General features: G+C 35.9%; 109 protein-coding genes, 2 tRNA genes, 1 other RNA gene, 1 pseudogene and 1 other annotated feature (2 of these 114 cut by a window edge). Of the genes and pseudogenes, 67 read left to right on the forward strand and 46 right to left on the reverse strand.

Translation table 11 applies throughout. The features are described 5' to 3' along the window. The 5 genes from recR to tadA all read right to left on the reverse strand — a co-directional run. Positions 1-63: the 5' end (the start) of a recombination mediator RecR gene (recR, locus tag TY11_RS14415; RefSeq protein ID WP_042147588.1), read on the reverse strand. 534 nt of this gene lie to the left of the window's left edge; the window shows 63 of its 597 coding nt (coding positions 1-63); its start codon is at positions 61-63; its stop codon lies beyond the left edge, outside the window. Between the two features lie 46 nt (positions 64-109). After that, positions 110-430, reverse strand: coding sequence for a YbaB/EbfC family nucleoid-associated protein (locus TY11_RS14420; protein ID WP_042147592.1), 321 nt, complete (start codon positions 428-430; stop codon positions 110-112). 30 nt (positions 431-460) lie between these two features. Continuing rightward, a complete protein-coding gene (dnaX, locus tag TY11_RS14425) occupies positions 461-2,146 on the reverse strand; it encodes a DNA polymerase III subunit gamma/tau (protein WP_042147595.1) in 1,686 nt (561 codons plus the stop codon). Between the two features lie 180 nt (positions 2,147-2,326). Then, an RNA gene (gene ffs, locus TY11_RS14430) (signal recognition particle sRNA large type) lies at positions 2,327-2,592 on the reverse strand. Between the two features lie 214 nt (positions 2,593-2,806). Further along, a complete protein-coding gene (gene tadA / locus TY11_RS14435; RefSeq protein WP_042147601.1) occupies positions 2,807-3,289 on the reverse strand; it encodes a tRNA adenosine(34) deaminase TadA in 483 nt (160 codons plus the stop codon). 58 nt (positions 3,290-3,347) lie between these two features. On the opposite strand from tadA, the gene TY11_RS14440 reads away from it, so the two are divergent. Together TY11_RS14440 and TY11_RS14445 are read left to right on the forward strand one after the other, a co-directional pair. Continuing rightward, positions 3,348-3,881, forward strand: a complete 534-nt coding sequence (locus TY11_RS14440) for a cysteine hydrolase family protein (protein WP_042147604.1) — start codon at positions 3,348-3,350, stop codon at positions 3,879-3,881. A 93-nt stretch (positions 3,882-3,974) separates the two neighbouring features. Then, on the forward strand, positions 3,975-5,267 hold the full coding sequence (locus TY11_RS14445) for a glycoside hydrolase family 18 protein (protein ID WP_042147606.1): 1,293 nt from the start codon (positions 3,975-3,977) through the stop codon (positions 5,265-5,267). A 48-nt stretch (positions 5,268-5,315) separates the two neighbouring features. Here the strand turns inward: TY11_RS14445 and acsA are convergent, their stop codons facing one another. After that, complete coding sequence (acsA, locus tag TY11_RS14450) at positions 5,316-7,031, reverse strand: acetate--CoA ligase (protein WP_042147608.1); 1,716 nt, start codon at positions 7,029-7,031, stop codon at positions 5,316-5,318. 521 nt (positions 7,032-7,552) lie between these two features. Between acsA and TY11_RS14455 the strand changes: the two genes are divergently transcribed. Both TY11_RS14455 and TY11_RS14460 read left to right on the forward strand, forming a co-directional pair. Further along, entirely contained in the window at positions 7,553-8,056 is a 504-nt protein-coding gene (locus TY11_RS14455) for an RNA polymerase sigma factor (protein WP_042147610.1), read from the forward strand. Continuing rightward, complete coding sequence (locus TY11_RS14460; RefSeq protein WP_042147612.1) at positions 8,046-8,957, forward strand: anti sigma factor C-terminal domain-containing protein; 912 nt, start codon at positions 8,046-8,048, stop codon at positions 8,955-8,957. Before TY11_RS14455 ends, TY11_RS14460 begins: the two co-directional genes overlap by 11 nt. Positions 8,958-9,146: 189 nt before the next feature. Here TY11_RS14460 and TY11_RS14465 read toward each other — a convergent pair. Next, positions 9,147-9,219, reverse strand: a tRNA-Arg gene (locus tag TY11_RS14465). Between the two features lie 166 nt (positions 9,220-9,385). On the opposite strand from TY11_RS14465, the gene TY11_RS14470 reads away from it, so the two are divergent. The 3 genes from TY11_RS14470 to TY11_RS14480 all read left to right on the forward strand — a co-directional run bounded on the left by TY11_RS14470 (position 9,386) and on the right by TY11_RS14480 (position 11,617). Next, the gene (locus TY11_RS14470) at positions 9,386-10,030 is read left to right on the forward strand and encodes a deoxynucleoside kinase (RefSeq protein WP_042147614.1); all 645 of its coding nucleotides are present in this window, start codon (positions 9,386-9,388) and stop codon (positions 10,028-10,030) included. Positions 10,031-10,069: 39 nt separating this feature from the next. After that, positions 10,070-10,753: a deoxynucleoside kinase gene (locus TY11_RS14475; RefSeq protein ID WP_042147617.1), complete on the forward strand. Its 684-nt coding sequence runs from the start codon at positions 10,070-10,072 to the stop codon at positions 10,751-10,753. 129 nt (positions 10,754-10,882) lie between these two features. Further along, positions 10,883-11,617, forward strand: a complete 735-nt coding sequence (locus TY11_RS14480) for a GTP pyrophosphokinase (protein ID WP_231495840.1) — start codon at positions 10,883-10,885, stop codon at positions 11,615-11,617. Between the two features lie 78 nt (positions 11,618-11,695). Here the strand turns inward: TY11_RS14480 and TY11_RS14485 are convergent. The 4 genes from TY11_RS14485 to guaB form a co-directional block, all read right to left on the reverse strand. Continuing rightward, positions 11,696-11,788, reverse strand: a tRNA-Ser gene (locus TY11_RS14485). 158 nt (positions 11,789-11,946) lie between these two features. Next, positions 11,947-13,221, reverse strand: a complete 1,275-nt coding sequence (gene serS / locus TY11_RS14490; protein WP_042147620.1) for a serine--tRNA ligase — start codon at positions 13,219-13,221, stop codon at positions 11,947-11,949. 53 nt (positions 13,222-13,274) lie between these two features. Further along, positions 13,275-13,491: a binding site (T-box leader), on the reverse strand. A 221-nt stretch (positions 13,492-13,712) separates the two neighbouring features. Further along, positions 13,713-15,047 carry a D-alanyl-D-alanine carboxypeptidase family protein gene (locus tag TY11_RS14495; RefSeq protein ID WP_042147623.1) on the reverse strand — a complete coding sequence of 445 codons (1,335 nt, stop codon included), beginning with the start codon at positions 15,045-15,047 and terminating at the stop codon, positions 13,713-13,715. 126 nt (positions 15,048-15,173) lie between these two features. Beyond that, positions 15,174-16,652 (reverse strand): IMP dehydrogenase, encoded by a 1,479-nt coding sequence (guaB, locus tag TY11_RS14500; RefSeq protein ID WP_042147626.1) that lies wholly within the window; start codon positions 16,650-16,652, stop codon positions 15,174-15,176. 188 nt (positions 16,653-16,840) lie between these two features. On the opposite strand from guaB, the gene TY11_RS14505 reads away from it, so the two are divergent. Next, positions 16,841-17,800: a YaaC family protein gene (locus TY11_RS14505; RefSeq protein WP_042147629.1), complete on the forward strand. Its 960-nt coding sequence runs from the start codon at positions 16,841-16,843 to the stop codon at positions 17,798-17,800. Positions 17,801-17,814: 14 nt separating this feature from the next. Here TY11_RS14505 and TY11_RS14510 read toward each other — a convergent pair whose 3' ends face one another. The 8 genes from TY11_RS14510 to dnaA form a co-directional block, all read right to left on the reverse strand. Next, positions 17,815-18,915: an HD-GYP domain-containing protein gene (locus TY11_RS14510; RefSeq protein WP_042147632.1), complete on the reverse strand. Its 1,101-nt coding sequence runs from the start codon at positions 18,913-18,915 to the stop codon at positions 17,815-17,817. Between the two features lie 72 nt (positions 18,916-18,987). Then, positions 18,988-21,486 (reverse strand): DNA gyrase subunit A, encoded by a 2,499-nt coding sequence (gene gyrA / locus TY11_RS14515; protein WP_042147635.1) that lies wholly within the window; start codon positions 21,484-21,486, stop codon positions 18,988-18,990. Between the two features lie 108 nt (positions 21,487-21,594). Next, a complete protein-coding gene (gene gyrB, locus TY11_RS14520) occupies positions 21,595-23,520 on the reverse strand; it encodes a DNA topoisomerase (ATP-hydrolyzing) subunit B (RefSeq protein WP_042147636.1) in 1,926 nt (641 codons plus the stop codon). Between the two features lie 24 nt (positions 23,521-23,544). After that, entirely contained in the window at positions 23,545-23,823 is a 279-nt protein-coding gene (remB, locus tag TY11_RS14525; RefSeq protein WP_042147639.1) for an extracellular matrix regulator RemB, read from the reverse strand. A 29-nt stretch (positions 23,824-23,852) separates the two neighbouring features. Beyond that, entirely contained in the window at positions 23,853-24,965 is a 1,113-nt protein-coding gene (gene recF / locus TY11_RS14530; protein ID WP_042147640.1) for a DNA replication/repair protein RecF, read from the reverse strand. A 20-nt stretch (positions 24,966-24,985) separates the two neighbouring features. Continuing rightward, a complete protein-coding gene (gene yaaA, locus TY11_RS14535) occupies positions 24,986-25,207 on the reverse strand; it encodes a S4 domain-containing protein YaaA (protein WP_042147643.1) in 222 nt (73 codons plus the stop codon). A 387-nt stretch (positions 25,208-25,594) separates the two neighbouring features. Continuing rightward, on the reverse strand, positions 25,595-26,731 hold the full coding sequence (gene dnaN / locus TY11_RS14540; RefSeq protein WP_042147646.1) for a DNA polymerase III subunit beta: 1,137 nt from the start codon (positions 26,729-26,731) through the stop codon (positions 25,595-25,597). Positions 26,732-26,919: 188 nt separating this feature from the next. Next, complete coding sequence (gene dnaA / locus TY11_RS14545) at positions 26,920-28,260, reverse strand: chromosomal replication initiator protein DnaA (RefSeq protein WP_042147649.1); 1,341 nt, start codon at positions 28,258-28,260, stop codon at positions 26,920-26,922. A 1,522-nt stretch (positions 28,261-29,782) separates the two neighbouring features. Between dnaA and rpmH the strand changes: the two genes are divergently transcribed. From rpmH to TY11_RS14610, 13 genes are all read left to right on the forward strand, one after another. Continuing rightward, positions 29,783-29,917, forward strand: a complete 135-nt coding sequence (rpmH, locus tag TY11_RS14550) for a 50S ribosomal protein L34 (protein WP_026908473.1) — start codon at positions 29,783-29,785, stop codon at positions 29,915-29,917. Between the two features lie 221 nt (positions 29,918-30,138). Continuing rightward, positions 30,139-30,483 carry a ribonuclease P protein component gene (gene rnpA / locus TY11_RS14555; RefSeq protein WP_042147653.1) on the forward strand — a complete coding sequence of 115 codons (345 nt, stop codon included), beginning with the start codon at positions 30,139-30,141 and terminating at the stop codon, positions 30,481-30,483. 115 nt (positions 30,484-30,598) lie between these two features. Beyond that, complete coding sequence (spoIIIJ, locus tag TY11_RS14560) at positions 30,599-31,363, forward strand: YidC family membrane integrase SpoIIIJ (protein ID WP_042147656.1); 765 nt, start codon at positions 30,599-30,601, stop codon at positions 31,361-31,363. Next, entirely contained in the window at positions 31,360-31,974 is a 615-nt protein-coding gene (gene jag / locus TY11_RS14565) for an RNA-binding cell elongation regulator Jag/EloR (RefSeq protein ID WP_042147658.1), read from the forward strand. The genes spoIIIJ and jag overlap by 4 nt, the downstream gene beginning before the upstream one ends. 107 nt (positions 31,975-32,081) lie before the next feature. Next, entirely contained in the window at positions 32,082-32,333 is a 252-nt protein-coding gene (locus TY11_RS14570) for a hypothetical protein (RefSeq protein ID WP_042147660.1), read from the forward strand. Between the two features lie 21 nt (positions 32,334-32,354). Further along, entirely contained in the window at positions 32,355-32,570 is a 216-nt protein-coding gene (locus tag TY11_RS14575; RefSeq protein WP_042147662.1) for a YozQ family protein, read from the forward strand. A 451-nt stretch (positions 32,571-33,021) separates the two neighbouring features. Continuing rightward, positions 33,022-34,401, forward strand: coding sequence for a tRNA uridine-5-carboxymethylaminomethyl(34) synthesis GTPase MnmE (mnmE, locus tag TY11_RS14580; RefSeq protein ID WP_042147665.1), 1,380 nt, complete (start codon positions 33,022-33,024; stop codon positions 34,399-34,401). Positions 34,402-34,649: 248 nt separating this feature from the next. Further along, positions 34,650-36,536 carry a tRNA uridine-5-carboxymethylaminomethyl(34) synthesis enzyme MnmG gene (mnmG, locus tag TY11_RS14585; RefSeq protein WP_042147668.1) on the forward strand — a complete coding sequence of 629 codons (1,887 nt, stop codon included), beginning with the start codon at positions 34,650-34,652 and terminating at the stop codon, positions 36,534-36,536. 75 nt (positions 36,537-36,611) lie between these two features. Continuing rightward, the gene (gene rsmG / locus TY11_RS14590) at positions 36,612-37,328 is read left to right on the forward strand and encodes a 16S rRNA (guanine(527)-N(7))-methyltransferase RsmG (protein ID WP_042147671.1); all 717 of its coding nucleotides are present in this window, start codon (positions 36,612-36,614) and stop codon (positions 37,326-37,328) included. Between the two features lie 306 nt (positions 37,329-37,634). Continuing rightward, complete coding sequence (gene noc / locus TY11_RS14595; protein ID WP_042147673.1) at positions 37,635-38,492, forward strand: nucleoid occlusion protein; 858 nt, start codon at positions 37,635-37,637, stop codon at positions 38,490-38,492. Positions 38,493-38,660: 168 nt separating this feature from the next. Beyond that, entirely contained in the window at positions 38,661-39,434 is a 774-nt protein-coding gene (locus TY11_RS14600; protein ID WP_042147677.1) for a ParA family protein, read from the forward strand. Next, on the forward strand, positions 39,415-40,251 hold the full coding sequence (locus tag TY11_RS14605) for a ParB/RepB/Spo0J family partition protein (protein WP_042147680.1): 837 nt from the start codon (positions 39,415-39,417) through the stop codon (positions 40,249-40,251). Before TY11_RS14600 ends, TY11_RS14605 begins: the two co-directional genes overlap by 20 nt. A 422-nt stretch (positions 40,252-40,673) precedes the next feature. Continuing rightward, on the forward strand, positions 40,674-41,378 hold the full coding sequence (locus TY11_RS14610) for a DUF554 domain-containing protein (RefSeq protein WP_042147684.1): 705 nt from the start codon (positions 40,674-40,676) through the stop codon (positions 41,376-41,378). A 32-nt stretch (positions 41,379-41,410) separates the two neighbouring features. Here TY11_RS14610 and yyaC read toward each other — a convergent pair whose 3' ends face one another. Further along, a complete protein-coding gene (gene yyaC / locus TY11_RS14615) occupies positions 41,411-42,028 on the reverse strand; it encodes a spore protease YyaC (RefSeq protein ID WP_042147687.1) in 618 nt (205 codons plus the stop codon). Between the two features lie 154 nt (positions 42,029-42,182). Here yyaC and TY11_RS14620 point away from each other — a divergent pair, with 154 nt between their 5' ends. From TY11_RS14620 to rpsR, 6 genes are all read left to right on the forward strand, one after another. Then, the gene (locus tag TY11_RS14620; protein WP_042147690.1) at positions 42,183-43,199 is read left to right on the forward strand and encodes a YkvI family membrane protein; all 1,017 of its coding nucleotides are present in this window, start codon (positions 42,183-42,185) and stop codon (positions 43,197-43,199) included. A gap of 98 nt (positions 43,200-43,297) precedes the next feature. Beyond that, positions 43,298-43,495: a DUF951 domain-containing protein gene (locus tag TY11_RS14625; RefSeq protein ID WP_042147692.1), complete on the forward strand. Its 198-nt coding sequence runs from the start codon at positions 43,298-43,300 to the stop codon at positions 43,493-43,495. A gap of 212 nt (positions 43,496-43,707) precedes the next feature. Beyond that, positions 43,708-44,808, forward strand: a complete 1,101-nt coding sequence (ychF, locus tag TY11_RS14630; RefSeq protein WP_042147695.1) for a redox-regulated ATPase YchF — start codon at positions 43,708-43,710, stop codon at positions 44,806-44,808. A gap of 164 nt (positions 44,809-44,972) precedes the next feature. After that, a complete protein-coding gene (gene rpsF, locus TY11_RS14635; RefSeq protein WP_042147698.1) occupies positions 44,973-45,263 on the forward strand; it encodes a 30S ribosomal protein S6 in 291 nt (96 codons plus the stop codon). A gap of 15 nt (positions 45,264-45,278) precedes the next feature. After that, complete coding sequence (gene ssb / locus TY11_RS14640) at positions 45,279-45,761, forward strand: single-stranded DNA-binding protein (RefSeq protein WP_042147700.1); 483 nt, start codon at positions 45,279-45,281, stop codon at positions 45,759-45,761. A gap of 50 nt (positions 45,762-45,811) precedes the next feature. After that, positions 45,812-46,045, forward strand: coding sequence for a 30S ribosomal protein S18 (gene rpsR / locus TY11_RS14645; protein WP_026908452.1), 234 nt, complete (start codon positions 45,812-45,814; stop codon positions 46,043-46,045). A 493-nt stretch (positions 46,046-46,538) separates the two neighbouring features. Here the strand turns inward: rpsR and TY11_RS14650 are convergent, their stop codons facing one another. Then, the gene (locus tag TY11_RS14650; protein WP_042147704.1) at positions 46,539-47,021 is read right to left on the reverse strand and encodes a DUF1189 family protein; all 483 of its coding nucleotides are present in this window, start codon (positions 47,019-47,021) and stop codon (positions 46,539-46,541) included. Between the two features lie 218 nt (positions 47,022-47,239). Here TY11_RS14650 and TY11_RS14655 point away from each other — a divergent pair, with 218 nt between their 5' ends. From TY11_RS14655 to TY11_RS14705, 11 genes are all read left to right on the forward strand, one after another. Continuing rightward, the gene (locus TY11_RS14655; protein ID WP_042147706.1) at positions 47,240-48,178 is read left to right on the forward strand and encodes a YybS family protein; all 939 of its coding nucleotides are present in this window, start codon (positions 47,240-47,242) and stop codon (positions 48,176-48,178) included. A 47-nt stretch (positions 48,179-48,225) separates the two neighbouring features. Further along, the gene (locus tag TY11_RS14660) at positions 48,226-50,199 is read left to right on the forward strand and encodes a DHH family phosphoesterase (protein WP_042147710.1); all 1,974 of its coding nucleotides are present in this window, start codon (positions 48,226-48,228) and stop codon (positions 50,197-50,199) included. Further along, positions 50,196-50,642 (forward strand): 50S ribosomal protein L9, encoded by a 447-nt coding sequence (rplI, locus tag TY11_RS14665; protein WP_042147713.1) that lies wholly within the window; start codon positions 50,196-50,198, stop codon positions 50,640-50,642. The genes TY11_RS14660 and rplI overlap by 4 nt, the downstream gene beginning before the upstream one ends. Positions 50,643-50,681: 39 nt before the next feature. Continuing rightward, the gene (gene dnaB, locus TY11_RS14670; RefSeq protein ID WP_042147716.1) at positions 50,682-52,052 is read left to right on the forward strand and encodes a replicative DNA helicase; all 1,371 of its coding nucleotides are present in this window, start codon (positions 50,682-50,684) and stop codon (positions 52,050-52,052) included. 312 nt (positions 52,053-52,364) lie between these two features. Further along, the gene (locus tag TY11_RS14675; RefSeq protein ID WP_042147719.1) at positions 52,365-53,654 is read left to right on the forward strand and encodes an adenylosuccinate synthase; all 1,290 of its coding nucleotides are present in this window, start codon (positions 52,365-52,367) and stop codon (positions 53,652-53,654) included. 374 nt (positions 53,655-54,028) lie between these two features. After that, complete coding sequence (locus TY11_RS14680) at positions 54,029-55,507, forward strand: peptidoglycan DD-metalloendopeptidase family protein (protein WP_042147722.1); 1,479 nt, start codon at positions 54,029-54,031, stop codon at positions 55,505-55,507. Between the two features lie 239 nt (positions 55,508-55,746). Then, positions 55,747-56,451: a response regulator YycF gene (yycF, locus tag TY11_RS14685; protein ID WP_042147725.1), complete on the forward strand. Its 705-nt coding sequence runs from the start codon at positions 55,747-55,749 to the stop codon at positions 56,449-56,451. 6 nt (positions 56,452-56,457) lie between these two features. Further along, positions 56,458-58,281, forward strand: coding sequence for a cell wall metabolism sensor histidine kinase WalK (gene walK, locus TY11_RS14690; protein WP_042147728.1), 1,824 nt, complete (start codon positions 56,458-56,460; stop codon positions 58,279-58,281). Continuing rightward, a complete protein-coding gene (locus TY11_RS14695) occupies positions 58,281-59,624 on the forward strand; it encodes a YycH family regulatory protein (RefSeq protein ID WP_042147731.1) in 1,344 nt (447 codons plus the stop codon). The genes walK and TY11_RS14695 overlap by 1 nt, the downstream gene beginning before the upstream one ends. A 2-nt stretch (positions 59,625-59,626) precedes the next feature. Then, the gene (locus TY11_RS14700) at positions 59,627-60,541 is read left to right on the forward strand and encodes a two-component system regulatory protein YycI (protein ID WP_042147734.1); all 915 of its coding nucleotides are present in this window, start codon (positions 59,627-59,629) and stop codon (positions 60,539-60,541) included. Between the two features lie 6 nt (positions 60,542-60,547). After that, positions 60,548-61,333: an MBL fold metallo-hydrolase gene (locus TY11_RS14705; protein WP_042147737.1), complete on the forward strand. Its 786-nt coding sequence runs from the start codon at positions 60,548-60,550 to the stop codon at positions 61,331-61,333. 935 nt (positions 61,334-62,268) lie between these two features. On the opposite strand, the gene TY11_RS14710 is transcribed toward TY11_RS14705, so the two are convergent. Beyond that, positions 62,269-63,171 carry a nuclease-related domain-containing protein gene (locus tag TY11_RS14710; RefSeq protein ID WP_042147740.1) on the reverse strand — a complete coding sequence of 301 codons (903 nt, stop codon included), beginning with the start codon at positions 63,169-63,171 and terminating at the stop codon, positions 62,269-62,271. Positions 63,172-63,338: 167 nt separating this feature from the next. Here TY11_RS14710 and TY11_RS14715 point away from each other — a divergent pair, with 167 nt between their 5' ends. Further along, positions 63,339-64,529 carry a S1C family serine protease gene (locus TY11_RS14715; RefSeq protein ID WP_042147743.1) on the forward strand — a complete coding sequence of 397 codons (1,191 nt, stop codon included), beginning with the start codon at positions 63,339-63,341 and terminating at the stop codon, positions 64,527-64,529. 282 nt (positions 64,530-64,811) lie between these two features. Here the strand turns inward: TY11_RS14715 and TY11_RS14720 are convergent, their stop codons facing one another. Continuing rightward, positions 64,812-65,180: a DoxX family protein gene (locus TY11_RS14720; RefSeq protein ID WP_369797415.1), complete on the reverse strand. Its 369-nt coding sequence runs from the start codon at positions 65,178-65,180 to the stop codon at positions 64,812-64,814. Between the two features lie 232 nt (positions 65,181-65,412). Here TY11_RS14720 and TY11_RS14725 point away from each other — a divergent pair, with 232 nt between their 5' ends. After that, positions 65,413-67,128: an ABC transporter ATP-binding protein gene (locus tag TY11_RS14725; RefSeq protein WP_042147749.1), complete on the forward strand. Its 1,716-nt coding sequence runs from the start codon at positions 65,413-65,415 to the stop codon at positions 67,126-67,128. Between the two features lie 51 nt (positions 67,129-67,179). Here TY11_RS14725 and TY11_RS14730 read toward each other — a convergent pair whose 3' ends face one another. The 4 genes from TY11_RS14730 to TY11_RS14745 form a co-directional block, all read right to left on the reverse strand. Next, a complete protein-coding gene (locus TY11_RS14730; RefSeq protein WP_042147752.1) occupies positions 67,180-68,013 on the reverse strand; it encodes an alpha/beta fold hydrolase in 834 nt (277 codons plus the stop codon). 10 nt (positions 68,014-68,023) lie between these two features. Beyond that, complete coding sequence (locus tag TY11_RS14735) at positions 68,024-68,482, reverse strand: DinB family protein (RefSeq protein WP_042147756.1); 459 nt, start codon at positions 68,480-68,482, stop codon at positions 68,024-68,026. A gap of 75 nt (positions 68,483-68,557) precedes the next feature. Further along, positions 68,558-69,310 (reverse strand): class I SAM-dependent methyltransferase, encoded by a 753-nt coding sequence (locus TY11_RS14740; RefSeq protein WP_042148172.1) that lies wholly within the window; start codon positions 69,308-69,310, stop codon positions 68,558-68,560. A gap of 2 nt (positions 69,311-69,312) precedes the next feature. After that, complete coding sequence (locus TY11_RS14745; protein ID WP_042147758.1) at positions 69,313-70,302, reverse strand: phosphotransferase; 990 nt, start codon at positions 70,300-70,302, stop codon at positions 69,313-69,315. Between the two features lie 261 nt (positions 70,303-70,563). On the opposite strand from TY11_RS14745, the gene TY11_RS14750 reads away from it, so the two are divergent. The 4 genes from TY11_RS14750 to TY11_RS14775 all read left to right on the forward strand — a co-directional run bounded on the left by TY11_RS14750 (position 70,564) and on the right by TY11_RS14775 (position 74,650). Next, positions 70,564-70,884: a hypothetical protein gene (locus tag TY11_RS14750; RefSeq protein WP_042147760.1), complete on the forward strand. Its 321-nt coding sequence runs from the start codon at positions 70,564-70,566 to the stop codon at positions 70,882-70,884. 9 nt (positions 70,885-70,893) lie between these two features. Then, positions 70,894-71,421: a GrpB family protein gene (locus TY11_RS14755; protein WP_042147763.1), complete on the forward strand. Its 528-nt coding sequence runs from the start codon at positions 70,894-70,896 to the stop codon at positions 71,419-71,421. Between the two features lie 860 nt (positions 71,422-72,281). Then, a complete protein-coding gene (locus TY11_RS14770) occupies positions 72,282-73,295 on the forward strand; it encodes a DUF3231 family protein (RefSeq protein WP_042147772.1) in 1,014 nt (337 codons plus the stop codon). Positions 73,296-73,600: 305 nt separating this feature from the next. After that, on the forward strand, positions 73,601-74,650 hold the full coding sequence (locus TY11_RS14775) for a S41 family peptidase (protein ID WP_052345847.1): 1,050 nt from the start codon (positions 73,601-73,603) through the stop codon (positions 74,648-74,650). A gap of 132 nt (positions 74,651-74,782) precedes the next feature. Here the strand turns inward: TY11_RS14775 and TY11_RS14780 are convergent, their stop codons facing one another. The 5 genes from TY11_RS14780 to TY11_RS14800 form a co-directional block, all read right to left on the reverse strand. Beyond that, positions 74,783-75,286, reverse strand: a complete 504-nt coding sequence (locus TY11_RS14780) for a GNAT family N-acetyltransferase (RefSeq protein ID WP_231495835.1) — start codon at positions 75,284-75,286, stop codon at positions 74,783-74,785. Positions 75,287-75,538: 252 nt separating this feature from the next. Continuing rightward, a complete protein-coding gene (locus tag TY11_RS14785) occupies positions 75,539-75,958 on the reverse strand; it encodes a GNAT family N-acetyltransferase (RefSeq protein ID WP_042147774.1) in 420 nt (139 codons plus the stop codon). Positions 75,959-76,037: 79 nt separating this feature from the next. Beyond that, complete coding sequence (locus tag TY11_RS14790; protein WP_042147777.1) at positions 76,038-76,619, reverse strand: histidine phosphatase family protein; 582 nt, start codon at positions 76,617-76,619, stop codon at positions 76,038-76,040. A gap of 20 nt (positions 76,620-76,639) precedes the next feature. Then, positions 76,640-77,023 (reverse strand): nucleoside 2-deoxyribosyltransferase, encoded by a 384-nt coding sequence (locus TY11_RS14795; protein WP_042147778.1) that lies wholly within the window; start codon positions 77,021-77,023, stop codon positions 76,640-76,642. Next, on the reverse strand, positions 77,020-77,577 hold the full coding sequence (locus TY11_RS14800; protein ID WP_042148181.1) for a GNAT family N-acetyltransferase: 558 nt from the start codon (positions 77,575-77,577) through the stop codon (positions 77,020-77,022). The genes TY11_RS14795 and TY11_RS14800 overlap by 4 nt, the downstream gene beginning before the upstream one ends. 102 nt (positions 77,578-77,679) lie before the next feature. On the opposite strand from TY11_RS14800, the gene TY11_RS20180 reads away from it, so the two are divergent. From TY11_RS20180 to TY11_RS14855, 11 genes are all read left to right on the forward strand, one after another. Then, the gene (locus tag TY11_RS20180; protein ID WP_081755932.1) at positions 77,680-77,979 is read left to right on the forward strand and encodes a TIGR04104 family putative zinc finger protein; all 300 of its coding nucleotides are present in this window, start codon (positions 77,680-77,682) and stop codon (positions 77,977-77,979) included. Positions 77,980-78,011: 32 nt separating this feature from the next. After that, on the forward strand, positions 78,012-78,506 hold the full coding sequence (locus tag TY11_RS19890) for a DinB family protein (protein WP_052345849.1): 495 nt from the start codon (positions 78,012-78,014) through the stop codon (positions 78,504-78,506). Between the two features lie 68 nt (positions 78,507-78,574). Beyond that, entirely contained in the window at positions 78,575-79,243 is a 669-nt protein-coding gene (locus TY11_RS14815) for a hypothetical protein (protein ID WP_042147785.1), read from the forward strand. A gap of 20 nt (positions 79,244-79,263) precedes the next feature. Beyond that, a complete protein-coding gene (locus TY11_RS14820) occupies positions 79,264-79,767 on the forward strand; it encodes a GNAT family N-acetyltransferase (protein WP_042147788.1) in 504 nt (167 codons plus the stop codon). A gap of 16 nt (positions 79,768-79,783) precedes the next feature. Continuing rightward, a complete protein-coding gene (locus TY11_RS14825) occupies positions 79,784-80,344 on the forward strand; it encodes a GNAT family N-acetyltransferase (protein ID WP_081755933.1) in 561 nt (186 codons plus the stop codon). A 14-nt stretch (positions 80,345-80,358) separates the two neighbouring features. Further along, positions 80,359-80,889: a GNAT family N-acetyltransferase gene (locus TY11_RS14830; RefSeq protein WP_042147794.1), complete on the forward strand. Its 531-nt coding sequence runs from the start codon at positions 80,359-80,361 to the stop codon at positions 80,887-80,889. 30 nt (positions 80,890-80,919) lie between these two features. Continuing rightward, positions 80,920-81,516, forward strand: a complete 597-nt coding sequence (locus TY11_RS14835) for a hypothetical protein (RefSeq protein ID WP_042147797.1) — start codon at positions 80,920-80,922, stop codon at positions 81,514-81,516. Between the two features lie 139 nt (positions 81,517-81,655). Continuing rightward, complete coding sequence (locus TY11_RS14840) at positions 81,656-82,198, forward strand: DJ-1/PfpI family protein (protein WP_042147800.1); 543 nt, start codon at positions 81,656-81,658, stop codon at positions 82,196-82,198. Between the two features lie 27 nt (positions 82,199-82,225). Continuing rightward, positions 82,226-82,636 (forward strand): Cif family virulence factor, encoded by a 411-nt coding sequence (locus TY11_RS14845; RefSeq protein WP_042147803.1) that lies wholly within the window; start codon positions 82,226-82,228, stop codon positions 82,634-82,636. A 24-nt stretch (positions 82,637-82,660) separates the two neighbouring features. Further along, positions 82,661-83,362, forward strand: a complete 702-nt coding sequence (locus TY11_RS14850; protein ID WP_042147806.1) for a DJ-1/PfpI family protein — start codon at positions 82,661-82,663, stop codon at positions 83,360-83,362. A gap of 37 nt (positions 83,363-83,399) precedes the next feature. Beyond that, positions 83,400-83,783, forward strand: a complete 384-nt coding sequence (locus TY11_RS14855; RefSeq protein WP_042147808.1) for a VOC family protein — start codon at positions 83,400-83,402, stop codon at positions 83,781-83,783. Between the two features lie 239 nt (positions 83,784-84,022). Here the strand turns inward: TY11_RS14855 and TY11_RS14860 are convergent, their stop codons facing one another. From TY11_RS14860 to TY11_RS14880, 6 genes and pseudogenes are all read right to left on the reverse strand, one after another. Continuing rightward, on the reverse strand, positions 84,023-84,469 hold the full coding sequence (locus TY11_RS14860; protein ID WP_042147812.1) for an NUDIX hydrolase: 447 nt from the start codon (positions 84,467-84,469) through the stop codon (positions 84,023-84,025). 31 nt (positions 84,470-84,500) lie between these two features. Next, positions 84,501-85,148: a hypothetical protein gene (locus TY11_RS14865; RefSeq protein WP_042147815.1), complete on the reverse strand. Its 648-nt coding sequence runs from the start codon at positions 85,146-85,148 to the stop codon at positions 84,501-84,503. A gap of 408 nt (positions 85,149-85,556) precedes the next feature. After that, on the reverse strand, positions 85,557-86,126 hold the full coding sequence (locus tag TY11_RS14870) for a sugar O-acetyltransferase (protein WP_042147819.1): 570 nt from the start codon (positions 86,124-86,126) through the stop codon (positions 85,557-85,559). Between the two features lie 84 nt (positions 86,127-86,210). Further along, on the reverse strand, positions 86,211-86,351 hold the full coding sequence (locus TY11_RS20440; RefSeq protein ID WP_155982708.1) for a hypothetical protein: 141 nt from the start codon (positions 86,349-86,351) through the stop codon (positions 86,211-86,213). A gap of 40 nt (positions 86,352-86,391) precedes the next feature. Continuing rightward, positions 86,392-87,483: pseudogene (locus tag TY11_RS14875) on the reverse strand (PQQ-dependent sugar dehydrogenase). A 92-nt stretch (positions 87,484-87,575) separates the two neighbouring features. Then, positions 87,576-88,616 carry an NAD(P)-dependent alcohol dehydrogenase gene (locus tag TY11_RS14880; RefSeq protein ID WP_042147821.1) on the reverse strand — a complete coding sequence of 347 codons (1,041 nt, stop codon included), beginning with the start codon at positions 88,614-88,616 and terminating at the stop codon, positions 87,576-87,578. A gap of 274 nt (positions 88,617-88,890) precedes the next feature. Between TY11_RS14880 and TY11_RS14885 the strand changes: the two genes are divergently transcribed. Further along, the gene (locus TY11_RS14885; RefSeq protein WP_042147823.1) at positions 88,891-89,298 is read left to right on the forward strand and encodes a MerR family transcriptional regulator; all 408 of its coding nucleotides are present in this window, start codon (positions 88,891-88,893) and stop codon (positions 89,296-89,298) included. A gap of 88 nt (positions 89,299-89,386) precedes the next feature. On the opposite strand, the gene TY11_RS14890 is transcribed toward TY11_RS14885, so the two are convergent. The 8 genes from TY11_RS14890 to TY11_RS14925 all read right to left on the reverse strand — a co-directional run bounded on the left by TY11_RS14890 (position 89,387) and on the right by TY11_RS14925 (position 96,171). Then, positions 89,387-90,202: an alpha/beta fold hydrolase gene (locus TY11_RS14890; RefSeq protein ID WP_081755934.1), complete on the reverse strand. Its 816-nt coding sequence runs from the start codon at positions 90,200-90,202 to the stop codon at positions 89,387-89,389. A 122-nt stretch (positions 90,203-90,324) separates the two neighbouring features. Continuing rightward, entirely contained in the window at positions 90,325-90,753 is a 429-nt protein-coding gene (locus tag TY11_RS14895) for a YhfM domain-containing protein (protein ID WP_042147829.1), read from the reverse strand. A gap of 147 nt (positions 90,754-90,900) precedes the next feature. Beyond that, a complete protein-coding gene (locus tag TY11_RS14900) occupies positions 90,901-91,833 on the reverse strand; it encodes an alpha/beta hydrolase (RefSeq protein WP_042147832.1) in 933 nt (310 codons plus the stop codon). A 13-nt stretch (positions 91,834-91,846) separates the two neighbouring features. Continuing rightward, positions 91,847-92,230 carry a bactofilin family protein gene (locus tag TY11_RS14905; protein WP_042147835.1) on the reverse strand — a complete coding sequence of 128 codons (384 nt, stop codon included), beginning with the start codon at positions 92,228-92,230 and terminating at the stop codon, positions 91,847-91,849. Between the two features lie 26 nt (positions 92,231-92,256). Beyond that, positions 92,257-93,171 (reverse strand): M23 family metallopeptidase, encoded by a 915-nt coding sequence (locus tag TY11_RS21045; protein ID WP_052345850.1) that lies wholly within the window; start codon positions 93,169-93,171, stop codon positions 92,257-92,259. Between the two features lie 36 nt (positions 93,172-93,207). Next, complete coding sequence (locus TY11_RS19895) at positions 93,208-94,443, reverse strand: polysaccharide deacetylase family protein (RefSeq protein WP_052345851.1); 1,236 nt, start codon at positions 94,441-94,443, stop codon at positions 93,208-93,210. A 41-nt stretch (positions 94,444-94,484) separates the two neighbouring features. After that, positions 94,485-95,240: a hypothetical protein gene (locus TY11_RS14920; RefSeq protein WP_042147838.1), complete on the reverse strand. Its 756-nt coding sequence runs from the start codon at positions 95,238-95,240 to the stop codon at positions 94,485-94,487. Between the two features lie 145 nt (positions 95,241-95,385). Beyond that, positions 95,386-96,171: a DUF2935 domain-containing protein gene (locus TY11_RS14925; RefSeq protein ID WP_042147839.1), complete on the reverse strand. Its 786-nt coding sequence runs from the start codon at positions 96,169-96,171 to the stop codon at positions 95,386-95,388. Positions 96,172-96,363: 192 nt separating this feature from the next. On the opposite strand from TY11_RS14925, the gene TY11_RS14930 reads away from it, so the two are divergent. From TY11_RS14930 to pglZ, 11 genes are all read left to right on the forward strand, one after another. Next, the gene (locus tag TY11_RS14930; RefSeq protein ID WP_042147842.1) at positions 96,364-96,966 is read left to right on the forward strand and encodes a Na/Pi symporter; all 603 of its coding nucleotides are present in this window, start codon (positions 96,364-96,366) and stop codon (positions 96,964-96,966) included. 246 nt (positions 96,967-97,212) lie between these two features. Next, entirely contained in the window at positions 97,213-97,692 is a 480-nt protein-coding gene (gene rlmH, locus TY11_RS14935) for a 23S rRNA (pseudouridine(1915)-N(3))-methyltransferase RlmH (protein WP_042147844.1), read from the forward strand. A 76-nt stretch (positions 97,693-97,768) separates the two neighbouring features. After that, positions 97,769-98,914: a Shedu anti-phage system protein SduA domain-containing protein gene (locus TY11_RS14940; protein ID WP_042147846.1), complete on the forward strand. Its 1,146-nt coding sequence runs from the start codon at positions 97,769-97,771 to the stop codon at positions 98,912-98,914. Positions 98,915-99,194: 280 nt separating this feature from the next. Further along, the gene (locus tag TY11_RS14945) at positions 99,195-99,521 is read left to right on the forward strand and encodes a hypothetical protein (RefSeq protein ID WP_042147848.1); all 327 of its coding nucleotides are present in this window, start codon (positions 99,195-99,197) and stop codon (positions 99,519-99,521) included. 495 nt (positions 99,522-100,016) lie between these two features. Beyond that, the gene (locus TY11_RS14950) at positions 100,017-103,898 is read left to right on the forward strand and encodes an RNA-directed DNA polymerase (protein ID WP_042147850.1); all 3,882 of its coding nucleotides are present in this window, start codon (positions 100,017-100,019) and stop codon (positions 103,896-103,898) included. 313 nt (positions 103,899-104,211) lie between these two features. Continuing rightward, positions 104,212-104,448, forward strand: a complete 237-nt coding sequence (locus TY11_RS14955; protein WP_042147853.1) for a TIGR04540 family protein — start codon at positions 104,212-104,214, stop codon at positions 104,446-104,448. Between the two features lie 31 nt (positions 104,449-104,479). Continuing rightward, positions 104,480-105,076: a DUF1819 family protein gene (locus TY11_RS14960; RefSeq protein ID WP_042147857.1), complete on the forward strand. Its 597-nt coding sequence runs from the start codon at positions 104,480-104,482 to the stop codon at positions 105,074-105,076. A gap of 11 nt (positions 105,077-105,087) precedes the next feature. Then, entirely contained in the window at positions 105,088-105,654 is a 567-nt protein-coding gene (locus tag TY11_RS14965) for a DUF1788 domain-containing protein (protein ID WP_042147859.1), read from the forward strand. Between the two features lie 20 nt (positions 105,655-105,674). Continuing rightward, positions 105,675-109,259, forward strand: a complete 3,585-nt coding sequence (gene brxC, locus TY11_RS14970; RefSeq protein WP_042147861.1) for a BREX system P-loop protein BrxC — start codon at positions 105,675-105,677, stop codon at positions 109,257-109,259. A gap of 13 nt (positions 109,260-109,272) precedes the next feature. Continuing rightward, positions 109,273-112,743, forward strand: a complete 3,471-nt coding sequence (gene pglX, locus TY11_RS14975; protein WP_042147863.1) for a BREX-1 system adenine-specific DNA-methyltransferase PglX — start codon at positions 109,273-109,275, stop codon at positions 112,741-112,743. A gap of 78 nt (positions 112,744-112,821) precedes the next feature. Then, on the forward strand, positions 112,822-115,343 hold the 5' portion of the coding sequence (pglZ, locus tag TY11_RS14980; protein WP_042147865.1) for a BREX-1 system phosphatase PglZ type A. It continues 37 nt past the right edge of the window; the window shows 2,522 of its 2,559 coding nt (coding positions 1-2,522); its start codon is at positions 112,822-112,824; its stop codon lies off the right edge, out of view.

A 115,343-nucleotide genomic window follows, 5' to 3' on the forward strand; every position in this document is an offset into this window, starting at 1 on the left:
CCCAATACCTGGCAATTTTGTAAAGCTATCAATCAGCTTTGAAATCGGTTCTGGATAATACATGGTGTTTCCCCCTTAGAAAAGCGTAAGGCGCCTGGAGCTAGACAGATTAGAACATTCCTGGCATGTTTAATCCTTTTGTAAATTGACCCATTGTTTCATTCGTTTTATCATCAACTTGCTTTAATACATCATTTGTTGCTGCAAGAATTAAATCCTGAAGCATATCGATGTCATCTGGATCGACAACTTCCTCTTTAATATCCACATCAAGAATTTCCTTTTTACCATTTGCTTTAACAGTTACCATTCCACCGCCAGCAGATGCTTCAAATACCATTTCATATAATTCATCTTGTGCTTGCATCATTTTCTTTTGCATTTTTTGCATTTGCTTCATCATATTGCCCATATTTCCCATACCTTTCATGGAAAACGCCTCCTTTAAAGTTAAGTAATATTAGTCATGTATTTCAATCAAGTCATCTCCAAAAAGCTTCCTTGCTTCTTCCACTACAGGATCTCCACTAGCTTCTTCCCCTGCATTAGATGGCTCTTGACTTTTCACATATTCATTTCGAAGTTCTTGCCAATCCTGGCTTGGAATTGGAATAATGGTTAATGGTTTATTTAGAATACTTGTTAAGATAGATTCTACTAATTCGCGATTATCCATAAAAAGTGAACAATGAATCTCATATTTAAATGCTACTACAAGTGATGAATCAGATGCTGCAGCTGGTTTTGCATCTTGAATGGTTGCATGTGCTGGAGCACTTGTTGATTTAAGCTTGCTAAGAAAATTAGCCCACTGTGATTGTACTTCCTTCAGGGCTTGCTTCTCTGCCTCTTTTAGCACATTACGGATTCGCTCAAAAGGAATTTTATAACTATTTTTAGATTTCGTAGCTGTTTGTCTTTTCTTTTCAGGCTGTGGTGCTTGCACGCCCCCAGAAGGTGTCTGTTTTAAAGTAGCAATCTCTTTTTCAAGGTGTGCTAATTTTTGCGTTAATTGCATGACTGCTTCTGAAGATACGGAATCCGATGTTTGAGGCGTATCTTCATAACGATTTGAAATTGTAATAATGGCAATTTCAATAAATACCTTTGGATTATTAGACCATTTCATTTCTTGCTGACATTGATTCAATTGCATAATTGCATGTTGTATCCATGTTTCCGGGACATTTGATGCAAGTTGCTGAAAAGCATCATCAATAATTGCCCTCTCTAAAATCCCTTCTAAGGATGGTGCGCTTTTATACAGCAATAAATCTCGTAAGAAATAAATGATATCATAGACAAATCGTGCTGGATCTTTTCCGTTTTGAATCAGTTGATCGAGCATTTTTAATGCTGATTGAACATCCTTCTGGTGCATGGATGCCACGATATCAGTTAGAATCTTTTGAGAAACTCCACCGGTTACAGCAAGAACATCCTCTAATTCAACACTTGTTTCACTATAGGAAATGGCTTGATCCAGAATACTAAGAGCATCACGCATTCCACCTTCTGCAGCTAATGCTACCGCATCAAATGCTTCCTTCTCTACCGAAACACTTTCTGCTTCAACAATTGTTTGCATACGTTCCACTATTGCTTGATTTGGGATGGGTTTAAAGTCGAAACGTTGACAACGAGAAATAATCGTTAATGGTATTTTATGCGGTTCTGTCGTTGCTAGGATAAATACTACATGCTTTGGCGGCTCTTCTAATGTTTTCAATAATGCGTTAAATGCATTTACTGAAATCATATGGACCTCATCAATAATGTAGACCTTATATGGAACGGCACTAGAAGCATATTTAACATTTTCGCGAATTTCACGAATATCATCAACACTAGTATTGGATGCAGCATCGATTTCGATGACATCTGAAATGGAGCCGTCGCGAATGCCTTGACATGCAGCACACTCATTACATGGTTCTTTGACTGGAGCATGTTCACAGTTGATTGTTTGAGCAAAAATTTTGGCAGCACTTGTTTTACCAGTTCCACGGGGACCAGTAAACAAATAAGCATGCGAAAATTTTTCCTGAACAATTGCATTTTGTAGTGTTCGTGTTATATGACCTTGACCTACAACATCCTCAAAAGTTCTCGGACGCCATGTACGATACAATGCTTGATAGCTCATAATCGATTCCCCTCATTGATTTCTATCTAATTATACCGATTTTACGTTCGAATGTGAATGATAATGAAAAAGAAATCCGGAATATGCTTTATTAATTAGTGGGATATTGTTAGAGGATCATAAAGATACGACAAAGCCTCTTGTATAAAACAAGAGGCTTTTTACATTTGAGTATGTATGCCGTGCACCCACCGTCGATGAAATGACCCCATGCGTTACTCAAGTTCATGGCTCGGTTTAGGTGACCCTGCGGCACACAGAGATAACCACTTACTGCTGCTTCCTTCCGGACCTGACAGGGTTCGTGGGTCTCTGTTGCGCAGGACCTAAACGTCAACACCAATCCCTTGAGGCAGACCATACGGCCATCCACCTCGTGATGGGAATTCAGCCTCGCTACAGCGGATTGCGAGTACAGGGCACCGCTACCTCCCCGCCTAGCACGGTAATATCCATTATAACATCTTATGTAGGAGAGCGCAAGGTGCCGTTCAGCGACCTACGGACTGGACTGAGCCATAGGAGATAAAGGAAACACGACGACTGAAAGGAGTCGATGTTGACTTATCGTACGGAGGTGAGGGAAGTCTCGCTAGTCGCTGGCACCTGGAGCTTGACAGAGAAAAAATCAATGGAGAGTCAGTAGATAATATCTGGAAACTAGTGTTTTTTCTTTTCCCGCAAGGCTTTAAAAAAGTTGGTCAGAAGCTGACTACATTCTTTCTCCATTACGCCTGAAGCAACCTCTACCTGGTGATTAAACCGCTTATCATTAAGTAGGTTCATCAGTGTTCCTGCACAACCTGCTTTCGGGTCCCCGGCCCCGTAGACAACTCGCTTTATTCTGGATTGTACAATGGCACCAGCACACATTGGACATGGTTCTAGTGTTACAAATAAGGTACAATCCTCTAAACGCCAACTACCAATTTTTTTATTGGCTTGTTGAATAGCAATTAGTTCAGCATGGGATAATGTTTCTTGTGATAGCTCCCGCACATTAAAACCACTAGCGATGACTTCATCTTGATAAACTATAATCGCACCAATGGGTACTTCATTCTTTTCCAAAGCTAATTCTGCCTGCTCAATTGCTAATCTCATATATTGCTCATCCGTCACTACATCACAACTCTCTTGCATAATCTATTTTTATTTTATCAATACTACTAACCCATAGTGTCTAGGAGGTGTACATCATTTGGAAAATCATTATGCTGATACTGCCATTATATTTATAGATGTAATCAATGATTTTCAATTTGATGGAGGTGATAAACTACTTTCTCACACAGAGGAAATCCTACCAAATCTAATTAAACTACGCCATCTTGCCGAAAAACTTAAACTTCCGATTATTTATGTTAATGATCATTATGGCTTATGGACATCAGATGCCAAATCCATTGTAGAGCACTGTATGAATGAAGCAAATGGACATATTATTCAACAAATAAAGCCAAAAGCAAATGATTACTTTTTCATTAAACCACAGCATTCTGCTTTTTTTCAAACCCCACTCAAATCACTCTTAGATGAATTAGAGAAAACACAACTTATATTAGCTGGTATTGCTGGGGATATATGTGTGCTATTTACTGCGAAAGATGCATATATGCACAAATTTACGATGCACATTCCAAAAAATTGTATGGCATCAGAAGAAAAGAATGGGAATGATTACGCACTTTATTTAATGGAATCCGTAATGAAAGCGAAAATCACTCCTATTTAAAAGAGACATAAGGTACATGCTCCCTTCATAAATTTGTATATAGAGACATTCGTTCAAGTTTCGACTTGAATCTGATTTTTAAGGAGGGAGAAAATGCAAATTCATGTAGTCGCACAAGGTGATTCTATATTTTCTATTGCTGGAACATATGGTACAACCGTGGATGCCGTAATAAATGCAAATGAATTAGATGCCCCAAATCAGCTTGTTGTCGGGCAAGCATTAGTAATTCCAATCGTTGGGCGCTTTTACTTTGTTCAACCGGGCGATAGCTTATTTTCTATTGCAGCCCAATTTGGCCTATCTTTTCAAGAGCTTGCAAGGATTAATAATATTCCTGTCAATAGTCCCCTCAATGTAGGGTTACGGTTATATATTCCACCAGGTCAAAAACGGGATATCGTTTCTAATGCTTACATTGAACCTATCGGAGGTACCGTTTCTCAAGCTTTAGAAAATGCCGCACGTAAAAATGCTCCATATTTAACTTACCTTGCACCTTTTAGTTACCAAGTAAATCGTGATGGAAGCTTGGCTGCCCCACCACTAAATAATTTCAAGGAAATAGCAGATGCCAACAATGCTAATTTAATGATGGTTGTGACCACACTGGAAGAAGGAGCCTTTAGTGCAGAGTTAGGGCATATTGTTGTTACCGTACAAGAAGTACAGAATAGGCTACTGGATAACATTGTTAATACCGCTCAACAAGTTGGGTTCACCGATGTCCATTTTGATTTTGAATTTTTACCACCAGAGGATCGAGATGCTTATAGTTCTTTTTTACGTAAAGCTAAGGATAGGTTATCTGCACAAGGGCTGTTAATGTCTAGTGCACTTGCACCTAAGGTTAGCGCAACCCAAGAAGGGGAATGGTATGAAGCACATGATTATGGTGCACATGGTGCAGTGGATGACATGGTTGTACTGATGACGTATGAGTGGGGATATAGTGGTGGTCCGGCGATGGCTGTCTCACCAATTGATCAGGTCCGTCGGGTTGTTGAATATGCGCTTACTGAAATGCCTGCTAATAAAATTTTATTAGGTCAAAATTTATATGGGTATGACTGGACATTACCGTATGTTCCAGGTGGAGAGTATGCTCGTGCCGTAAGCCCGCAACAAGCCATTGCAATCGCTCGTGAACATAATGTTCCGATTCAGTATGATACAACAGCACAGGCACCATTTTTCCGTTACACGGATGCAGAAGGTAAACAACATGAAGTTTGGTTTGAAGATGCACGCTCCATACAAGCAAAATTTGATTTAATAAAGGAACTTGGGCTACTTGGAATTAGTTATTGGAAGTTAGGATTAGCATTTCCGCAGAATTGGTTATTGTTGCAGGATAATTTTAATATTGTGAAGAGGTCAGGTTAAGGGACAAAAATTTAATAATCCTCCAGCAAAAAACGCTGGAGGATTTTATTATGCTTCTAAAGTTGAAGTATCACCGGTTGGAAGGCCCAACTCCCAAGATTTTAATAAGCGACGCATAATTTTTCCGCTTCGTGTTTTTGGGATGGAATCACGCACCTCAATTTCACGTGGTGCTGCATGTGCAGCTAATTCTGTTTTTACAAATATACGGATATCCTCGAGTAATTCTGCTGATTCCGTGTATCCTGGATTTAGTGTGATAAATGCTTTAATAATTTCGCCACGCTCTGGATGTGGCTTTCCGATAACACCTGCTTCTGCTACAGCTGGGTGTTCAATTAATTTACTTTCCACTTCAAATGGTCCTACTCGTTCACCCGATGTATTAATTACATCATCTAGACGACCTTGGAACCAGAAATATCCATCTTCATCGCGGTATGCACTATCACCAGATACATACCAGCCGTTAATAAAATAACTTTCATATTTACTAGGGTTATTCCAAATGGCACGCATCATAGATGGCCATCCTGCTTTTATCGCGAGATTCCCCATTTGATTTGGTGGAATTTCATTTCCTTCATTATCAACAATAGATGCTTCGATACCAGGAATTGGTTTACCCATGGATCCCGGACGGATTTCCTCTGTTGGTAGGTTCACGATTAATTGTGATCCTGTTTCCGTCATCCACCAAGTGTCATGAATACGAAGCTTAAATGCTTTTAGTCCCCATGTCACAACCTCTGGGTTAAGCGGCTCACCGACACTCATTAAATGGCGTAATGATGAAAGGTCATATGTTTTAACCAATTTTTCTCCTGCACTAACTAACATACGTAATGCAGTTGGAGCTGTATACCAAACTGTTACTTTATTCTTTGCTAGCGTTCCATACCAATCTTCCGGTGTAAAACGTCCCCCACGGATTACGTTTGTAACACCATGCAGCCAAGGTGCAAAGACACCATAGCTTGTTCCCGTTACCCAACCAGGATCCGCAGTACACCAATAAACATCATTCTCTTTAAGGTCTAGTACCCACTCACCTGTCGCATAATGTTGAATCATGGCATTATGGACATGTAATACGCCTTTTGGTTTCCCAGTGGAACCAGATGTATAGTGGAGTACCATCCCATCCTCTAAATCTACCCATTCTATATCGAAGTTTTCACTAGCAGATTCCATTTCATTATAATAGTCAATATACTTATCTGACTCTTCACTTCGATTGCCAACTAATATTATTTTTTCTAAAGAAGGTAATTCCTCCTGTGGTACACGTTCTAATAGATCAGGAGTCGTCACAAGCACACTTGCTTCACTATCCTGAATTCGATCACGAACAGCTTGTTCCATAAATGCCTCAAATAAAGGTCCAGCAATAGCGCCAGTCTTTAGGATACCGAATAAACTCACATAAAATTCTGGACTCCTCGGCATAAACAAGAATATTCGATCTTGCTTTTTCACACCGTATTTCTTTAACACATTAGCAAACCTGTTACTTTCTTTACTAATTTGCTCAAAGGTTAAGGATTCTTCTCTTCCTGGTGCTGAGTAAAGAAGAGCAACTTTATCTTTTTTCGCCGGGTTTTCTGCATGCTTATCAATTGCCTCATAAGCAATATTTACTTTACCTGTTTCATTCCAGGAAAAATTTTCATGAACATCTTCCCATTTAAAAGTTGCCCGTATCTCATCATAGTTCTTTAAATTGTAGTTTCCTTCTCTAGCCGGTATACGTCGCATGTCCATCCTATCACCTCTTTTTGAAATTTGAAACCGATTACATTTAATAAATTATGAAATATTTGAAATGTTACTTAGTATTTTAGAACATTTTGTGACTTTTTAAAAGTAGTTATCACTAATTTAATAGAATTTTTTATAAATTAGTGTGAAATAGAGTTATTTTCATACTAGAAAAAGCCTCTCTAGCAGATTGCTACAGAGGCTTATGTCATGTCAGATAATGAGGCATATTACAATTTCTGTATTATTCATGCATCCATTTCAATTCACTATATATAATAGTGACTCTTATGAGTTTACTAAAAAATAGCTAGCTACAAGAAAATTTTCCTGAAATTAAAATAGAGTAGTACTTCTCTCCGAATTTGAGGTCGTTTTGAGGAAAGATTGAATTCTCTATTCTTCTACAGAAATGCAATGCATACTCGGTTTATAAACACTAAAATTGAAAATAGAAAGAGTAAAATTATACTTTTTAAACTTTTTACCATTTCAAACGTCTTAATATATACAGGAGGAGGACAATGCCTAAGAATATATTATTTGAGGAACTTAATAAAGAATTGAATATGGTCTACCGATATTTGTTGAGTAAAGGAGTTCCACACACCGATGCAGAAGATGCCGTTCAAGAGGCAGCATATAGATACCTCCGATACGTTGACTCTATTAAATCGTCTAATGTCCGAAACTGGCTAATTCGTGTTTCGATTAATTATTATTATGATCAGTGTCGAAAGAACAAAAAGTACATATTTAACGTTGAGGAAAAGATTAATGAAGAAGAAATCCCGAATATGCCAGAGATGATTCTCTTAGCAAAAGAACGCATTGATGAATTCAACAAATTATTACTCAGAATGAAGCCTTTGCATGCTGAACTTTTACTATTAAAATATCAGTCTAATTTATCCTATGCTGAAATCTCAGAAGTACTTGGCATTAGTAACACTATGATAAAAAACCATTTATTTCGTGCAAGAAAAAAATTTATGGAATTATATGAGGGGGGATATTATGGAAAATAAGAAACATCCATCAAAACCAAATGAAATGAAGAATTTTGTTAGTGGCCCTGCATTTCAAAAGGCGGTTAGAAAATCTAAATTAAACCAAATCTTACTACTTATTCTTATTTCTATTCTAACTATTTTTGTGTTTTTATTTATTATACAGTATGGCAGCAATATGCTTATTAATAAAAAAATAAATCAAGAGGTTGCAAGTTTAACCGAACAAATCCATGCTAGCCCAAATAAAGGTGCTGGAATTGTGGATTTTGATACTAGTTTTTCTTATGGTTTTCTAAGTGCAGAAGGAAAAATAACCTATTATAAAAAATTAGGAGACCGTATGATTCCTTGGGAGATTGTTACAAAGGAGTATCCTGCAATAGGTAAAACAAAAAAAACCAATGCGCATACAGTCGAGGTTGTTTATACAAGTAATCAAGAAAGAACTGTAAGATATAATGACTTAAACAATGAAAGAAAGATTGACTTCTATTACCCTCAAATCGGGTATCATGTTTTACCTCAGGAACTAGAAATAGCTACAACCTTAGATGAAAATACATTGGTAGAGGTTGCATTATCGTTTAAAAATTCAATCACGGTGGAAGAAGTAGGAAAAGCAATTGGAGCTAAGAATGTTGATTGGTTATGGCTAGATAAATCAAATGCCGATTATTTCAATGAATTACATGATAGTGAAGCGGATTATTTCCATGTACTGTATGGAGAAGACGCTTATGGTTTTTCAGTTTCTGAGGATAATCCGTATTGGGAACAGGAGTACTTCAAGAATTCTAAGAATGAATATCCCATAAGTGGAGCAATAATAAGCGGGACACCAAGTGAATTGGAGAGATTCTTAGAAATAGATTTAATTAGAGCTTCTGTAATTGGTCTAACAATAGACAAATATTAAAATTAATGTACTGGGCTTTTACTAAACTGAACTAGGCAATGTGATGCATGAATGTGTAAGTAAGTTAAATTTCGACTCTTCTTCACAGTTAATTTAACAAACTTTCACTTTAGACAATCACTGAAACCAATCTAAAACATTTTTCTTATAATCAAAACAAAAAACCTTGCTACGACAAGGTTTTTATTATGCCCACGGCAGGATTCGAACCTGCGACACACGGTTTAGGAAACCGATGCTCTATCCCCTGAGCTACGAGGGCTTTTTATAGGAACATACATTATTATACAAAAACTACCCAATAAATACAAAATACTTTCCCTTAGGATACCATATATTACTTTCCAATCTAGTATAGAAGGCTTTTCAATAGTATGTTAAAATTAGAAGATATGTCAGTTATTCATTTTTTGATTGGGGGAACTAGGATGGCAGGGGTCCCATTTATCGCAATAGAAGGACCAATTGGTATTGGTAAAACATCACTAGCGAAAAAGTTATCTGATCACTTTGATTTTCATTTATTAAAAGAAATTGTTGAAGAAAATCCATTTTTAGGTAAATTTTATGATGATATAGATGAGTGGAGTTTTCAAACAGAAATGTTTTTCCTATGTAATCGATTTAAGCAACTGGAGGATATTGGAAATAAATATTTAGCACTGAATAAGCCGGTTGTTTCTGATTATCATATTTCTAAAAACATGATTTTTGCAAAACGAACACTCCAAGCGGATAAGTTCGAAAAATATGAGCAAATATATCACATCCTAACGGAGGATATGCCTGTTCCAAATATGTTGATCTATTTACATGCTAGTCTGGATACGATTTTAAATCGTATTAAATTACGTGGTAGAGAAATTGAACAGAATATAAAAGCTTCTTATTTAGCACAGCTTGCAGAGGATTATGAAGCATATATGAATGAATTTGAAATCATGCATCCAAATATCCCGGTAATTCGAATCAATGGGGATGAAATGGATTTTGTCAAAAACCAAGATGATTTGGAAGCTATTATGAAACAAGTACAACAACAGTTACGTTCTTTTGAAACTGTTACGAAATAATAATTTACTATTCTAACCCCTTATAAAGGAGATTAAGGAATGAACTTACGAGAAAAGTACCAAATTCCAAATGATAGTATTATTACCATTGCTGGAACCGTTGGTGTTGGAAAGTCTACGATGACCAAAGCATTAGCAAATGCATTAAATTTTAAAACATCATTTGAAAAGGTAGATACCAATCCATATTTAGAAAAATTTTATGATGACTTCGAACGTTGGAGTTTTCATTTACAGATTTACTTCTTAGCTGAACGCTTTAAGGAACAGAAGAAAATCTTCGAATACGGTGGTGGATTTATTCAGGACCGTTCTATCTATGAGGATACTGGAATTTTTGCAAAGATGCACTTCGAAAATGGTACAATGAATAAAACAGATTATGAAACTTATACAAGTCTGTTTGAATCCATGGTTATGACACCTTACTTCCCACATCCAGACTTACTTATCTATTTGGAAGGCTCATTTGATGAGGTTCTAAATCGCATTCAGGAACGTGGACGTGAAATGGAAAAGAGTACTCCAATAGCGTATTGGGAAGAAATGTACAACCGCTACGAGAATTGGATCAATAACTTTAATGCATGCCCTATTTTACGTATCAATATTTCGGATTATGACCTAATGGATGAGGAAACATCGATTGAACCGATTTTAGAGAAGATTGGACACTTCATTCAACAATCAAGACGTTGGGAAACAAGGGAACTAATAAAATAATAATGCAAAAGATGGTACAAACTAATTTGGCGTACCATCTTTTTTATTTATCTACATTATTTCAGTAGTTAATAGAATCCTGTTATATAATGGAATCATCCTATTGAAGGGAAGATACTATCCTTGGAAATTGAAACAAAAAAACTACAACAATTAAAACAACTACGAAATGAAATGACCCGTTTTATGATGACGTACAAATTTGGATTAGATGAAATGAATACCAAATTACAAATTTTAAAAGAGGAATTTCAACATATTCATGACTATAACCCGATAGAACATATGAAATCACGTCTTAAATCACCTGAAAGTATTCTAAATAAAATCTATCAGAAAAATATCGAATTAAGTCTTGATTCTATTAAAGAGAATATTCGTGATATAGCTGGGATACGAATTGTCTGTTCTTTTATCTCTGATATCTACAAAGTAAGCGAAATGATTGAGCAGCAAGAAGACGTAACTGTTATTAATATCAAGGATTATATTAATAAGCCAAAACCCAATGGATATCAGAGCCTACATTTACTCTTGTCTATCCCCGTATTCCTATCAGACCGAGTCGAACAGGTATTTGTAGAAATACAGATTAGGACAGTCGCAATGGACTTTTGGGCTAGTTTAGAACATAAAATTTATTATAAATATAATAAGGAAGTCCCTGATGATCTTACTAAAGAATTGAAATATGCCGCTAATGTTGCCTCTGAATTAGATTACCGAATGGAAAAATTGCATAGCGAAATAAAATCCATAAAAGATGATAACGACGAGGAAAACTTAAGTGTATTACAGTTAAATAACGAGAAGTTCCATCTTCCAAGTATGTTTTTGGAATCACTATTAAAGGATCAAAAATAGTAGTTTTTGAAATAAAAAAAAACCACTGCAATTCGCAGTGGTTTTCCATATCTCCAATATTTATGCGCTTATTAAGAATGGAGGAGGTAGAGGGATTCGAACCCCCGCGCGGTTTGACCCGCCTGTCGGTTTTCAAGACCGATCCCTTCAGCCAGACTTGGGTATACCTCCGTAGCAACAAATATTAATATACAGGATTTAAAATTTAAAGTCAATTAAATTTGTCCATTTTTTAAGGTGATATTAAATAAAACACTTTTCCAAATTTTATCAATAATTTTTTAAAACAAATCCCTCACTTTGGCTGATAAAATGAGGGATTTGCTTCTTTACTTGATTACTTCTACGCCACCCATATATGGTACAAGAACGTCAGGAACTTTAACAGATCCATCTTCTTGTTGGTAATTTTCTAGGATAGCTGCTACTGTACGTCCAATAGCTAATCCAGAACCATTTAGTGTATGCACAAATTCAGGTTTTCCATTAGCTTCTCTTCTAAAGCGAATACCGGCACGTCTTGCTTGAAAGTCCTCAAAGTTAGAGCAAGAAGAAATCTCACGGTACATGTCTTGACTAGGAATCCATACTTCAATATCGTATTTTTTTGCTGCTGTGAATCCTAAATCCCCAGTGCACATGCTCATGACACGATATGGTAACCCAAGCAATTGTAAAACTTTTTCTGCATGACCTGTTAATTCCTCTAGTGTTGCATAAGAATCCTCTGGTTTTACAAAATGTACGAGTTCTACTTTGTTAAATTGATGCTGGCGAATTAACCCACGTGTATCACGGCCAGCAGAGCCAGCTTCTGAACGGAAGTTTGCACTAAATGCAGCATATTTCTTTGGCAAGTCTTCTACCTGTAAAATTTCATCACGATGATAATTGGTTACCGGAACCTCTGCAGTTGGAATTAAAAAGTAATCCGTATCAGATAATTTGAATACATCCTCTGCAAACTTAGGTAACTGTCCAGTTCCAGTCAAGCTTGCTCGATTCACTATTTGAGGTGGTAACATTTCCGTATAGCCATGCTCATCAGAATGTAAGTCCATCATAAAGCTCCATAAAGCACGCTCAAGTCTTGCTCCAAGTCCTTTATAGAAAACAAAACGGCTACCAGTTACCTTACCAGCTCTTTCAAAATCAATAATATCTAAGTTTGTGGCAACATCCCAATGTGCTTGTGCTTCAAAACCAAATGAAGGGACTTCTCCCCAGATTCGTGCTTCTATATTATCATCTTCATCCTCACCTACAGGTACACTTTCATGTGGGATATTCGGAATAGATAACATAATGTTTTCGAGTTTAGCTTCAATTTCACGTAACTCATCATCAAATTCTTTTATTTGGTCACCTACTTCGCGCATTTCCTTGATTGCAGCATCTGCATCAAGATTCTCCTTTTTGGCTTGAGAGATTTGCTTGGAAACTTCATTACGTTTCGCCTTTAGAACTTCTGCCTTATTAATTAATTCGCGACGACGAGTATCAAGCTCGCCAAAGTGATCTAACTCTGATAAGTCTTCTCCACGGTGCTGTAATTTTGCTTTTACTTCTTCAAAATTATTGCGTAGATACTTCATGTCCAACATTAGAAAATTCCTCCTACTTATTTTTTTGAATGCAAAAAACTCCCGTCCCTAAAAATAGGGACGAGAGTTTATATTCCCGCGTTGCCACCCTTGTTGAAGAGTAATCTCTTCCGGCTTTAGACGTGTTAACGGTTCGTAACCGGGTTTACTTACTTTGGTTTCGGTAAACCAGTTCAAGGATGGATTCACAATAGGTTTTCATCGATTTTCACCGGCCATCGACTCTCTTTGGAAAACGGTATTGTTACTATTTCCTGTCATTACTGTTGGAAATTGATTTTTTATTATACATTATCATAGCTAATTTTTGTTTAAAGTGCAAGTTTTATTCTCTATTCACTTTTAAAAGATTTGGCCTTCTTGCCATATCCGCGGCGGGAATATACTTCGCTTTCCACGGGCGGCTGGTGAGCCTCCCGTAGGAGTCTCCGTATATTCCCGTCGCTCAGAGCAATGATTACCATTTATTTTTTAAAAAACTTAATTAAATCTTAAGAAAACCAACCCTTAACAGTATCTACTATAGATGTGAAGATTCCGCTAAAGAAGTCGCCGATTGCACCTAGTGTTAGCATGAACCAGTTGGCTTTTTCAACGGTTTGGTCTGCTACTAGGTCAACGGTTTGGTTTTTGCTGTTGAAGATGTAGCCGTTGTCGTTTTCACCGGTATATACTAATGTTGCAGTTCCGATTTTATCGCCTTTTTTAACAGGGGCTACTAGTTCTCCATCTTTATTTAGCTTATCTTTATTGACAGTGTATTCAACTTTGTAAAGCTCCTCTTCACCACTTTTAATTGGAACAGTGAAGGCTTCATTTATAGAAATTTCTACAGTATCTTCTTTACCTTTTGCTACTGGAAGGGTTTCTTGCTTTTCAAGCTGGAATCCTTTTGCAAAAAGTTCTTTATCTTCAAATTGACCGAATCCATAATCCAATAATCTTGCTGTTTGTTCAAAACGAGCAGCCTTGCTGTCTGTACGCATAACAACAGAAATTAAACGGTTACCATCACGTTCAGCTGTTCCGGTAAAAGTATAGCCAGCTAATCCCGTATAACCTGTTTTTAGACCGTCCATTCCTTCATAATAAAACTGTTTTAAGTAGCTTGCCTCATGTGGTAACATCCAGTTTAAGTTTTCTACTGTATACCCTTCAAAATCGTCTTCAATTCGGCTTGAAATATCAAGCGCATGAGGAAAATCCTTAATCAGATTGTATGCTAAAAGAGCAAGAGATCTAGCAGACAAAAGATTTGTACCATTAGGATCTGTACCTTCTGGATGGTTATCACCCAATGTTTCGTTATCCAACCCTGTTGAGTTTACAAATTCGAAATCAGGAAGACCCAGTTCTTCTCCCTTTTGGTTCATTAGCTTCACAAATTCCCCTTCGGAACCTGCAATTAACTCCGCAAGTGTAATGGTTGTACCATTATCAGAGAAAATTGCCATTGCTTCATAAAGTTCTTTCACAGAGTAGCTTTTATCTTGTGTTAAACCTATTCCTGAAAAGTTAGGATTTGCTGAAATGCTATATGCATAATCACTTATTTGAGTAGTTGTTTCCCACGTAATTTCACCGTTTTCAATTGCTTCCAAGACAAGATATTCCGTCATCATTTTCGTCATACTTGCTGGTGGAAGTGCCATATCAGGATTTTTAGCAAATAAAACCTTTCCTGTTTCTGCATCTACTAATATAGCTGACTCAGCATCTAATTCTAATTCAGCTGCATGTATATTCTTTGGTTGTGTTATAAATGATGTTGATGCCAATAATACAACAAGGACCATCATCAATATTTTTGAATAGATCTGTTTCAATTTTATACCTCCACCCTGAGTAGTTTTATATTTTTTTTGCGAACACCTTTAGTATTTTAACACATATTAAACTAAAAAAATAGACGGGCCGTTAGTGCCCATCTATTTTTTAATGTTTTGTAATATTTACCCCTTTAGAGAGTAATTTGGTGCTTCTTTTGTAATTTGAACGTCATGTGGATGACTTTCTTTTAATCCTGCATTGGTAATTCGAATAAACTGTGCCTCTGTTCTTAACTTCTCAATTGTAGAAGTTCCACAGTAACCCATTCCAGAACGTAAACCACCAAGTAATTGGTGTACCGTATCAGCAAGTGGCCCTTTATAAGCTACTCTACCTTCAATTCCCTCAGGAACAAGCTTTTTCGCTTCCGCTTCCCCATCTTGGAAGTAGCGGTCTTTCGATCCTGCTTTCATCGCACCAACAGACCCCATACCACGATATACTTTATATCTTCTGCCTTGATAAATTTCTGTTTCTCCAGGGCTTTCTGTTACACCTGCAAACATACTTCCTAGCATGACAGCATGTGCTCCTGCCGCAAGAGCTTTTACAATATCACCAGAATACTTAATTCCACCGTCAGCAATGACCGGCACACCGTACTCTGCTGCAGCGACCGCACAATCGTAAACAGCGGTAATTTGTGGAACACCAACACCAGCTACAACTCTTGTTGTACAAATTGAACCTGGACCGATTCCTACTTTTACAACCGTAGCACCAGCTTCGATTAATGCTTTTGTTGCTTCAGCTGTTGCAACATTACCAGCAATGATATCTAGGTTAGGATAAGCTTCACGAATTTTCTTTAGCTGCTCTAACACGCCTTGGGAATGTCCATGAGCAGTATCAATTACGATAGCATCAACACCAGCATTCACTAATGCTTCTATACGAGATAAGGAGTCACCAGTAACTCCAACAGCTGCCCCTACTAGTAATCTCCCCTGTGCATCTTTTGCAGCATTAGGGAACTCAATAACCTTTTCAATATCCTTAATGGTAATTAACCCTTTTAGTACTCGATTTTCATCTACTAAAGGTAATTTTTCTATTTTATATTGTTGTAGAATATGTTCTGCTTCTTCTAGCGTTGTACCTACTGGTGCGGTAACAAGATTTTCACTAGTCATCACATCTGAGATTAACATAGAATAATCTTGAATAAAACGTAAATCACGATTCGTAATAATACCTACAAGCTTTTGCTCTTTTTCATTATTTACAATTGGTACTCCTGAGATCCGATATTTACTCATTAAATGTTCTGCAGCAAATACTTGATGCTCTGGTGTTAAGAAAAATGGATTTGTAATAACACCACTCTCAGAACGTTTTACCCGGTCAACCTGTTCAGACTGTTCTTCAATAGACATATTTTTATGAATGATTCCAAGGCCACCTTGTCGTGCCATAGCAATAGCCATGCCAGCTTCTGTAACAGTATCCATTCCAGCGCTAATTAATGGAGCATTTAGTTTTAGGTTAGGGCTTAAGGTAGTACTTAGATCGACCTCACGTGGCAAAACCTCTGATTTTGCAGGTATCAATAATACATCATCAAAAGTTAATCCTTCTTTCGCAAACTTATCCTTTCTCACAATAAATCCTCCCTTTTAGTTATGTCAGAACTTCGGTAAAAGAATAATAAAATAATTCTTGGAAAAGCTAGTACCTATATCTATTGTTATTTACAATACGCCAACTGAGGGAGATTTTCAATAACTGATTACTGGTAAATTAAAGTTCATAAATTCTAACTTTTCTATTAAATAAAAAGGACGTTAATATGTATTTCCAAGAAGAAATCCATTCATTTTACACGTATTTACAATCGCAACAAACTGCTCAAAAATATTTGCTCCAATGCTATAAACAAATTGATAAGATAGACGCTGAAAGAAAAAGCTATGAAAATTGCAATATATTTATGTATTGTCTTCATCATGGCAGAGAATACTACCGTGCTGGGGACAAACTAGATACCGTTTTAAAACCAGTTATGTTTTTCTATGGGATGGCGCACTTGTTGAAAGCATGCTTACTTACGAAACGACCAGATTATCCAGAATCTACTTCAGTTCTTGCCCACGGTGTCTCTACTAGAAAACGAAAAAAGAAAGATTATAGTTTTTTAGAAGATGAGGTAAAGCTACAGCATAAAGGACTTTTCCCGTATTTTTCAGAACATCTATTTGGAATTAATAAGCTACCGTTTGAAAAAGTTACGATGAAATCATTATTTCGATTAATACCAGAACTTATTGCTTATTTTAATTATGAACAAAATCAAGGTTTAGTAAAAATTGGTAACCTTGATGATAAAACGATAACAGTTCCTAAAACCATTTGTGATGACTACCACATGACTGAAAATGCTCTGATTAAACGTTTGGAAAGCTATTTACCGAGAATTTTAGAAACTGAAGATAACTCAAGTAATATTATATTAAGGCTGAGTGAATCACTTTCCAGTGATGTGGGTCCCTTTCAGATAACGATGAATAGCGAAGTTTATCTACCAACCGATAGAGACTTTTTTATTCCTCTATCTGAAGTTATGGTACACTATTTACTTTTATACAATCTTAGCATGTTATCTCGTTACGAGGCTGAGTGGTGGGGAGAACTTCTCTCAACAAAGCCAGATGTAGATTATCCATTTATATCAAGATTTCTGGATATTACTCAAGTAAAGATTCCAATTATAATGGGGAAATATCTATTAAAAAAAATGGAGGAGCAGTAATAGATTACTGCCCCTCATAATATTTCACTTATGTGTAGATCCTGGTGATTGCTTAGTGTAATAATTTCACCATTTTTGAGTCGTAAAATTGGTCTAGTAGGGACTTTAGGATCAATAAAGACAATTTCACCATCTTGGTTATTGGATAGCAATACTTTTGTTCCAATCGAAAAGTTTGCTATGGAGTCTACAAAAACTTGTACGATTCTAATATCAAGTTTACTGTATTGTTCCTTTTGTAGCTCTTCTATCACACTAAAAGGGGATTGCTTCTTACGATATATCCGCTCACTGGTCATCGCATGATAGATATCGCAAACAGCAATAATCCTAGCATAGCTATGAATTTTCTCCTGGGATAATCCAAGTGGATAGCCGCTTCCATCCATTCGCTCATGATGCTGTAATACCGCTAATTTAACCGTAGATGGAATGGATGAAATATGTTCAACCATTCGATACGTATAGGTTGGATGTTTTATTATCTCTAACCTTTCCTCATCCGTTAGTAATCCTTCTTTATGAAAGACAAAATCCCCAAGTCTCGCCATACCTGCATCACTCAATAATCCAGCCATACCAATCTGGAGCCATTCACCTTTTTGGTATCCAAGTTTTTTACCCAAATACGCGCTTAAGATAGAAACTGAAACACCATGATGATAAAAGTAATCCTTTTTATTAGCAAATCGATGTAGCGTATATACTGCCGATCCGATATCATCCATACGATCAATTAATGGCAAGATTAGATTACGAACAGCTAAATTATTAATAGGTAAATTATTTCTCCATGAATCAAACAGCTTTTTGTATTGTTCAACGACTTGGTCATAATGGTCCCTAAAGGATAATTCTGTTACATCCACTATCTTTTCTTTACTGTGGTTTGGATGGTCAGCCTTTTCTTTCTCACTAGCAGGCTGAGGTTGAAAGGGAGTACCATTCTTGAGCCTTTCTGACACCTCAACATGTTCTATTAAAAATTTATGTAATACTTTAATATGTTCAGCCGTTAAAACAGTTTTTTGTGGAATAATTGGTCGGTTAGTCTTTCCCTTTACGTCTCGTAAAAGTACACATCCTGGAACTACTTGAGATGATGATACACGCATTTTGTCCCCTCCATATAATGAAGAAGGTGACGGTGAAAAAGTATTCTTTTCAACCGTCACCTAGTATACTTCTTATTCCTCTTCTGATTCTACTTCGTTTGATTCAGTTGATTCTTCTATATTGGAAGTCTCTTCTTCCTCTTCATGTTCAATAATTGCTACTGTTGCCACTTCTTCATTTTCTTGAAGACGGATTAAACGAACACCTTGTGTATTTCTTCCTGTTTGCGATATTCCCTCAACCGGAATACGAATTAACACACCAGCTGCTGTGATTAGCATCAGATCTTCATCACCCTTAACTGGCTTAACAGAAACAACATGTCCTGTCTCCTCTGTTAATTTGGCAGTGAATATACCTTTACCACCACGGTTCGTAATACGATACTGATCTTCAAATGTACGTTTACCAAGACCTTTATTGGTAACGTGAAGAATCTGTAATCCATTCTCTAGGATTTCCATTGAAACAACTTCATCATCATCTCGTAATGAGATACCACGGACACCTGCTGCAGTTCTTCCCATTAATCTTACTTGATCCTCTGGGAAGCGAATCAGATAGCCATGTTTCGTTGCAATCATAATATCTTTTGTACCATCTGTTAGCCGAACGGACATTAGCTCATCATCTTCACGTAGGCCAAGGGCGATTAAGCCACCTTTACGGATATTGGCAAATTGGGAAAGGCTTGTACGTTTTGAAATACCTCTTTTTGTCGTAAAGAAGAAGTTCCAATCCTCACTAAATTCACTAACAGATATGACAGCATTAATCCACTCTTCCTTTTCAATCTGAAGTAGATTAATGATTGGTAGTCCTTTTGCTGTCCGGCTAAATTCTGGTATTTCATAACCTTTAACCTTGTAAACCTTCCCTTTATTCGTAAAGAATAGGATTGTATCATGAGTAGTTGTGGAAATTAGATGTTCGACAAAATCATCTTCATGAGTTCCCATTCCTTGTATACCACGACCTCCGCGTTTTTGAACGCGATATGTGGAAGAAGGTAATCGTTTTATATAGCCTTTATGTGTAAGGGTAATAACGATATTCTCTACTGGAATTAGGTCTTCATCTTCAAAGAAGTCCGCGCCACCAGCACCAATCTCTGTACGTCTCTTATCCCCATATTTCTCTTTTATTTCTCCTAATTCTTCACGGATAATTTCAAGAACTTTTTCCTCATCAGCAAGAATTGCTTTTAATTCTTCAATAAGTTTTTGAAGTTCATTATATTCGTTTTCAATCTTTTCACGCTCTAAACCTGTTAAGCGTTGTAATCTCATATCAAGGATTGCTTGTGCTTGCTTTTCCGTTAGCTTAAAGCGAGTCATTAGTCCGTCACGAGCAATATCTGCCGTTTTCGAACTACGGATTAAGGAGATAACTTCATCCAAATGATCCAGTGCAATTCGTAAACCTTCTAAAATATGTGCTCTAGCTTCAGCCTTTTTCAATTCAAATGCCGTACGACGTCTAATAATTACTTTCTGATGATCCAGATAGTGTACGAGACATTCCTTAATATTTAAGACTTTAGGAATGCCATTTACAAGTGCTAAAGTATTCACACCGAATGTTGTTTGTAATGACGTGTATTTATATAAATTATTTAGAACCACATTGGCATTCGCATCACGGCGTAATTCCATGACTACACGCATACCATTACGGTCTGATTCATCACGTAAATCCGTTATACCTTCAACACGTTTATCACGTACTAATTCAGCTATTTTTTCAATTAGTCTAGCCTTGTTAACCTGATACGGTAATTCCGTTACGAGAATAGTGGATTTTCCATTTGATTGTTCCTCAATCTCTACCCTAGCACGAACTGTAATCGAGCCTCTACCAGTTTCATAGGCTCTACGGATACCACTACGTCCCAGAATTATCCCTGCAGTAGGGAAATCTGGTCCTGGTAGATGGTTTTCCATAATTTCATCGATTGTAATCTCAGGATCCTTACTTACTGCTAATACAGCATCAATTGTTTCCCCAAGATTATGAGGAGGGATATTAGTAGCCATCCCTACAGCGATTCCGGAAGCTCCGTTTACTAGCAGGTTAGGGAATCGAGCTGGAAATACAACTGGTTCTCTTTCTGAACCGTCATAGTTATCTTGATAATCGATCGTGTCCTTGTTAATATCACGGAGTAATTCCATTGAGATTTTGGACATTCTGGCTTCGGTGTAACGCATTGCCGCTGCCGAGTCACCATCGACAGAACCAAAGTTACCATGTCCATCAACTAGTGGATTACGGTAGCTGAAGTCCTGTGCCATACGAACCATTGCTTCATATACTGCTGAGTCACCATGTGGGTGATACTTACCGATTACTTCACCAACGATACGAGCTGACTTTTTATATGCTTTATCAGAATGCATACCCAAATCGTTCATTGCATATAATATTCTTCGATGTACAGGTTTCATACCATCCCTGACATCTGGTAATGCACGGGAGACAATAACACTCATCGCATAATCTAGAAAGGACGTACGTACTTCTTGACTTATATTTATTTCTTGTACACTTCGACGTTCTTGTTCCGCCATAGATTTAAACCTCCTGATTGTGTCAAAGACTAACTTAAGATCAAGTTAGCCAGACACATTTCAAAAAACGAGAAAAGTTTTTCGTTATTAACTATTATTACGTTAACGTTAAATATCTAAGTTCTTAACATACTGGGCATTTTCTTCAATAAATTGACGACGAGGCTCAACCTTGTCACCCATTAACATGTCAAATACATGATCAGCTTCAATTGCATCAGATAAATCAACCTGTAACAATGTACGATTTTCTGGGTCCATTGTTGTTTCCCAAAGCTGTTCAGCGTTCATTTCCCCTAGACCTTTATAACGCTGTAGGCCAGGTTTAGGTGCCTGTGGCAACTTGGCTAAAATTTGCTCTAGCTCTTTATCATCATACGCATAGTGGACAGCTTTACCCTGTTGGACCTTATAAAGTGGCGGCTGAGCAATATAGACATAACCATGTTCGATTAACGGGCGCATAAAACGGAAAAAGAATGTTAAAAGTAAAGTCCGAATATGTGCACCATCCACATCAGCATCTGTCATAATAACAATTTTGTGGTACCTTGCTTTTGAAATATCAAAGTCATCACTAATACCAGTTCCAAGAGCTGTAATCATAGAACGTACTTCATTATTGGACAGGATACGATCCAAGCGAGCTTTCTCAACATTTAGTATTTTACCTCTTAGTGGTAGAATTGCTTGGAAATGCCTGTCACGACCCTGTTTTGCTGATCCACCCGCAGAGTCACCCTCAACAATGTACAGTTCACTAATCGATGCGTCTTTTGATGAACAGTCAGCAAGTTTACCTGGAAGATTGGAGATTTCCAGTACGCCTTTTCTTCTCGTTAAATCACGAGCTTTCTTTGCGGCAGCACGTGCACGGGAAGCCATTAGGCCTTTTTCTACAATAATTTTCCCTACTGAAGGGTTCTCAAATAAAAACTTCCCAAACATTTCACTAAAGACAGAGTCTGTAATAGTACGAACTTCACTATTTCCTAGTTTTGTTTTTGTTTGTCCTTCAAATTGTGGGTCTGGATGTTTAATAGACACAATCGCGGTAATACCTTCGCGAACATCGTCACCCGTTAAATTAGCTTCACTATCTTTTATTAGATTACTTTTACGTGCATAGTCATTTATAACTCGTGTTAAGCCAGTCTTAAAGCCAGATTCATGTGTTCCACCTTCATACGTATGGATATTATTCGCATAGGAGAAGATATTGCTGTTAAAACCATCGTTATATTGAATTGCTACTTCAACTGCAATACCTTGGTCATCTCCTTCAGCATAGAAGGGCTCATGAAGAACTTCTTTATTACGATTTATAAACTTAACATATTCGCTAATTCCACCTTCATAGAAGAATGACTGGGGTTCCTCTCCCGTTCGTTTATCTTCAATGGTGATTCGAATACCTTTATTTAGAAATGCTAGCTCACGTATACGTTGAACAAGAATGTTTAAATCATACGTTGTTGTTTCGGTAAAAATTTCTGGATCAGGAGTAAAATGTACAGTTGTTCCAGTACGATCTGTTTCTCCAACAACTTCTAGCTCCTTGACCTTATTACCTCGTGAAAAGCCAATATGATGTACTTTTCCATCGAGATGTACATAAACATCTAAATTAGTTGACAGTGCGTTTACAACAGAGGCACCTACACCATGAAGTCCACCTGAAACTTTATATCCACCACCGCCAAATTTTCCACCAGCATGTAGTACTGTCATGATAACTTCAACTGCGGGTTTACCAGTCTGTTTCTGAATGTCTACTGGAATACCACGGCCATTATCCTTTACTGTTATACTATTATCTTCTTCTACAATGACATGAATGTGATCACAGTAACCAGCTAGGGCTTCATCAATACTGTTATCGACGATTTCCCATACCAGGTGATGTAATCCCTTTTCACTTGTGGAACCAATATACATACCAGGTCTTTTACGGACCGCTTCTAAACCTTCTAATACTTGGATCTGATCGGCATTATATGACTGTTCTGTTTTTACGTTTTCTTCCATTGCCATTTTCCCACCTACATTCCACTTGAACTATTCAAGCTCTAGATTGTCTGAATAATCATCAAGTTTACTTATTGTTGACATCATACTTGCCCTTTTTTTTAATGTTGCAACGGACAAAGTACTCAAATATAAATGGTCATTCGTAATCACTACTGATTTTGCATCTACGATTGGCCCAATAATAATATCTTGATTAGCTGTCATCATCTCATCCATTATGGTGGATGATGAAATAATATTATAATCAATAATGGAAACAATATCTTTTGACCGGATTACATTTTCATTTCCAATGTGAATAAACAAGTCTTACTCCCCCACCTAATGGAATTCCTCTAAGAGGTAACCGTTCCATTTTGCACTCTGAAAATTTCCGCCTTTTCCAAGGTACTATGATGAATCCCATCAACACTCGTAGTCGAAACAAAAGTTTGAACTTTCCCTTGAATTGTATTTAACAGATGTGATTGCCTATAGTCATCTAATTCACTTAACACATCATCTAAAAGGAGGATTGGATATTCTCCTACTTCACTGTAAATGAGATCAATTTCAGCTAGCTTTATCGATAAGGCTGTTGTCCTTTGCTGACCTTGAGATCCATATGTTTGGACATTTTTCCCATTTACATAAAAAAGAATGTCATCCCGATGAGGTCCATAAAGCGTAGTTCCACGTTCAATCTCTTTTTCTATAGATTGACGAAACTTCTCTTGAAAACTACTTTCTATTTTCTCCTTAGATGCACCTTCTAATACTTCAACCGTTGGTGAATACACAATTTCAAGTTCTTCTACTTGATGGCTAATCCCATGATGGATTGGCTTTGCCCATTTTCTTAGCAACTCTAAGAAGGCAAAGCGTCGTTCTATAATAGTGCTTGCATGTTCAATTAGTTGATCGGTTAAGACATTGAGCATCATACGATTTATACTTCGGTCTCTTTGCATTTGCTTCAACAAATGGTTCCGTTGCTTTAATACTTTTTGAAACTGCCCGAGGTGGTAAATATACCGAGGTTGAATTTGACCTAGTTCCATATCAATAAATCGTCTACGTATATTCGGAGTTCCTTTCACTAGGGTCAAGTCTTCAGGAGCAAACATGACAACATTTAGGTTCCCTATATAGTCACTTAACCTTCTTTGCTCTAAATGATTTAGCTTAGCTTTTTTTCCCTTACCGGAGATAACAATTTCTAGCGGAATAGATTGTATTCGCTTTTCGACTCTACCTTCTATTTTAGCATATTCCTCGTCCCAACGGATTAATTCTTTTTCTTTAGAAGTTCGATGCGACTTGGTAAATGCGAGAAGATAGATAGCCTCCATAAGATTTGTTTTTCCTTGGGCATTTTCTCCAATGATGACATTTACTTTATCGTCAAATTCAATGAGTAAGTTTTTATAATTTCGGTAATTTGTTAAATTTAATTCTTTTATATGCATGTGCATGCCTCATTTAGGAACTAATCCTTTTTTACAACTACAAAAGATCCGGCACCTTCGATTTCAACTACATCATTTGAATAGAGTTTTCTTCCGCGACGATGTTCTAATTCACCATTAACAACAGCACCTATATCTTGTAAAAATGCTTTTACCATACCGCCTGATTCTAATACATTGGTTAATTTTACAAATTGACCTAGTGTGATATAGTCCGTGCTAATTTCAATAGTTGTATGCAATTTAATCACCATTTCCTGATTGTTTTTTTAGAAAACTCGGGCGTTTACTTTCGCTTAGGCGAATGCCTTAGTTGTACTTATAACTTGGTACTTAATTTTTTTTCTGCCTCGAATTTTCTTCTTTGCAAAAAATTTATACTCCTAACGTGAAATAATCGCTTATAACTATTTTACTAAAGTTTTTGCTTGAAGGAAAGGTAAGACCCTTGAAAAGAGGTTAAAACGTTTGTATGGGGTTAAAAATGCTTTTTATTGGTATGAAAAATGACTTTTATCATTCGGCTTAATGATAAAAGTCATTTTTGGGTATATTTTCTGGCCATGTCTACAGTGTATACGGGCTACGGATCCGGCTTGACAGTAATTTTACCTAAAACAACCCAATCCCTAATAAGTTCTTACTGGTAGGATTAGTTGAAGCATGGATGGGTCGTTTATTGGGCGGATGATGAATGGTCTCATCGCGCCTGTGAAGTCAATTTTTACTTCGTCTATTTCCATTACTTTTAGAGCATCAAGCATGTATTTTGAGCTAAAGGAAATTTTAAGTTCTTCACCGTCAATGGATTGTACCGCTAATTCTTCTGATACGTGTCCAACTTCTGGTGAGTTACTTGTAATTTCTAGAATGTTATCGTTTAGAGTTGTTAACTTAACCACATTATTTCTTTCTTCTCTTGCTAGTAGTGATGCACGGTCAATACTACTAATTAAATCCTTTGTTTTTACATGAAGCACTGTTTTACTCTGTTCTGGAATTAGTCTAGATGTTTCTGGGTAATTTCCATCTAGAATACGAGATAAGAAGTTTAAGTGCTTTGTACGGAAAAGGATCTGATTATTTGTCACACTAATTTCTACTGTTTCTTCCGTATCATCGAGAATTTTATTTAATTCATTCAAACTCTTACCAGGTACTACAATACTTTGGAATTGCACATTCGACGATGGGATAGGTACTTCTCTAGCTGCTAAACGATGACTATCCGTTGCTGTAAACGTTAATTTGTTATCCACAAGTGAAAGATTGACACCTGTTAGAATTGGGCGAGTTTCCATAGATGATACAGCAAACACCGTTTGTTTAATTAAGCTTTTTAATAAATCAGTTGGAAGTTCAAAGCTATCATCTGTTTGTAATTTTGGTAATTGCGGATACTCATCTGCATCCTGTCCATTTAAACTAAATTCAGCTTTTCCTGAACGAATGGTAACCTTTAAATTTTCATCAGCTACAATTTCCACGTGTTGTTCCGGTAATTTACGAACAATATCAGGGAAATATTTAGCTTGTAAAACAATACTACCTTCTTCAATATCCTCTACATTTACCATGCCATTTTCTTCTGCTGGAATATAGGATTCAATCGAAATATCGGAATCACTACCAGTTAATGTAATCCCATGAAGACTCGCTTCTATTTTCATACCCGTTAAGATTGGAATAGCTGTTCTTGAAGATATTGCTTTCATAACATCTTGTACACTATCAATTAATTGATCACGTTGAATCGTAAATTTCATGAAAAAATCCTCCAATGGAAGTTCTATATATTTATTATTTTTTATAAGAATTTATAGTAATAATAGTAATAGGGCCTGTGATTATGTGGATAACCCTATCAAACACAGATGGCATATAGTTATCCACATGTGAATAAAATGTTTGTAAGTTTGTACCCTCTATCCACGTTATTAACAGGTGGATAAGCTTACAAAGATTTTAGTTCTTGTTTAATTTCTTCAATTTCTCTTGCTAGTAGAGAGTCATTTTCTATTAGTTTAGCGATTTTTTCGTGTGCATGAATGACGGTTGTATGATCACGTCCACCAAACTCCTCACCAATTTTTGGTAGAGATAAATCTGTTAATTCTCTCGATAGGTACATAGCAATTTGGCGTGGAAATGCGATAGACTTTGTTCGTTTTTTGGCTAGAAAATCATCTTTTTTGATATTATATTTTTCCCCTACAACTTCCATAATTGCAGGAATTGTAATAATTCGAGGCTTATTATTTGGAATAATGTCCTTTAAAGCATCTGCTGCGAGCGCTGCATCAATATCTCGATTAACAAGAGATGAGTAAGCAACGACGCGAATTAATGCACCCTCTAGTTCGCGGATATTCGTATCAATTTGGTTTGCAATATAGAGCATAACTTCACTAGGAATATCAAGCCCTTCTGCTTTTGCTTTTTTGGTTAGAATGGCAATCCTAGTTTCTAGATCCGGTGGTGTAATGTCAGTTATGAGACCCCATTCGAATCTAGAACGCAACCGGTCTTCTAGGGTCGGAATTTCCTTTGGTGGTCGGTCACTTGAGATAATAATTTGCTTATTTTCTTCATGCAGAGCGTTGAATGTATGGAAAAATTCTTCCTGTGTTGATTCTTTCCCAGCAATGAACTGGATATCATCGATTAGAAGGACATCTACATTGCGGTACTTATTACGGAAGTTTGCTGTTTTATTCTCCATAATTGCATCAATAAATTCATTCGTAAATTTTTCAGAAGAAATATATACAACTTTGGCATTTTTATTATGTTCTAATACATAGTGTCCAATGGCATGCATTAAGTGTGTTTTTCCTAATCCTACTCCCCCATAAATAAATAGAGGATTATATGCCTTGGCTGGGGCTTCAGCTACTGCTAGTGAAGCGGCATGGGCAAATCTATTACCTGATCCAATAACAAATGTATCGAACGTGTACTTTGGATTAAGCATGGTTTTTCCATCATGTATGTCATTAAGTGGTGGTTTCGGTTTTGGTCTAGGCTTGTTATCCTCTTCAATAACCGTATCCAAAACAATTAATTTTAGTTGTAATTTTGAACCAGTTACTTCAAGTAACACCTTTTGAATGAGCTGGGAGTATTGTTCCTCTAACCAATCCCTTGCAAATTCATTAGGTGCTGTAATCGTTAACGTGCTTCCTTCTAAAGATTCAGCTTTTGTATCTTTAAGCCAAGTATCAAAGCTAGGTTTACTTATTTTTTCCTCTATCTTTTCAAGAGTAGCTTTCCATAGATCATGGATATTTTCCAATTCATTCCCCCCCTTCAATTCCGATAATAGATTTTCCTAAATTAAGAATAAAAAACCTCTCTCTATCTTTTTGGTTAGAAAGTATGGAACTTTCAGGGAACCAATTTTTAGCATAAATTTGCTAGAAAAATCATAAAGATGGAAAGGTAAGTATTCTATTATTTAATTTTTTTGCTAGCAGATTAAAAAGTATAAAAATACTTTCTGCCAACGGAAGAAAAACTAACACATTCGTTAAAGCGAAGGTGAGTTTTTCTAATAACTATAGAAAATAGTTAAGAGCAGTTGTGGATAATTAAGGCTAAATCTACTAAGTATTTAAATGAGTTATGCGCAGATTAGATGAAATTGTGGATAAACTATAAAAACAGGGTGTGAATTAATGTCCACAGGATATCCACAGAATGTGTATAACTTTTTATGGTTAGTTACTTGTTAACATGTTAAAACACAACTATGATATCAAAAAAAGGGCAGGTTTGCAATGTTTTTTCGACAGTTATCCACAATATCCATGTGTTGTAGACAATTTTTATTCACACCACCATATTTTGTGATTAACCTGTCGACAAATGCTGTGGATATTTATTTGCGGTGGAAAAAGTAGTAAACAGGATATGTGGATAAATGAAAAAGTGTGCTAAAAGCTGGGAAAAGTGAAGAGGTAATAAATTGTATGACTTACATTAATTTGTGTTTGTGAATAAATGGGACTTGATTTTGGAGGAGTATTAAGCGTAAGGCAGATTACAAAAATGTTTGTTACTTATGTCTTCACGGTTAATAGAAACTGTGCGGTAACCATTTAAATATTAGTGAAGCTAGGACTACCGCTCCGGCAGAATTCTCCGCTTTCCGCGGGCGGCTGGTGAGCCTCCTCGTGCTATCACACTGCGGGGTCTCACCTATGCCTGTTCTCCCGCAGGAGTCTCCGTATTCTGCCTATGCTAGTAGGCTCTTCTAGATTATGGTTGATAAAGTATTATTTAGTGTAATAAATTGTTTACACAATGCTAGCGTAGGAAATACACGGAGACTCCCGCGGGAATAGCACGTGTCCGAAGACCCCACAGCGGTGGTCTTTCCGCGAGGAGTGCCCGCGGAAAGCGGAGTGTATTTCCGGAGTGGGTATGTTGCTCAACCATAAATCTCCAGTTACCGCACAGTTTCTATCAGTTATGTAATTAACAACAATATTTGGAAATTCAATCTTTTTGTAAAAAGTGTTGATAAATAGATCCCATTAATGCCAATGGAGTATTATAAGCATCCATTATTAATCTGATGTAAGAGTTGTGATTTCTTTACCTGTATCCAGAGTAGAATTTTTTCTAAATCAAGTTGACGATAAAAAAATTTTTCTGTATAATGACAAAGACTGTCTAAGGATTAGTTTGTTTTTATTGTTGAGTTCTAGAATCTTTTCCGCTTGCATATAGTGTAGGCTTTGACATTCGCTTAAAAAGCTTGGGCAAATGCTCTAGTTTTCTAAAAATAGATCCCTCGGGGAGGTGCAGCATAAATGAAAAGAACGTTTCAACCTAATAACCGTAAACGTAGTAAAGTACATGGCTTTCGCGCACGTATGAGCACTAAAAACGGCCGTAAAGTTTTAGCTCGTCGTCGTCGTAAAGGAAGAAAAGTATTATCTGCATAGGCCACTGAAACCATCAGTGGTCTTTTTTCACGCTAGGAAGCTAAAATTTGAATTTCTGATCGTAAAGAGACAAAAATTATATAGTTAGAATAAACTTGAAAGCAGTGGTTCAAAATGGTTAAAGGCCCATTGCTTTTTGTTTTACATAAAGGAATGAAATACTATTTCTTCTAAATGCTGAAGAATAGTAAAACATGGTTAATCGCGATAGGTGATCAATAATGAAGAAAGAATTTCGAGTGAAAGATAATAAGGAATTCCAGGTTATCTTTAAAAAGGGGAAGTCCTTTGCAAATAGACAGCTAGTTATTTACTATAGGAAGAAAGAAGATCAAATCCACTTTAGGGTTGGTCTGTCAGTTGGCAAAAAAATTGGTAATGCTGTTGTTAGAAATAGAATCAAACGATATCTTCGTCAAGCATTCCACGAATTAGAAAAAGAAATTAAGCCTTCCTATGATTTCGTTATTATTGCTAGACAACCTACTAAAGATATGGAGTTTTTTGAAGTAAAAAAGAGCTTAACGCATTTACTGTCGAAAGAAAGACTACTAAAGAATAAGTAAAGTTTTAGATATGAATAGAATCTAGCGTTTGTTTATTGTAAAATATGTGGTATATACGTTGTCTTTAAGTGAAAGCGATTTTTTTTTCGTTTGGACTAGTTAGGAGGAAAAAGATTTGCGTAAGAAGTTATTTTTAATAGCATTATTGATAGGATTGGTTGTTTTCTTATCAGGTTGTACAGAAATAAATGAACCAATTACTCCAGATAGTGAAGGAATTTGGAATACTTATTTCGTCTATCCGTTATCATGGTTGATTATTTATTTCGCAGATTTATTTAATGAAAACTTTGGTCTATCTATTATCTTAGTGACAGTAATCATTCGTACTGCATTACTTCCACTAAATATTAAGCAATTAAGAAGTTCAAAGGCAATGCAAGATATACAACCAGAATTAAAAGAATTACAAAAGAAATATAGCTCAAAAGACGCTAATACACAACAAAAGCTCCAACAGGAAACCATGGCATTATTCCAGAAACATGGTGTTAATCCACTTGCAGGATGTTTACCAATTTTTGTACAGATGCCAATCTTGCTTGCAATTTATCACGCGATAATGCGTACAGATGCAATTGATAATCATTCATTCTTATGGTTCCCATTAGATGAAAAAGACTTTATTCTTCCATTTATCGCAGGGTTAACAACATTCTTACAACAAAAATTAATGATGGGTGGAAGTCCAGCAGCAAATAACCCACAAATGACTGTCATGCTATATATGATGCCAATCATGATTACTGTATTTGCATTTATGTTCCCTGCAGCATTAGCATTATATTGGGTTATTGGTAACTTATTCATGATTGCTCAAACTATTTTCATTCGTAAACCAATGATGAAAGATTCCAATACTGGAGGAGACAAAAAGTGAGAGAAATAACTGCTACCGGACAAACAGTTGATGAAGCGGTCCAATCAGCATTAGAGCAGTTAAACACATCCAAGGACCAAGTACAAGTTACAATTATTGATGAAGGAAAAAAAGGAATTCTAGGTGTATTCGGAGCTAAGCGAGCTATTGTAAAGGTAACTTTAGCAAAGAATCCTATCCAAGAAGCGGAAAAATTTATTTTAAATGTCGTTAAAAACATGAATGTTGATGTTGACGTAACAACTACTGTAGAAGATAATCATATAACCTTTGATCTGGCCGGGGAAAAGATTGCGCTACTAATTGGAAAACGTGGTCAAACATTAAATGCTTTACAGTATCTAACACATTTAGTTGTCAATAAAGAAGGTAATCAATATTATACCGTTACATTGGATGCGGAAGGCTACCGTGGACGTCGTAAGGATACTCTAGAAGGTTTAGCATTGCGTATGGCAGAAAAAGCTAAGCGAATGAATAAGAAAGTAGCACTTGAACCAATGCCGGCTTACGAGCGAAAAATTATTCATAGTGTATTACAGGATATAGATGATGTATCCACCTATTCGGATGGTGTAGAACCACATCGTCATGTAGTAATTAAACCATAAATAAAATTTAAGAAACCTCTGGTTATGTCAACCAGAGGTTTTTTTGTATGTTTTTAAAAAGGAGTTACATACTAACTAATAATGTGCATGTAAAAGGAGAATGTGTAGTGGAAACGTTTAATGGGGCAGTATTTCAAGGTGAAATGGAAAAAGAAGGTTTTTACTTAACCCAAGTTAAACAAATTTCTACCGCATCTTCCTTATCGATTGATCAACTAATGAAAATGGCTGCGTACTTAGGTACACAGGAGGATTCATGTACAATAACGGTTAACGATCAGATACCATTATTGTTAAATCAAGAAGATATTAAAAAGCTTCTGCAAGATTTAGAAGCTATATTAGGGAAAATACATTAACAAGATAGAAAGGATAATTAGATGAGTAAGGATAAGAACAACATAACCAATACTAATGAGGTAGCAGAAAAGAATTACGATGTTTCTGGATATACTAGTAGTAATCAAGTTGAAAAAGGTTTAGCAACCACCCATGAACAAGCGACAGATGCCTATACAGAAGGTACAGTAGATGCAAAAATTGATCAGTTAGATGAGCAAGGTGAGTTAAAGAGTCATAATGGTGAGGATATTTAAAATAACTAATGAAAAAGTACAAGCCATGCTGGGTGCATGGCTTGTACTTTTTTAATGTGATGAAATGAGATAAGTATACATGGGGGTAATTCCTCCAGATTTAGGCTGTTTTCTAGAAGATTGTTGTTAATTTTATAAATGATAGATACTATGCGGTAACTACTACTAATCCCCTTATAATTAGTAAAGAGGATAGCGGTGTGAAACCGCTCCGGCAGAATACCATTAATCGATATTGTGCATAACCAAAATATTTTACTAAAGTAAACTTATCCACATGTGAATAAGTATGTAAGAGGAAAAGAAAATTTATTGCTGTGGATAAGTTTATTTTTGAATTAAAATGTGTTATTCTATTAAGTTAGTGACGGTAAAAGTTCCGTTGCTAATAGAAATGTGGATAAAATTCGATGTTATATATAGATGATAAATGATAGTGGAGGTGAAAAGAATGTTTGAGACGGATACAATTACGGCAATATCTACCCCAATAGGTGAGGGAGCAATTTCAATTGTTCGTTTAAGTGGACGTGATGCTATTGAAATAACTTCAAAGATCTATAAAGGTAAAGATTTGCATGAGGTAGATTCGCATACGATTCATTATGGGAAGATTATTGATCCAGAAACGAATGAAGTAGCTGAAGAGGTAATGGTTACGATTATGCGTGGTCCAAAGACATTTACTCGTGAAGATGTGGTAGAAATAAATTGCCATGGGGGACTTGTATCAGTTAACCGAGTACTCGAGATTGTATTAAACCAAGGTGCAAGATTAGCGGAGCCAGGTGAATTTACGAAACGTGCCTTTTTAAATGGACGTATTGATTTATCACAAGCAGAAGCGGTAATGGATTTAATTCGTGCAAAGACAGATAAAGCAATGAACGTTGCATTAAAGCAAATGGACGGAAGGTTATCTGCTTTAATTAAAAAGTACCGCCAATCACTTCTAGAAACAGTTGCACATGTAGAGGTTAATATAGATTATCCAGAATATGATGATGTAGAAGAAATGTCACATGAAATGATGCGTGTAAAAACGAAAGAAGTTCATTCGGAAATAGAGGAATTACTAAGTGTTGCAAAGCAAGGTAAAATACTGCGTGAGGGAATTGCAACGGCAATTATCGGTCGTCCAAACGTTGGAAAATCCTCCTTATTAAATGCATTAGTTCAAGAGAATAAAGCAATTGTTACGGATATTCCTGGTACCACAAGAGATATCATTGAGGAATATGTTAATGTACGAGGTATTCCATTACGGCTAATTGATACAGCAGGAATTCGTGAAACGGAAGATATAGTAGAGCGAATAGGAGTAGAGCGATCTCGACAGGCATTAAAAGAGGCAGATCTAATTTTACTTGTTTTAAACAATAATGAAGAGCTTTCTGAAGAGGATTTTAGATTATTTGAAGTTGTGAAAGGCCTTGAATATATTGTCATTATCAATAAAACAGATTTAAACCAAAAATTAGACATTGAAAAAGTAAAAGATTTGGTGGAAGATAAAAGAATCGTTTCTACTTCTCTATTAAAGGAAGAAGGAATTGATGCGTTAGAATCGGCAATAGCTGATTCTTTCTTTGCAGGTGAAATTGATTCTGGTGATTTAACCTATGTTTCCAATGCTAGACATATTCAACTATTAAAGCAAGCAAAGCAAGCATTAGAAGAGGCGATGTCTTCTCTTGATTTGGGAATGCCGCTTGATATTGTACAAATAGATGTAACGAGAACGTGGGAATTTTTAGGTGAGATTATAGGTGATACTGCTAGTGATAGTTTAATCGACCAGTTGTTTTCGCAATTCTGTTTAGGGAAATAAGAGTATAACTTTAAAATACTCTTTAGTCAGGTCCGCGGTCCGAATACACTTCGCTTTTACTTCCAGTACAGGGTGACATCTGTTCGAAAATACCTCACAGTGTCTACCTTGCGGCTTGGCGACTGGTGAGCCTCCTCCCTCAGGAGTCTTCGTGGATACGGACCGCTCAGAGTAGGTATTAAAAATATCTTATTAAAATAATTACAACCTTATAATTAATAATCAAAAATTACGAAAGGATGAATGTTATGGTATATGATGCAGGGCATTATGATACGATTGTTATCGGCGCAGGTCATGCTGGTGTAGAAGCTGGTCTTGCTGCTGCGAGAATGGGCGTTAAGACATTAATGCTTAGTTTAAACCTGGATATGATTGCTTTTATGCCATGTAATCCATCAATTGGTGGTCCAGCTAAAGGTATTGTTGTTCGTGAAATTGATGCCTTAGGTGGGGAAATGGCTAAGGCAATTGATAAGTCTTATATTCAAATGCGTATGTTAAACACAGGAAAAGGCCCTGCTGTTCAAGCATTACGTGCACAAGCAGATAAACCTGTTTATATAAAAGAAATGAAACAAACACTAGAAAATCAAGAAAATCTTACACTTCGTCAAGGTATGGTAGATGAGCTAATTGTCGAAGACGGTGTTTGTAAAGGTGTTATTACGGAAACTGGGGCAGCATATCGTGCTGAAACGGTTATTATTACAACGGGAACATTTATGCGTGGTAAAGTTCTAATGGGGGATTTGGAGTATGAAAGTGGACCAAATAATCAACGTCCTTCACTAAAGCTTTCCGATAATCTTGAAGAACTTGGTATAGAATTAGTTCGATTCAAAACTGGTACACCACCACGAGTGAATAGTCATACGATTGATTATTCTAAAACAGAAATTCAACCAGGAGACGATAAACCACAAGGCTTTTCTTATGAAACTACTGAGTTTATTCTAGATCAAATTCCTTGTTGGTTAACGTATACTAATGAATTTACACATCAGGTTATTAATGATAATTTAGGACTTTCTGCAATGTATTCTGGTGCAAAACGTGGTACTGGACCTCGTTATTGTCCATCTATCGAGGATAAAATTGTCCGTTTCCATGATAAGCCACGTCATCAGGTATTCCTTGAACCAGAGGGAAGAGACACGGAAGAAGTTTATGTACAAGGATTATCCACTTCATTACCTGAATCTGTACAGCATGAAATTGTCCGTTCTGTCCCAGGCTTAGAAAATGCTGAAATCATGCGTCCCGGTTATGCCATTGAATATGATTCAATCGTCCCTACGCAACTTTGGCCAACGCTTGAATTAAAAAATATTCCAGGACTTTTTAGTGCTGGTCAAATTAATGGTACGTCTGGATATGAAGAAGCGGCTGCACAAGGTATCATGGCAGGTATAAATGCTGCAGCAAAAGTTCTTGGTAAGGATCCGGTTATTTTAGACCGCTCCCAAGCCTATATTGGTGTATTAATAGATGATTTAGTAACAAAAGGGACAAAAGAGCCATATCGTCTATTAACATCACGAGCAGAGTATCGTCTATTATTACGCCACGATAATGCAGATTTGCGATTAACAGATGTGGGTTATCAATTGGGATTAATTTCGAATGAACGTTATCAAAAGTTCGAAATTAAGAAACAACAAGTAGAAGAAGAGAAAAAACGTTTACGTAAGATTTCAATTAAACCAACTCCTGAAGTGCAAAGTATGCTAGAGGGAGCTAACGCAACGCCTTTAAAAGAACCTATGAAAGCTTATGATTTATTAAAACGTCCAGAATTACACTATGATTTAATTGAATCTGTAATAGAATCAAATGAAAACCTTTCTTCCGATGTAAAAGAACAAGTAGAAATACAAATTAAGTATGAAGGGTATATTAAAAAAGCAAATGAACAAGTGGAACGCATGAAGAAGATGGAAGATAAGAAGATCCCAGAAGACATTGATTATGATGCAATAAGTGGTCTAGCGACAGAAGCAAGACAAAAATTGAAATTAGTTCAACCGTTGTCTGTAGGTCAAGCTTCCCGAATTTCAGGTGTAAACCCAGCTGATATTTCAATCTTGTTAGTGTATATTGAACATGGAAGAATTGCTAAACTAGCGAATTAAATAAAAAAATATAAGGGTCAGTCTCCTTAAAAGGAGTCTGGCCTTCTCTACATAAATGTATAAAGGAGTTTTTTTATGAATCCAACCCAATTTGCGAAAGCGTTAGAAAAACAGGGGATAACCTTAACCGAAAAGCAAATGCAACAATTTGATACATATTTTAAGACGTTAGTAGAATGGAATGAAAAAATTAACTTAACAGCATTAACCGAGGAAGAAGATGTGTATTTAAAGCATTTCTATGATTCCATATCTGCTGCCTTTTACCATGATTTTACGGCGAATCAGCATATTTGTGATGTTGGAGCTGGTGCTGGGTTTCCAAGTATACCTTTAAAAATATGCTTTCCTAATATTAAGGTAACCATTGTCGATTCATTGCAAAAAAGAATTGGTTTTCTAAATCACCTTGCTGCTCAACTCGAATTAACAGATGTGGCTTTCTACCATGATCGGGCAGAGACATTTGGAAAGAACGGTAAGTTCCGAGAGTCATTTGATACGGTGATGGCAAGGGCAGTAGCTAGAATGTCTGTGTTAAGTGAACTATGCATACCTTTAGTAAAGAAAAATGGTGTATTTATTGCGATGAAAGGTGCACAGGCTACTGAAGAACTTGAGTCTGGAAAAACAGCGATAGAGGTATTGGGAGGAGAAATTGAATCTACTAATACATTTACATTACCAGAGGAGAATAGTGAACGTTCCATTGTTATAGTAAGAAAGAAAAGGCAATCACCAAAGAAATATCCGAGAAAACCAGGTACTCCAAATAAAGAGCCAATTGAATAAAGAGAAAAGTAACACGTCAATTGTCTTCAAACTAATATCCTAATAACAATTTTGGACAGGGAATTTATCATATTTCCTGTTTTTTTGTCGAATTAGTAATTAGCACATGTCCAAGTTCAATAGATTATGATAAAATAGGCTTAGTGCCAATTCTGTGGTAAACTATAATGGATTACGTGGAGATAAATACATAGCATTTTCTAAATGTTTCACGTGAAACATTGTATTTCAAATAGAGATAATCATAGATTCATAGTGAAAAACAACTATAAATCTATCTTATTATGATAAAGGTGGTGTCTGCTGATGGTAAGTCCATTTAACCGGATATTTGGAATCGGGGAAAAGGATAACGAAGTAGTTGAAGAGGAGACCTATCATCCAGATGAAGTAATGCAACTTCCGGTAGAACAAATACAGCCAAATAGGTATCAGCCCAGATCTGTTTTCAATGAAGAAAAAATTGAAGAACTTGCAAAGACCATTAATACTCATGGTATTATTCAACCAATTGTTGTACGAAAAGTAGAAGATGGTAAATTTGAAATAATTGCAGGGGAACGTAGATGGCGTGCTGTTCAACTTCTTGGTTGGGAAAATGTTTCTGCAATCATCCGTGAGATGAATGATACCCAGACCGCCTCAGTTGCTCTTATAGAAAACTTACAACGTGAAGAATTAACTGTTATTGAAGAAGCAGTAGCATATGCAAAATTATTAGAGTTACAAGGGCTAACCCAAGAAGCCTTAGCACAGCGATTAGGGAAAAATCAATCTACCATCGCGAATAAACTGCGGTTATTAAAGCTACCAGAACAAGTGCAAGAGGCACTGTTACGGAAGCATATTACAGAAAGACATGCTCGGGCATTAATCAAACTAAAAGATGAGGAAGTTCAAATAAAACTTCTTCAAGAGATTGTTGAACATGATTTGAATGTAAAACAGACAGAAGAACGAATTAATAAACTAATGAACGATCAAGAAAAGCCTAAAAAAAGGAAACCTAAATTAAAGGGTGTTAATAAAGATATCCGGATTGCGATGAACACGATTAGACAATCCTTAAGCATGGTTTCTGACACTGGTATTGATATAGAATCGGATGAGCAGGATTTAGATGATTATTATCAAATCACCATTAAAATACCAAAAAAGAAATAATAGTTGCCCCATCTCGTGTTAGGTGGGGATTTTTATGTGCTATTCATGCATATTTTATTGGAATACTGGCATGAAATATTTCATTTTAATAAAAAAGATAAATTTAATAGTTTTTATAAGAGAAAAAGTGATAAAATAAATAGTATATTGTTTTAGGTAGGTGAAATCATGGGGAAGATTATGTCTATCGCCAATCAAAAGGGTGGCGTAGGAAAAACGACTTCATCAGTTAATCTAAGTGCCTGCTTAGCATACTTAGGAAACAAAGTGTTGTTAGTAGACATAGACCCACAAGGTAACGCAACTAGTGGGGTTGGTATAAATAAGGCAGATATGAATCAATGTGTATATAATGTTTTAGTAGAAGATTTATCAGCTCGTGAGGTATGTGTACCAACTATTGTTGACAATCTTGATATTATTCCTGCAACTATTCAACTTGCAGGGGCAGAGATTGAATTGGTACCAACTATCTCTCGTGAAATTAGATTGAAAAAGGCTTTAGATGAATTACGAGATTACTATGACTATATTATTATAGATTGTCCGCCTTCACTTGGTCTTTTAACTCTTAACGCATTAACCGCTTCAGATACAGTTCTAATCCCAGTACAATGTGAATACTACGCACTTGAAGGACTTAGTCAGTTACTAAATACGATCCGTTTAGTGCAAAAACATTTGAATAAAGAATTAATGATAGAAGGAGTACTCCTTACAATGCTTGATGCTAGAACGAATCTAGGCTTACAAGTAATTGAGGAGGTTAAAAAATACTTCCAAGATAAAGTCTATAATTCTATTATTCCTAGAAATATTCGATTAGGTGAAGCACCAAGTCACGGGCAACCAATAATCACATATGATCCAAAGTCTAAAGGTGCAGAAGTATATCTTGAATTGGCGAAGGAAGTGATGGCTAATGGCACGAGGGTTGGGTAGAGGATTAGATGCATTTTTTCCTGAAATAGAGGAAAAAGATGATGATGTTGTTCAACAATTGCCGATTAAGGAGTGTAGACCAAATCCTTATCAGCCTAGAAAGACTTTTAACACTGATTCTATTGAAGAACTTAAAGAATCTATTTTGGAATTCGGTATAATTCAACCCTTAATTGTTCGTAAAAGCATTAAAGGGTTTGAAATTGTTGTAGGAGAGAGACGTTTTCGTGCAGCAAAGGAAGCTGGGTTAACGGAAGTTCCCGCAATTGTAAAAGAACTTACCGATGAAAAAATGATGGAACTAGCATTACTGGAAAACCTTCAACGTGAGGATTTATCACCAATTGAAGAGGGACAAGCATATGCTAATTTGATGAAGGAATTAAATATTACGCAAGAAGAATTATCTAAACGTCTTGGAAAGAGTCGCTCACATATCGCAAATATGGTACGTCTTCTCGGTTTGCCTGACCCAATTATTTCCTATATCAATAATGGGGAACTCTCCATGGGGCATGGGCGAGCATTACTTGGTTTAAAGGATAAGGATAAAGTAGTACCATTAGTAAATAAGATTCGCAATGAAAAGTTGAATGTGAGACAAGTTGAAAAACTGATCATTATCCTAAATGAGAAGCCAGTTAAGAAAAAGCTCAAGCCCAAGAAAGACATCTTTTTACAAGAAAGAGAGTCAGTCTTGCGAGAAAAACTAGGCACTGCAGTTTCTATTCAAAGAGGGAAACGAAAAGGTAAGATTGAAATCGAATTTTATACGGATGACGATCTAGACCGTATTATTGATACATTAGAGGGATAAATCAACATCATTTTATTGAACTGCGAGATACCAATTCTCCAGTTCTTTTTTGTTTTGATAGTAAACATAAGAGAAAAACATACTGTTTATCTTGTAATGATTGTATGCTAAATTGTAAAGATGACTATGATATCCAGATTTGCAAGATAGAGGTTGTACTTTCTAAGCAGATATCAAATTAGGGTAGGGGAGGAATTGATTAGTCAATTGCTCTCTTCTATATTAAGGGAACCAAACTGAATTTGAAATACTGTTATGCCTAATGAAGTCCATAATTTATGAAGTCTCCATTCAATTTATAACGTATAGACAAATGTCTGAGATACATAGTATTATTAGTTAATATTAAGAATGTTTCACGTGAAACATTTTAGAAATAGAATAGTTTAGTAGAGTTTCAGCTAGAGAGAGAGGGGAATGTAATGGCTTTATTCGGGACGTTAGTAAATGGTGCATTAATACTTGTAGGGAGTTTGTTAGGGTTGTTGTTTACCAAGATTCCAGAACGCTACAAAGAAACGGTCATGCATGGAATAGGTTTAGCAGTAGTGTTGATTGGGTTACAGATGGCATTCTCTACACAAGTGATAGTAGTGGTTTTGTTAAGCTTATTATCCGGTGCGATTATAGGTGAACTATTAGATGTAGAAGGAAAGCTCAATCAGTTTGGTAACTGGATAGGAAGCAGAATCAAAACAAATGCCAGTAAGGAATCTTTCTCACAGGGGTTTGTGACGGCTTCACTAATTTTTGTCGTAGGGGCAATGGCCATTATTGGAGCTTTAGACAGTGGGATACGTGGCGATCATGAAGTATTAATTACAAAAGGTATATTAGATGGCTTTACTGCATTAGTATTAACTACTACTTTAGGGGCCGGAGTAGCGTTGTCAGTCATTCCGGTATTGCTTTATCAAGGAACAATTGCATTACTTGCTACACAAATTGAACGATGGGTTCCTGAAGTTTTCCTGAATGGGCTTATAATTGAATTGACAGCTGTTGGTGGATTACTAATTGTCGCAATAGGGCTAAATATGTTGAAGGTTGTCCAAATAAGAATTGGTAATCTATTACCTTCTATTATTACGGTAGGAATAGTTTATTATATTTATCAATTGATTTGAACGGTAAAGGACTGATTTGATTTCAGTCCTTTTTATATTGGTTTCTTTCTTGGTCTTGGCATTAGAACTGCAGGGGAAACATAACTTGCTGTGAGCTGTTGATCAATAGTATCGAACATGTTGGCGATGTTTTTAGCCATTTCTACCACAATAGAAAGTCTTGTATTTTGTAGGACTGAGTATTCCATAAAACCACTTATATTAACAACTCCAGTAACATGAATATCTCCAATTGGTGGTAGGGGCTTGTTTAAGGCCGCTCCTGGCTTTAGAGCTCCGACACATGCAATTACTTGACCTACAGAACTTGTTTTCCCTAAACAAGCGTCAACGGCGATTACAAAAGCATTCTTATGCTGCATATTAATTAACTGAATGTATTCTTCAAGATTTGTTGCATGTACAGGATCATGTAATGTCCCATATACTGTCATATGTCTTAGTTTTTTATCTAGCAAGTAACTTCCAATTAAAGGTCCTAGGGAATCACCAGTGGAACGATCTGTTCCTACGCATACAACGACATATTCTTTTGGTGTCTTTGGAAACCAAGAAATAATTTGTTCACTCATTGTGCTGCATAGGTTTGGGTCCGTATGTAACATCCTTATGGATTCGTTATTTTGCGTTAAACGACTCTTTAGATTCATAGGTTCTCCTCCGCAAACATATTGTTATTAGTATACGGACTAGATAGCTATTTTATACTTCTAGTGCAACTAAAAACTTTTTGCAAAAGATTAATTGACCGTCAAAAAAAAGTGGGTTCATATACGGATACATACATAAAATGGGGGAGAAAATATGTGGAAATCAGGATTAAAATGGATGTTTCTGATAATTGGGACAACCATTGGAGCAGGATATGCATCAGGGAGAGAATTATGGGAGTTCTTTGGCCATGGAAGTGGACTGGCTATCACCTTATTCGTGATATTTTTTATTGTCTCGCTGTATGTCATTATGTCCCTTAGTTATCATAAAGCAACAACAGAGTACAGACCAGTATTAAAAGATATAGTAGGTAAGAAACTATCAAGAGTTTATGATGTCATGATCTTTATCTACCTATATACAACTACAGTAGTTATGATGTCTGGTAGTGGTGCAACAGGACAAGCATTTAACCTTCCATACTGGTGGGGGGTAGCTTTTATTGCTATTATGCTTTTTATATTATTTTTAAAAGACATTAGTGGCTTGCTTACTATCAACCAGTTTATATTACCAATCCTAATTATTGGATTGCTGTATGTGCTACTATCTTATACATTTGATCAAAATCTACACTTGTTTTCTCATTGGCGTGAACAACATAATTGGACAGCTGCATTTCCATTTACAGCACTTAATATTCTCCCATTAATTGCGGTATTAGGAGCAATTGGAGATAAAATAAACACTAAGGGTGAAATTTGGGTGGCTAGTGTAGGGAGTGGACTAATATTAGGTATTGTTACATACATTTATAATAATAGTTTAATTCAGATTGCTGAAGAAGTACTTGTATTTGAGATTCCGCTTTTTGCAATATTAAGTAACTATCCTTTTCATATGGTGCTCTTTATGACTATACTATTATGGTTTGCAATTTTTACAACAGCTGCATCTGGAGTCCTAGGGCTTACAACTAGAGTTGCAAGTTACTTTAACATACCATTTTGGTTGCTTGTCATCATTATTTTAGCTACAATGATACCATTAACAACACTCGGATTTTCAACCTTAGTTAGTGTGTTATATCCACTTTATGGTTTGTTAAACTTATACGTTCTCACAAGACTGTTATTGTTTCCCTTGTGGTATAAAACAGACAAATAATCGATTATTCTTTTAATTCTTCAATAGTTACTGAGTTCAAGCTGACAAGAAGCTATTTTAAATACGCTGAAAATAGAAATATAAAAGGGGAAGTACAAATGGTGGAAAAGGAATTTGAATTACATGATATTGTACAAATGAAAAAACCCCATCCATGTGGAGAAAACCGATGGAAAATAATCCGTATGGGTATGGATATTCGGATAAAGTGTATGGGGTGTGACCATAGCGTCATGATTCCAAGAAAAGAATTTGCCAAGAAAATGAAAAAGGTGTTAGAAAAGGCTTCAAATTAACTTGTACAAATGGACTTTTTTACTGCAAAATGGTAAAATATGTTCATAGATATATAGAAAAATATAAAAATAATAGGGTAAAAACGCAAAAATAGGCTTCATCTCGAGGCCTATTTTTGCGTTTTGCTAGCTTGTCTTTTTCCTAACCAAAATCTATAATTAAACTAATGAACGCGTTCTAGATGAATGGAATCCTTAAGGAGTGGAAACAAATGGCATTAACAGCAGGAATCGTCGGACTTCCCAACGTAGGAAAATCTACATTATTTAATGCAATAACGCAAGCAGGGGCTGAAGCAGCAAACTATCCATTTGCTACAATTGACCCGAATGTAGGTATGGTTGAAGTGCCTGATGAGCGCTTAAATAAACTAACTGAATTAGTTAAACCGAAGAAAACAGTCCCAACAACTTTTGAATTTACGGATATTGCAGGGATTGTAAAGGGTGCGAGTAAAGGTGAAGGGTTAGGAAATCAATTCCTATCTCATATCCGTCAAGTTGACGCAATTTGCCAAGTGGTACGTTGTTTTATTGATGAGAATATTACCCATGTATCTGGAAAAGTTGATCCTATCGATGATATAGAAATCATCAATTTGGAGCTGATTCTTGCAGACTTGGAATCCGTCAATAAACGATATCAACGTGTAGAAAAACTAGCAAGACAAAAGGACAAGGATGCATTAGTAGAATTTGAAGTGCTTTCTAAGATTAAGACTGGTTTAGAAGAAGAGAAGCCAGTTCGTGCTTTAGAGTTTACGGATGAACAACAAAAAATGGTAAAAGGACTTCATCTACTAACTAGTAAGCCAATGCTTTATGTGGCAAATGTTGGTGAAGATGAAGTAGCAGATCCTGATTCTAATCCTAATGTAATAAAGGTAAAAGAATATGCTGCCAATGAGGGTGCAGAGGTTATTGTAATTTGTGCCAGAATTGAAGAAGAAATAGCAGAATTGGATCAAGATGAAAAGGAAATGTATTTAGACGAGTTAGGTATCACAGAATCTGGTCTTGATAAATTAATTAAAGCTTCTTACAGCTTATTAGGATTAGCAACATACTTTACAGCTGGAGAACAAGAAGTCCGTGCTTGGACGTTCCGAAAAGGAATGAAAGCACCACAAGCAGCAGGAATTATTCATACTGATTTTGAAAGAGGATTTATTCGCGCCGAGACAGTTTCATATGGTGACCTTATGGAAGCTGGATCAATGGGACACGCACGCGAAAAAGGGAAAGTACGCTTAGAAGGAAAAGAATACATTGTTCAAGATGGCGATGTAATTCACTTCCGATTTAATGTGTAATGTAATATGTGTAATCTAGCGCTAACGTAAAAAAGGATCTCTCGAAGACTTGTTAATTCATATAATTTTTGGTATAATACACTATTGTGAGTAATGAAAGTAAATTACTCCTTGCTCTTATTGACATAAATAAGGGCCGCTAAGACCAAAAGGAGGTGTAACGGATGAGAAAGTATGAAATCATGTACATCATCCGCCCAGACATGGAAGAAGAAGCTCAAGCAGCTGTTATTGAGCGTTTCAACGGTATCTTAACTGATAACGGGGCGGAGATTGAAAAAGTTAAAGAAGTAGGCAAAAAACGCCTAGCATATGAAATTAACGATTACCGTGATGGATATTATGTTCTAATTAACTTCTCTGGCGATGAAAAATCAGTTAATGAATTTGATCGTCTAGCTAAGTTCTCTGAAGACATTATTCGTCATATCGCAATTCGAGAAGATGATAAATAATAAGGAGTGGTTCTGATGTTAAATCGTGTCGTACTTGTCGGCAGGTTAACGAAGGATCCTGATTTACGTTATACACAGAGTGGAACGGCAGTTGCTAACTTTACCGTTGCAGTAAATCGCCCTTTTTCCAACCAACAGGGAAATAGAGAAGCAGATTTCATCAACTGTGTCATTTGGAGAAGACCAGCAGAAAACCTTGCAAACTTTATGAAAAAAGGTAGTATGATTGGCGTAGATGGACGAATTCAAACTCGTTCATTTGAAGGTCAAGATGGAAAAATGGTTTATATAACAGAAGTTGTCGCGGATAGTGTACAATTTTTAGAATCTAAAGGCTCTTCTTCCCAAGGTGGAGGAGGACAAGGTTCATATTCTTCACCAGGATTCCAGCCAAATCAGAACCAAAATCCAAATAGAAATCAGAATCAATACGAGGATGACCCATTTAAAGATAATGGTGAGCCAATTGATATTTCTGATGATGATTTACCATTCTAAATAATAATGTGAATGATATATAACCATTTTTTTAAAAGGGAGGGTTATCAATGGCAGCTCGTCGTGGACGCGGTGGTAAACGCCGTAAAGTGTGTTTCTTCACAGCTAACGGTATTACAAACATCGATTACAAAGACGTTGATCTTCTAAAGCGTTTCATTTCTGAACGTGGAAAAATTCTTCCTCGTCGTGTAACTGGAACTTCTGCAAAATATCAACGTAAACTTACAATTGCAATTAAACGTGCTCGTCAAATGGCTTTATTGCCATATGTCGGTGAGTAATAAAAAAAGACCTTTATAGGATTTCCTATAGAGGCTTTTTTATTAAGGCTATATTCGTAAAGTATGTTGCTATTTAATAGAAACTGTTCGGTATCTAGTGTTATTACCACATGGTTAATGAGTATTGTGGAACGATACCGCTCCGGCAGAATACTCCGCTTTCCGCGGGCCCGGCCTCAGCCTCCTCGAGGAATGTTCGCCTCTGCGGGGTCTTCGGACACGTGCTATTCCAGCAGGAGTCTCCGTATTCTGCCTGCGCTGGTTTAGTTTTCTAATTATAGTTGGTTATTGAATATGACTTGTAACATTTCTTTACTAGCGAAGGAAATACACGGAGACTCCTGCGGGAGGATAGGCATCGGTGAGACCCCGCAAGAGCTTTAGCTCTGAGGAGGCTCACCAGCCGCTCAGCGAGTGCGGAGTGTATTTCCGAAGCGGGTACGGTGCTCTATCCAAAATGTCTAGTTAACGAGTAGTTTGATTAAAAGTTCCCTTATTTTTTACGCTTCGGATAAACATTAATAATCTTAAACAAAAGTACAAAGGTAAATACCATTGAAAGTAGCAAATACGAGTCACTAATAGGAGTAATAATGGCGATTACCGTATATAGAATAAATGGTATGGTAGTGGAATAAGCTATCATTTTCCAAAAGATCTGTAGTTTTAGCTTACGTTGCATGCTTTTAGCGATCCAAGTAAACAGGTAAGCAAGCAAAGTAATCAATAAGAACACCATAATAGTTAATGGTAGATAATAAAACATAAAGAAATAAATTAACTTAAACACAATATTCATATCCGAGCCGATACTAGATGTTTCTGTTAATCGATCAATCAATGAGGGAATAGAAACGATAAAAAGCATAATAAACATATAAAAAACGGTAATATCCATTGGTATTCGATTTAATTTAAATACCGACTGTTTTCTTGGTAACTGTAAACTAGATAAGAATGTCTTCCACAAAACCATTTGTTATTCAATCCTTTAATTATGTCTTCCTTTATATTATAATGGAAGTTGTCAATTAAAGCTTGAACAATACGTAACTTTTCTTCTTGAACTTCTATTTATTTGCCCCTCATATTGCATCAATCTCTATTAAAGTACTCATTCTAATACCATATAGGTTTTTATTCATGTTATCATATTACAATAAACTTTCTAATAAAATATGAGGTGCATACTGGATGAATAAATCGAAACAACTAACAGATGGAGCACTACTCTCAAGCATTTTTATCGTACTGTTACTCATTACCGTGTTTGTTCCAGTACTATCATTCTTCACTATGTTTTTACTAGCAGTTCCATTTGTCATTTTTGCGGCAAAGTATGATTGGAAGCCTTCTTTAATCATGCTTTTTGTTGTTATAGTATTATCAATACTTTTTGCAACCATACTATCGCTGCCTTTACCTATTTTATCGGGATTAGGTGGAATTATGATTGGTTCTGGAATCCATCGCAAAAAGTCACCCTACGAGACATGGGCTAGAGGGACAATAGGATTTGCTACTGGAATTTTAATCATCTTTGTATTTGCTTACGTAGTACTTCAGATCAATATAATAGAAGAATTTAACTTAATCGTAAATGAATCGTTGGTTATGAGTAAAGAAATGATGATGACTTTCGGAATGGGAGAAGTTTCCGAGGAACAATTTAACCTGATAGAGCAACAAATGAATATATACAAACAATTAATACCAGTATTTATTGTATTTTCTTCGATTTTACTAGCCCTTATCAATCAGTGGGTCAGTTATAAAATTCTAAATCGAATAGAACGCAAACAATTGCGGTTTCCAAAGTTTCGAAATTTACGTTTTCCAACGAGTATAATTTGGATTCACTTATTTGCTATTATAGGTACGCTGTTCCAAACCGAAACGAGTGGTACATTTTTTATTGCTCTACAAAATATTATTATGTTAACGGGTTTATTAATGATACTACAAGGGTTTTCGTTCATATTCTTTTACTCACACCATAAAAAACTTTCGAAGGCAATACCAATTATTGCTATAGTATTGGCAGTTCTTTTTGCACCAATACTACTACCTCTGGTTCGAATCTTAGGTATAATAGATTTAGGGTTTGGCCTAAGAGAACGTATGGTAAAATAGTAGTACATGAACGATAAAGAGTTGCTCATTAATAGGAGCTGAAAATAATGTCAGATTTGAAGAAGCGACCGAAGTTAAGTAATCATTTATGGCTAATATATGCTGTATCGATTATTTTACTTGGGTTTATATGGTACTACGAATGGATACTTGGTAGTATAATGACCGTTTTTTTAGTATTGTCATTTTACTATTCCATTCGTGTGGAAAGAAAATTATCCGATGAAACAAATAAATATATATCTACCTTATCTTACCGAGTTAAAAAGGTAGGAGAAGAAGCATTACTAGAAATGCCTATTGGAATTATTTTATTTAGTGATGAGTATACAGTGGAATGGACAAACCATTATATGCATCAATTTACTGAAGAAGACACCATAGTTGGAGAGTCATTAAATTTAATTTCGGAGGATCTTATCCCTATTATCAAAGAGAACCATGAGGATGCTCGTATTCAGCTTGGAGACTTTGAATTTCAAACGATTGTAAAGAGAGACGAACGATTAATCTATTTATTCGATCGCACAGAACAGGCCGAAGTTGAGTCATTATATCAAAATGAACAGACGGTATTATTCTTCATATTCCTAGATAATTATGATGAAATCTCACAGAATATGGAAGATACAATTAAGAGTCAATTGAACTCAGAAGTTACCTCCTTTTTAAATCAGTGGTCCCATTCATTTGGATTATATTTAAAGCGGACATCACAAGACCGATTCTTAGCTGTCGGTACAAAGGAAATCTTAGGGCGATTAGAACAAACTAAGTTTGATATTTTAGATGATATGCATGAGTTAAACTCTGAACTAGATATACCAATAACGTTGAGTATAGGGGTAGGAGTAGGAAATGCAACATTACCTGAATTAGGTCAGCTGGCACAATCAAGCCTTGACTTAGCACTTGGGCGTGGTGGTGACCAGGTTGCCATTAAAGATGATAGTGGTAAGGTTAGGTTTTATGGTGGAAAAACCAATCCAATGGAAAAGCGTACGCGAGTTAGGGCTAGAGTTATTTCACATGCATTAAGGGATTTAGTCAGAGCCAGTGATCGTGTTATTATTATGGGACATCAAGCACCAGATATGGATTCGATCGGTTCGGCGATTGGAATATTAAACATTGCCCGGACGAATGGGGTGGATGGGTATATTGTCTTTGATCCAGATGATGTGAGTACAGGAGTGTACCGATTAGTGGAGGCAATTAAGGCAGAACCTAATATTTGGCAACACTTTATCGACCCTGATGCAGCAGAAGACCTAATTACTAGTCGTAGTTTAATTGTTGTTGTTGATACACACAAACCTTCTATGGTTGTTAGCAAGCGTTTATTGAGTAAATCGGAATATAAAGTTGTTATTGACCATCATAGGCGTGCGGAGGAATTTATTGAAAATACTACGTTGGTTTATATGGAACCATATGCTTCATCGACTGCAGAGTTAGTAACGGAACTTCTAGAGTACCAACCAAAAGGTGAAAAGTTGAAAATGCTGGAAGCAACAGCATTACTATCCGGTATTATAGTAGATACAAAGAGTTTTACCTTAAGAACAGGTTCAAGAACATTCGATGCTGCATCTTACTTACGTGCAAAAGGTGCCGATACGGTACTTGTTCAGCAATTCTTAAAAGAAGACTTGGAATTATATATAAAGCGCAGTAAACTTATTGAGCGGGCAAAAATTTATCGTGGCTCCATTGCCATTATTAGAGCTAATCATGGTGATACTTATGGGCCAGTATTAATTGCCCAAACAGCTGATACATTATTATCAATGACAGGGATATCAGCATCATTTGTCATTGCTGAACGTAAGGACGGAAAAATTGGTATTAGTGCTCGTTCATTAGGGGAAATAAATGTTCAAATTATTATGGAACAAATGAATGGTGGCGGACATTTAACCAATGCTGCTACACAATTAGAGGATACAACAGTAGAAGAAGTAGAAGCTCAATTAAGAGATATATTAGATGAATATTATGAGGGGAGCGAATCGGTATGAAAGTAATATTTCTACAAGATGTTAAAGGAAAAGGTAAAAAAGGTGAAGTTAAAAATGTATCAGATGGATATGCAAGAAACTACTTATTAAAAAATAATCTTGCGGAAGAAGCAACATCAGGTAATATAAAAGCTTTGGAAGCTCAAAAACGTAAATCAAAGCAGCTAGAACAACAAGAAAAAGAGAATGCAGAACAACTGAAGAAAAAGATTGAAAGTCTAGAAGTAACCATCAAAGCCAAATCTGGTGATGGTGGAAGATTATTTGGCTCTATAACAAGTAAACAAATTGCAGACGCCTTAAATAAAGATCATGGTATTAAAACAGATAAACGTAAATTAGAATTAGATCAACCAATTCGTGCTTTAGGCTACACCAATGTCCCGATTAAACTTCACCCAGAAGTGACAGGGACGGTTAAAGTACATGTTGTTGAACAATAAGATATCATGCGTCTCAACGGTTAAAGGAGGAAACAAATCATGAGTGAATGGAATGACAGAACTCCACCACATAATATTGAAGCGGAACAAGCCGTTATCGGTGCAATCTTTCTTGAACCAGAGGCATTTTCAACAGCATCTGAACTACTCATGCCGGGTGACTTTTATCGTGCAAGTCACCAACGAATTTTTGAAACAATGTTGAGGCTTGGGGATAAGGGAGAACCGATTGACCTAGTTACCGTAACAACAGCTCTTTCCAATACTCAGCAATTAGAAGAAGCAGGCGGTGTTTCCTACCTAACTCAGTTAGCAGAAAGCGTACCGACTGCTGCGAATATTGAATATTATGCTAAAATCGTCGAGGAAAAAGCAATACTTCGCCGTTTAATTCGAACTGCAACCGATATTGTTACGACTACCTTTCAGCGAGAAGATGAGGTAGAAGATGTTCTAAATGAAGCGGAAAAGAGCATTTTAGATGTATCTGGAAGAAAGAACACCGGAAGCTTCAAGGTAATTAAGGATGTCCTGATCGAGGTTTATGATAAGATTGAAACCCTTCATCGAAGTAATGGAGATGTAACTGGTGTACCGACTGGATATCGTGAATTAGATAAGATGACTTCTGGATTCCAACGAAATGATTTAATCATTATTGCCGCACGTCCATCTGTTGGTAAAACCGCATTTGCCTTAAATATTGCGCAAAACGTAGCAACGAAGACCGATGAGAATGTAGCCATCTTTAGTTTGGAGATGGGAGCAGACCAATTAGTCCAACGTATTCTTTGTGCAGAAGGTAATATTGATGCATCTCGTCTTCGTAATGGTAAGCTAGAGGCAGATGATTGGAGTAAACTAACAATGGCAATGGGTAGCTTGTCCAATGCCGGAATTTATATTGATGATACACCTGGTATTCGTGTGAGTGAAATCCGTTCCAAGTGTCGTCGTTTAAAGCAAGAACACGGTCTTGGCATGATCTTAATCGATTACCTACAGCTAATTGCTGGTAGTGGTAAACCAGGTGAAAACCGTCAACAAGAAGTTTCTGAGATTTCCCGTTCCTTAAAAGGACTAGCCCGTGAGCTAAATGTTCCACTTATTGCGTTATCACAGCTTTCCCGTGGTGTAGAACAACGTCAGGACAAACGTCCGATGATGTCTGACCTTCGTGAATCAGGAAGTATCGAGCAGGATGCTGACATCGTTGGCTTCCTATATCGTGATGATTACTATGATAAGGAATCAGAGAAACAAAATATAATTGAAATCATTCTTGCGAAACAACGTAATGGTCCTGTTGGTACAGTTGAACTAGCCTTTGTAAAAGAATATAATAAGTTCGTAGATTTGGATCATCGCTATCAAGCAAGTGATATCCCACCAGAACCAATTCATGCATAACAGCCTTTTTTGTGAAGGCTGTTTTTTTTATTGTTTAGGAAGGTGCTATATTCTCATAAACATTTTGGAGCGGGAAAGCAAATGACTTATTACAGCTGATGAAATAGCCGTATACCAATATTAATGGCAAAAAACTGCGGTAAAACCTTTTCAAGAGCAAAATATCAATAAAAATATCATATTTACGAACGATAACAATAAAGTTCATATTATAATTCGTGTTTTACATTGATTGAGTTATGCATAACTGGTAAAATAATGAGAGAAACTAAACAAAACCATACAATGAAATGTATTTAGTGGAGGTGCGTCATGTCGTCAGTAGTAGTTGTTGGAACACAATGGGGAGATGAAGGTAAAGGAAAGATTACAGATTATTTATCACAACAGGCGGAAGTGGTTGCCCGATATCAAGGTGGTAATAATGCAGGTCACACGATTAAATTTAATGGGATAACGTATAAGCTCCATTTAATACCATCGGGGATTTTCTATAAAGATAAAATATGTGTATTAGGAAATGGGATGGTTATTGATCCAAAGGCATTCATAGATGAAATCAACTATTTACACGAGCGTCACGTTTCTACTGACAATTTAAGGATTAGTAATAGAGCACATGTTATTTTACCCTACCATCTAAGGTTAGATAATTTACAAGAGGAAGAAAAAGGCGAACATAAAATTGGCACAACGAGAAAAGGTATCGGACCGGCCTATATGGATAAAGCGGCTAGAACTGGTATACGCATAGCAGATCTTCTTGATAAGGATGTTTTCCGTACAAAATTAGAACAAAACTTAAATGAAAAAAATCGTATTTTTGAAAAGATATATGAAGTTGAACCTCTCCATGTGGAAGAGATTTTAGAGGAGTACTATGAATATGGGCAAAGAATGGCAAAATATGTTTGTGATACATCTGTCGTATTAAATGATGCTCTTGATGAAGGTAGACGTGTATTATTCGAGGGTGCCCAAGGTGTCATGTTAGACATTGACCAAGGGACATATCCATTTGTTACGTCTTCTAATCCAATTGCAGGTGGTGTAACAATAGGATCTGGTGTCGGCCCAACTAAAATTAATCATGTAGTTGGTGTATCAAAGGCATATACAACACGTGTTGGTGATGGACCATTTCCGACAGAACTCCATAATGATATCGGGCATCAAATTCGTGAAGTAGGTCGAGAATACGGAACAACAACAGGTAGACCCCGTCGTGTTGGGTGGTTTGATAGTGTTGTGGTAAGACATGCAAGAAGAGTGAGTGGTATTACAGATTTATCGTTAAATTCAATCGATGTTTTAACTGGAATTGAAAGCTTAAAAATTTGTGTTGCTTATAAATACAAAGGGAATGTTATCGAGGAGTTCCCCGCAAGTTTAAAGGTACTAGCAGAATGTGAACCAGTTTATGAAGAAATGCCTGGTTGGAAAGAGGATATTACGGGTGTCAAGAGCTTACATGAACTACCAGATAATGCTAGACACTATCTTGAAAGAATTTCACAGTTAACACAGGTGCCATTATCTATCTTTTCCGTTGGACCTGACCGAACACAGACAAATTTAATACGTGGTGTTTACGGAAATTAAACCAGAGATAAGAATGGAATTATAGGTTAAGCGAGTACTGCAGGTTAAGATAATACTCATATTTTATGTTAGATAGGGGGGCATATTGCTCCCCCTTTTTATTACGAAATATTACGGTTTGTTACATATTTGTAAAATAAATGTATAAAAATGGCGGAAACACCAAGAAATTAACAATATTTTATAAAAAATTACAGCTTTTTTGAAAAACTTTGTTACATATTATACATTTTCATTACAAAAGCGCGGATGTTGTTCCTTCCCCTAATAAACTGTGGTAGATTAATAGAGTAAATAAATAGGTCTTTTAATCTATATAAATACATCATTAGATTTAGATATATATATATAAAATTATAGTAATAGGGGGAAATATGGTGTTCTTTGGAAAAGGTGATGAGCGAAGGCAAAAGAGAAGCCTGCTAAAAAAATCCATCGTTGCAACTGGGCTCATAACGGTACTAACAACCGGAATAGTCTTTGCAGAAGACTCAAATAAGGTAGAAACAGTACATCATGTGTATGTTGACGGAAAGCATATAGGACAAATTAGTGATCAGGAGATTGTTAACCAAATCACGCAAAACAAACTTCAACAAGCAAAAGAAACTTATGAGGAAATCGACCTAGCAATTGGTGAAAATGTCAAACTCATTTCCGAGTTAGTATTTAATCCAACATATAATAATTCTTCAATTGCAGAGTACTTAGAAGAGAATCTTACGGTAAAGGCTCAAGCAGTGGAATTAAAAATAGGTGACGATGTTGTAGGGTATTTTGAAGATGAGCATGATGCGTTGAAGGTTATTGAAGATTACAAACTAAAATATGTAGACGATGAAACATTAAAATTAATGGAGTCTGCGAAGGCTGCTGATATGGAGTCAGATGGTCCCCAAATCACTGATACTCCTTTAGAACCAGCAGACCTTGCAGTAGGTGAATCTATTATATTAGACGTTATTCTATCAAAGGAAGTTTCATATTCTACGAAAAAAGTTGCACCAGATGAAGTTTTGACCGTAGCTGATGGACTTAAGCTATTAGAAAAGGGTACTCTTAAAGAGGAAAAACATACCATTCAAGAAGGGGAAGTGCTAGGAGAAATTGCCTCCCAATATGATTTATCCCTTGAATCATTACTTGAGTTAAACCCGTCTATTAAGGAAGATTCTTTAATTCAAATTGGACAAGAACTGAACGTTACGGAATTGAAGCCATTTGTTGATGTTATTGTTCTAAAAGAAGAAAAGAAGGAAGAAACTATTGCTCACGAAACTGAAGTAGTTGAATCAGATGAATTATTTAAAGGTGATGAAGAGGTAAGACAACAAGGTTCTGACGGTAAAAGGGTTGTTCAATATTCAATTGAAATTCGTAACGGAAAAGTTGCTAAACGTGATGTGTTAGAAGAGGAAGTTACGAAAGAACCTGTTAACAAGGTAATTGTAAAGGGTACAAAGGTAATCCCTTCACGTGGAACTGGTAACCTTTCATGGCCAACAGTTGGTGGCTATATCTCAAGTCACGTAGGATACCGCTGGGGCTCATACCATAAAGGAATAGACATTGCTAGACCATCTAATCGCTCTATCTTAGCAGCGGATAATGGAACAGTAGTATCTGCAGGTTACTCAGGCGGATTTGGTAATAAGATTGAAATTGATCATAATAATGGTATGAAAACAATCTATGCACACCTTTCTTCAATCGATGTTAGTGTTGGACAAACCGTTCAAACTGGCCAACAAATTGGTGTAATGGGATCCACTGGTAATTCTACTGGAGTCCATCTTCACTTTGAAGTATATGAGAATGGTGAATTACAAAATCCATTAAATTATTTAGACTAATAAAGCATAAAGAGCTGACTCATGATACATATTATGAGCCAGCTTTTTTGATAAGGCTGTTTCTATGGAACGTTGTTGAAAGTAATCTTTATATAATGAATATCAGTGACTAAATCAGCTCTTAATATATAGACCTTAAGGAACAAGACATTTCAATAAAAGTAAGTTAAAATAGAGAAAATACAATCTAATCAATACGCATAAGTTAATATATAAATAACCAAAAAGGAAGTGTTATTGTGGCACAGAAAATTTTAGTTGTAGACGATGAACAACCAATTGCAGATATATTGAAATTTAATTTAGAAAAAGAAGGTTATGAAGTAGTTGTGGCAAATGATGGAGATGAAGCAATTAAATTAGCAGATTCAGAAAACCCTGATCTTATCTTGCTAGACATCATGTTACCTAATAAAGATGGTAATGAAGTATGCCGAGAAATCCGTAAAACAAAGACAACTCCAATTATAATGCTAACCGCAAAGGATTCGGAAATTGATAAGGTACTGGGATTAGAGCTAGGTGCAGATGACTATGTCACGAAGCCATTTAGTAATCGTGAATTAATTGCCCGTGTAAAAGCAAATCTGAGAAGACAACAACATGTACCAGAAGAACCAGGAAAAGAAAACAAAGATATTTCCATCGGATCCTTAACTATACATCCGGATGCCTACACCGTATCAAGGGATGGAAAGCAAATTGAACTAACTCATCGTGAATTTGAGTTACTACATTACCTTGCTCGCCACATTGGCCAAGTAATGACGAGAGAGCATTTATTAGAAACAGTATGGGGATATGATTATTTCGGTGATGTTAGAACAGTCGATGTTACAGTAAGAAGACTTCGCGAAAAAATAGAGGAGAATCCAAGTAATCCAACATGGATTGTAACACGTCGCGGCGTTGGATACTATTTACGTAATCCTGATCAGGAGTAGGTTTTCATGCATAAAGTCGGTTTTTTCCGTTCAGTTCAATTAAAATTTATTCTTATTTATATTTTATTATTGTTGGTAGCTATTCAGATTATTGGATCGTATTTTACTTCCTCTCTTGAAACGGAACTTACAAATAACTTTAAGAAATCAATAGATGGAAGAATTGATGGGTTAAGTCACTACGTGGAAATTGCTTTTAATCAGGAACGAACAGAGGATTCGGAAACGACACTTCAGCACGATCTACAGGCGATTGTACGGGATATAGATACCGATAGTACATGGAGGCTCTTGGTAGTTAATAATCAGAGCCGCGTAGAAGCGGTGAATAATTATGATGAGCAATATAGAGTAGGGAAGAAGACAACATTAGATAATGTCCAAAAAGTGTTGATATCTGGTAATGAACAATTTGATCAAGTGATTGACCAAGATAATAATCATGTTTGGATTCAAGCAACTCCAGTAGTTGATGATGAAGAAAATGTTGTTGGTGTAATCTATGTGGAAGCACTATACCAGCATATTTATGACCAATTAAAGGAAATTAACCAACTTTTCTTAAACGGTTCTCTTATAGCAATAATAGTCTCAGCCATTCTAGGGATATTAGTAGCACGTGCTATTACTAAGCCAATTATGGAAATGCGAAGACAAGCTCAGATTATGGGAAAGGGAGACTTTACGCAAAAGGTTAATGTCTATGGTACAGACGAAATCGGTCAATTAGCCATTGCATTTAATGATTTGAATGATCAGTTAAAGTATTCCCATGCCAAAACAGAAGAAGAAACGAGAAAATTAAACTCTGTTCTGGCAAATATGTCTGATGGGGTTATTGCTACGGATAATACTGGTGCAGTGACACTAATGAATGAAGCAGCAGGTATTCTTCTCGGAATGGACCCAGAGGAAGGTATCGGGGAACTTATTATTGATGTGTTAAAGCTTGACGAAAAAGTAGTGGATCTATCTGAACTACAAGAGAGTGGCTCTATGATTATTGATTTTAGTGATGACGATGAAATCTTCTTAATTCGTGCAAACTTTTCTACGGTTACGGATGAAGATGATGATATCACCGGGTTTATTACGGTTATCAGTGATGTTACTGAACAAGAAAAAATAGAACAAGAACGCCGAGAGTTTGTTTCTAATGTATCACACGAACTAAGAACACCATTAACTACCATGAAAAGTTATATTGAGGCACTAATAGATGGTGAATGGAAAAACGAAGCCATTGCTCCAAGATTTCTTGAAGTTACCCAAAATGAAACAGAGCGTATGATTCGGATGGTAAATGACTTACTACAGCTTTCTAAAATAGACAATAAAGAACATCAGCTACAAAAAGAACGTTCGGAGTTTGTGGGTCTATTTCATCATATAATTGATCGATTTGAAATGAATATTCCAGAGCATATTGAGTTTGTACGTGAATTACCAAATGAAAAGCTTTTTGTTTATATTGATAAGGATAGGCTTATACAGGTCATCGATAATATTATTTCCAACGCCATTAAGTACTCTCCTGAGGGTGGAAAAATTATTTGTCGCGTAGTAAAACAAAGACATCAAATGCTTGTTTCAATTACAGACCAAGGTATGGGTATTGCGTATGATAAATTGGAAAAAATCTTTGAGCGTTTCTACCGAGTTGATAAGGCACGTAATAGAAAGCTAGGGGGAACGGGACTTGGGCTAGCAATATCGAAAGAATTAGTAGAAGCACACCACGGGAAAATTTGGGCGAAAAGCTCAGAAGGTAAAGGTACCACGATATTATTCACTCTCCCGCTGATGGGTAAGAAGCGGAGGATTAACTAATGAAACTTGAAGTTATCAAATCGTATACGTTAGCCATTTTAGTGGGCATTAGTTTAATATTGTCATTTAGCCTATGGAGTTACCAATCTGAAGATGCGCCGTTAGAAGAAGATGATGCTCTTAATGAAGAGGAAATTAATCTTGGAGGAGAAGTTGAATCGAGAAGAACATTGGTACAGCCCAGTAAAATTATTTTTGATGATGGTGGTAATTATTATGGCTTTATGAATCCCATTAATATGGAGGACTTATATGAGGATATGAAGTCTTGGGTTCTCTATAATTTCCGAGTAAGTGATGCAAATGGGCGTCCAAATGAAGGATCACAGGTAGAAATCATTTACCCCATAGAATTACCAATGGCCATTATACCGAGTTTATTTACGGTAAATGATATTGAAAATGTTACTAGAAGTTTACCCGATAATTTATCATTTCAACGAACATATATCACATTTAATAATGACCATACGTTAACATTTATTTTCTTATCAACAGATGGAGAAGTACAGATAAAAGCAGACGTCAATAATGCACAAAAGTACGAGCTACTATTTAATTATATGGAAATTAAAGAGGGTTTAGAAGAATATGGTGTAATAGTGGAAGAAGAGTTTCCAACATATCTTCCTATAAATCCAATAACACCAAGTTATACATTTAATGTTGCTACTAGTTCCAAGCTGGATCCTAATATTTTAAAGAATGCCCTGTTTATAGACCCTTCGAGAGTGTTTACAAATGTATCGGAAGACATGGATATATGGTATCAAGATAGTCAACGATTGATGAAGGTTTTTGAAAATAAGCTCAATATGGAATATATTAATCCGCATGAATCATTTAGTTATAATCCAATGACATTCCTAGATTTATTAGATCAAAGTATCGACAATATCAACGGATATAAAGGGTGGGTACAGGATTATCATTTGGAAAGTATAAATACAATGGACAATTTTATCCGTTATCAGATGTTTTACCGTGGTTATCCGGTATTTAATCATGATGGTTTATCAACTATTGAGCAGATATGGATAAATAGTGATTCAGGGATGAATAATGAGCTTCAGCAACATCGGCAACCATTATTTACGATTAATAATACCTATTCAGATAGTTATACTTTACCATCTGGCAAGGAAATTATTAATTATTTAAAGGAAAATTCCATATATAAATTAAACGAAATTAAAGATATCCAAGTTGGTTACCGTTTAGGTTATGAGGAAACGACAGATCAATATATAAGGTTATCACTAACCCCTTCATGGTATATCAAGACCAATGGAAAGTGGGAACAAATTAATGTTGAAATAAAACCAAGTAAAGGAGTGAGCTGAGGATGCAATGGGGTCAAATAAAAACATTATTTATCCTCTGCTTCTTACTTCTTGACATTTACTTGTTATCTTTAGTCTTATCACAAAAAGAGAATGAGGATTTGGGATTTACCGTAGAGAGACAGGAGCAAGACGGGCAGACCTTAGAATCGGAAAATATTTCGATTAAGGTTGAATTACCGAAGCCTTTATCAAATGAGGAATTTGTAACCATTCAACAAAAAACCTTTAAAGAAGAAGAAATGAAGCTCATTAAATCAATGGAAAACCAGGATGTTGAAGTAGTCAAAAATAGCCTTATCATTTCACTATTGAAAGAGGCAGTAGCAATTCCAGAAAATGCTACCGATGAGTCTATAGAACAATTAGTGTTCTCTAGTGTATACTTAGGTAATGAGTACACTTTTGAGTATTGGGATAAAGATCGAAATACTCTAGTTTTTTTCCAGACAAAAGAAGGCAGACCCATTTACTATAACCAGAACGGATTAATTCTTGTCTACCTAAATGAAAACAATGAAATGGTAGCTTATACACAATCATATCTTGGGGCTCCAGAAAGAGCAAAAGAGGAAAGAAGTTTAATGAAACCACTTGATGCAATCATGAAACTTCATAGTAATAACCTACTCTATCCAAATGATGAGATAACAGATATAGAAATTGGGTATTATTCTACGTTTCCGTTAGATAGTGGACGTCAGGTTCTAGCTCCAACTTGGAAAATAAGTATTAAGGATAGACGTGACCGATATGTTAACGCCGTCGATCAATATGTAGTTTCAATAAACGATAACTTTATTGAGGATGTATTAGAATTAAGCATTGAGAACACAAAATCAATCAAAGACAAAGAAGAATTTAAAAAAAGCATGCTAGATATTCTTACTAGCAAGCTAACGATTAAATCGGAGTGAATCAGCATGACGTTACGTTTTAGTGTCCTAGCATCCGGGAGTACGGGAAATGCTTTTTATATTGAATCGAATAAAGAGAAACTACTGGTAGATGCTGGACTTAGTGGAAAACAAATGGACAAGCTCTTTGATGAAGTCCAAGTTTCCCCCGCAGATTTATCCGGGATATTAGTAACCCACGAGCATAGTGACCATATCAAAGGACTTGGCATCATCGCTCGTAAATATAATCTACCAATCTATGCAAATCAAAAAACATGGAAGGCAATGGAAGGATCCATCGGTAAATTATCACTGGATCAGAAGTTTGTCTTTAACATGGAAGAAGTTAGAGCTTTTGGTGATATTGACGTGGAGTCCTTCGGAGTATCGCATGACGCTGCTGAGCCAATGTTTTACGTATTCCGTAGTGGCGGCAAGAAAGTTGCCTTAGTAACTGATTTGGGTTATGTATCCGAGCGAATCAAGAAAACAATTGAAGGTGCAGATGCCTACATCTTTGAATCGAACCACGACGTCGGCATGCTCCGCATGGGCCGATACCCCTGGAGCGTTAAACGCCGCATCTTAGGCGACTCCGGCCACGTCTCCAACGAGGATTGTGGTTTGGCTTTAACAGATGTAATTGATAACAATACAAAGCGAATTTACTTAGCACATCTAAGTAAAGATAATAATATGAAAGACCTAGCACGCATGTCCGTAGACAACATCCTTCGCGAAAGAGGGATTGAAATGGAGCTGCATGATACAGATCCATTAATGCCGACTGGGATGTATGAAGTTGGGTAGGGATTGTGTGTTGAAATGTGGGTTTGAGATTGGAGCGACTGAGTGCGCTCTTTTTTTGTGGTTTTGTGGTTTTGGGGTTGTTTGGCTGGCGTTTCATAAAACAATTGTGGAGGAATATAGGGTAAAAAGTATATGAGCGTTGTTCACATGAACATTATGGTAAAAGATTTAGGGTAAAAAGTGCATGAGCGCTATTCACATGAACATTTGATAAGAGAATGAGGATAAAAAGTGCATGAGCGCTGTTCACATGAACATTATGGTAAAAGATTTAGGGTAAAAAGTGCATGGGCGCTGTTCACATAAACATTATGGTAAAAGATTTAGGGCAAAAAGTACATGAGCATTGTTCACATGAACATTTGATAATAGATTTAGGGTAAAAAGTGCATGAGCGCTGTTCACATGAACATTTGATAATAGAGTTAGGGTAAAAAGTACATGAGCGTTGTTCACATGAACATTTGATAAGAGAATGAGGGTAAAAAGTGCATGAGCGCTGTTCTCATGAACATTATAGTAAAAGATTTAGGGTAAAAAGTGCATGAGCGCTGTTCACATGAACATTTGATAAGAGAATGAGGGTAAAAAGTACATGAGCGCTGTTCACATGAACATTTGATAAGAGAATGAGGGTAAAAAGTGCAAGAGCGCTGTTCACATGAACATTTGATAAGAGAATGAGGATAAAAAGTGCAAGAGCGCTGTTCACATGAACATTTGATAAGAGAATGAGGATAAAAAGTGCATGAGCGTTGTTCACATGAACATTTGATAAGAGAATGAGGATAAAAAGTGCATGAGCGTTGTTCACATGAACATTTGATAAGAGAATGAGGATAAAAAGCACATGAGCTCAACCCTCATGTGCTTTTAGCAAAAGATTTAAGTTAAAAAGTGCCTGATATCCTCACTCATGGACAGTTCAGCAGTATTTATTTAAAGTAAGACCACCTATTATTACTGACATGTGTTAATTTTCTCTCTAAAATTCTTCTAACCCTCACTTTGGAAGGTACTATTTTGCACCAGTCATATATTAAATTGGTAGTTATCTTTTCATTTGGGAAGAGTAATAGAATTTCTTTTACTGCTTGCATTATGGTATCTTCAACAGATTCTTTGTAGCCACATTTAATGCATAGACATTTGTGCCCCTCAACCTTCACTCTAAACGCCCCACACCCCCGACAAATCACACCCTTTCTCAACTCCCCATAACTATACTCCGGCAACCTCTTAAAAGGCGACTCGGTCAAATGCATAGAGATTAACCTATCAGCAAATGCTTTATGCTTTTTCGTAATTCGAAAGTTGAGAGTATCGAGTTGTTTAAAGTAGCGGTTGACTTGTGTTGGGAGGATGAATGGTTTATCAAGTGGGGCTTGGTATAGGGTGAATGCTGGGTTAATGAATACTACTGAGGAGTTAATTTGTGTGGTAACACTGAGGGTTTGGAGTAATTGCCTTAGAAGGGATTCGGATCGGCTTATTTGGTTGACGGGGTTTGTGATTTCGTAATTTGCTTTGGTATATATTCGGTCGTTGTTGTAAAAGAAGTCTCCCTCGTGATTTTTAACTTCGAAAAGGTATAGCATGTCGGCGATTAGGAGGGTGTCGATTTGGAAAGTGGTGCTGCCGACCTGGAGTAATAAGTCGTTTAACACTAAACAATCACAACTTAAGTTCCTAGTTAACTCATCAAATGCAAGTTCACCTTCATACCCTTTCTTCAAATTATAATGATGTTGCTGGTCCTTTTCTGACAACTGCATTCTTGCATCCAATATCTCTATCACTTCTAATTCTAAAGGCTTCTTTCTTTCCTTGTATTCCATAATTCTTGTTTCCATCCTTTCTTATAAATTTTGTAATTCTATTAACACTCTATTATATATGATAAACAATTGCAAAAATATTTTAAAAACACTATCCCAGCTCAAATGTTTAATCAAATCGAAAAAGAACATAATAATCCTACATAGTAAAAAGGAGATTCTTACATATGGGCTATTATAATCAAAATTACCCCCCTAATCCTCATCGAAAGAAAGGAAACAGTTGGATTCCGTTAGTATTGGGTATTGTGATTGGTGCTTTAATCGTATCTATTGCGGTTCCGAGATTCTTAGAAATGAATGAACAAGTGAAAACGGGGTCTGCCGGGAATAACTCTAATGATGTAATTACACAACAGGTAGTTTCGCTCAATCTATCAACCCGTATAACAGAAATTGTGGAGGTTGTATCGCCCACTGTAGTTGGGATTACGAACATTGTGCATCATGCAGACTTTTTAGAGCAACAGCAGGATAGTGAAGCCGGGACAGGGTCTGGCGTTATTTATAAAAAGGATAATCGTTATGCTTATATTGTCACGAACCATCATGTTATTGAAGGGGCAGACGAAATTGAGGTGTTGTTAAGTGATGATACTGTACTTGAGGCAAGGTTACTCGGAACAGATTTATTTTCTGACTTAGCAGTGCTAAGAGTTGACGGGGATAAAATAAATCAAACCATAGAGATGGGTAGTTCTGATAATATCAAGGTGGGCGAGCCAGTTATCGCAATTGGTAATCCATTAGGCCACATGTTTTCCGGTTCTGTAACACAAGGTATAATTAGTGGTACCCAGCGTACCATACCACAGGACTTCAATATGGATGGAAGGGCTGATTGGCAGGCGGAAGTTATCCAGACGGATGCTGCGATTAATCCAGGGAATAGTGGTGGTGCATTAATCAATATGGATGCACAGCTTATTGGTATTAACTCCATGAAAATAAATCAGGAAGCGGTTGAGGGTATTGGATTCTCAATCCCGGTTGATTCAGCTTGGCCAATCATTGATGAATTAGAAAAAACGGGACAGGTCAAACGCCCTTATATAGGAGTGGAAATTTATTCGCTAGAAGAAGTACCTCGTTTAGAGTGGGATGAAACCTTGAACTTACCCAAGGATATAGAGGGTGGCGTATATGTTTGGAGTGTAGAGCCGTTATCTCCGGCAGATAAGGCTGGACTCGACCGACTGGATGTCATTACTCATCTAGATGATGAGCAGATTATGAATATGATCGATTTAAGGAAAATCTTGTATCAGGAAAAAGATATTGGTGATGAAGTAGAAATTACGTATTATCGTGATGGTGAAAAAAGAACGACAACCATCGTGTTGGGTGTTCAACGATAAAGAGAAAAACTGCACGGATGGGTGGTTGATAATGACCCCCATAGGGTGCAGTTTTTTTTATTCACAGCTAAGAAAATAGTAGGAATGCAGAAAGACCCACAACTTATCCCCATTCGCGAAAAGTTACTCACAATTTGTGTATATAAATTCATCTGCCATCTACATTTTGTGTCGAATTAAATCGAAAACACAAAATAGCTACGAACATTTGTGCATATGTGGATAAAAATGTGGATAACTATTAATAAACAAGTTGATAATCTGTTAATATCTGAAAATGATTTAAAACTTTTTCCCCGGCACATGTTTGAATAATAAAAGAAGAAGTATGATGACTACGATATCTAGGCGGGCTTGGAAGGCAAAAACTAGAAATCCTTCCGTTATAAGAATTGGAAGCTTTGAAAAATAAAGGGCACCAGCCATAATTACCAATAAGGGGATTGTGGCCTTTTTAACATACATTCCAGAGGCAATTAGTGCACCGCAACCTATTTCAATAATTGCTACAAGAAAAAGAGTGGACTCTGCAAACGGCACCTCAAGTTCATGAAAGTGTGACCTAAAACCCATTGAATCCGTTAAGAGTAATTTCAATACACCAGATGTTATAAAAACATATCCAACAGCATAGCAAAGCCAAGTTGCCATATTCATGTTCAGTTTAATGATAATCTCCTCCTGCCATCTAAGTATGTTCCCTAATATGTATGCGGGAAATAGGACAATCTTGACAAGCAATCGGAAATTGATTAATAAATTATTTGGAATATTAGACGTAATATTTTCATTCTTTCAAACAAAAATGTATAGTATAAAAAGGGACAAATTTGAGAAACGCTGTTTTTGTGGCGTTTATTGATGACAGAAGGAAGTGCAATTCATGTTAAGGCGTTTTTTCTCTTACTACAAGCCTCATAAAAGGCTTTTTATTATTGATTTTACCTGTGCAGTATTTGTAGCTATTTTAGAGTTGGCTTTTCCAATTGCGGTACAGGAGTTTATTGACCAGTTACTCCCAAGTGAAAATTGGAGCTTAATTGTTCTTGTCAGTGTTTTACTTTTAGCTGTGTATTTGCTTAGTACCTTTATGCAATATGTCGTTACATACTGGGGGCATAAATTAGGAGTAAATATTGAGACAGACATGCGTCAAGATCTCTTTCAACATACACAAAGACAGTCCTTTCGATTTTTTGATAATACAAAAACTGGGCACATCATGAGTAGAATAACAAATGACTTATTTGATATTGGGGAATTTGCCCACCATGGACCAGAGGATATGTTTATAGCTTTCATGACATTTGTTGGTGCTTTTGCATTAATGTTCAATATCAATTTCCACCTATCCGTGATTATTTTAATTATCGTACCGATCCTAATTTTTCTTATTACGTATAGTAATATCAAAATGAATAAAGCATGGAAATCCATGTATGAAGAAATTGCGGAAGTTAATGGCCGGGTAGAAGATTCTGTATCGGGTGTTCGTGTAGTACAGTCCTTTACAAATGAAGATTATGAAATGGAACGTTTTACAAAGGATAACTATAACTTTAGAAAAGCAAAAATTGGAGCTTATAAAGTAATGGCGTTTGTTCATTCCAATATTTATATGATGATGCGCCTTATTGTCTTAATTGTTTTAGTCTATGGTGCATGGTTAACCTTTAATGATCGGATGACCTATGGAGAGCTAGTAAGTTTTATCCTATTTACGAACGTGCTTTTTAATCCAATCAATAAAATCAGTGCATTATTAGAACTGTATCCAAAAGGAATGGCTGGGTTCAAACGTTTTACAGAAATTCTAGATACAGTGCCAGATGTACAAGACAGAAAAAATGCACAGGCCGTAAAAGATTTACAAGGATTTGTTTCCTTCCATAAAGTAACGTTTGGTTATGAAAAAACGCAAGGACCAGTCGTTAAAGCAATGAGTTTTAATATTAATGCTGGTGAAACAGTTGCCTTTGTTGGCCCATCTGGGGCAGGAAAAACAACGATATCATCCTTGATACCACGTTTTTATGATGTAGATAGTGGACAAATTACCATTGATGGCATTGATATTCGAGACATGACGAAACGATCCTTACGGGAGCATATTGGAATTGTACAGCAGGATGTTTTCCTATTCACTGGTACCCTTCGTGAAAATATCGCCTATGGAAAATTAGATGCCACAGAAGAGGAAATTCGTGAAGCTGCAAGAAGAGCTCATATGGAAGATTTTATTAATGAATTACCAGATGGCTATGAAACACAAGTTGGAGAACGAGGACTTAAGCTTTCCGGTGGTCAGAAGCAGCGTATTGCGATTGCCAGGATGTTCTTGAAAAATCCACCAATCTTAATTCTAGATGAAGCAACATCAGCGCTTGATACAGAAACGGAAATGATTATTCAACAAGCCTTAAATGAGCTAGCGAAAGACCGGACAACAATCATCATTGCTCACCGACTTGCAACTATTCGTAATGCGGATCGAATTATGGTGGTGACGAAAAAGGGAATTGAAGAAGAAGGAAACCATGAAGAATTACTAAGAAGAAATGGTATCTTTGCAAATCTCCATAAAGTTCAGATGCAATAGTTTATAAAAAGAAGATTTGACTCTTATGTGGAGCAAATCTTCTTTTTTTGATTAGGAATCCATAAATTCAACTATCGTATTTTTAAACGCAATAGGATTCTCCACATAGGGATGATGTCCACTTTCCAATACCTTATAAACAGCATTGGGAAAATGGAAGCTTTCGTGATGTATAGGTCCTATCGCATAATCGTATTTCCCGGACAATACTAATGCCGGAGCTGCAACGGCAACAGTAAATTCTCTAAAGTCTTGAAAATATTCTTCAGATGAAAAAACATACTGTTGAAAATCAGGTTTAGTCTGAATATCTGTATCAATCCTATCCATAGTCTCCTTATCTGGTATTGATTGAAATTGCAGCTTGTGAAATAAGTCCTTTTCCAAAAGCAACTGTACTGTTTCATAAAAAGTACTCAAAAGGTTTGGGATGTCATCACGGGGAATGTCAAAAGAATCTAATCCTAATAACTCTTTGCCTTTCCTAATTTGATACCCAAATGATTCTCTCATATCTAATGTCACATTAAATAAAATTATTCCTTTAACCCGTTCTGGAAAATGCTCGGCATAATGAATTGCAAGTATTCCACCGAATGAATGTCCCATTACATACCATTGCTCAAAACCATAATGATGTCGAACCTCTTCCAAATCTAGCAACAACCTATCAAGGGAATAATCACCATTAGGAGAAACTTCGGAACGTCCACACCCTCTTTGATCCAAATAAATCATTTCTAGTTTCTCTGCGAGTAGATTACCTGCAGTATCTTGAAATGATTTGCTCCAGTATCCTGGTCCACCGTGAAGGTAAATACACGGTATTCCATTCCCCTCTTTTTCTAGGAACAAAGAAACACCATCACTTGTTTGCATGTGCATTCTAATCCCCCTAAAACAATCCTCTAAATATTACATTAGCCGAGACAGGTTTTAGATCCAATTCCCTCGCCCAGATAGATAACTGACCAATATGATGAATTTCATGAGCGATGATATGCTGGAGTATTTCTTGTTTCATGAATTCACCATCAATCCAGGATGCTGAAACTAATTTATCAGAGCTAACTTTATCATTTAGAAGAAAATTATTAATTTCCTTACGATAATGATTTGATAATTCCCGGACCGTTTCTATGTCAGTAAATGTATTAAAGTCAATCTCGATATCCTGTTTCCCTTGAATAGCAGAAATCCAGCTATATTCCACATCAATAATATGTACTAGTGTGTGAAGTATATTTCCTACGCCCCCTGTGCGGACTTTTAAAAGCTCTTCTGGTGGTATTTGTTCACACCAGTCTAACCATTCATCTCGAACTTGCCAATTATACTGAAAAAAATGATACATGATTCACTCTCCTCACCAGGATGAATCGACATGAACCAACAGGCCATGTCGATATTTCCCGGGAAATGTAAAATCCTAGCCTTTCTTTTGTAAAACACAAATCATTTCCAAACTATCACTAGAAATTGGCGACTCATGCCAATCACTAAACATATGTAATAAGCTAAAACCATTTGCCTCTGCTAGCCGCTGCATTTCTTGCGGGTAAACATATCTTAAACTGATTCCGGTTCTGCTTTCCGATCCATCCTGAGCTTTTCGAATGGTGGTGTAATGTTGAATTTGCTTTAGAGCATCGTACTCGCTAATCGTATAAACATCCACTTTTTCCCCAGATGAAGGATCTCTGTAACTTCTCCAGAACTCCTCTATAGCTGGCTGAAGAAGTTCTTCTTTATTCGGAAATCTGGTTCCAAAAATAAAAATCCCATTGTCCTCTAAATGATGATGTACGGCACTTAATAGTTGATCTTGTTCCATATTGGTTAGAAAATGTTGAAAGGAGTTGCCCACCATATAGATCATTTTACTCGTTACATCGAGTCTTAACGCTGTACAATCCTGTTCTACCCATTTTACTGGTAGGTTACTAGATTTCTTCTTTGCTTGCTCTAACATCCCTGTGTGGATATCGACGCCAATCATGAGATGACCTTTTTCGGCTAGCGGTAATGTAGCCCTACCAGTTCCACAGGCAAGATCAACAATCACTCCATCTACTTGCTCTGCCCACTTTAATAGAAAAGAAACATCAGCGGAATATCCGTTATTTTCGAAATCATAGAGCTCTGGATTGTCGTATTCTTCTAAGTTTGTTCTCATAGTCATCATTAAATTCCCCCCAACATGTCATCAAGCTCTAATAAATGATTCGATAGCCAAATCATTTCCTGTACAAATCGTTTTGGTGGTCCCTTTCGTTTATCCATTATCGCGTCAAGCCACCATTCACTTTCTAAAAACCATAATAAGGTTAAAGCATTCGTTAAGAAGCGACTTCCTGTCTCTTGATATGACTGATACCCTTTTAGAAAAGCTTTAGCGGGAGGAATCTGTAATCCATCGTCATCCAATGCGCCAGAAATAACAGCTCTACCGACGTCTAATGACAAATAATCAAACTTCATCCTGTCAAAATCAAGAATCGCAGAAATCCGGTCACCATCAAATAGTATGTTGTCTACCCATAAATCCCGATGTGCCCAACCTATGCGGTTAACATTTAATCTATTAACATCAACAATCTCCATCAGTTCAAGCTGTTTCTCTATCACTGGAAGGAGGTCATATTTATTAGCTTGATAGATTTCTTTATGTACGATTTTCCAATAGGCAATTCGTTCTTTTCGGTTTGGTAGAATAAATTCTGGTTTATCCTTCATTGGTAAACTACCATCATTTAGTAGAGCATGCATTCTTCCCGTATGAACCCCAAGTTGATACATTTGCTCCTCTGATAACCTTCCAGGTTTGAGGGTTTCCCCAGGCATATATTCCATGACAATAAACTGTTCACCACCAGGTGATTGGAAGAAACATTCTCTAAGGTCCATTAGAATGTTAGGACATGGAAAACCAAGGTGATGTAGCCGGTTTTGCTGATCAAATACAAGTTTCAGTTCTTCAATAGAATACTTTTTTAATCGCTCTTTATTGTATTGTTTGACAAGGTATATTCCTAAATCTGTTTCTATCTTCCACTTTAAATTAAGCCACCCACGTTTGATTGGTTCAATATGGTAGATTTCGAAGCAAAACCGAGAAGATATTTCCTGAAGAATATCCTCAAGAATAGGTTCTTTGTTTATAGCAGTTCTCATGGTAACACCACTTTCAGAATTATCCTATATTAAGAATAACCTAGATGAATCAGAAGTACAAGAATGTATGTTCTAGGCAGTTAGGATTTCTAAACTATATATAAAGTTAATCGCTATATTGTGATACATTAATTATAGATGATTTAAAAAATTCATCCCTTCTAAAAGGGAAACTTTTATTAAATCCTACCAGCTTAATCAACATACTATTATAGACAGGTTACTAAATTTAAAATATAAAAGAACAGGGAGGAATTGAACATGATAGGTTGGCTTAATCTTGGTAGTCTCGTGCTTGGACTAGTTGCTTGGATACTTCCAGTTGTTAATCTCATACGAAATACAAAACAGATTAATAATAACTGGTTGGCATTTTCTTTTATTATAAGCTTAAGTGCTTGTTCAATTTCATTGTTTTTCCAGGTTTATACCAGCAATCTACGAGTAAAGGATGAGGATTGGTCGGCACTTATGGATGTTATGGGAACGAAGGTATCTGTAGCGGCGGTTCTTCTTATCGTTACTATTGTTCTAAATGGAATAACTCTTCTTGTTTATCGTAATAAAACATTAAAAAGGTGAGGTGTCTATATGAGGTTAGGATTAAAACGAGATGAGGTAAGGTTAGAAACATTTACCGATGAGTGGCAGAAGAACTTTCTCAGTATTAAACAGGATATACTTACATCAATTCCTCTTCAAGAAAATCGGATCGAACATATTGGTAGCAATGCGATTAAAGGGATTGTTGCCAAACCAATCTTGGATTTAGTTGTCGGAGTTGATGATCTAGAAGAAGTTGATCAGGCCATCTTTCAGGGGTTAAAGGAAGCTGGCTTTTTAAGGCTTCAGGTGGAACGTCCTGATGAAATAGTCCTTGCTAAATTTACCGATGAAACGTACGAGGAGAAAACACATTATATCCATTTAGTAGAATATAATGGTGACCTCTGGAAAGATTTAATCTTTTTTAGAGATTACTTAAATTCAAACGATATAGCAAGGGAACAATACGAAGATCTCAAAATGAAATTTTTAGAGGATAATAGTGGTGGGATCAAAGAATACACAGACTATAAGGAGCAATTTGTACAAAGAATCTATGAGAAGAGAATATAGACTTATTCAGCTATGGGTGTAAAAGTTAGACAAGTTGATGAAAAAAATAAACGGTTCCGTAGTAAGTGCAAAATTGGAAATGATATTATATATAGCAAGTGAATTAGCATTAGTGATAGTCATTGTTGAAAATGCTATACCAATAAGCCTGTTATATATAATGTTAAACCGATTATTAGGGCCAGAGCAAGTACGGATTCCAATAGATCTTTTAAATTTCAGAAGTCGCTAGGGAAAATTCCCTTAAGCGTTTATGCTCATATGAATTTTATTGTTGTTTTTAACTAGTGCACCCTTTGGTTGAAAAATATATTATTGTTTTTCCTTATTTCTTTTAACAATTCGATTATTAATTCATTTTGTTTGTTTCCCTTTTTTAGGTTTGCTCCTATCGCTAAAAGAGTATATATTATCACAATATAACCAATAAAAAATATAAATAAAACCCCCCTTCTCTTATTGAACAAAACTGCTTCGATAGCTTAATAACTTCTAACATATATTCCAAAATTAATATTAGTGTAATGTTTAAATGAATAAGACAATCCTACTTTTGAGTACCCATTTTAAATAAAGCCCCATTAATAAATATTTTGTTCGCTAAACGGACAATATAAAATAAAGGTGGAGATGTAATGCAACGAAAATATTTAGCAAGTATTATAATTCTTGTTATATTATTTATTTTTCTAAATAGAAAATCAACCAGATATATATATTGGTCAAATCTTATTACTAAAAATACACTCTTATTCATTAGAAATAGTATCACCCGATTACTGAAACATACATAACACTAAACTAAAAAATTAATCCGTTTATGAAGTAATTCAAAATAGCATGGAGGGATAGGTTCTAATATGAATGTGAAAACAAAAAATTCAAATCTAACACCACCTGAAATGGGAAAACTTTGGGCAACATATGTTGGAAATACCATGGGTAGATGTACACTTAGTTACTATTTGAAAAATGTAGAGGATGAAGATATTAAAAACATCTTGGAACAATCCTTGAGTTTATGTGAAGAAATTATCCATGATATCAAACAGATTTTTATACAAGATAACTTTCCTATCCCTATTGGATTTACAGACGACGATGTGAACTTGGAAGCACCTCGGCTTTTCCAAGATGAGTTTTATCTTCATTATCTGCAATATTTAGGGAAAGCAGGAATGAGTATTTATAGTGTTGCCATACCTTTGGTGACAAGGAAAGATATAAGGAACTTTTTTATGAAAACTCTTAATCAAACTTCCAAAATGATATCAGATGTAAATGATGTGCTAATTTCAAAAGGGAAGTTGATGAATACACCTCAGATGCCAATTCCTAAAGAAGTTGACTTTGTTCATAATCAAAACTATTTAAATAACTTTTTTGGAAAAGGTAGACCTCTCCATGGGTTGGAAGTAGCTCATCTAAATGGATGTATTAGCAACGATGTTACAAGTAAAGCACTAATTCTTGGTTTTATTCAGGGGGTAAAACACGAAAAGGTTAAAAAGTATTTAGAACGAGGAATCAATATTAATCAAAAGCATATTGAATTCCTTTCCAAAAAATTAAATATTAGCAATGTACCTTCGCCAACACTTCTAGACCATTTAGTTACAACTTCTAATACGCCGCCATTCTCAGATAAACTAATGGTTTATCACAAAATCGATATGTTCTCGATGAAAGTAAGAGAATATGCGAATGGTGCATCACTTAATGGTAGAAAAGATGTTGGGCTGCTATTTGCAAAATGTCAAATGGAGGTATCGTTGTTCGCGGAAGATGGTATAAATATTCTAATTGACCATGGCTGGATGGAAGAAATACCGTTAGTCATTGACCGAGTTAATTTATCTTTAAATGATAACTAATAGATATCAACTCACCAAAATATAACCACAAACGCAGAAAAAGACCTCTCAATGGTCTTTTTCCTTTTAGGCTTCTTTTATTTCCTGCTCCTAAACTTCAAAAATTAACTCCTCAATACTAACATAATATAAATTTACTATTAAACAGAAAAAGATGATCTAGTTGGATGCCCCCTTATGTAACAATTTACCGTCTGGATTACCCTCTACCCTTATTATAACATGTATAATTATAAATCTTCAGTCTTTTGTTATAGGTTATTTTCAATTATGCTATAAAGAACTAAAAGATGAGGAGGAATACAATGCAAAGACATCTTGTTAATTCCCTATCTAAGTTTAATCATGACCTACAACAAGAAGTCATCATTCGGATGCTTGAATTAATAAACGAATCCTATGTGTTTCCTGACGTTGCAAAGAAAGTAGAACAAAGGGTTCTAAAAAAGCTACACAATCAAGAATATGCAGATTTACTTGATCCAACCCAGTTCAGTCAGCAAATTACTAAAGACTTACAAGAAGTAAGTAAGGATAAACACCTTGGATTAAAGTATTTTGAAATGCCAAAAGGACAAAGTGAAGTAGAGAAGAAGAAAGAAACAGAAAACAGAAAGAGACTATTAAGCTTACATAATTACGGATTTGAAAAGGTTGAACGTTTACCTGGAAATATCGGCTATCACAAAACATTAAAATTCTTTGAAACAAATATTGCAGGTAATGTGGCTATCGCATCACTTAATTATTTGGCAAATACTAGTGCAGTTATCTTTGACCTACGTGATAATACTGGTGGTTCGGCAGATATGGTTGCACTAATTGCTAGTTATCTATTCAAAGGTAGAGTACATCTGAATAATTTTCATTGGCGAAAAGACAACCGTTTGGAGCAAGTATGGACAAATTCATATATTCAAGGAACCTCGCTTCAAGATAAGGAGGTATTTATTCTAACAAGTAAACGAACATTCTCAGGTGCCGAAGATTTTGCGTACTCTCTTAAAGTGCTTAAGCGAGCAACAATAGTTGGTGAAAGAACAAGTGGAGGTGCCCATCCTGGTGGATTTCAGAGAATTAATGATCACTTTTCCATAAATATACCCATTGGAAGAGCAGTGAATCCTATTACGAACGACAACTGGGAAGGTACTGGTGTAACGCCCCATGTGGAAGTTCCAGAAGAACACTCATTACATGTAGCGCAATATATGATATTAACTAACTTAATAAAGCGGAGCCCGGATAGAGATATAATGGGAGATAGATGGATACAACTCAAAGATGATCTTGAGAGAATACTTATCTCAGCAGATATAAATATTGAATGTATTATAAAACAGAAAAACATGTAGCCACCTGAAATAAGTTCGAATGCACCTACGAGATTTCTCTTTATTAAAGGTAGAGATTAGTGAAATGCCCGAAGACCGACTAGATGAAGTCGGTCTTTTTCTTGATTATATTCTATCTTCATATAAAAAGTTCTAACTAGACAGGATTAATTGATATTGTATTAGTTGGGTTTCCACCCCTTTGTACTTTTCAAATCCGATTCTTGAAATTTCCTGAAATCCTAGTTTTTCTAGCATCCCCTTAGACCTTAAATTAGTCACATGTGTTTCAGCATTAACAATAGATATTTTATACTTCATGGCAACATAATCTAAAAATTGGTTAGCTGCATGAAAGCCAAGTCCCCTCCCCCATAACGTACTTTCACCTATTGCAACCCCAAATTCAGCTGTATTACCCTTTATATTGGCTAAGTCAGCATAACCAATTAATCTATTACGCCACTCAATGCCTAAACGTATGAAGTCTGATGTATTATGGTTAACACAACGTTGCCACCAATCGTATAATTCATCAGAATTTCTATTTAACTCCCAGTCATTTGCTATGCAAAATGCATCATTTTTACTCCAATTCAACACTTCTTCAAAATCATCAATCGATAAAGGTCTAATAATAACTGCATTAGAATCCAAAAATATCATTCCCCTCATAAAAGGCTAGGACAAAAGTATTAAAGTCTAAAGAAAAACCGAACTATAGGGATTGGCGCATCAGACCCACTCCGGAAATATACCCCGCTTTCCGTGGGCGGCTGGTGAGCCTCCTCAGAGCTAAAGCTCTTCCGGGGTCTCACCGATGCCTAACCTCCCACAGGAGTCTCCGTATATTTCCGGAGCTAATCTATTAAATCATTCGGAACTTCCCTTTTAACTTTTAGTTATAACTCAGCCTCTATGGATATTAATGCCAGCTTGTCTATCATAATTCCTGAGAATCATCCCGGTCCCTTTTTTCATGCCAAACTTCTCATAATAAGGAACCAAATCGTCATCACAGCAAAGGTCAATCATGTAAAGATGTCTTAATTGTTCCAACATCTTCTTAACTAGTTCCTTTCCGATTCCTTGATTCTTATAATTTGGTAAAACTTCCAGAAGCGGAATATAGGCAGAAAGGACACCGTCACTAATCGCGGTAATAAATCCAACCACTCGATTAACATCCTCATCAATTGCAATTACCATATAACTACTATTTTTTAGTAGTTTAAGATGAGTTCCTGTACTAGGTGGATTTGGCCAGTCTACAAAGAATCCTTCCAACATAGATTCTGTAACCCCATCAAGGGAATTTTTATATAACATTACAATCAACTCCTAATCTTTTTATCTTATTTTAGGTAGTTGAATGTATCAAAAATAAAGTAACAATCTAGCAACCTCCTTAGGCCTGGACTTTCTCCAAATGATCAATCCGATTATAATCCTGAATAATCCATTCTTGTTTATTGCGAGTAATCGTAGAAATACTCGTATTCTCGATTTTCATATCTTCAAGGTCAAGCTTACCTTCAGTAATAATAGAAAGGATACGGAAAATTACTGCACCATGTGCTACTAGCAGGATCCGTTTTCCTAAATAGTTCTGGTGAACCTGTTCGAGACCGGTCATAATTCTCTCCGAAAAGTCTTCCAATACTTCCTGATTGGGATAATTTCGATCGGGATAAAGCTGATTACGTTCATCATATGTTAATCCCTCTGCGTCCCCAAAAGATCGTTCAGCAAAGTCCTTCATTACGACAAACGGAAGTTCTAAGAAGCTATTTATTATTTCAGCCGTTTTCTTAGCTCGCAGTAATTGACTGGATATAACAATATCATAATCTTTCGGATTGAGAGCACTACCACAAGCCTCAGCCTGCCTAACCCCTTTAGCATTTAAAGGTATATCTGTTTGCCCTTGCATTCTTCTTTCAGCATTCCAATCGGTTTCCCCGTGGCGTACCAGGTAAATGGTCGTCATCTATGTCTCTCCTATCTTTCCTATGAATATAGTTCTATCATTTCCTGTACAAATGATTCTAGTTCCCCATCATAACGTTGAATCCCATCGACATAATAGAAAGTAGTGGCAGAAGTTGGATCTATTCTCTCCCTTGAATACAGATGGATCCTTTTCTCAAAACCAATAGCCATACCTAGCTCTGTATGTGTTCCTTTGCCACCAGGAAGTAGTACCAAGATTATGTCACAGTCCAATACAGCATTTCGTTCCTGTATTCCAATTTCTCGTAATTCTTCCTCTGTAGAGGCACGATTATTTTTTGTCCAATCGTATGTAATGGTGTGCCCTGCTTTGATTAGCTTGTCACGAACCAATTGTACCTTTTCTTTATTATCCAACCCTGAAGCAATATAGAACTTCATAATAAGCTCCTCTCCAAATCCCACTCTGATGCAAGCATTCCATAGAGGACAAGGTCAACATAATGGTCATACAACCACTCACCTTGTCGAATCTGACCTTCTTGCAGGAAACCTAGCCTTTCAGGAATAGCCCTACTTTTTATATTTTCAAAAGCAGCTCGTATTTCAATGCGGTTTAGTCCTAATTGGTGAAAACCATAATCGATTAAACCAGTTACAGCCCTTGTCATAATCCCTTCGCCTTGAAAGGTACTACCAAGCCAGTAGCCAATTACCCCGATTTGGTTCGTCCAATCGATGGTGTTGAATCCGATTACCCCAGCAAGCTTATCATGAAAATAAATTCCTAATGTCAGCCCTTGTCTCTTTTCATGTATATCCACACAAGCATGGATAAACTGCTTAGAATCATGAATAGTTTTTGTCCCATCTATCCACGCTAGCCATTCACGTAAGTGTTCTCGGGAGTGGTCGATAAGCTGAAATAATTCATCGGCATCGGTTTCATTCAATAATCTTAATGTTATCTCATCATCTATTTCAAATGTAAACAACCTAGGATCATCTCCCATCTTTTTGTATTCCATCATACCACAGTGTTTAAATTTTGTTATAATTAAAATAACTAACCTATTTCATAGCCAGAAGGTGATTATATGCCAACTTGCCAAAATTGCGGTAAAGAGTGGAGTTGGAAACAGACATGTAAAAAATCATTTACGTTAGATACTGGAATGAAATGCCCGCATTGCCATGAAAAACAGTATTTAACAACGAAGTCGAGAAAAAGAAGTAGTTTTAGTACTTTTTTAATTCCGTTCATCTTTCTTTTATCACTTGTATTAAACCTTTCTACATTAGCTACTTTGTTCACGATAATAGGAGCTGGTCTATTATTATTGGGATTCCATCCATTTTTCATAGAACTCTCTAATAAAGAGGAACCACTATGGTAAGTTTTCTGTATACCAATAAAGGAGTGTAGTAAATGAATGAGGAAATGCTATTGAAACAAATGAAATTCATTCGTTACCGTACCATTGCAGCCTTGGATGCGACATCAGAAGCAATAGCCGATGATATTCCAAATGGATTTAACAATAACCTGCGCTGGAACTTCGGGCATATCATCGTGTCACAGGAAAATATCATTACTTATTTCTTAGGTAAGAAAGGTAGTTTACCAGATTCCTATAGAGAGCTATTTAATAGAGGGACTTCTCCCAAAGATTGGAATCAAGAAATACCTACTTTAGAACAATTAAGGGTTGCTCTTGAGAAGCAATATGAACGAATGGTAGCATTGTGCTCTGGAAAGATAGCTGATGAAGGTGAGAATCCTCTTGTTTTGAGTTCGGAATATGAATTTAAAACGCTTGGAGAAGCCATCGGATTTACTAATTTCCATGAATCAGTTCACCAAGGAAATATTAATAGCTTGAAATTAGCTTTAGGTGTGAAAGATCTGTGGGCAGTGCAATAAAACATTTGTGTTTTAGAGGATGAACTATTAACAAGTAGTCCATCCTCTTTTCTTCATAGGAGGAAATCATGAAAAAAGATACGCTATTATTTTGGATGTTTTTTGTGGTGATGTTCTCTATTTGCATTTCCATACACGGATTGATTTTCAATTCCTTGATCCCGTTCAATTCTTTTACGAGTCTTTTAGCTATTTTATTGATTATAGTTGCTGTTATCCCATCATCGGCTATTTTAGCGGAAAAAATTAATAATTATGCTCTTAGAAAGGGTTTAAGGCAAGGTAAAAACTTCAAGATTTTTATTATAGGAACTCTTGCCATAGGTGTGCTAATTATATCTATAAATACGTTTAATCATTTTAGAGAACACAACCTAGATGACTTGATTGGTTACACTTCCTTAGACTTTGATTATTTAGGGTTCACAACAGATTGGAATAGTGTCCCGGAGGATCAAAGATTTGAATGGGTTGGGTATCAAAAAGAGACTGTAGATGAATTAATGAACTTTCTTAGTCAGTACCGTGTCAAATTTCAAAATACAGATAATATGAGTGGTAGAACTAGTTTTGAATTTGTAATAAATCATAAGATTACGAACCCTTCAATGGTACATGTGTTGAATGAGAAGGATATCCGAATTAATCATGACATATATGAAGTGGTTAATGGGTCAATTGATATGGAATGGATAAGGGCTTTTAATCAGGCTAATAAAGAGAAATATGGATTTTAAAAATAGAGAAGGTGAAAACCATGAAGATCCTTGAAACAGATAGACTTTATCTAAGGGAACTGGTATTGGGTGACAGTCAAGAATTATCAAGAGTCCTTTCTGACCCCGATTCGATGCAATACTATCCGGAACCGTTTAACCAGAAAAAGGTAGAAAGTTGGATTAGATGGAATATGGATAACTATAAAACATACAATCATGGGTTATGGGCAGTTATCTTGAAGGACGGAGAAAGATTTATTGGCGATTGCGGTATCACCATGCAAACAATTGATCAGGAAAAGGTTCCAGAGATTGGCTTTCATATTATTAAGGACTATTGGAATAAAGGCTATGCGACAGAAGCAGCACTTGCCTGTAAGCAATTTGCGTTTGATGTATTGGGCTATTCCAAGGTATTCTCTTACACTTCAATGAGAAATATTCCATCGCAAAAAGTAGCAGAGAATATAGGAATGCGGTTATATAAGACTTTTGAGAAAAATGGAGAAAAGCAAATTGTTCATGTAGCAGTTGAGCAATAGATCTCTAGGAGGTGCTATGGTGAGAAAAGTTAAATTAATTCCACATGATAAAAAATATGCTAAGGCGATGTCAGCATTAAGTTCTTCTCGCCATGTGAAAGACGCTCTAGGTCTAAGTGATGAACAGACATCCATAGAAGGAACTAAACAATTCATAGAATTCATTCGCAAACAGGAAAAATTGGGGAAGCAATATTCTAGGTGTATCATAAATGATCACGACAAATTAATTGGCGTGATAACCTTAAAAGATATTGATATGGATAACAAAACATGTCATATCGGAACCTGGATCGGCCAACCGTATTGGGGACAGGGCTATAACGAATCAGCAAAAGCTGAAATACTATACGTTGCGTTTCATGAGTTCAATCTAGAGTATGTCTTTGCTGGTGCTAAAGTATCTAATATACGTTCACAAAAGGCACAAGAGAAATTGCCTTATATTCGATTACAGGTTGAAAATGAATTCCCTGCTGAACATAAAAAGCTTGAAAATCAAGTAAAATCAAGATGCATGTTAAATGTTATCGAGAGAGAAGACTTTTTAAATTGGTACAATCAGAACTTGGACTGAAGGGTGGGCATTAGATGAGTGTAAGAAGAGCAGTAATGGCGGATGCACAAGGTATTGCAAAAGTACATGTAGATAGCTGGAGGTCTACGTACAAAAATATAATTCCAGATAGCTTCTTGAAGAATTTATCCTATGATAAACGTACGGAATTATGGAAACGTAATATTTCTAGAGAAGGAAATTATGTTTATGTTGCTGAAAATAAAGAAGGTGAAATTGTAGGATTTGCGGATTGTGGTAAAAGGGAGAATAATTCTGTTGATAATTCTGGAGACCTTACATCCATTTATCTCTTAGAGGAGTATCAAGGGAAAGGTCTTGGAAAGCAGTTATTGAAGCAACTTTTTTTTAAATTTGAGGAGCTCGGCTATACCAGGGTTTTTGTTGAAGTATTAGAAGATAACAAAACCCGTTATTTCTATGAGCATTGCGGTGCAAGTCTATTGAGAACAGAGAAAATAATCATAGCTGGTGTAGAACTGAATCTACTAATCTATGAGTGGGATGATGTAAACCAAGTATTATTTAAACATAGCTTTAGTTGAGGGAAATAGATGGCCAATTGGGGGAATAAAATGCTTCGAGATTTAATTAATAGATGGAGAACCTATTGCATTGAAGAAAACTTTATTGGAATCGGATCTACGAGAAAAGTTTATCGCGTATCGGATTATGTAATTAAAGTTAATCTACATTCACTAGGCCACAAGCAATCAGAAATGGAACAGGAAATATATTATGAGATGGTAAAGAGAGGACATGGTGAGCTATTTGCACAAGTTTTTTATGTGGATGAAAATATAGCTGTTCAGAGATTCTACGAGCCATTGGAGCTAATCAATGACCAATCATATGAGATTGATACAACAAAACAGGTGCATCTTATTCCAGAAAACTATACGGATGTATTCAACATGCTAGATACTGAGTTTGATAGTTTTGATTTGAGAGATAGTAGCAATTATGGTTTAAATCAAGAAAATAAACTAGTCTATATCGACTACGGAATGACCAAAAAACTTTATGAAAACGAATGGGTTCCACTTGCAGAAGCGGGAGTTCTTCCTCAAATCGATTTTGATAATTGTCGTGTTTGTGGAGAAGAAAAGGAACTTCGTATGTATGGGGATAACGATACAGATAAACGTTGCTATGCTTGTGGTAAGGAATAATACATATTAAATCTGACATCTAAGAGGAAACCAACAAGTATATTTGGGGTTTCAGATTTGTAATAGGGTCAATACAGTGAATGGCTGGAATTTGATTCCTAGTGTCATCATAAGAATACGGACAAGGCAGGGAATTTATATGAAAAAAACAGCAGTGCTACTTTATCCAGAGTTCAGTGAATATGAACTGACAACGGCATTATCGATCCTAATGCAAGGGGGAAAGCCAATCACCATTATAAGCCAATCAAAAGAGCCAGTTAAGGGAGAAGCGGGAATGACTTGTCTACCGGAATTAGCTTTAGATGAGGTAAATGTTGGCGATTATGACAGTCTATTATTGACAGGATGTATGGATATTCAAGAAGTGGCAAAATCAGATGAATACATTCAATTTATCAAAGAAATCTCTTCACAAGAAGGTTTCGTAGTAGCCAGTATATCAAGCTCCCCATATCTTTTAGCAAAAGCAGGAGTATTAAAGGGGAAAAGATACACGGTAGGATTGTATGAGGAAGCAAGAAAAGCGACCCCATACTTTGAAGAGGAAAACTATGTGGAAGAGTTAGTGGTAGAAGATAGAAACTTAATCACATCAAGAGGTTCCGCGTTTATAGAATGGGGAGTACGGTTTGGTAAGGCATTGAATTTGGATTTTGAAGCCGGTTGGTATGGAAAATAGGATAAAGGGAGTGGAGGAGGAAGGAAAATGATGATAGAGCAGGAAGTATCAAAAGAAGTTTTTACAATGATGAAATTACATCAAAGTTTTTCCGACGGATTATATGAAGAAATGAATAGCTTATATTCTGATGAGTTTCAAGGTTGGTTGTACATGCCATGGAGCGATGAGTTAGAGCACTATAATGATAAGGATATACGAGAAGGAAATAGATTGGCTGCTGAGTATTATAAAGGTAAAGATATTCAGTTCATTTTTACAGGCCTTAAGATTGTACCTCAATCCGATGATCAAGTTGCCGTTTCTTATGAGGTTATACACCTAAATAAAGAATCTGTAGCATTAGTTAGAGGATTAACGCTTGAGGTTTGGCGAAAAGAAGAAGATGGTAAATGGAGAATTATTCGGTGGTATGAAGAAAAAGGAATGCAGACATAAAACATAGGCAGGTAGGTGGACAGTATGAAAATAGTTATCTATCTATATAATGGAGTCACCATGCTAGATGCAATAGGTCCATATGAAGCATTAAGGCATATGACGGGTGCTGAGGTTTTATTTGTAGCAGAACAAAAAGGAGAAATAAAAGCAGATTCTGGATTCATTGATATCGATGTAAAACACAGTATTAATGAAGTAAAAGAAGCGGATATTTTAATTATCCCAGGATCAACCATTACGTTTATCAATGAAATGAAAAATGAGAAGGTGTTGCGTTGGATAAAAGAAATAGATAAAACAACGAAGTGGACAACTTCTGTATGCACTGGTTCATTAATTCTAGCATCAACCGGTTTACTCAAAGGATTGAAAGCTACATCCCATTGGAAACTTATTAATCTACTACGTGAATATGGAGTAGAGCCGACGAGAGAAAGAGTTGTAGAGCAAGGGAAATATATTACAGCTGCAGGAGTATCGGCTGGAATAGATAAGGCTTTATTTCTATCCAATAAGATAGTTGGGGAGGAAGAAACTAAGGCGATACAACTTGCTATTGAGTATGATCCTAAACCAGTATTTCAATCAGGTAATTATTCCAATGCCGATGAAAAGGTTATAGAGATTGCTGATAAGAAATTATCTAATGGTGCGAAGAAGGGTCTTGGCTTGCTAGGACTACTAAAGCACTCAAAAAGTATTCTAAAAATGATGAAACAGTGAGTATGGCTTACTATAAAAAGGAAGAGGATGCGTAAAAATGAAACTCACACATACAAGAATTCTAGTGAACAACTATAAAGAATGCTATCAATTTTACAAGGATATACTCTCCTTTCCATGCACATGGGGGGATGAAACCTCGAACTATGCCCAATTTGATACGGGGAATACCTACCTATCTATTTTTGATAAAAAGCAAATGCTAGAGGATATCCAGGAACCCCATCAGACAAAGGAGACTTCATCTTTAAACGAGGTAGCCATTATTTTCGGTGTGGATGATGTAGATGCAACCTATGACTCTTTAAAGTCGAAAGTAGATTTTATTTCCTTGCCACATGATCGGGAAGATTGGGGAATTCGAGTAGCACATTTTCGGGATCCGAATGGTACTTTGATAGAAATAAATCAAAGGATTTAGCGCAAGTTCCTTTGTTCTTACCAACCTATAAAAGAGAACATCTAACATGTCTACCCTGTTAACTATTATTGCATTTGTTTTCATGCTTGTAGCTGTGTCACGTTTTTATCGATTATGGAAAAGAACAAAACCGCTTAAAATAAGATTGAGGTCTGTATGGGTTTGGCTTACAGACCTACTCTTTTGAAGTCTTATTAATCTATTCGATATTACTCACAAACTTAGACACACTTCCACTTCTACAAATTATTATGAATTACTTTCCCACGAAGAATATATGGAATAACGGAATTATTATCTATTAAACCATCTATTTCTGATGTTGGGATATAGGCATATTTTTTTGCCATCGTAGCATCCATCCACGTAATCTCTTCAATTTCTTCAGGATAGGTTATGGTTAGTTCACCATCAATAATTCTCCCTTTAAACGTAAAAAAGATTGCGTGATGACCACGATCTTCAAAAAATGCTTCACTTACCGCAAAGATTCCATCTAGTTCAACGTTTAAACCTGTTTCTTCCTTCACTTCACGGATAGCTGCTTCTTCTAATGTTTCTCCATTCTCTACTGCCCCACCAGGAAGTGTATAGTATGAGGAATGTTTTCCTTTATTTTTTACCATCAATATATTTTCTTCATGGCTATCATATAGCAGCACATAGGCAACATCTACTCGCTTCACAATCATTCCCCCTATTTATATATATTATGAACTACACTTTTTTCGAATTCCTTTTATAGGATACTGTTTTTACTATTAAATACCCGATTGGTGAAAATATCAACGCCAAAACGATGGAGTATAAAACATTGGCTATAATAACCCCACCCCAGTTATAGTTGATTCCAATTCTATTAGCTTCTAAAAATGAGTTTATGGTAAAAAGCACTAAGCTTATGATTAATAGAACGATGAAACTATATAGCCAATGTTTAAATTTAATAGAACTTGGCTCATCGTAGTTCATTACGGTATTATTTTTCAACACTAGCCTCGCTATTTCATCGATTGCCCAGAAGAAAAAGGCAAATGTGGTTGCTCCGATAAACATAATTTCGGCTTCTGAAGTGCTTATTCTTGCAAGAAGACAAAACAAAATTGGAAAAATCATACCAAAAAATAAATGAAATATAAAAGCGGATAAAATTCTCCTAACCCCCGCAAAGCGCCTGGTCACGTAATCAGACAAGAAAGTGATAGGAACTCCATAAAGTAATATAACAGGAGAAAACATTGCAATCGTAAACACTAGAGTATTAACAAAATCAATACCAATAGCCTCTTTAAAAATAACAATTAGTAAAAAGAACATTGAAATGACAGAAGCTAGTATAGTGGTTATGGTTTTCCTTATGATCATAGAACCCCTCCAAGCTTAATTTATTTATCTGCCGCTAAAAGTATAGAAGAGGTCTCATATTAATTGTTTTTCAAAGATGTATTGGTTTACTTCAAAGACTGTATTTTTTCCGCTAAACTGCGCTGTTACTTCAAAATTGCCACCTTAATACTAACATAATATTCCGAAGTTAATAAGAAATGTAGATCGGTAAAAAGACAAAAAATGCGACCCTCCATCTTGAAGAATCGCAATAACATGTAGTTATTGAAGAGAATAATTCTTTACTTCCTGCCAGCCATTGATCCTAACACAGCGTGTTTCATGAGGGATGGATATAGAAGTCCTGTAATAAGAAATATTCCAAGTTTTATTTCAATATTATTAAAAAGGTAATTCTAACCAGGGATACCAAAATTACTTGAAATTTTAATCAACCTTTTTTATTACCTTTGCAGGCACCCCTGCAACAACAGTATTTTCTGGGACATCCTTGGTCACTACTGCTCCTGCCGCGACAACAGAGTTGTCCCCAATCGTCACACCGGGCAGTATTGTAGCGTTTGACCCAATCCACACATTTTCGCCTATTACGACTGGAGAGGGGGAAGTTGTGTTTCTTGTTTCTAAGGGCAACCCATGATTAAGTGTAGCAATCGTAACATTCATACCTATCATCGAACCGTTTCCAACAGTAATTCCACCCCTATCTTGAAAGGAACATCCTGTGTTAAAAAACACGTTTTTTCCAATCGTGATATTTTTACCGAAGTCTGTATAAAATGGCGGAAAGCACGTAAATGAGGAATCGACTTTACTACCTGTCAGTTCGCTAAAAATCTCTACTATTTCTTCTCTTGAATGATAGGAATTATTCAATTCCATTGTTATCTTCTGAGCTTGATAACTACATTCAGTTAATAACCCGTGCAATTCTTTATCCTCACCCGAAATTGGATTACCTTCCTTACAAAATTCTATAAAATCCTTCATTTCCATTTTTAAAATCACCTATCTCTTTGGCTATAAATTTAATTATACTTCCTGTTTTGTTGGGCAAATTATCATATCATTAACAGTAATTCATTCAGGCGAATGAATTACATAAGCAACTGCTTGAGCAATATCTTCCGCAGATAGTCCCCTCTCTTTTTGTGCTTTATGAATTGCTTCTGAAACTATTTTGGTACTGTTTGACTTATAATCTTTTCTAATTTGATTCAAATATCAAGCACCTATACCAAATATATTCTTATGTATTTAATCAATTTAAATCTACAAGTGAGATGCGGTATAATTTATCATCATTTTCCTGGGGATTTCCGCGACCATCTGAATTATTGCTAATAAAATAAAGGTAATTATCTTCAATTAGTACATCTCGAATTCTGCCAAGGTCGGTTATAACTTCACGGTATTCACCGGTTTTAAAATCAAATTCAAGAACGGCAGATCCTCTTAATGCCGCAACGTACAATTTTCCATTATAATGGTCCATTCCAGACGGTGCCCAAGTGGATTCAGCTCCAGAAGTGAAAAGAGGCGAAATCATCCCATCTTGTTCCTCATATCCTTGGATAATTGGCCATCCGAAGTTTTGACCTGATACTATTCTATTTATTTCATCATTTGCATCGTTTCCATGTTCACTAGCAAATAACGTTCCATCAGATAACCAGGTCAATCCCTGAGGATTTCGATGGCCATAACTATAGACGTATGAATCTGAGAACGGATTATCATTAGGAATTGAACCATCAAGGTTCAATCTTAAAATCTTCCCACCTAATGATTGGAGATCTTGAGCAATATTCGCTTCCGATGCATCACCTGCTGTTGCGTATAGTTTCCCATCAGGCCCTATTTCAAGTCTTCCCCCGTGATGGTAGGAACCACTTGGAATTTTATCGAGAAGCAAACCCTCTTATCTCCAAACATTATTCTTCAACTGAATTGTAATAATTCGATTAAACTGCCCAGAATTATCTTCATACGTATAGTAAGCATAAGCTAAATTTGATTCTGGAAAGTTGGGAGCGAGAGCAAATCCTAATAGCCCTGCTTCTGAAGCTGTTGCAAGGTCTTTCTCAAATTCCACACCTTGTCTCTCCATTTCTCCATTTTCTATTTTCACGATGGATCCGGTTCTTTCTGTCAGATAGAATGTATTATTAATTTTATCAATTGACCAAGGAACTTCGAGATAATCCGCAATTACTTCTAAGTCACCATTTTCTTGCTCAACTGGTGGAGTGTTTTGCTCGGTTTTGTTATGTACGGCATCTTGTTGATTATTGGAAGAACATCCAACTAAATAGAGAAAAATTACCATAAATACACCTGCAATTTTTTTCAACGCTAATCACCTTTTCTATATATTAGTAAAAAAAGTGTCCCAAAAGCTGGGCTTTTAAGACACCTAAATGGACAATTAAAAACATGTGCAAATTACATGGTACTAATGTCAATCACGAATCGGTATTTTACATTAGAAGCTAGTACTCGTTCATAAGCCTCATCAATTTGATTGGCCGAGATTACTTCAATTTCAGGAACAATGTTGTGTTTTGCACAGAAATCTAACATTTCCTGGGTCTCACGGATGCCTCCAATCATGGATGCAGCGAATGAACGTCTGAGACTGCTAAGAGCGAATACTTGTACAGGTAAAGGCTCTGCGGGTGCACCAACGTTTACTAGGGTGCCATCAAGGGTTAGTAGTGAGAAATAAGCATTAATATCAATTTTTGCACTTACTGTATTTATGATTAAGTCAAAGTAACCTGCAAGTTTGTTAAATGTTTCTGGATCATTTGTCGCATAATAGTGGTCTGCACCGAATCGGAAGCCATCTTCCTTTTTATTTAATGATTGTGACAAGACGGTAACCTCTGCACCCATGGCATGTGCGATTTTTACCGCCATATGTCCAAGACCGCCCATACCAACAACAGCTATTTTCTTACCAGGACCAGCTCCCCAATGATTAAGTGGAGAATATGTCGTAATACCTGCACAAAGTAATGGTGCTGCAACGTCAAGGTCGATATTATCTGGAATTCTCAGTACGAAATCTTCCGGTACGACAATATGGGTAGAATAGCCGCCTTGAGTTGGTTCCCCGTATTTGTCAACACCTGCGTAAGTATCAACTTTCCCTTTCAAGCAATATTGCTCTTCTCCATTTTGGCAGTTCTCACACTCACCACAGGAATCAACCATACATCCGACCCCAACTCGGTCACCAGCACGGTATTTTGTAACACTAGGTCCTACAGCCGTAACTATTCCCGCAATCTCGTGTCCAGGTACCAGTGGATAGTTCACTGGACCCCATTCCCCGTGAGCAGTATGAATATCAGAATGACATATACCTGCATATTTAATTTCAATCAGAACATCATGTGAATCAAGTTCACGTCTTTTAATTTCAGCAGCTCGAAACGATTTATTTGGACCGTCTACTGCTCGTGCTTTGGCAGTTATCATGAAAATACCTCCTAAAAATCAGTATTTATTATTTTCAAGAGAAATGATTAGGTAAATGAATCTACTAATCTACATTGACCTTCTATTTTCTCTTGCAAAAACTATGTTAATCCTTAGAGTTAACTCGAGGTCAAGCGATTAATATTTATTTTTATGAAATCAATCCGTATTTTACTTTAAGATGACTTTGACACACATTAAATACCGTGATAAAATCCCGTCATAATGATGGAGTTAACTCGAGGTCTATAGGGTTAGGAAAGGAAGATAAATGTTGAAAACTTATTCTATTAGCGAAGTTGCAAAAGAATTGAATCTGACAGTATATACCTTGCGTTACTACGATAAGGAGGGACTTATGCCTTTTGTAGAACGTAAACCTAGTGGAACACGATTATTTAAAGAATCCGATATAGAAGCATTAAAAGTGATTGAATGTCTAAAATCTACAGGAATGCCTATTAAGGAAATTAAAGTTTTTATTGATTGGTGTTCTGATGGGGATTTCACTTTGCAACAAAGATATGACATGTTTGTGGAACGCAAAGCTGTTGTAGAAGCACAATTGGAAGAACTAAATAAGACAATGGAACTCATAAATCATAAATGCCAATATTATAAGACTGCACTAGATGCGGGAACGGAAGATATTCATAAAAACAATAAAATAGGGAGTTTTTAAATCAATAAAACGCCACTTGTCCTTCATAACTTTTAATCTAAAGGACAGGACGCTCTATTTATAATTATTTACATCAAAAGTGGATAGTTCAACCAACAAATTGTGTTAATAGCTGGTTAAACTTATCCCGTTCTTCCCAAAAAGCTCCATGACCACTATAGTGGAACGGTACTAGCTGTGAATTTTTTATTTTTTGGTTTAACTCTTGGGCTTGTGCAAATGGGATAACTTTATCATGTGTACCATGAATAATTAACGTAGGAACGTTAATTTTGGGAAGATCCTCATGTAACGTTTCATCTCTTAATGTAATGATAATTGCAGCTGTCGACCAACTTGCTGCTTCTAATCCCATTTGCAGAAACCAGTCCGAGAATGGTTTCGTTATATACTGAAAGAAAAAGCCGTCTGTTACGTCCTGCATCATTTTAGGGCGGTCATTTAATGTTTCTTTGAGAAACTTATTAGCCGTTTCTGTAGTAAACCCAGTTGGAGCGGCCGCATCCACAAGAACATGCTTGGATACCCCAGCCCCGTTATGACGAGACATATAACGAATTGCAATAGCCCCACCAGTTGAGTGACCTACAAGCGTAACATTATTTAACTGAAGTGAACCAATTATTACACGGATATCATCCGCAAGTCTGTTGAACGTGTAGCCATCTATCGGTTTATCTGACTTTCCGAACCCTCTCCAGTCAACTCCGATGCAGCGGTATCCCATCGTGGCAAGAACATTAAACTGATATTCAAATTGTCTATGACTTAACGGCCAACCATGTAAAAACAAAATAGTCTTATTTCCCCCAGGGTTTATGTCTTCTACATATAAATTCACACCAGAATCTACCGTAACAAAATATCCCACGCAAATTTCTCCTTTTATAAGAGTTTTATCCATAGGATATTCAGTTTTGAAAATTTAGGTGAACACCTATTATGAAAAGGAAAAGTCTTACTGCAACAATAGTACAAGAAGCACCAACCAGAATGCTTGCATCCCGGTAGGAAGAAGATACTATTTTAAAACTTTTCACCTGTTAAGATTCCAAATACAAGTTCAGAAGGAGATTTCGATAATGTTCCATAATTTGATTGACCATTAATGATAAGCTCTAATCTCTCATATTCTTCATTCACCCAAACACTATGTTCATAAGAATTCCAAGTAAAGCTATAATCTGGTGGTCCTATATCCACCTTAACATTCTCTTCCCAGGCTGCATTTCCCAAAGCATCAATAAGTTTATTTACTGCATCAGTATCCGTAATTTCATTAATAATTTTGTAATCCCCATCAGTGCTTCTCTGTTCAACGATTATAGGATTACCATCCCAAGACTCGCTATAAACTCTATCTCTTGTTGAATTGGATTTTTCCTCCGTTGGGCCTTGACCACATGCCACTAGGACAAAACAAATTGCAACAATGAAAACAAATAATCGTTTCATAAACTTTTCGCCCCCTATGTATAGAAGTTATTCGTGAAAAAAATTATAATTCCTTCAACAAAATGTAAGACGCAAAATAGATTGATAAAAAATGACTACAAAAAAATTTGTAGTCATCTCATGTTAAATCCCATTATGATATTTCACTTATTCCGAACCTAATACAAAATCCACTGCTTCAGTTAACAAAGCTCGGAAGTTATCCGGAATAAAATGCCCTAGCCCCTTAACAATCGTTAATTTACAAGGGATGTTATACCGCTCTAATAATTCTACCAGCTGAATGGTTTTCTCATAAAATGGATCTTGGTCACCAGTAATGATAGAACCTTTCATAGGGATAAAGTTATTTGTTTTTAGTAAACTTTCAAATTCAGACAGGTCTCTAATGGATGGTATAACAGCAATAAATCCTTTTACATCCACTTTTTGTGCTAGGCACCATTCAATAGCTAACTTGCCACCTTGAGAGGCACCTGCGAGAATATCGTGCTTTGTAGAGCCTTGTTGTTTAAATTCTTGAAATGCTGACTGAATCTCTACATCTGCCGTTTCCGGGTCATCCCAGCAATAAGCATTATATCCGAAAACTTGAGAGGATTGAGAGAAGCCAAAAAAATAATTCAAGGAAGTATAATCATCCAACCAATGCGGGACAAAATCCTTAGCATTGGAGCCTCTCATATGCAACGAAAAGATTCCGACATCTGCTTGGTGATTTCCAAAGGTCAGAAGCTGTGGTGTTGCTTTATGTTTGTGATTTTCCAAAATGTTTTCACATTGCCTTACAACTTCTTGAAATTCCTCGAAATCTTGCAGTCCACTTAAATCTGGATCCCTCGTTAACATGAATGGATTCCACCAAACACCATTTTTTAACCCATCTTGAAGTACTCCAATTGCTTGTTCGAATTTCTCCTGTATAGAAAATGCACACGCCTTCCAAAATAATGTCTTATCTATTCGTTTTGGAAAGGCTTGTTGTACCTTCTCGATGAGAGTTTGAACCTCATCCATTTTGCCCTCATGAAACAACTGAAAAACCTCTTTTTGTAATGCTACAAATTTAGCTTCTGACAAAAGAAATCTCCCCCTAATTCGTAACCTTCTCCAATTTCTTTTTCTTGCCTTTTTCCTCTACTTCCAAAATCGAACTATTACCGTTAAACACGCCACCATCTTCTATGATCATTCCACGCGAAGTAGCACTTCCATGTAACTTTCCTTTAGAATCAATTTGAATCTTTTCCGTTGTTTCAACATCACCTTTTACTTCACCAGCAATAATGACATTTTTTGCCTTGATGCTGGGCTCTACATAGGCATCCTTTCCAATGTAAACATCCCCACTACAGTCAATCTCACCAATGATTTTCCCATCTACTCGCAAACTAGTTGGTAATGTAATCTTTCCTTCGATAACAGCTTCAGAACCAATAATGGTCTGAATAATTTTTTCCTCTTTTTTCTTACTCATACTAGGGTAGCTTCCTTTCTAGTGTACTATTCAAAATCAAATTCACCATAGATATTAAAATATGTTTTCGGATCAACTGGTTCTCCATTTTTGATTACTTCATAGTGGAGGTGTGGTCCAGTGCTTCTTCCTGTGCTTCCAACTGTACCAATGATATCTCCCTTTTTCACAACATCACCGCTTTCCACATCTATTTCCATTAAATGGCCATATAGGGTTTGGTAGATATTAGAGTGTTTTATGATAATGGCATTCCCATAACTGCCATAATATTTTGCCATGGAAACAGTCCCATCTGCTGTTGCATAGACAGGGGTACCATAATAGCCACGAATATCCACCCCACTATGGAAGGATGAGGAGCGCTTGAATGGATCATTCCGCACACCAAAATCTGATGTAATCGAATCCGGGTTTGTTGGCCATGCGGTTGGAGTGTATTGGAGTTCACTACTCATTTCATCCACTATGGCTAATGTTTCCTTATAGCGTTCTACCAGTTCGTTTGACGACAAAAGTGACAATCCATCTGCTGAATCTTCTAAGCTTGTCCCAACTGCTGAAATATGTAATCCTCCACTTGGCTCAACCATTGTCGGTAATTCGTTTATGTAATTTCTCATTTCTATTTCTAGTTCTGTTAATTCTTCAAGCCTTGCCTTCGTTTCACCAGTTTCTTCTTCTAATACTGCCATGGTATCTTGCAATTGCTCACTTTTCGCTGTTTCTATCTTCAAATAGCTAGAAAGCTCCTCAATCTTAGCCTGTTGATCAAGATTAATATAAATATAGTACATTAGTGCAAGTACTGGAATTACAACAAGCGTGGCAATACCGTATACTAACTTCTTATTCATATGAAACTGTTTAACTACTTGGCTAGCATCATTAGAAAGTATGGTGAATGTCAGCAAGTTACTTCTCTTTTTCTTTCGTTTCAACCATCTGAGCTCCTTTCTCTTCACATACCAACGATTTTATCGTAATGTAACAAGCTCTAAATCTTGCTCCTTAAGATACGCGATAATCTCAGGTAATGCATCCAGCGTTGCTTTGGTTTCATGAAGAAGAATGATCGAGCCAGATACTTCTGTTGATTTAATATGATTAATAATCTTTCTTGTATCACGTGATTGCCAATCCTTTGGATCATTATTCCATAGGACAATTCGTTGCCCTAAATCTTTTGTGACCTGCTCGGTTGAGCCATTCATTTTGCCAAAGGGAGGTCGGAATAATGTTATGTCCTCTCCAATGATCTCCTCAATTAAGGCGCTAGATTGAAGTAATTCCTCTTGTTGTGCGGCCACCCCACTACTTGCAAAATTGATATGGTTCATGGAATGATTACCAATGGAGTAACCATTTTCATGTATGTACGCGGCATTCTCAGGGAACTTGTTTACATTTGAACCAATTAAAAAGAACGTTCCACCAGCATCACTAGCTTTTAAAATATCAATTATGTCATCTGTGAACTGAGATGGACCATCATCAAACGTAAGGGCTACCTTTCCCTCTGGAATACCATGGGAAGTCCCATTTTCAAGCTCAAATAAAGGAATCGCCGGTTTTTCTTCGATGGTAATATTATCTTCCAATATAATCGTTTCCGGTTTTGGCTCTACTTTCTCTTTCACAGGAGTAGTTTCTTCTACCACTAAGTCATGTTCAGAGGCAACTTTCTCTGGTTGTGCTAATGCTTTGGTCAAAATAGAGTGACCTGTATAGGTAAAAATAATGGCAAAAATAACGGTAAAAGCAGTAGCTACGAACCAAGAAGGTTTGCGGTTTTGCCTTTTAGATTCTTCCTGATTGATTGGTGGCAAATCCATTTTTTGTGTATTCTCTCGTTCTGGCTCAGAATCTAGTATACTAGAAAGAAATTCGAGCTGCTTTATTTCTTCTAATGACTCTACTTGTTTCAAGATTGCTAATTGCTTTATGTATTCACTAGAACAAGTGAATTCTAGATTTAAACTCTCCTCTAACTGAGTTCTTGTGACAATGCTTTTATCCAGGTATGTTTTAAAGGAAAGTCGATAATAGTATTCCTTTGTAAAATCAGTTGCTGCTAATAGATTATTAGCGGTTTGTTCATCAATTTTCCAATAGAATGTTTCTTTTTGGTCGAGCTGTACATTGATTTGTAGGAAATGGTTCTGTTTATATTCCCTGATCCCTACTAGTTGTAATATCTTCAGATGATACATCAGACAAATCCTCCTTCCCCCAAAGGATGATAATTAATCTATTAATCTTGTTCTGATGAAGTAGTAGAATTCGACTTAGGTGTGAAAGAGAAGGACATACGCTCTGTAAACTCATTAATGGTTTTCATGAGCTGATTCTTCTCCTCCACAATTTGTTGATAGCTGGTCGTATATTTTTTATTTTCAGCTTCCATGCTTCGAATTCTCTCTTCTAATTCATTCATCTTTTGCATGTGCTCGAATTTACTAGTCGTAAATTCTTCGTTTAGTTGATTGTATTTATTTTGTTCTGTTTCTAGTTGACTGGTAACCTTTTCATATTCGGTGTTAGAATTAAGTTGGTACTCTTTATAATCCTCAAGTAATTGGTCATAGCTCATTTGTTTATTGGTTAAACTGTTTTCTAAGGTTTGGATCTCTTTAGTCTTTTCATTCAGGAGCTGATCCCGATTCTCTATGTCTTGCTTATATCGACTAATGGTCTCATTTGCCTCAATGAGACGTTTCGCAAGGTCGCTAAGCTTAATCCGTACTAATTGACGGTCCTTTAATAAGTTTTCCACTGCCACAATGGCATCCAACGATAATTTATCCTGGTTCTCCTTGGATAGCACATTTTTAGTGGAAGATTCTACTAGTTCCGTAGGGCTTTCCTCCTGAATTGACTTTTCATCTACGACCTTTGTGGCAGCAGTTTCTTTCTCAACAATAATATTTTCCCAAACTTCATTCGAATCCGTGCTTGTTCGGTTCCCTTTAAACCAACCTAGCCCTTTTTTCTCTACTTCTTTAGACATGAAAATTCTCCCTCTCCCATAGCTGTTATGTATATGATTTTATTTCAAAATAATTTAAAGAATTCTCTTACTATTATTGTAAATCTATGTCGAGGAATGTCAATCAAATAGTAGTTCAGAAGTAGGAGTTTTATCCCTCCAAATGTTAAGTGGGGTCACAGTTTGGAGGTGTTGATTTAGTTGATTCTGCTAGTTTCGTTAAGTAATAACACTCTTCCCGGTACATATGGTCAGCCATCAAGGCAGAAAAGGTGCTTAAAACCGTATCGGACAATTCCATTTCCTCAATTTCATGCAGGAAGGTACGGAATAAATTCATCTCTACCTCTACATCATTATTAAATCGCTTGAGCGCGGGGAAGCTTGAAATGTTTGCCCGTAAGTAACCCGTTAATTCAATTGCTTTTAAGTAAAATTGATCAAAATGCTTCACGAATTTCTGACTTCTTTCTTTTAGTCGCTTTTCAACCCCATCTAGCTCATCGTGAATAGCGCCGGCATGACCAGAAGCATCGGCAAGCCAGATTAAATGATGGTGTAACTCATGGAATATAGGTGCTGGTTTCCCCTCTTTTAAATACCCTATGATAAGGACGTATTCCTCTAATTCGTTAACCATATGATTCAGGAATGTTGGAGAAAGATGAATGCCAATCTGCCCATTAAGCTGTCTCCTTATGATGGAAAGCTTAAATTCTCTCAAATTCTCTGTTGCTGTTTCTGCCTTTTTGGTAAAAGCAATGACGTTATTATTGGACAGGTAATCTGTTTCCTCCAAAAGCTCTTCAAATGTTTCCATAAAATCTCTTGCTTTAGAAATGTCCCTCTCCTCGGAAGGATACAATGAGTCATGAATGAATTGAGCGTGATCACGCAACACCCTCAGCCAAAATCGATGTTCAAATGAAACACTGCTTAGATAATCTTTCAAATTGACCTCAACCCCTTTTCTTGTCGTCATATTAATGTATTCGTTTTGACGAACTATTATTATTGGAAATTAATCCTTATGTACTATTAAACATCTAGTTTCTAACACATTTTCCGTAAATTAACTGCATTTCCCCAAGCATGTCCCTTTATGCCGCATATTGTAATGGTATAAGGGAAAGGGGGTGAGGACTTGTTAGAAGCAGCGATAATCTCACTTTTTATATGTCTATGTATCTATCACATGGAAACATTAAGAGGGTTGCTAGAAAAAGTCGTAACTAGAATATCGCATAGCAAATCTGCTGTTTCTATCATAATCATCGGACTAGTTGCTGGGAAAGCCCCGACGATTAGCGAATCCATTGGGGACCTATTAGATATTACGGTTACAACAAACATTAATATCTCACTCATCACATTAGATGTAGAAGTATTAAGCATTCAAATGGCATCCATTGGAGCTATCCTTTTCGGAACCAAAGAGAAAACCTTCCGCCAGACGGGGATGGCTGTTTTTGGATTAGCTGTAGGTATAGGTGCTATTTTTGGACACGTCACTTTAGCATCAGTCTTAGGGGAAATGGAATGGATTAATATCGTAAAGACTTATTTAAATGATTATTTAGTTTATGCTGCATTACTTGGGGCAATTATAAGTTCTATAAAAATTGCTTTAGGAGTTGCGGTAATATTAGTCGCAGTTGGGTATATCAAGTTGGATGTCGCTTTCGTGATTTTCTTGGGTGCTTATATTCGAATGCTTATCGAGTCTTGGTATGTTAGGCGGAAATGAAATCTCTTTAGAATGGCATAAGGGCTATCATGATAGAACCATCTTCTTAAGTGTGGGGATGGTTCTCAGGGGTATGCAGATTCTTAATACTTTATTAACAGAGGGATCAGTATGTGTGTGCTAAACCACTAAAGAATTAAAATTTATATCTGTTTACTATTATAGTTAAAAGTGGCTTTGAAATAATGTTAAAATCCACCTGGTTTGATAAACTAATACCAGACGATGAAAAAGGACGGTATATAAATGAAAATTACCATTGTATCTGTAGGGAAATTGAAGGAGAAATATTTGAAGCAGGGAATTGCAGAGTATCTCAAACGGCTGTCAGCTTATGCAAAAGTAGATATTGTGGAAGTAGCGGACGAGAAGGCACCGGAAAATATGAGTGAGGCAGAAATGTTGGAAGTGAAGCGGAAGGAAGGCGAACGAATTCTTTCGCACATCGGCCAGGATACATATGTGATTACATTGGAGATTGGCGGGAAAATGATAAGCTCAGAACAGCTTGCGGAAAAGATGGACCAGCTTGCGACGTACGGGAAGAGTAAGGTTGCGTTTGTGATTGGGGGATCGCTTGGGATTAGTGAAGAGGTGCAGAAGCGGAGTGATTATGCATTGTCTTTTTCTAAGATGACGTTTCCTCATCAGTTGATGCGGTTGGTTTTGTTGGAGCAGGTTTATCGGGGGTTTCGGATTATTAGGGGGGAACCTTATCATAAGTGAGTGAGGATCTATATTACTATTAAAACATTTTCATACCACAGATAGATGAGAATAATTTTTTAAAGGGGAAATATTTATGAGTAGGATAGACATATATAAAAAGCCCATCTTATTGCGCACTTTGGTTACTTTTGAAGATGAAAATATTGATGAAGATTATGCAACATATTCAGATATTAAAAATAACATACAAATAAATACAGAAAAATATAAGGAAGATCCTGAGTTTTATGAGATTGTCAGAGAAATGATTTTTGATATTGATAAAAAAGGCAGGCCGTTTCTCCATATAATCTGTTATACGTTGAATAGTTCTTATAATAGTCTTGAAGTCACGGCTTTAATGACAACCCAAGTTGAAGATTCAAAAGGCGAAATAGATAAAGCTATATTATATAATTTAGCTATGTCAATCATATACAATATACCTGTTTTTCCTAATAGCAATAGCATTGAACAAGAACTTATCGAATATTACAATCAGTTATTTGAATATGGTTTTGAATTATTAGATGAAAATGGTGAACTAAAAACTTATAAACTTACAAATTCTCTTATTCCAAATTTCAAAAAGGAAGAATTTGATTTTGAGAACAATCCATTACCAAGGATTTATTCATTTAGTGAAGTTAATATTTATAAAAATAAATTAATGGAGAAATTGAAGCAACTTGATAATGCCCAATATGTTATAAATAATTTGAAAGAAGCTATTAATAAACTATCATTGCTACTTAATGGTTCTGTGAGAAACGAGAACAGTCTTCAGGGAATTTTGACAAATTATCCGATTTTATTCGGTACTGAATATATTGAAGTATTAGATAAACATAGTTTTGGTTCAGAATACGAAGCAGATTATGTTTTAAAAAGATATAATGGTCTTTATGATGTTGTTGAAATTGAAGCAAGCACATTAAATATTTATACTAAACAAGGTAATCCATCTAGCCAACTGGTGCATGCAGAGCAACAAATAATGAATTGGTTAGAGTGGATTGAACATAATAGTTCATACGCACGAGAAAAAATTAAGAAATTATACTCACCAAAGGGCTATGTTGTAATTGGTAGGTCGAGTACTTTAACAGCAAATAATAAAGAAAAACTAAGAAGAAGAAATTTAGTTTTTAGAGATAAAATCGAAATAATTACATATGACGACTTATTAGATAACGCTAGATTATTATTAGATTTTTTAAGTGGTAAAAAATATAGATAATGATTAAATATACTGGACCTATTGTCATAATATATTTCAGGGTATCGTAGCAAAAGACAAAGGAGTTAGAACTTCCACTGTAAAGGATGGACGTGAGTTCTTCGAGCGAAAAATTGATAATACTCCATATGTAGGAAAGAGAACAGATAAACAAAAGAGAACAATACAGGGTGACCAAGATGTTATTGGATTTCTTCAAGCTGTTGAGGAATCCATAACTACGCAAACCAACTACTCGGGAAGATATGGTGGCCATAGAAATTACTTTAAAGGCCATAAATTGTTAGGTATTCCTTGGCACTTTGTTTTCAGCTACAAGAAAGACGGAACTGCAGCAATTTCTTTAGAGTCATCTATAAGTGAAGGCACCAAAATAATTAAGTATATAGGAGAACAACACTTTGAACAGCTAAAAGAGGCCCTAGGGATCCCAATTGAATTAAGTGAAGGTGTTAAGAATAAAGATTGGTTAAGACTAATTGCTAAATTACAATTAGAAGTAAGACTACCTTTGGAGGAACGAGTACAGGAGTATATTAATGTATTCGTTAAGTATTATAAGTTTATTCAAAAACTAAAAGTAAGTAATATATTATATCTACTATAAAAAACAAGGGGACGGATCTAATGTTTCAAAATGAAACATTAGATCCGTCCCCTTACTTAGTCTATTAATGTATGCCTATTTGGTAAACTATTGTTGAACAAAAGTGAATAACGGCTTAATCGCATGCGTTGTCTTTTCGGAGGTGACGTTTCCACATCAGTTAATGTTGTTTGTGTTTATTGAACAGGATTATTTAGGGTTGAGTTTTATCATAAGTGAATAAGTTGGGGAAATGTGACAAGGGTAACTCTAGATACTATAGAATATTACTCATAGTTTTAAGAGATGAAAGTTTAGTAGGTAGGTGAGTATATTATTGTTATTATTTTTATAATAAGAAATTTCTTAGCCCAGGTTTTTAATTAACCTTGGGTTTTTTGTTATAGTTTTAAATGGGGAATGTTCCCATTTAAAGGAATTTACCGAACTTTGTCGAATAGGTAAAGATACAAATAATTAACAACTGATGTAAAGATTGATAGGAAGGTGGGAAATATGAGTACTGTAAATGCTAGATATGAAGTAATAGCCCCTAAGATAGAATATTTGAAAGATGAAATAATTCTTGGTCAAGCTTGGAAAAAATCACATAATTATATACGTAGGCATAATTGGTATGCAGACATATTAGAACTAGATTGTTCTATTATTGATTTGGAAAAAAAACTAAAGGAATACTCAACAGATTTATTAGAAAGGGAAAATTATAAACCGGACCCGTTAAGAGTTGTCCTAGCTCCAAAAAACCAAAAATGGGTATTTCCAGAAGGTGCAGATAAACTGTGGTATCCAAAGGGGAAGAATGATTTAAAAGGAGAACAGGCTTTAAGACCATTAGCACATATGTCAATTAGAGATCAAACCGTTAATACAGCAATAATGCTTTGTTTAGCAGATGCAATAGAATCTAACCAAGGGCCAACAGATGAAATGGATTTTCTCAAAGCACAGCGGGAGCAAATATATAGTTATGGTAATAGATTACAGTGTGAATGGATTTCTCATTCAAATAAGAGAAAGCAAGCAAAGTTTAGTTGGGGAAGCTCAAAAATCTACCGGCAATATTTTGATGATTATAAGTCCTTTTTAAAGAGGCCACAAGACGTATGCAATTACTTTGCACCGATTCTACCTACGAATAAAGAATTATATGTACTCTCTCTAGATTTGAGTAAGTTTTATAATCATATAGACTTAAATTCGTTAATAGAGGAAATAAAGTATTTGTATAAGGAGGAGTATTATAAATATTATAACCTTTCGGAAGAATTTAAGGATGAACCAGCATTTTGGCATAAAGTTAAAGAGGTTTTTGATTGGGAATGGAATAAAACTGACATAGAGCAAAACAAAGAGATAATTAAAAGTCAGAGGTCTTCTTTAGGTTTACCACAGGGTCTTGTTGCGAGTGGCTTTTTTTCCAATGCTTATTTAATTAGATTTGATCGAATGGTTGGGGAGTATCTGGAAGATAATCAACAAGAGGGATCCGAAAGTTTTTTAAGTGATAATGGTATTAAGTTACTAGACTACTGTCGTTATGTAGATGATATTCGTTTAGTTGTAGAAGCATCTAGTGGAATTGACCCATTTGAAATAATGGATAGGGTATCAAATTTAATTAAATACCTACTGAAAAAGCATTTGACAGAAATTAAGAGCGATAAAGAAAAGATCATTGATATAAACGAATCCAAATCAAGCATTGTATCATATCACCAATTATCAAATAAGAGTAATATTTCTGCAGTAATGAACACCATCCAGCATGGGATAAGTGGTACACCTGATGTTGATTCCCTTCAACAAATTGTTGGAGAATTAGTTGGTTTACTTAGCATCTCAGAACTTAAAGAAGAGAAAGATACGAAAAAAGGAAACGCACTAGGACTATCAAGGGTTTTTCTTCCCTATATGGATATTCGTGATGATACTGTAAAACGATTTAGCGCAACAAGACTAGTGAAAACTCTACAGCTAAAGAAAAGTATGACTGTATATAGTGAAAAAGTGGCAGTTAGTGAAGTTGGTTCAAAATCCATTACAGCAGGTCAAATGCTAGATCACGAATTTGAAACAGTTGCACGAAAGTTAATTTCATTCTGGGCTGATAATCCATCTTTATCCCTGCTGTTAAAATGTGGATTTGATTTATATCCGGATGGTAAATTACTACACCCAGTACTTGAGGCACTACAGTTAAAAATTTATGATCAGTCTAGTACATTTGATGAAATAAAGACAGCCGAGTATGTAATATCAGATTTATTAAGAGCCGCCTCAATAAGTATAGGATATAAGACTGGATACGATTTCCCTGAATCGGTAAACCTATCTAGTTTTAGGGTAGAGCTTGCTTCTTTTGCAAAACGATTGATAGATAAAGGAACTCAATTTCCATGGTATGTAAGGCAACAGGCAGCTTTATACTTAATTACGAATGGAGATTATGGGTTTTCTATTGAAGAAGATGAAAAAGAATTAAGATTATATAACCTATTATATAATGCTGCTCTTTACCGTAAAAACAAAGATGTTAATATTGGGAATAGTCTTGCAACATCTCTGATTGCTCAGCAATTAAATCCCAATAAAGAAAAATATGCAACATGGCTCATTGATTGGATGAATGATTTAGATGATGATAAAAGTAAAAAATATATAATTCAATCATTGTTACTAAATCGACCTGATTTGCTTAAGAAAGTCCTTAAGGTAAATAAAGTCAAAGGCTCTGATTGGCTAGACTATTTACCAAAAAGCATTAAGTCTTATTTAATGATTAATGAAGATATGGACTTTAATTTTAATATAAAAGATCCTGTTCCATTAATAAAGGTTATTCTAAGTAAAAATAATCCATTTAAACAAGAAAACGCACTACTATTACTTACTCAAGCAATTTTAGAAAATCCCCTTACTTCTGAGAAATTAGATAAGGGAAGTGGAATAGCGGATATTATGGTTGAATGTAAAAACTGGAGTGAAATACAAAATCCCTCTTTTCGTGGATTAGAGGTACGGTGGAGTGAGAATAAAGAGCAGGATATCTATAATCTATACAAGTCCCCTACGTGGATTGAGGGGAAATATAAGTGGATGTATAACCTAGGTGCAATTTTAAGGGCCTGTATCACAGGCGACTATGACTTTACAACTAGTACTTTTATACAAAAAGAAGACATAGGGGTTTATAAAGGGTTAATTTCAACTTCGTATACTCGTAAATTTTCATTAATTAATCACGGTAGAGGTTTAGTGGAGGAACCAATCCCTATTACTCCTTGGCTTACTGAACTTTTATATAAGTTTCTAAGATGGCCAGGAATAAAATATAGGGATGTTAATATTGTAGATTGGAAAGATGTTAGTAAAGTTGGAGATCTGCGGATTATTATAGGTCAAAGACTACATCACCAAAAGGATTTATACGGTAAATTAACAAATACACCAGTCTATACAATTCCAGTTTCAAGAAACTCAAAAGGAGATAATTCAAAAATTCGATTTGCTGTAGTACAAACACTTCTTCCTCAGGTTAATGATTTTAATGAAAAGGATCCAACGAATTGGGATAAATTATATAGAGGAAGGCATAGGGATCACTTGGCTTCCATCTGTCATTTAATTAGTAAACAAGTAAAAGCAACTGCTTATGCAAGGAAACCTTTTGATGACATTGGTGATGAGGATTCATTTACCGGTGTAGATGTAATTGTATTTCCTGAATTATCTATAAATCCTGATGATATTGGAATATTACGTGGACTTTCTGATGAAACAAATGCACACATATTTGCTGGATTGACATTCTCAAAACCTACTTATTCATCAAAACCAATAAATCAGGGATTATGGCTTCTTAGATCAGAGACTTCCTCAGGTAGGGAGTTTAAATATGTATACCAAGGAAAACAGAATATGACAATACCGGAAAAGAAAATGGGGATCGAGCCCTACAGGCCATATCAGGTAATAATTGAATTAGAGAACAATGGAAAAGAACCTATTCGTTTAGCTGGGGCTATTTGCTATGATGCTACTGACTTAGCAGTTGCTGCTGATTTAAGAGATGTTTCAGATGTCTTTATTATTTCGGCATTGAACAAGGACATCCAAACGTTTGATAATATGGTTAGCTATTTACATTATCATATGTACCAACCTGTTATACTAGCTAATACTGGAGAATTTGGAGGTTCGACAGTTCAGGCACCATTTTCTAAGCATCAACGTACTATTGCTCATGTGCATGGAAACCAACAAATTGCCATTAGTATATTCGAGATAGATCCATCATTATTTAAACGCAGAACTTTACCTAAGCCACCTATTGAAATTAAGACCCCTCCTGCAGGATATAAAGGAAGGTATTAATTTAATTTTAATTATACTGATATAGAGTAGTATAGATAAAAATAAAATCCTCTCAAAAAAATTTTGAGGGGATTTTATATTTTCTAGTTAAGTGTCTGAGTTCAATATCACTAAATAGAAAGCCTACATTATCAAATAATTCATAGTTCATAGGTTAATAATTTTATCTAATATGATACACCTTACTATGTTAAAACCATGCCTTTTTATAGTTAACTTTAAGAAATATTAATTTATCTCCTTTATACATTGAGTTACAGATTGAATAAGACTAAAATAAAAAGTAAGTAAGAATTTTACAGAGGTGAATCCTGTGGAACTAAAAATGTTTTATCGTACACAGAGAGATTTGGCTGTTGATTTGAACAAGCTAGTCGATTCTTATTGGCAGGAAGAGATAAAAGAGAATGAGCTAATAGTTGGAATTAAAAACTTATATGAACATAATCAAGAAAAACTAATAAAAGACAATGAGTTCACAAAGGTCGTTCAGCAGCAATGCGGAAAGAGGCGTTTAGCAGTAGTGGGAAAGATACTGGAAATAAAATAGGAAAATAGTCTTGTCTGAAAGGTTTGATTGAATGACAATGGAATTAGAATATTCTTCAAGTTTGAATGGGGCATCCTTTTTACTTTTTGAGTTGAAACAGGTTATAAAGTTGAAACAACAGGGCTTAGCTAAAGATGAAATAAGAAAAAAAATAAAAGAAGAAAATCTGTTTCAATTTAATAATCAAGGGAGAATCAACAGAGCTTTACCTTCCGTTATGAAAAGGGCAGAAGCTATTGATGAAACACTTGCTGCTTTAATGTTAGAAGGTTCCATTGAAACGGGAAAAACCCTTAACCTATATGCCATTATGAAGACTGATTTGCTATTCTTTGAATTCATGGATGAGGTAATAGGGGAAAAGCTACATAATAATGACTATCTAATAGAAAAGAAGGACATTAATCTCTTCTTCACCTCTAAGGCGGAACAAAGTGAAAAGGTAGCCAGTTGGAGCGATATTAATATTGAAAAGTTAAAAAGGGCTTACATGCAAGTATTGTATGAAAGCGGAATGTTAAGAACCAGAAAAGGTAAAGAGTTAGACAGGCTAATCATTGATGAACAGATAAAGAATCATCTCACTCAAATTGGTGATGCTCGTTATATACGTGCAATGGGTGAGTAGGGGGTAAATATGTGGCAAATTTGAATGCAAGATTGGATCAGATAATACCGAAAATTAAAGAGGATAAGTTCATAGAGGGACGTGGCCTTGGCAATGAAATTAGCTTTTACGTATTTGACTACGAGCCGCAAGATGAACTTGTGGTAAGGGATTATATTAAGCATATTAAGAAAGAATTTTGTTATGAAGGATCGAACCGTAGAATTATTGAGTTTGATTTGTATAAGATGCTGTTAGAAATTACAAAGGATAAAAGGATCTTTGACCGAATCTTTGAAATGGAAGAACGTCAAGGAAAAGATCAATTGTTTAAAGCGATGACGACATTTGCTAAGCCAGAAGTGTTTCTAGGAAAAATTAAGGAACAAATGGGAGACTATAATGTGGTGTTCCTCACTGGAATAGGTAAGGTTTATCCATTTGTTCGTTCCCATAATATTTTAAATAACTTACAAGAAGTGTTGGACAATGTTCCTGTTATCATGTTTTTTCCTGGAAAATATGATGGGCAATCATTACAATTGTTTGGAAAATTTAAGGATGATAATTATTACCGAGCTTTTCGATTAGTCGATTAAAAGTGATAGGGGGAAATTAGATGATTATTAAAGATATGTTTCAAAAAGACATTGAACGTGATATTCGTGGAGTCATTAAAGTAGCTCAACAAGATGAAGATAATATTTATCAGGAATTGGACGAGTATGTTGTTACCCGTGAGCTGCAAAAACACCTTTCTAAGTTTTATGAGAATTATCAAAAAGGGATTAATGGTGTAACAGATAAGATGGGTGTTTGGATTTCTGGATTCTTTGGTTCTGGTAAATCACACTTTCTAAAGATCCTTGCTTACTTACTTGAAAATAAGAAGGTGAAAGGTAAACAAGCAATAGATTTCTTTCAAGAAAAAGTACAAGACCCTCTTGTATATGCGAATATGCAAAGAACGGCTGATGTGGAAACAGAAGTCATTCTGTTCAACATAGATTCAAAAGGTTCACTCGATAACAAATCAAAAGAAGACGCAATTCTCCGTGTCTTCATGAAGGTTTTTTATGAGCATCGTGGCTACTACGGAGATATACCTGGAGTAGCTGAGATGGAGAAGTACCTAGATAAACAGGGAGTCTATGAGGCGTTTAAAGCGGAATTTAGGTCTTTGGCTGGTGAAGCATGGGAAGAACGTCGTAATAGTTTTTACTTTGATGCAGATTTTGTCATTGGTGCCTTAACGAAAGTAACTGATATGACGGAAGAGTCTGCTCGAAATTGGTTTGAGAATGGTGTAAATAATTTCGAAATTAGTATCGAAAAGTTTGCGAAAGACGTAAATGAGTACATCAATAGTAAGGGGAAAAACTTTCACCTTATTTTCCTAGTGGATGAGATCGGCCAATACATCGGTGATAACCGTAGTTTGATGTTGAATTTGCAGACAGTGGCTGAAGACCTTGGAACCCACTGTAAGGGTAAGGTTTGGATTATGGTTACTTCTCAAGAGAGTATTGATAGCATAATTAAAGTTAAAGGTGATGACTTCTCCCGTATCCAAGGGCGATTCGATACAAGACTCTCTCTATCATCCATCTCGGTTGATGAAGTTATCAAAAAGCGTATCCTTTTGAAAAAGGATTTTGCTAATGACAAATTGAAGGTTCTTTATCCTGAAAAAAGTGCTATTTTAAAGAATCTAATTAGTTTCAGAGAAAGCACAGCGGATTTACGTGGGTTTGATAATGAACAGGAATTCGCAGATGTGTATCCTTTCATGCCTTATCAATTTAAGTTGTTACAAAACGTTTTTGAGCAAGTAAGGAAACATGGCTCTTCTGGTAAGCATTTATCTGAAGGGGAACGCTCCATGTTATCAGCATTTAAAGAAGCTGGTCTTCAATATAAGAATTCTGAAGAAGGTACACTTATACCTTTCTATGCCTTTTATGACACGATAAAGGAATTTTTGAATCCATCCATTTCAAGAGTTATCGAAGGTGCCTATGAAAATCCAGCCCTAAAAGATGATGATTTTAACATTGATCTATTAAAGGTTCTATTCATGATTAAATATGTAAAAGAACTGCCAGCAAATCTCGATAATATTGCTACTCTAATGGTTACTCATATTGATGAGGATAAGTTACAGCTTAAAGAGAAAATTAAAGTTTCTTTACGTAAGCTAATTTCCCAAACGTTGGTACAGAAAAATGGGGATAATTTTATCTTTTTAACAGATGACGAGCAAGACATTAACAGAGAAATCAAATCCCTAAATATAGATGAGGACATTGTTAAGCGGGAATTAGCAAACTATATTTTCCAAGACCTATATGATGAAAAGCGTTTCCGTTACAACAGTGAATACTCATTTGCCTACAATCAGAAAATGGATGAGAAAAACTATGGAAACCAAACATCCAATATAGGAATGCAAATTCTTTCTCCACTATCAGATCATTACCAAAAGTCCGAGCAAGAATTAATGATGATGACTTCGGGTAATGGGGAAATGATCATTAAACTTGGTGGTAATGAGGCCTATATCGAGGAAATTGGGGAAGCGTTGCGTATTGAGGAATTCCGTAAGAAAACGAATATTACGCAACTTCCTGAGAACATTCAAAATATCTTGAATAATAAACAAGCGGAAGTTCGTGAACGTAGAAGAAGGGTTCGTGAGCTTTTAGAGGATGCAATTAAAGATAGTGCCTTCTTTATTAATGGGGATAAGGTAGAAATTAAAGGAGCGACTGTTCGTGAGAAAATAAATGTTGCCTTTACGATGTTAGTCGATAATGTCTATACAAAACTCAGTTATGTAAAGAAACACTTAGATAATGAGAGGGCCTTAATTTCAATCCTTGCTTCAGATGATGAACAATTGTCTTTTGAAGAAACTTTGAAGGTAAATCCAAATGAGCTGGCAAAGCGTGAAGTGTCTGATTTTATCAGCTTACAAGACGACTTGAAAAAGCAGGTACGAATTAAAATTTTATTCGACCGTTTCGGAGATAAGCCATATGGTTGGAAGACGCTTGATATAGCAGGAATGATTGCACATTTATTAAAAGAACAACGTATTCGAATTCGGTATAATGCAGAATACTTGGAACCTGAAGATAATGTTAATACGCTTGTAACGATTTTTACAAAGACACAGGAAGCCGACAAAGCTATTGTGTTGAAGAGGGTAAAAGTTGACGAAAAATTAATTAAAACAGCTAAAAGTATTTGTAAGGATGTTTTTAATAAAACAGATTTAGCTGATGATGAAGATGGACTATTGAAGGACATTCGACTACTTGTTGAAAAACAGATAGACGAAATCAAGGGGTACAAAGCCCGTTATGAGGGTAGAAAGTATCCTGGTATGAGCTTACTTGACAAAGGATTAGAATACTTTGAGCAGTTCCACAGTGGCTTAGACAATGTATCTTATTTCAATAAGTTGAAGGAGTTAGAAGATGACTTACTTGATTGGGAAGAGGACATCGTCTATGTCAAAAGTTTCTTCGGTACTGATCAGAAAAAGATCTTTGATGATGGATTGGCAGCCTTACGAAAATATGATGAAAGTAAATCCTATTTGATGGGTGCAGAGGTAGAAGGATTTATTAATAAGCTCCAGTCTATTCTTCAGGATCCTATACCTTACAAAAAGATAAAGGACATTCCAGAGCTTATTCATGCAATGGATGAACAAATTAATAATGTCCTTAATGAGAAGAGAGAAAATGCTCATAAAAAACTAAAAGATGATAGTGATTACTTATCATTATTGACATCACAATATGGTGTATCCAATGAAACGAAAGAACGAGTAACTCGTTACTATCAAGAACTTAATGCTAATGTAAATACATTTACAGATATTTATAAAGTTGACGCAACAGTTTCTCAAAGCACCAGCTTCAAGGAAAAAATGGAGGGGCATATCGAGCGGGAAATTGCCGAATGGAAACGTAAAAAGGAAGAAGAACAAAGAAAACGTCCTGATGGTGAAGTAGTTGATCCTCCTATATCGCCTGTAGAGCCGACCATTCAAAAGCAACCAGTAAAAGTAACAAAGCTGGTTAATGTTAAAACATTAACTACAGAAGATGATGTCGATAAGTACATCAATGCTTTATCCAGTAAGCTAAAACAGATTATTAAAGAAAATAAACAAATTGAGTTTGTTGAGTAATGGGGTGAAATGGATGAATAAAACTGCACTCAAGACCTTTGCTACGAATGCACGAAGAGAGCTATTGAAAAAGGTCGAAGCAAGAGCAATGAAGATAGGAATTACAGAAGATAACATAAAAAAAGCAGACATTGAAAGCTCAGATGCCATCTTTATAGATGGCAGACAGCTTTCAAAGGAAGAAAAGATTCAAAGAGATAGGTTGATTGATCGCATTGGTCAAATTGGATTCAAGCGAGTTATGGAGGAGGTTGCCTATACTTGGTTTAACCGTTTCACTGCCTTACGCTTTATGGAGGTAAATGACTATTTACCAACTAAAGTAAGGGTGCTTTCTTCTGCTAATGCTGGTAGTACAGAGCCAGACATGATGAAAGAAGCATTATCATTAGATTTAGATTTAGATAAGGAATATGTCTATGAGCTAAAAATGAATAATAACTCAGAAGAACTATTCAAATATCTTATCATTAAGCATTGTAATGATCTGAATCGTTATATGCCATTTATGTTTGAAAGAATTGATGATTTTACTGAATTTTTGTTTCCAGAAGGACTTCTTGCAACGGATTCATTTGTTCGACAAATGACTGATACCGATGTAATACCTGAAGGTAATTGGAAGGAAATTGAAGTTATTGGATGGCTTTATCAATATTATATTGCAGAAGAAAAGGATCGAGTTTTTAAAGAAAAGAAGAAATATAAAGCGGAAGAGATTCCATTTGCGACACAATTATTTACACCAGACTGGATTGTCCGCTATATGGTGCAAAATTCACTTGGACGATACTGGGTAGAATCCCATCCTGAACACCGGGATCTACTAAATGATTGGGAATTATATTTAGAAAACGACCAGGAAGACTTTGAGGATAAAATTGCTCCTTATGTGAATAAGCATTTGAATGTGGAAGATATTAAGTGCTTTGACCCCGCAATGGGAAGTGGCCACATCCTTGTATACGCATTCGATGTCTTTTATGAGATATACAGTAAATGTGGCTATATGGAAAGGGAAATTCCTAGATTTATCATCGAAAACAACTTGTACGGGTTAGACATTGATGACCGGGCATATCAATTGGCTTGCTTCTCTATAGTAATGAAAGCAATGAAGTACAATCGGAGATTTTTGAGAAGCATAGAACGTGAAGGTTTAACACTTAATTTAGCATCAATACAAGAGACAAAAGGTTGGTCAGACGAAGATATAGAGTATATTGTAGGTGAGTCTAGTGGAAAGAATTTTAATTATGTAAAAGATTTTATAGAGCAATATGCGAACGGAAAAACATTTGGTTCTCTTATTAAAGTGAAGAATACAGATATTACTTTTTTGGAAGAAAGGTTAAATATAATAAAATCAAAGCCTGTTGAGAATTTATTTCAAACAGAAAAGAGAGAAAGGATATTATCAACACTTCCAAAATTAATTAAACAAACAGAAATAATGGGAAACAAATATGAAGTGGTAATATTAAATCCACCATATATGGGATCAGCCAGTATGAATAAGGATTTATCTGAGTTTTTAAAGTCATATTACCCTGATTCCAAATCTGATCTATTTGCTGCGTTTATGGAAATAGATAATTACATAAATGACAATGGTTTTTATGCTGCGATTAATCAGCATTCATGGATGTTTTTATCTAGTCTTGAAAAGTTAAGAGGAAAAATTATTAAAACTAAATTTATAGATACAATGTTGCATTTGGGGCCAAGAGCTTTTGAAGAAATTGGTGGAGAAGTTGTGCAATCAACTACGTTTGTCTTGAGAAATACCGAGCATTTGAAAGGAAATGGAATCTATTTAAGCCTTATTGATGAAGCAACAGCAATTAAAAAGAGAGAAAAGGCGATTGAGTCTATTAGATTAGAATCTGTTCCATATCTCTACAAATCAAATCAAAAGGATTTCACTAAAATACCAGGTAGTCCAATTGCATATTGGGTCTCAGAAAATGTATATCAAATATTTAATAATTACGAGTCCCTATATTCTTATACAACCTCTGCAAGTCAAAATGTAACAGGCAATAATAATAAATTTTTAAGGTTTCATTGGGAAGTTGACAAGGATAATATCGGAAGGGGAAATAGATGGATCTTTTACGCAAAAGGGGGAGGCTACAGAAAATGGTACGGTAATTTATTGGATGTAGTTGACTGGAGCTTAGAAGCTAGAGAAACTTATAGAACTGGTCATGCATCACAAATAATTCCAGAGGAATATTGGTATAAAAAAGGTATAACATGGGGGTTAATTACAACGGTATTGCCTAGTTTTAGGGTGCTACCCGAAGATAGTACCTTCGATAAGGGAGGGTCATCTATCTTCGTGAATAACCCTAAACTATATAATTATATTTTAGGCTTTTTAAACTCTAAGGTGTCAATTGAACTTATGAAATGTTTAAATGTAACCTTAAACTTTCAAGTTAGAGATGTTAGAAATTTGCCCTTAATAATAGAAAAACAAGAAACTGTAAATGAATTAATTGAACAAGTGATAAATTTAAGTAAAGAAAATTGGGATTCCTCTGAAACCTCTTGGGATTTTAAAAAGCACCCTTTAGTAAAATGCTCGTCTCCTGATTTAGAATCGGCATTTAAACATTGGGAAAAGTTAACTGAGTCTCAATTCAATCAGTTCAAATTAATAGAAGAAGATATTAATCGTATTTTTATTGGGCTTTATGGTTTGCAAGAAGAGATAACTCCTAATATTGAAGATAAAGAAGTATCTATTCATAAATCTGAATTAGAACGGGATATAAAAAGTTTCATTTCGTATGCAATTGGATGTTCCTTTGGTCGTTATTCGCTAGATGAAGAAGGCTTAATTTATGCTGGGGGAACATTTGAAAAGTTACGATATAAAACATTCCCAGTCGATCAAGACAATATATTATCAATACTACCTGGCTCCTATTTTGAGGATGATATTGTTTCGAGGTTCGTTGATTTTGTTCGAACAACTTTCGGTTTAGAAAACCTGAATAAGAATTTGGATTTTATAGCGTATGCTTTAGGCAGAAAAAAAGGTGAAACAGCAAAAGAAACGCTACGTCGGTATTTCTTAAATGACTTCTTTAAGGACCATGTTCAAATGTATAAAAAAAGGCCAATTTATTGGCTGTTTACATCAGGAAAAGAGAAGGCATTCAACTGTCTCATTTATATGCACCGCTATCATAAAACGACGTTATCTCGTATTCGGACAGATTATTTACATGATTATCAGATTCGTTTAGATGCTGAAAAGAAAGACTTACTTAATATCATTGAAGGGGATTCAACAGCAAAAGAGATAAGTAATGCCAAGAAAGAATTGAAATCCCTTGATAAGAAAATTGAAGAGCTGAAAGCATATGATGAGTTATTACACCATATGGCAGATATGCAAATTGAAATAGATTTAGATGATGGGGTTAAATTAAATTATGAAAAATTTAAAGGACTTGTTGCCAAAATTTAATTAACCCTAACGGAGATACATCAGTGTTTTGCTGATGTATCTTTACACTATAATGTAAATAGAAAGTAGGTGAAGGGAATGAACATAAATCAAATTGAGGCTGCGTTATCAGATATATTCAACGAGCCATTAAAAAGTGGGGAACAACGAAAGATTGTGTTCTGGGTGGATAAAGATAATGAGTTCATTGAGGACATTGAACATCTTACAGTTGATAAAGTAAAAGTTCACACGCTTACGGATTCTAACCAGTTTCAGACGAAATATTTGCTTGAAGAAGAGGATCCTATGTCCTCTTACTTGATTTATACAAATATGGAATTGGGTGTCGAAGACAACTGGTTAGCAGATACTGTTTTTTATTCAAAAACGTTCTATGCAGATCGAATTTCACTAATTTTAAGTGAGTTGAATATAGACCCATCACTTCGGGCAGTAATCAAAAAGTATGAACGTTTCTTTAATAATAAGGAGCGTTTTAGAAAGTTTTCGGCATTAAATATAGAAACTTATTCAGAGCAAATCATTGAACTTTCAATTATGAGTGTTTTATGTAACGTTAGAACACCCGATTTTGAAGAAGTTTTAAAGGCTGTGTTAATGGATACTCTGGATGACATTGAGAATAAATATCTTTCCCTTCTGAAGAAGTTTTTTGATATTGAAGTGTTCTGGAATTATGTTTCTAATCACTATGGTTATGAACGGGAGAAGAAGAGTCTAAAAACCTTGTTCATCCATCTAGCAGTAACGGCATTCAGTCAATCGGTTGGAGAAGAAAATCTAAATGAACTTAGTGATTTTATATCCAATCGAAATAAAACAAATGCAGTTGTGTTTATTGACCATTGGATGCACCATAAGACAGACTATGTGGTATTTGATGAATATGCTGAAATGGCTGAGCAAGAAATCCAACTTTCGAACATAATCAATAATTTGCAAATTGAAGTATTTAAACAGGCGGACATTTTTCCATATATCGACCGAGCGATTATCATTTACATAGCGAATGGATTAGTTACACAGCTTGAGGATTATGAAGAATACACGAAACTCATTAAATTGAGAAGAGCTAAGCATTACTATGATAAATTTGCTTCAATATATGAGGCACTTTACTATACTGTTAAAATTCATGAGTTTTATAAAGAACATCGTCAAGGGATCCCACAGGGACGGGCTATTGATTTGTACCAGGCATATGTAAATGACTATCATTTAATGGATACATATTACCGTAAGTTTTATGTGGCTTATGATGAAGAAAGTAATCATGATCTATTGAAAAAGTTAAAAATGCTGGTAGAAAATTTATACACGAATTGGTATATGGGTGAGTTGAGTTCCCATTGGTCAAAAGCAGTTGAATCCGAAATGACCCAAGATTGGTCTTTACCGGGTGTCAAAAATCAGCAAGACTTTTATTCTTCATTCATTGATTCTAAAGTTAGAAATGGGGAACGAGTTTTTGTTATTGTTTCGGATGCGATGCGTTATGAAATAGGTGTTGAGCTGGCCGAACGTCTTAACACCGAGACAATGGGTGTTTGTGATCTGGAAACATTACTCGGTGTTGTGCCTTCTATTACAAAACTTGGAATGCCTTCACTCCTACCACACAAAGAAATTGACATAGATACAAATGCTAGGGTCTTTGTTGATGGAAAAGGTTTTTCTGGTTTGGAAAATCGGAAAAAAATTATTGAATCAAAGGTGGCTGAAAGCATTGCTGTTCATTTTCAAGATGTACTAGCAATGAATAAAGCAGGAAGAAGAGAAACCTTTAAGGGTAAAAAGCTCATATACATCTATCACGATACGATTGATGCAATGGGAGATAAGGCTTCAACAGAAGTATATACATTTAATGCGGTGGAAACTTCATTAAACCAATTGTATGACTTGGTGAAAATCATCCGGGATGATCTAAGTGGAACGAATGTATATATTACGGCGGATCATGGTTTCCTTTACCAAAGGGATGAATTAGAGGAAAGTGATAAGATTGGTCAGGATTCAATAGATGCTATTGAGGTGAAACGTCGTTATATTCTTTCAAGAGAGGATCGTAATGTTTCAGGTCAATTGGCTATCAATCTGTCATCTATAATAAAAAACGAGCAGCAATTAACGGCATATTTGCCTAAAGCGACTCTTAGGAACAAAATGCAAGGTTCAGGTATTAATTTTGTTCATGGTGGTGCAAGTCTGCAGGAAGTTGTTGTTCCACTGTTAACATTTAAAAACAAACGAACAGGACAAAAAGGTGCAAAGGTAATTAAAAAGGTTGATATTAAACTTACGAATACAACTCGTAAGATAACGAATAGCATTTTCAACTTGGAGTTTTTCCAAACAGAAAAAGTGGAAGACAAGGTTATTCCTCGAACTGTTGTCATCTATATGGCTGATGAGGAGGGCAACGTATTATCTAATGAGGAAACGATTATTGGAGATCGTCCATTTGATAATCCTGCTGATCGTACTTTCAAAATAAGGTTTGTATTGAAGAACATTCCTTATGATCGAAATAAAACGTATTACCTGACTATTAGGGATACAGAGACAAGTGTTGTAGTGGAGAAAATACCGTTTAG

The organism is Paucisalibacillus algeriensis, from assembly GCF_000577245.1.
Lineage (GTDB): Bacteria > Bacillota > Bacilli > Bacillales > Amphibacillaceae > Ornithinibacillus.

What these genes read in the sequence shown, in the direction of transcription:
- TY11_RS14815 (WP_042147785.1), top strand. Translation starts at nt 78,575, where the DNA reads ATGAAAAAAGATACGCTATTATTTTGGATGTTTTTTGTGGTGATGTTC.
- TY11_RS14705 (WP_042147737.1), top strand. Translation starts at nt 60,548, where the DNA reads ATGACGTTACGTTTTAGTGTCCTAGCATCCGGGAGTACGGGAAATGCT.
- walK (WP_042147728.1), top strand. Translation starts at nt 56,458, where the DNA reads ATGCATAAAGTCGGTTTTTTCCGTTCAGTTCAATTAAAATTTATTCTT.
- TY11_RS14730 (WP_042147752.1), bottom strand. Translation starts at nt 68,013, where the DNA reads ATGCACATGCAAACAAGTGATGGTGTTTCTTTGTTCCTAGAAAAAGAG.
- TY11_RS14605 (WP_042147680.1), top strand. Translation starts at nt 39,415, where the DNA reads ATGGCACGAGGGTTGGGTAGAGGATTAGATGCATTTTTTCCTGAAATA.
- TY11_RS14660 (WP_042147710.1), top strand. Translation starts at nt 48,226, where the DNA reads ATGTCAGATTTGAAGAAGCGACCGAAGTTAAGTAATCATTTATGGCTA.
- TY11_RS14870 (WP_042147819.1), bottom strand. Translation starts at nt 86,126, where the DNA reads ATGGAAATGAAGGATTTTATAGAATTTTGTAAGGAAGGTAATCCAATT.
- gyrB (WP_042147636.1), bottom strand. Translation starts at nt 23,520, where the DNA reads ATGGCAATGGAAGAAAACGTAAAAACAGAACAGTCATATAATGCCGAT.
- TY11_RS14795 (WP_042147778.1), bottom strand. Translation starts at nt 77,023, where the DNA reads ATGAAGTTCTATATTGCTTCAGGGTTGGATAATAAAGAAAAGGTACAA.
- mnmG (WP_042147668.1), top strand. Translation starts at nt 34,650, where the DNA reads ATGGTATATGATGCAGGGCATTATGATACGATTGTTATCGGCGCAGGT.
- TY11_RS14740 (WP_042148172.1), bottom strand. Translation starts at nt 69,310, where the DNA reads ATGACTATGAGAACAAACTTAGAAGAATACGACAATCCAGAGCTCTAT.
- TY11_RS14845 (WP_042147803.1), top strand. Translation starts at nt 82,226, where the DNA reads ATGATGATAGAGCAGGAAGTATCAAAAGAAGTTTTTACAATGATGAAA.
- ssb (WP_042147700.1), top strand. Translation starts at nt 45,279, where the DNA reads ATGTTAAATCGTGTCGTACTTGTCGGCAGGTTAACGAAGGATCCTGAT.
- TY11_RS14835 (WP_042147797.1), top strand. Translation starts at nt 80,920, where the DNA reads ATGCTTCGAGATTTAATTAATAGATGGAGAACCTATTGCATTGAAGAA.
- TY11_RS14770 (WP_042147772.1), top strand. Translation starts at nt 72,282, where the DNA reads ATGAATGTGAAAACAAAAAATTCAAATCTAACACCACCTGAAATGGGA.
- TY11_RS14745 (WP_042147758.1), bottom strand. Translation starts at nt 70,302, where the DNA reads ATGAGAACTGCTATAAACAAAGAACCTATTCTTGAGGATATTCTTCAG.
- rpmH (WP_026908473.1), top strand. Translation starts at nt 29,783, where the DNA reads ATGAAAAGAACGTTTCAACCTAATAACCGTAAACGTAGTAAAGTACAT.
- TY11_RS14890 (WP_081755934.1), bottom strand. Translation starts at nt 90,202, where the DNA reads ATGGATAAAACTCTTATAAAAGGAGAAATTTGCGTGGGATATTTTGTT.
- TY11_RS14840 (WP_042147800.1), top strand. Translation starts at nt 81,656, where the DNA reads ATGAAAAAAACAGCAGTGCTACTTTATCCAGAGTTCAGTGAATATGAA.
- recF (WP_042147640.1), bottom strand. Translation starts at nt 24,965, where the DNA reads ATGCATATAAAAGAATTAAATTTAACAAATTACCGAAATTATAAAAAC.
- TY11_RS14455 (WP_042147610.1), top strand. Translation starts at nt 7,553, where the DNA reads ATGCCTAAGAATATATTATTTGAGGAACTTAATAAAGAATTGAATATG.
- rplI (WP_042147713.1), top strand. Translation starts at nt 50,196, where the DNA reads ATGAAAGTAATATTTCTACAAGATGTTAAAGGAAAAGGTAAAAAAGGT.
- TY11_RS14710 (WP_042147740.1), bottom strand. Translation starts at nt 63,171, where the DNA reads ATGGAATACAAGGAAAGAAAGAAGCCTTTAGAATTAGAAGTGATAGAG.
- TY11_RS14940 (WP_042147846.1), top strand. Translation starts at nt 97,769, where the DNA reads ATGAGTAGGATAGACATATATAAAAAGCCCATCTTATTGCGCACTTTG.
- ychF (WP_042147695.1), top strand. Translation starts at nt 43,708, where the DNA reads ATGGCATTAACAGCAGGAATCGTCGGACTTCCCAACGTAGGAAAATCT.
- TY11_RS14920 (WP_042147838.1), bottom strand. Translation starts at nt 95,240, where the DNA reads ATGTCTAAAGAAGTAGAGAAAAAAGGGCTAGGTTGGTTTAAAGGGAAC.
- TY11_RS14420 (WP_042147592.1), bottom strand. Translation starts at nt 430, where the DNA reads ATGAAAGGTATGGGAAATATGGGCAATATGATGAAGCAAATGCAAAAA.
- brxC (WP_042147861.1), top strand. Translation starts at nt 105,675, where the DNA reads ATGATTATTAAAGATATGTTTCAAAAAGACATTGAACGTGATATTCGT.
- rpsF (WP_042147698.1), top strand. Translation starts at nt 44,973, where the DNA reads ATGAGAAAGTATGAAATCATGTACATCATCCGCCCAGACATGGAAGAA.
- TY11_RS14790 (WP_042147777.1), bottom strand. Translation starts at nt 76,619, where the DNA reads ATGACGACCATTTACCTGGTACGCCACGGGGAAACCGATTGGAATGCT.
- TY11_RS14470 (WP_042147614.1), top strand. Translation starts at nt 9,386, where the DNA reads ATGGCAGGGGTCCCATTTATCGCAATAGAAGGACCAATTGGTATTGGT.
- TY11_RS14610 (WP_042147684.1), top strand. Translation starts at nt 40,674, where the DNA reads ATGGCTTTATTCGGGACGTTAGTAAATGGTGCATTAATACTTGTAGGG.
- pglX (WP_042147863.1), top strand. Translation starts at nt 109,273, where the DNA reads ATGAATAAAACTGCACTCAAGACCTTTGCTACGAATGCACGAAGAGAG.
- TY11_RS14445 (WP_042147606.1), top strand. Translation starts at nt 3,975, where the DNA reads ATGCAAATTCATGTAGTCGCACAAGGTGATTCTATATTTTCTATTGCT.
- TY11_RS14505 (WP_042147629.1), top strand. Translation starts at nt 16,841, where the DNA reads ATGTATTTCCAAGAAGAAATCCATTCATTTTACACGTATTTACAATCG.
- TY11_RS20180 (WP_081755932.1), top strand. Translation starts at nt 77,680, where the DNA reads ATGCCAACTTGCCAAAATTGCGGTAAAGAGTGGAGTTGGAAACAGACA.
- TY11_RS14750 (WP_042147760.1), top strand. Translation starts at nt 70,564, where the DNA reads ATGATAGGTTGGCTTAATCTTGGTAGTCTCGTGCTTGGACTAGTTGCT.
- TY11_RS14720 (WP_369797415.1), bottom strand. Translation starts at nt 65,180, where the DNA reads ATGGCAACTTGGCTTTGCTATGCTGTTGGATATGTTTTTATAACATCT.
- TY11_RS14960 (WP_042147857.1), top strand. Translation starts at nt 104,480, where the DNA reads ATGACAATGGAATTAGAATATTCTTCAAGTTTGAATGGGGCATCCTTT.
- gyrA (WP_042147635.1), bottom strand. Translation starts at nt 21,486, where the DNA reads ATGGCGGAACAAGAACGTCGAAGTGTACAAGAAATAAATATAAGTCAA.
- TY11_RS19895 (WP_052345851.1), bottom strand. Translation starts at nt 94,443, where the DNA reads ATGTATCATCTGAAGATATTACAACTAGTAGGGATCAGGGAATATAAA.
- TY11_RS14695 (WP_042147731.1), top strand. Translation starts at nt 58,281, where the DNA reads ATGAAACTTGAAGTTATCAAATCGTATACGTTAGCCATTTTAGTGGGC.
- noc (WP_042147673.1), top strand. Translation starts at nt 37,635, where the DNA reads ATGGTAAGTCCATTTAACCGGATATTTGGAATCGGGGAAAAGGATAAC.
- TY11_RS14850 (WP_042147806.1), top strand. Translation starts at nt 82,661, where the DNA reads ATGAAAATAGTTATCTATCTATATAATGGAGTCACCATGCTAGATGCA.
- TY11_RS14655 (WP_042147706.1), top strand. Translation starts at nt 47,240, where the DNA reads ATGAATAAATCGAAACAACTAACAGATGGAGCACTACTCTCAAGCATT.
- TY11_RS14700 (WP_042147734.1), top strand. Translation starts at nt 59,627, where the DNA reads ATGCAATGGGGTCAAATAAAAACATTATTTATCCTCTGCTTCTTACTT.
- TY11_RS14675 (WP_042147719.1), top strand. Translation starts at nt 52,365, where the DNA reads ATGTCGTCAGTAGTAGTTGTTGGAACACAATGGGGAGATGAAGGTAAA.
- TY11_RS14830 (WP_042147794.1), top strand. Translation starts at nt 80,359, where the DNA reads ATGAGTGTAAGAAGAGCAGTAATGGCGGATGCACAAGGTATTGCAAAA.
- mnmE (WP_042147665.1), top strand. Translation starts at nt 33,022, where the DNA reads ATGTTTGAGACGGATACAATTACGGCAATATCTACCCCAATAGGTGAG.
- rsmG (WP_042147671.1), top strand. Translation starts at nt 36,612, where the DNA reads ATGAATCCAACCCAATTTGCGAAAGCGTTAGAAAAACAGGGGATAACC.
- TY11_RS14905 (WP_042147835.1), bottom strand. Translation starts at nt 92,230, where the DNA reads ATGAGTAAGAAAAAAGAGGAAAAAATTATTCAGACCATTATTGGTTCT.
- rpsR (WP_026908452.1), top strand. Translation starts at nt 45,812, where the DNA reads ATGGCAGCTCGTCGTGGACGCGGTGGTAAACGCCGTAAAGTGTGTTTC.
- TY11_RS14680 (WP_042147722.1), top strand. Translation starts at nt 54,029, where the DNA reads ATGGTGTTCTTTGGAAAAGGTGATGAGCGAAGGCAAAAGAGAAGCCTG.
- TY11_RS14625 (WP_042147692.1), top strand. Translation starts at nt 43,298, where the DNA reads ATGGTGGAAAAGGAATTTGAATTACATGATATTGTACAAATGAAAAAA.
- TY11_RS14735 (WP_042147756.1), bottom strand. Translation starts at nt 68,482, where the DNA reads ATGTATCATTTTTTTCAGTATAATTGGCAAGTTCGAGATGAATGGTTA.
- rlmH (WP_042147844.1), top strand. Translation starts at nt 97,213, where the DNA reads ATGAAAATTACCATTGTATCTGTAGGGAAATTGAAGGAGAAATATTTG.
- dnaN (WP_042147646.1), bottom strand. Translation starts at nt 26,731, where the DNA reads ATGAAATTTACGATTCAACGTGATCAATTAATTGATAGTGTACAAGAT.
- yyaC (WP_042147687.1), bottom strand. Translation starts at nt 42,028, where the DNA reads ATGAATCTAAAGAGTCGTTTAACGCAAAATAACGAATCCATAAGGATG.
- TY11_RS14460 (WP_042147612.1), top strand. Translation starts at nt 8,046, where the DNA reads ATGGAAAATAAGAAACATCCATCAAAACCAAATGAAATGAAGAATTTT.
- TY11_RS14880 (WP_042147821.1), bottom strand. Translation starts at nt 88,616, where the DNA reads ATGATAACTGCCAAAGCACGAGCAGTAGACGGTCCAAATAAATCGTTT.
- TY11_RS14775 (WP_052345847.1), top strand. Translation starts at nt 73,601, where the DNA reads ATGCAAAGACATCTTGTTAATTCCCTATCTAAGTTTAATCATGACCTA.
- rnpA (WP_042147653.1), top strand. Translation starts at nt 30,139, where the DNA reads ATGAAGAAAGAATTTCGAGTGAAAGATAATAAGGAATTCCAGGTTATC.
- tadA (WP_042147601.1), bottom strand. Translation starts at nt 3,289, where the DNA reads ATGCAAGAGAGTTGTGATGTAGTGACGGATGAGCAATATATGAGATTA.
- TY11_RS14825 (WP_081755933.1), top strand. Translation starts at nt 79,784, where the DNA reads ATGGTGAGAAAAGTTAAATTAATTCCACATGATAAAAAATATGCTAAG.
- TY11_RS14820 (WP_042147788.1), top strand. Translation starts at nt 79,264, where the DNA reads ATGAAGATCCTTGAAACAGATAGACTTTATCTAAGGGAACTGGTATTG.
- TY11_RS14600 (WP_042147677.1), top strand. Translation starts at nt 38,661, where the DNA reads ATGGGGAAGATTATGTCTATCGCCAATCAAAAGGGTGGCGTAGGAAAA.
- TY11_RS14950 (WP_042147850.1), top strand. Translation starts at nt 100,017, where the DNA reads ATGAGTACTGTAAATGCTAGATATGAAGTAATAGCCCCTAAGATAGAA.
- TY11_RS14755 (WP_042147763.1), top strand. Translation starts at nt 70,894, where the DNA reads ATGAGGTTAGGATTAAAACGAGATGAGGTAAGGTTAGAAACATTTACC.
- TY11_RS14575 (WP_042147662.1), top strand. Translation starts at nt 32,355, where the DNA reads ATGAGTAAGGATAAGAACAACATAACCAATACTAATGAGGTAGCAGAA.
- acsA (WP_042147608.1), bottom strand. Translation starts at nt 7,031, where the DNA reads ATGGACATGCGACGTATACCGGCTAGAGAAGGAAACTACAATTTAAAG.
- TY11_RS14785 (WP_042147774.1), bottom strand. Translation starts at nt 75,958, where the DNA reads ATGTTATATAAAAATTCCCTTGATGGGGTTACAGAATCTATGTTGGAA.
- serS (WP_042147620.1), bottom strand. Translation starts at nt 13,221, where the DNA reads ATGTTGGACATGAAGTATCTACGCAATAATTTTGAAGAAGTAAAAGCA.
- TY11_RS14650 (WP_042147704.1), bottom strand. Translation starts at nt 47,021, where the DNA reads ATGGTTTTGTGGAAGACATTCTTATCTAGTTTACAGTTACCAAGAAAA.
- TY11_RS14855 (WP_042147808.1), top strand. Translation starts at nt 83,400, where the DNA reads ATGAAACTCACACATACAAGAATTCTAGTGAACAACTATAAAGAATGC.
- TY11_RS14475 (WP_042147617.1), top strand. Translation starts at nt 10,070, where the DNA reads ATGAACTTACGAGAAAAGTACCAAATTCCAAATGATAGTATTATTACC.
- TY11_RS19890 (WP_052345849.1), top strand. Translation starts at nt 78,012, where the DNA reads ATGAATGAGGAAATGCTATTGAAACAAATGAAATTCATTCGTTACCGT.
- TY11_RS14510 (WP_042147632.1), bottom strand. Translation starts at nt 18,915, where the DNA reads ATGCGTGTATCATCATCTCAAGTAGTTCCAGGATGTGTACTTTTACGA.
- TY11_RS14865 (WP_042147815.1), bottom strand. Translation starts at nt 85,148, where the DNA reads ATGATCATAAGGAAAACCATAACCACTATACTAGCTTCTGTCATTTCA.
- TY11_RS14715 (WP_042147743.1), top strand. Translation starts at nt 63,339, where the DNA reads ATGGGCTATTATAATCAAAATTACCCCCCTAATCCTCATCGAAAGAAA.
- TY11_RS14620 (WP_042147690.1), top strand. Translation starts at nt 42,183, where the DNA reads ATGTGGAAATCAGGATTAAAATGGATGTTTCTGATAATTGGGACAACC.
- TY11_RS14725 (WP_042147749.1), top strand. Translation starts at nt 65,413, where the DNA reads ATGTTAAGGCGTTTTTTCTCTTACTACAAGCCTCATAAAAGGCTTTTT.
- dnaX (WP_042147595.1), bottom strand. Translation starts at nt 2,146, where the DNA reads ATGAGCTATCAAGCATTGTATCGTACATGGCGTCCGAGAACTTTTGAG.
- dnaB (WP_042147716.1), top strand. Translation starts at nt 50,682, where the DNA reads ATGAGTGAATGGAATGACAGAACTCCACCACATAATATTGAAGCGGAA.
- TY11_RS14895 (WP_042147829.1), bottom strand. Translation starts at nt 90,753, where the DNA reads ATGAAACGATTATTTGTTTTCATTGTTGCAATTTGTTTTGTCCTAGTG.